Source organism: Microbacterium sp. bgisy207 (assembly GCF_057706855.1).
In genome coordinates this window covers 1-115,343 of sequence record NZ_JBYIPB010000003.1, presented here as the reverse complement: position 1 = coordinate 115,343, position 115,343 = coordinate 1, and the positions used below count along the sequence as shown (strand labels likewise).

At 67.3% G+C, this 115,343-nt stretch carries 107 protein-coding genes and 6 tRNA genes (1 of these 113 running past the window's edge); 87 read left to right on the top strand and 26 right to left on the bottom strand.

Annotated elements, in window-relative coordinates; translation table 11 throughout:
• The 4 genes from AC3ENO_RS03685 to dxs all read left to right on the top strand — a co-directional run.
• Window positions 1-179: the end of a DUF3710 domain-containing protein gene (locus AC3ENO_RS03685; RefSeq protein ID WP_434969257.1), read on the top strand. It extends 451 nt beyond the left edge of the window; only the last 179 of its 630 coding nucleotides appear in the window; its start codon lies beyond the left edge, outside the window; its stop codon occupies window positions 177-179.
• Window positions 176-931 carry a DUF3159 domain-containing protein gene (locus AC3ENO_RS03680; protein ID WP_434969256.1) on the top strand — a complete coding sequence of 252 codons (756 nt, stop codon included), beginning with the start codon at window positions 176-178 and terminating at the stop codon, window positions 929-931. The genes AC3ENO_RS03685 and AC3ENO_RS03680 overlap by 4 nt, the downstream gene beginning before the upstream one ends.
• A gap of 131 nt (window positions 932-1,062) precedes the next feature.
• Window positions 1,063-3,897: an aconitate hydratase gene (locus AC3ENO_RS03675; RefSeq protein ID WP_434969255.1), complete on the top strand. Its 2,835-nt coding sequence runs from the start codon at window positions 1,063-1,065 to the stop codon at window positions 3,895-3,897.
• Window positions 3,898-4,032: 135 nt separating this feature from the next.
• Entirely contained in the window at window positions 4,033-5,979 is a 1,947-nt protein-coding gene (gene dxs / locus AC3ENO_RS03670; RefSeq protein ID WP_434969254.1) for a 1-deoxy-D-xylulose-5-phosphate synthase, read from the top strand.
• Window positions 5,980-6,044: 65 nt separating this feature from the next.
• On the opposite strand, the gene AC3ENO_RS03665 is transcribed toward dxs, so the two are convergent.
• The 4 genes from AC3ENO_RS03665 to AC3ENO_RS03650 form a co-directional block, all read right to left on the bottom strand.
• Window positions 6,045-8,195, bottom strand: a complete 2,151-nt coding sequence (locus AC3ENO_RS03665; protein ID WP_434969253.1) for a 3-hydroxyacyl-CoA dehydrogenase NAD-binding domain-containing protein — start codon at window positions 8,193-8,195, stop codon at window positions 6,045-6,047.
• Between the two features lie 12 nt (window positions 8,196-8,207).
• Window positions 8,208-9,413 carry a thiolase family protein gene (locus AC3ENO_RS03660; RefSeq protein ID WP_434969252.1) on the bottom strand — a complete coding sequence of 402 codons (1,206 nt, stop codon included), beginning with the start codon at window positions 9,411-9,413 and terminating at the stop codon, window positions 8,208-8,210.
• Window positions 9,414-9,487: 74 nt separating this feature from the next.
• A complete protein-coding gene (locus AC3ENO_RS03655; RefSeq protein ID WP_434969251.1) occupies window positions 9,488-10,690 on the bottom strand; it encodes an HRDC domain-containing protein in 1,203 nt (400 codons plus the stop codon).
• Window positions 10,683-11,267: a DUF3000 family protein gene (locus tag AC3ENO_RS03650; protein ID WP_434969250.1), complete on the bottom strand. Its 585-nt coding sequence runs from the start codon at window positions 11,265-11,267 to the stop codon at window positions 10,683-10,685. The genes AC3ENO_RS03655 and AC3ENO_RS03650 overlap by 8 nt, the downstream gene beginning before the upstream one ends.
• 25 nt (window positions 11,268-11,292) lie before the next feature.
• On the opposite strand from AC3ENO_RS03650, the gene AC3ENO_RS03645 reads away from it, so the two are divergent.
• Window positions 11,293-12,501 carry an alpha/beta hydrolase family protein gene (locus tag AC3ENO_RS03645; protein WP_434969249.1) on the top strand — a complete coding sequence of 403 codons (1,209 nt, stop codon included), beginning with the start codon at window positions 11,293-11,295 and terminating at the stop codon, window positions 12,499-12,501.
• On the opposite strand, the gene AC3ENO_RS03640 is transcribed toward AC3ENO_RS03645, so the two are convergent.
• Window positions 12,473-13,180 carry a dihydrofolate reductase family protein gene (locus AC3ENO_RS03640; RefSeq protein ID WP_434969248.1) on the bottom strand — a complete coding sequence of 236 codons (708 nt, stop codon included), beginning with the start codon at window positions 13,178-13,180 and terminating at the stop codon, window positions 12,473-12,475. The genes AC3ENO_RS03645 and AC3ENO_RS03640 overlap by 29 nt on opposite strands.
• Window positions 13,181-13,331: 151 nt before the next feature.
• Here AC3ENO_RS03640 and zapE point away from each other — a divergent pair, with 151 nt between their 5' ends.
• From zapE to AC3ENO_RS03625, 3 genes are all read left to right on the top strand, one after another.
• Window positions 13,332-14,363, top strand: coding sequence for a cell division protein ZapE (gene zapE, locus AC3ENO_RS03635; protein WP_434969247.1), 1,032 nt, complete (start codon window positions 13,332-13,334; stop codon window positions 14,361-14,363).
• Between the two features lie 181 nt (window positions 14,364-14,544).
• Complete coding sequence (locus tag AC3ENO_RS03630; RefSeq protein WP_434969246.1) at window positions 14,545-15,804, top strand: ammonium transporter; 1,260 nt, start codon at window positions 14,545-14,547, stop codon at window positions 15,802-15,804.
• A 100-nt stretch (window positions 15,805-15,904) separates the two neighbouring features.
• On the top strand, window positions 15,905-16,426 hold the full coding sequence (locus tag AC3ENO_RS03625; RefSeq protein ID WP_434969245.1) for a type II toxin-antitoxin system PemK/MazF family toxin: 522 nt from the start codon (window positions 15,905-15,907) through the stop codon (window positions 16,424-16,426).
• 9 nt (window positions 16,427-16,435) lie between these two features.
• On the opposite strand, the gene AC3ENO_RS03620 is transcribed toward AC3ENO_RS03625, so the two are convergent.
• Window positions 16,436-16,511 (bottom strand) — tRNA-Val (locus tag AC3ENO_RS03620).
• A gap of 146 nt (window positions 16,512-16,657) precedes the next feature.
• Here AC3ENO_RS03620 and AC3ENO_RS03615 point away from each other — a divergent pair.
• The 4 genes from AC3ENO_RS03615 (at window position 16,658) to AC3ENO_RS03600 (ending at window position 17,320) form a co-directional block, all read left to right on the top strand.
• Window positions 16,658-16,730: transfer RNA gene (locus AC3ENO_RS03615), tRNA-Gly, on the top strand.
• A gap of 51 nt (window positions 16,731-16,781) precedes the next feature.
• A tRNA-Cys gene (locus AC3ENO_RS03610) sits at window positions 16,782-16,852 on the top strand.
• 27 nt (window positions 16,853-16,879) lie between these two features.
• Window positions 16,880-16,954 (top strand) — tRNA-Val (locus AC3ENO_RS03605).
• Window positions 16,955-17,089: 135 nt separating this feature from the next.
• Window positions 17,090-17,320, top strand: coding sequence for a hypothetical protein (locus AC3ENO_RS03600; protein ID WP_434969244.1), 231 nt, complete (start codon window positions 17,090-17,092; stop codon window positions 17,318-17,320).
• A 56-nt stretch (window positions 17,321-17,376) separates the two neighbouring features.
• Here the strand turns inward: AC3ENO_RS03600 and AC3ENO_RS03595 are convergent, their stop codons facing one another.
• On the bottom strand, window positions 17,377-18,150 hold the full coding sequence (locus AC3ENO_RS03595; RefSeq protein ID WP_434969243.1) for a hypothetical protein: 774 nt from the start codon (window positions 18,148-18,150) through the stop codon (window positions 17,377-17,379).
• Window positions 18,151-18,298: 148 nt separating this feature from the next.
• Between AC3ENO_RS03595 and AC3ENO_RS03590 the strand changes: the two genes are divergently transcribed.
• From AC3ENO_RS03590 to AC3ENO_RS03580, 3 genes are read left to right on the top strand one after another with little or no spacing between them, the layout of a single operon-like run.
• Entirely contained in the window at window positions 18,299-20,320 is a 2,022-nt protein-coding gene (locus tag AC3ENO_RS03590) for a DUF262 domain-containing protein (RefSeq protein WP_434969242.1), read from the top strand.
• Between the two features lie 12 nt (window positions 20,321-20,332).
• On the top strand, window positions 20,333-22,396 hold the full coding sequence (gene thrS, locus AC3ENO_RS03585) for a threonine--tRNA ligase (RefSeq protein ID WP_434969241.1): 2,064 nt from the start codon (window positions 20,333-20,335) through the stop codon (window positions 22,394-22,396).
• Window positions 22,393-22,950, top strand: a complete 558-nt coding sequence (locus AC3ENO_RS03580) for an HIT family protein (RefSeq protein ID WP_434969240.1) — start codon at window positions 22,393-22,395, stop codon at window positions 22,948-22,950. The genes thrS and AC3ENO_RS03580 overlap by 4 nt, the downstream gene beginning before the upstream one ends.
• An 18-nt stretch (window positions 22,951-22,968) precedes the next feature.
• Here AC3ENO_RS03580 and pdxY read toward each other — a convergent pair whose 3' ends face one another.
• Together pdxY and AC3ENO_RS03570 are read right to left on the bottom strand one after the other, a co-directional pair.
• Window positions 22,969-23,820, bottom strand: coding sequence for a pyridoxal kinase PdxY (gene pdxY / locus AC3ENO_RS03575; RefSeq protein WP_434969239.1), 852 nt, complete (start codon window positions 23,818-23,820; stop codon window positions 22,969-22,971).
• A 7-nt stretch (window positions 23,821-23,827) separates the two neighbouring features.
• Window positions 23,828-25,174 carry an aminotransferase class I/II-fold pyridoxal phosphate-dependent enzyme gene (locus AC3ENO_RS03570; protein WP_434969238.1) on the bottom strand — a complete coding sequence of 449 codons (1,347 nt, stop codon included), beginning with the start codon at window positions 25,172-25,174 and terminating at the stop codon, window positions 23,828-23,830.
• A gap of 27 nt (window positions 25,175-25,201) precedes the next feature.
• Between AC3ENO_RS03570 and pdxS the strand changes: the two genes are divergently transcribed.
• From pdxS to AC3ENO_RS03520, 10 genes are all read left to right on the top strand, one after another.
• Window positions 25,202-26,143, top strand: coding sequence for a pyridoxal 5'-phosphate synthase lyase subunit PdxS (pdxS, locus tag AC3ENO_RS03565; RefSeq protein ID WP_434969237.1), 942 nt, complete (start codon window positions 25,202-25,204; stop codon window positions 26,141-26,143).
• Window positions 26,137-26,739, top strand: a complete 603-nt coding sequence (gene pdxT / locus AC3ENO_RS03560; RefSeq protein ID WP_434969411.1) for a pyridoxal 5'-phosphate synthase glutaminase subunit PdxT — start codon at window positions 26,137-26,139, stop codon at window positions 26,737-26,739. The genes pdxS and pdxT overlap by 7 nt, the downstream gene beginning before the upstream one ends.
• A gap of 35 nt (window positions 26,740-26,774) precedes the next feature.
• Window positions 26,775-27,533 (top strand): YebC/PmpR family DNA-binding transcriptional regulator, encoded by a 759-nt coding sequence (locus tag AC3ENO_RS03555; protein WP_434969236.1) that lies wholly within the window; start codon window positions 26,775-26,777, stop codon window positions 27,531-27,533.
• 46 nt (window positions 27,534-27,579) lie between these two features.
• Entirely contained in the window at window positions 27,580-28,143 is a 564-nt protein-coding gene (ruvC, locus tag AC3ENO_RS03550) for a crossover junction endodeoxyribonuclease RuvC (protein WP_434969235.1), read from the top strand.
• Between the two features lie 78 nt (window positions 28,144-28,221).
• Window positions 28,222-28,830, top strand: a complete 609-nt coding sequence (ruvA, locus tag AC3ENO_RS03545; RefSeq protein WP_434969234.1) for a Holliday junction branch migration protein RuvA — start codon at window positions 28,222-28,224, stop codon at window positions 28,828-28,830.
• A complete protein-coding gene (ruvB, locus tag AC3ENO_RS03540) occupies window positions 28,823-29,845 on the top strand; it encodes a Holliday junction branch migration DNA helicase RuvB (protein ID WP_434969233.1) in 1,023 nt (340 codons plus the stop codon). Before ruvA ends, ruvB begins: the two co-directional genes overlap by 8 nt.
• A gap of 70 nt (window positions 29,846-29,915) precedes the next feature.
• The gene (locus AC3ENO_RS03535; RefSeq protein ID WP_434969232.1) at window positions 29,916-30,368 is read left to right on the top strand and encodes a preprotein translocase subunit YajC; all 453 of its coding nucleotides are present in this window, start codon (window positions 29,916-29,918) and stop codon (window positions 30,366-30,368) included.
• Window positions 30,369-30,392: 24 nt separating this feature from the next.
• Entirely contained in the window at window positions 30,393-32,114 is a 1,722-nt protein-coding gene (secD, locus tag AC3ENO_RS03530; RefSeq protein ID WP_434969231.1) for a protein translocase subunit SecD, read from the top strand.
• Window positions 32,114-33,103, top strand: a complete 990-nt coding sequence (secF, locus tag AC3ENO_RS03525; protein ID WP_434969229.1) for a protein translocase subunit SecF — start codon at window positions 32,114-32,116, stop codon at window positions 33,101-33,103. The genes secD and secF overlap by 1 nt, the downstream gene beginning before the upstream one ends.
• Window positions 33,104-33,155: 52 nt before the next feature.
• Window positions 33,156-35,423, top strand: coding sequence for a RelA/SpoT family protein (locus AC3ENO_RS03520; RefSeq protein WP_434969228.1), 2,268 nt, complete (start codon window positions 33,156-33,158; stop codon window positions 35,421-35,423).
• On the opposite strand, the gene AC3ENO_RS03515 is transcribed toward AC3ENO_RS03520, so the two are convergent.
• The gene (locus AC3ENO_RS03515; protein ID WP_434969227.1) at window positions 35,402-35,962 is read right to left on the bottom strand and encodes a type IV toxin-antitoxin system AbiEi family antitoxin; all 561 of its coding nucleotides are present in this window, start codon (window positions 35,960-35,962) and stop codon (window positions 35,402-35,404) included. The genes AC3ENO_RS03520 and AC3ENO_RS03515 overlap by 22 nt on opposite strands.
• A gap of 67 nt (window positions 35,963-36,029) precedes the next feature.
• Entirely contained in the window at window positions 36,030-37,286 is a 1,257-nt protein-coding gene (locus AC3ENO_RS03510) for a DUF349 domain-containing protein (protein ID WP_434969226.1), read from the bottom strand.
• A gap of 123 nt (window positions 37,287-37,409) precedes the next feature.
• On the opposite strand from AC3ENO_RS03510, the gene AC3ENO_RS03505 reads away from it, so the two are divergent.
• From AC3ENO_RS03505 to AC3ENO_RS03295, 43 genes are all read left to right on the top strand, one after another.
• A complete protein-coding gene (locus tag AC3ENO_RS03505) occupies window positions 37,410-38,780 on the top strand; it encodes a replication-associated recombination protein A (protein WP_434969225.1) in 1,371 nt (456 codons plus the stop codon).
• Between the two features lie 158 nt (window positions 38,781-38,938).
• Window positions 38,939-39,568, top strand: coding sequence for a 30S ribosomal protein S4 (gene rpsD, locus AC3ENO_RS03500; RefSeq protein ID WP_434969224.1), 630 nt, complete (start codon window positions 38,939-38,941; stop codon window positions 39,566-39,568).
• Between the two features lie 141 nt (window positions 39,569-39,709).
• Window positions 39,710-40,027: an ATPase gene (locus AC3ENO_RS03495; RefSeq protein WP_434969223.1), complete on the top strand. Its 318-nt coding sequence runs from the start codon at window positions 39,710-39,712 to the stop codon at window positions 40,025-40,027.
• Between the two features lie 63 nt (window positions 40,028-40,090).
• Window positions 40,091-42,751, top strand: a complete 2,661-nt coding sequence (alaS, locus tag AC3ENO_RS03490) for an alanine--tRNA ligase (protein WP_434969222.1) — start codon at window positions 40,091-40,093, stop codon at window positions 42,749-42,751.
• Entirely contained in the window at window positions 42,748-43,221 is a 474-nt protein-coding gene (gene ruvX, locus AC3ENO_RS03485) for a Holliday junction resolvase RuvX (protein ID WP_434969221.1), read from the top strand. The genes alaS and ruvX overlap by 4 nt, the downstream gene beginning before the upstream one ends.
• A gap of 1 nt (window position 43,222) precedes the next feature.
• Complete coding sequence (mltG, locus tag AC3ENO_RS03480) at window positions 43,223-44,875, top strand: endolytic transglycosylase MltG (RefSeq protein ID WP_434969220.1); 1,653 nt, start codon at window positions 43,223-43,225, stop codon at window positions 44,873-44,875.
• Between the two features lies 1 nt (window position 44,876).
• Window positions 44,877-45,716, top strand: a complete 840-nt coding sequence (locus AC3ENO_RS03475; RefSeq protein WP_434969219.1) for a shikimate dehydrogenase family protein — start codon at window positions 44,877-44,879, stop codon at window positions 45,714-45,716.
• 4 nt (window positions 45,717-45,720) lie between these two features.
• A complete protein-coding gene (gene aroC / locus AC3ENO_RS03470) occupies window positions 45,721-46,965 on the top strand; it encodes a chorismate synthase (RefSeq protein ID WP_434969218.1) in 1,245 nt (414 codons plus the stop codon).
• Window positions 46,952-47,503, top strand: coding sequence for a shikimate kinase (locus AC3ENO_RS03465; protein WP_434969217.1), 552 nt, complete (start codon window positions 46,952-46,954; stop codon window positions 47,501-47,503). The genes aroC and AC3ENO_RS03465 overlap by 14 nt, the downstream gene beginning before the upstream one ends.
• A complete protein-coding gene (aroB, locus tag AC3ENO_RS03460; protein ID WP_434969216.1) occupies window positions 47,500-48,576 on the top strand; it encodes a 3-dehydroquinate synthase in 1,077 nt (358 codons plus the stop codon). The genes AC3ENO_RS03465 and aroB overlap by 4 nt, the downstream gene beginning before the upstream one ends.
• Window positions 48,577-48,631: 55 nt before the next feature.
• Window positions 48,632-49,093: a type II 3-dehydroquinate dehydratase gene (locus tag AC3ENO_RS03455; protein ID WP_434969215.1), complete on the top strand. Its 462-nt coding sequence runs from the start codon at window positions 48,632-48,634 to the stop codon at window positions 49,091-49,093.
• 174 nt (window positions 49,094-49,267) lie between these two features.
• Window positions 49,268-49,828 carry an elongation factor P gene (gene efp / locus AC3ENO_RS03450; RefSeq protein WP_434969214.1) on the top strand — a complete coding sequence of 187 codons (561 nt, stop codon included), beginning with the start codon at window positions 49,268-49,270 and terminating at the stop codon, window positions 49,826-49,828.
• A 12-nt stretch (window positions 49,829-49,840) separates the two neighbouring features.
• The gene (gene nusB, locus AC3ENO_RS03445) at window positions 49,841-50,275 is read left to right on the top strand and encodes a transcription antitermination factor NusB (RefSeq protein ID WP_434969213.1); all 435 of its coding nucleotides are present in this window, start codon (window positions 49,841-49,843) and stop codon (window positions 50,273-50,275) included.
• 78 nt (window positions 50,276-50,353) lie between these two features.
• Entirely contained in the window at window positions 50,354-51,934 is a 1,581-nt protein-coding gene (locus tag AC3ENO_RS03440) for a Rieske 2Fe-2S domain-containing protein (RefSeq protein ID WP_434969212.1), read from the top strand.
• Window positions 51,935-51,978: 44 nt separating this feature from the next.
• Window positions 51,979-52,356 (top strand): hypothetical protein, encoded by a 378-nt coding sequence (locus AC3ENO_RS03435; protein ID WP_434969211.1) that lies wholly within the window; start codon window positions 51,979-51,981, stop codon window positions 52,354-52,356.
• Window positions 52,357-52,411: 55 nt separating this feature from the next.
• On the top strand, window positions 52,412-52,942 hold the full coding sequence (gene pyrR / locus AC3ENO_RS03430; RefSeq protein ID WP_434969210.1) for a bifunctional pyr operon transcriptional regulator/uracil phosphoribosyltransferase PyrR: 531 nt from the start codon (window positions 52,412-52,414) through the stop codon (window positions 52,940-52,942).
• Window positions 52,939-53,919, top strand: a complete 981-nt coding sequence (locus AC3ENO_RS03425) for an aspartate carbamoyltransferase catalytic subunit (RefSeq protein WP_434969209.1) — start codon at window positions 52,939-52,941, stop codon at window positions 53,917-53,919. Before pyrR ends, AC3ENO_RS03425 begins: the two co-directional genes overlap by 4 nt.
• Window positions 53,916-55,226 carry a dihydroorotase gene (locus AC3ENO_RS03420; protein ID WP_434969208.1) on the top strand — a complete coding sequence of 437 codons (1,311 nt, stop codon included), beginning with the start codon at window positions 53,916-53,918 and terminating at the stop codon, window positions 55,224-55,226. Before AC3ENO_RS03425 ends, AC3ENO_RS03420 begins: the two co-directional genes overlap by 4 nt.
• Complete coding sequence (locus tag AC3ENO_RS03415; protein ID WP_434969207.1) at window positions 55,223-55,744, top strand: PH-like domain-containing protein; 522 nt, start codon at window positions 55,223-55,225, stop codon at window positions 55,742-55,744. The genes AC3ENO_RS03420 and AC3ENO_RS03415 overlap by 4 nt, the downstream gene beginning before the upstream one ends.
• A complete protein-coding gene (carA, locus tag AC3ENO_RS03410) occupies window positions 55,741-56,898 on the top strand; it encodes a glutamine-hydrolyzing carbamoyl-phosphate synthase small subunit (RefSeq protein ID WP_434969206.1) in 1,158 nt (385 codons plus the stop codon). The genes AC3ENO_RS03415 and carA overlap by 4 nt, the downstream gene beginning before the upstream one ends.
• A complete protein-coding gene (gene carB / locus AC3ENO_RS03405) occupies window positions 56,891-60,178 on the top strand; it encodes a carbamoyl-phosphate synthase large subunit (RefSeq protein ID WP_434969205.1) in 3,288 nt (1,095 codons plus the stop codon). Before carA ends, carB begins: the two co-directional genes overlap by 8 nt.
• On the top strand, window positions 60,175-61,029 hold the full coding sequence (gene pyrF, locus AC3ENO_RS03400) for an orotidine-5'-phosphate decarboxylase (RefSeq protein ID WP_434969204.1): 855 nt from the start codon (window positions 60,175-60,177) through the stop codon (window positions 61,027-61,029). Before carB ends, pyrF begins: the two co-directional genes overlap by 4 nt.
• Entirely contained in the window at window positions 61,022-61,930 is a 909-nt protein-coding gene (gmk, locus tag AC3ENO_RS03395; RefSeq protein WP_434969203.1) for a guanylate kinase, read from the top strand. The genes pyrF and gmk overlap by 8 nt, the downstream gene beginning before the upstream one ends.
• Window positions 61,931-61,990: 60 nt before the next feature.
• A complete protein-coding gene (gene rpoZ, locus AC3ENO_RS03390; RefSeq protein WP_267189766.1) occupies window positions 61,991-62,245 on the top strand; it encodes a DNA-directed RNA polymerase subunit omega in 255 nt (84 codons plus the stop codon).
• A 73-nt stretch (window positions 62,246-62,318) separates the two neighbouring features.
• Complete coding sequence (gene metK, locus AC3ENO_RS03385) at window positions 62,319-63,512, top strand: methionine adenosyltransferase (RefSeq protein ID WP_434969202.1); 1,194 nt, start codon at window positions 62,319-62,321, stop codon at window positions 63,510-63,512.
• 1 nt (window position 63,513) lies between these two features.
• Entirely contained in the window at window positions 63,514-65,511 is a 1,998-nt protein-coding gene (locus tag AC3ENO_RS03380; protein ID WP_434969201.1) for a primosomal protein N' family DNA-binding protein, read from the top strand.
• Window positions 65,508-66,476: a methionyl-tRNA formyltransferase gene (gene fmt / locus AC3ENO_RS03375; protein ID WP_434969200.1), complete on the top strand. Its 969-nt coding sequence runs from the start codon at window positions 65,508-65,510 to the stop codon at window positions 66,474-66,476. Before AC3ENO_RS03380 ends, fmt begins: the two co-directional genes overlap by 4 nt.
• Window positions 66,473-67,855, top strand: coding sequence for an RsmB/NOP family class I SAM-dependent RNA methyltransferase (locus tag AC3ENO_RS03370; protein ID WP_434969199.1), 1,383 nt, complete (start codon window positions 66,473-66,475; stop codon window positions 67,853-67,855). Before fmt ends, AC3ENO_RS03370 begins: the two co-directional genes overlap by 4 nt.
• A gap of 26 nt (window positions 67,856-67,881) precedes the next feature.
• Complete coding sequence (rpe, locus tag AC3ENO_RS03365) at window positions 67,882-68,577, top strand: ribulose-phosphate 3-epimerase (RefSeq protein WP_434969198.1); 696 nt, start codon at window positions 67,882-67,884, stop codon at window positions 68,575-68,577.
• Window positions 68,578-68,611: 34 nt separating this feature from the next.
• Window positions 68,612-68,875, top strand: coding sequence for a phosphoribosyl-ATP diphosphatase (locus AC3ENO_RS03360; RefSeq protein ID WP_434969197.1), 264 nt, complete (start codon window positions 68,612-68,614; stop codon window positions 68,873-68,875).
• A gap of 37 nt (window positions 68,876-68,912) precedes the next feature.
• Window positions 68,913-69,752 carry an ATP phosphoribosyltransferase gene (hisG, locus tag AC3ENO_RS03355; RefSeq protein ID WP_434969196.1) on the top strand — a complete coding sequence of 280 codons (840 nt, stop codon included), beginning with the start codon at window positions 68,913-68,915 and terminating at the stop codon, window positions 69,750-69,752.
• Complete coding sequence (hisF, locus tag AC3ENO_RS03350) at window positions 69,753-70,517, top strand: imidazole glycerol phosphate synthase subunit HisF (protein WP_434969195.1); 765 nt, start codon at window positions 69,753-69,755, stop codon at window positions 70,515-70,517. It abuts the gene before it with no gap.
• Window positions 70,514-70,873, top strand: a complete 360-nt coding sequence (hisI, locus tag AC3ENO_RS03345) for a phosphoribosyl-AMP cyclohydrolase (RefSeq protein ID WP_434969194.1) — start codon at window positions 70,514-70,516, stop codon at window positions 70,871-70,873. The genes hisF and hisI overlap by 4 nt, the downstream gene beginning before the upstream one ends.
• The gene (locus AC3ENO_RS03340; RefSeq protein ID WP_434969193.1) at window positions 70,870-71,457 is read left to right on the top strand and encodes a Trp biosynthesis-associated membrane protein; all 588 of its coding nucleotides are present in this window, start codon (window positions 70,870-70,872) and stop codon (window positions 71,455-71,457) included. The genes hisI and AC3ENO_RS03340 overlap by 4 nt, the downstream gene beginning before the upstream one ends.
• Before the next feature lie 43 nt (window positions 71,458-71,500).
• Window positions 71,501-71,731, top strand: coding sequence for a DUF6704 family protein (locus AC3ENO_RS03335; protein ID WP_434969192.1), 231 nt, complete (start codon window positions 71,501-71,503; stop codon window positions 71,729-71,731).
• Window positions 71,732-71,733: 2 nt separating this feature from the next.
• The gene (trpC, locus tag AC3ENO_RS03330; RefSeq protein ID WP_434969191.1) at window positions 71,734-72,510 is read left to right on the top strand and encodes an indole-3-glycerol phosphate synthase TrpC; all 777 of its coding nucleotides are present in this window, start codon (window positions 71,734-71,736) and stop codon (window positions 72,508-72,510) included.
• Window positions 72,507-73,721 (top strand): tryptophan synthase subunit beta, encoded by a 1,215-nt coding sequence (gene trpB, locus AC3ENO_RS03325; RefSeq protein ID WP_434969190.1) that lies wholly within the window; start codon window positions 72,507-72,509, stop codon window positions 73,719-73,721. The genes trpC and trpB overlap by 4 nt, the downstream gene beginning before the upstream one ends.
• Complete coding sequence (gene trpA, locus AC3ENO_RS03320; protein WP_434969189.1) at window positions 73,718-74,503, top strand: tryptophan synthase subunit alpha; 786 nt, start codon at window positions 73,718-73,720, stop codon at window positions 74,501-74,503. The genes trpB and trpA overlap by 4 nt, the downstream gene beginning before the upstream one ends.
• 72 nt (window positions 74,504-74,575) lie before the next feature.
• Window positions 74,576-75,544: a prolipoprotein diacylglyceryl transferase gene (gene lgt, locus AC3ENO_RS03315; protein WP_434969188.1), complete on the top strand. Its 969-nt coding sequence runs from the start codon at window positions 74,576-74,578 to the stop codon at window positions 75,542-75,544.
• A 102-nt stretch (window positions 75,545-75,646) separates the two neighbouring features.
• Window positions 75,647-80,227 carry a glutamate synthase large subunit gene (gene gltB / locus AC3ENO_RS03310; RefSeq protein ID WP_434969187.1) on the top strand — a complete coding sequence of 1,527 codons (4,581 nt, stop codon included), beginning with the start codon at window positions 75,647-75,649 and terminating at the stop codon, window positions 80,225-80,227.
• The gene (locus AC3ENO_RS03305; RefSeq protein ID WP_434969186.1) at window positions 80,220-81,686 is read left to right on the top strand and encodes a glutamate synthase subunit beta; all 1,467 of its coding nucleotides are present in this window, start codon (window positions 80,220-80,222) and stop codon (window positions 81,684-81,686) included. The genes gltB and AC3ENO_RS03305 overlap by 8 nt, the downstream gene beginning before the upstream one ends.
• 68 nt (window positions 81,687-81,754) lie before the next feature.
• Entirely contained in the window at window positions 81,755-83,203 is a 1,449-nt protein-coding gene (gene pyk, locus AC3ENO_RS03300; RefSeq protein WP_434969185.1) for a pyruvate kinase, read from the top strand.
• A gap of 116 nt (window positions 83,204-83,319) precedes the next feature.
• Window positions 83,320-83,670 (top strand): SHOCT domain-containing protein, encoded by a 351-nt coding sequence (locus tag AC3ENO_RS03295; RefSeq protein WP_434969410.1) that lies wholly within the window; start codon window positions 83,320-83,322, stop codon window positions 83,668-83,670.
• A gap of 69 nt (window positions 83,671-83,739) precedes the next feature.
• Here the strand turns inward: AC3ENO_RS03295 and AC3ENO_RS03290 are convergent.
• A tRNA-Leu gene (locus AC3ENO_RS03290) sits at window positions 83,740-83,822 on the bottom strand.
• A 38-nt stretch (window positions 83,823-83,860) separates the two neighbouring features.
• Between AC3ENO_RS03290 and AC3ENO_RS03285 the strand changes: the two genes are divergently transcribed.
• On the top strand, window positions 83,861-84,481 hold the full coding sequence (locus AC3ENO_RS03285) for an ANTAR domain-containing response regulator (RefSeq protein WP_434969184.1): 621 nt from the start codon (window positions 83,861-83,863) through the stop codon (window positions 84,479-84,481).
• A gap of 16 nt (window positions 84,482-84,497) precedes the next feature.
• Here AC3ENO_RS03285 and AC3ENO_RS03280 read toward each other — a convergent pair whose 3' ends face one another.
• A complete protein-coding gene (locus tag AC3ENO_RS03280) occupies window positions 84,498-84,953 on the bottom strand; it encodes a hotdog fold thioesterase (RefSeq protein ID WP_434969183.1) in 456 nt (151 codons plus the stop codon).
• A gap of 50 nt (window positions 84,954-85,003) precedes the next feature.
• Between AC3ENO_RS03280 and polA the strand changes: the two genes are divergently transcribed.
• From polA to AC3ENO_RS03255, 5 genes are all read left to right on the top strand, one after another.
• The gene (polA, locus tag AC3ENO_RS03275; RefSeq protein WP_434969182.1) at window positions 85,004-87,652 is read left to right on the top strand and encodes a DNA polymerase I; all 2,649 of its coding nucleotides are present in this window, start codon (window positions 85,004-85,006) and stop codon (window positions 87,650-87,652) included.
• A 27-nt stretch (window positions 87,653-87,679) separates the two neighbouring features.
• The gene (locus AC3ENO_RS03270) at window positions 87,680-89,353 is read left to right on the top strand and encodes a DUF885 domain-containing protein (protein WP_434969181.1); all 1,674 of its coding nucleotides are present in this window, start codon (window positions 87,680-87,682) and stop codon (window positions 89,351-89,353) included.
• Window positions 89,354-89,414: 61 nt separating this feature from the next.
• Window positions 89,415-90,479: an LLM class flavin-dependent oxidoreductase gene (locus AC3ENO_RS03265; protein WP_434969180.1), complete on the top strand. Its 1,065-nt coding sequence runs from the start codon at window positions 89,415-89,417 to the stop codon at window positions 90,477-90,479.
• A gap of 4 nt (window positions 90,480-90,483) precedes the next feature.
• Window positions 90,484-91,263, top strand: a complete 780-nt coding sequence (locus AC3ENO_RS03260; protein ID WP_434969179.1) for an SGNH/GDSL hydrolase family protein — start codon at window positions 90,484-90,486, stop codon at window positions 91,261-91,263.
• A gap of 20 nt (window positions 91,264-91,283) precedes the next feature.
• Entirely contained in the window at window positions 91,284-91,451 is a 168-nt protein-coding gene (locus AC3ENO_RS03255) for a hypothetical protein (RefSeq protein ID WP_434969178.1), read from the top strand.
• Between the two features lie 78 nt (window positions 91,452-91,529).
• Here AC3ENO_RS03255 and AC3ENO_RS03250 read toward each other — a convergent pair whose 3' ends face one another.
• Complete coding sequence (locus AC3ENO_RS03250; RefSeq protein ID WP_434969177.1) at window positions 91,530-92,876, bottom strand: D-alanyl-D-alanine carboxypeptidase family protein; 1,347 nt, start codon at window positions 92,874-92,876, stop codon at window positions 91,530-91,532.
• A gap of 221 nt (window positions 92,877-93,097) precedes the next feature.
• Between AC3ENO_RS03250 and AC3ENO_RS03245 the strand changes: the two genes are divergently transcribed.
• The 7 genes from AC3ENO_RS03245 to AC3ENO_RS03215 all read left to right on the top strand — a co-directional run bounded on the left by AC3ENO_RS03245 (window position 93,098) and on the right by AC3ENO_RS03215 (window position 97,957).
• Window positions 93,098-93,430 carry an ArsR/SmtB family transcription factor gene (locus AC3ENO_RS03245; protein ID WP_434969176.1) on the top strand — a complete coding sequence of 111 codons (333 nt, stop codon included), beginning with the start codon at window positions 93,098-93,100 and terminating at the stop codon, window positions 93,428-93,430.
• Window positions 93,421-94,086 carry a cation diffusion facilitator family transporter gene (locus AC3ENO_RS03240; protein WP_434969409.1) on the top strand — a complete coding sequence of 222 codons (666 nt, stop codon included), beginning with the start codon at window positions 93,421-93,423 and terminating at the stop codon, window positions 94,084-94,086. The genes AC3ENO_RS03245 and AC3ENO_RS03240 overlap by 10 nt, the downstream gene beginning before the upstream one ends.
• Before the next feature lie 239 nt (window positions 94,087-94,325).
• Window positions 94,326-94,886 carry an SRPBCC family protein gene (locus tag AC3ENO_RS03235; protein ID WP_434969174.1) on the top strand — a complete coding sequence of 187 codons (561 nt, stop codon included), beginning with the start codon at window positions 94,326-94,328 and terminating at the stop codon, window positions 94,884-94,886.
• A 59-nt stretch (window positions 94,887-94,945) separates the two neighbouring features.
• Window positions 94,946-95,566: a DUF4166 domain-containing protein gene (locus AC3ENO_RS03230; RefSeq protein ID WP_434969172.1), complete on the top strand. Its 621-nt coding sequence runs from the start codon at window positions 94,946-94,948 to the stop codon at window positions 95,564-95,566.
• 46 nt (window positions 95,567-95,612) lie between these two features.
• The gene (locus AC3ENO_RS03225; protein WP_434969171.1) at window positions 95,613-96,257 is read left to right on the top strand and encodes a hypothetical protein; all 645 of its coding nucleotides are present in this window, start codon (window positions 95,613-95,615) and stop codon (window positions 96,255-96,257) included.
• A 117-nt stretch (window positions 96,258-96,374) separates the two neighbouring features.
• Window positions 96,375-97,295: an AEC family transporter gene (locus AC3ENO_RS03220; protein WP_434969170.1), complete on the top strand. Its 921-nt coding sequence runs from the start codon at window positions 96,375-96,377 to the stop codon at window positions 97,293-97,295.
• A 101-nt stretch (window positions 97,296-97,396) separates the two neighbouring features.
• Complete coding sequence (locus AC3ENO_RS03215; RefSeq protein WP_434969169.1) at window positions 97,397-97,957, top strand: HdeD family acid-resistance protein; 561 nt, start codon at window positions 97,397-97,399, stop codon at window positions 97,955-97,957.
• A gap of 75 nt (window positions 97,958-98,032) precedes the next feature.
• Here the strand turns inward: AC3ENO_RS03215 and AC3ENO_RS03210 are convergent, their stop codons facing one another.
• Window positions 98,033-98,806, bottom strand: coding sequence for an SDR family oxidoreductase (locus tag AC3ENO_RS03210; protein WP_434969168.1), 774 nt, complete (start codon window positions 98,804-98,806; stop codon window positions 98,033-98,035).
• A gap of 128 nt (window positions 98,807-98,934) precedes the next feature.
• Here AC3ENO_RS03210 and AC3ENO_RS03205 point away from each other — a divergent pair, with 128 nt between their 5' ends.
• The 4 genes from AC3ENO_RS03205 (at window position 98,935) to AC3ENO_RS03190 (ending at window position 101,678) form a co-directional block, all read left to right on the top strand.
• Window positions 98,935-99,432: an NfeD family protein gene (locus AC3ENO_RS03205; protein WP_434969167.1), complete on the top strand. Its 498-nt coding sequence runs from the start codon at window positions 98,935-98,937 to the stop codon at window positions 99,430-99,432.
• On the top strand, window positions 99,425-100,354 hold the full coding sequence (locus AC3ENO_RS03200) for an SPFH domain-containing protein (RefSeq protein ID WP_434969166.1): 930 nt from the start codon (window positions 99,425-99,427) through the stop codon (window positions 100,352-100,354). Before AC3ENO_RS03205 ends, AC3ENO_RS03200 begins: the two co-directional genes overlap by 8 nt.
• A complete protein-coding gene (locus tag AC3ENO_RS03195; RefSeq protein ID WP_434969165.1) occupies window positions 100,351-101,139 on the top strand; it encodes a glycerophosphodiester phosphodiesterase family protein in 789 nt (262 codons plus the stop codon). The genes AC3ENO_RS03200 and AC3ENO_RS03195 overlap by 4 nt, the downstream gene beginning before the upstream one ends.
• A 155-nt stretch (window positions 101,140-101,294) precedes the next feature.
• Window positions 101,295-101,678: an RNA polymerase-binding protein RbpA gene (locus tag AC3ENO_RS03190; protein WP_434969164.1), complete on the top strand. Its 384-nt coding sequence runs from the start codon at window positions 101,295-101,297 to the stop codon at window positions 101,676-101,678.
• Window positions 101,679-101,763: 85 nt separating this feature from the next.
• Here AC3ENO_RS03190 and lnt read toward each other — a convergent pair whose 3' ends face one another.
• The 9 genes from lnt to AC3ENO_RS03145 form a co-directional block, all read right to left on the bottom strand.
• Window positions 101,764-103,314, bottom strand: a complete 1,551-nt coding sequence (gene lnt / locus AC3ENO_RS03185; protein ID WP_434969163.1) for an apolipoprotein N-acyltransferase — start codon at window positions 103,312-103,314, stop codon at window positions 101,764-101,766.
• Window positions 103,315-103,364: 50 nt separating this feature from the next.
• Window positions 103,365-105,860 carry a DEAD/DEAH box helicase gene (locus AC3ENO_RS03180; RefSeq protein ID WP_434969162.1) on the bottom strand — a complete coding sequence of 832 codons (2,496 nt, stop codon included), beginning with the start codon at window positions 105,858-105,860 and terminating at the stop codon, window positions 103,365-103,367.
• Window positions 105,857-106,618 carry a twin-arginine translocase subunit TatC gene (tatC, locus tag AC3ENO_RS03175; RefSeq protein ID WP_434969408.1) on the bottom strand — a complete coding sequence of 254 codons (762 nt, stop codon included), beginning with the start codon at window positions 106,616-106,618 and terminating at the stop codon, window positions 105,857-105,859. Before tatC ends, AC3ENO_RS03180 begins: the two co-directional genes overlap by 4 nt.
• A 69-nt stretch (window positions 106,619-106,687) precedes the next feature.
• On the bottom strand, window positions 106,688-106,957 hold the full coding sequence (tatA, locus tag AC3ENO_RS03170; RefSeq protein ID WP_434969161.1) for a Sec-independent protein translocase subunit TatA: 270 nt from the start codon (window positions 106,955-106,957) through the stop codon (window positions 106,688-106,690).
• A 98-nt stretch (window positions 106,958-107,055) separates the two neighbouring features.
• Window positions 107,056-108,021: a helix-turn-helix transcriptional regulator gene (locus AC3ENO_RS03165; RefSeq protein ID WP_434969160.1), complete on the bottom strand. Its 966-nt coding sequence runs from the start codon at window positions 108,019-108,021 to the stop codon at window positions 107,056-107,058.
• On the bottom strand, window positions 108,018-109,016 hold the full coding sequence (locus AC3ENO_RS03160) for a helix-turn-helix transcriptional regulator (RefSeq protein ID WP_434969159.1): 999 nt from the start codon (window positions 109,014-109,016) through the stop codon (window positions 108,018-108,020). The genes AC3ENO_RS03165 and AC3ENO_RS03160 overlap by 4 nt, the downstream gene beginning before the upstream one ends.
• A gap of 37 nt (window positions 109,017-109,053) precedes the next feature.
• A complete protein-coding gene (locus tag AC3ENO_RS03155; RefSeq protein ID WP_434969158.1) occupies window positions 109,054-110,016 on the bottom strand; it encodes an FKBP-type peptidyl-prolyl cis-trans isomerase in 963 nt (320 codons plus the stop codon).
• A gap of 4 nt (window positions 110,017-110,020) precedes the next feature.
• Window positions 110,021-111,061 (bottom strand): tRNA (adenine-N1)-methyltransferase, encoded by a 1,041-nt coding sequence (locus AC3ENO_RS03150; protein ID WP_434969157.1) that lies wholly within the window; start codon window positions 111,059-111,061, stop codon window positions 110,021-110,023.
• Window positions 111,058-111,738 carry an HAD family hydrolase gene (locus tag AC3ENO_RS03145; RefSeq protein ID WP_434969156.1) on the bottom strand — a complete coding sequence of 227 codons (681 nt, stop codon included), beginning with the start codon at window positions 111,736-111,738 and terminating at the stop codon, window positions 111,058-111,060. The genes AC3ENO_RS03150 and AC3ENO_RS03145 overlap by 4 nt, the downstream gene beginning before the upstream one ends.
• 124 nt (window positions 111,739-111,862) lie before the next feature.
• On the opposite strand from AC3ENO_RS03145, the gene AC3ENO_RS03140 reads away from it, so the two are divergent.
• Window positions 111,863-112,729: a PAC2 family protein gene (locus tag AC3ENO_RS03140; protein ID WP_434969155.1), complete on the top strand. Its 867-nt coding sequence runs from the start codon at window positions 111,863-111,865 to the stop codon at window positions 112,727-112,729.
• A gap of 25 nt (window positions 112,730-112,754) precedes the next feature.
• Here AC3ENO_RS03140 and AC3ENO_RS03135 read toward each other — a convergent pair whose 3' ends face one another.
• A complete protein-coding gene (locus tag AC3ENO_RS03135) occupies window positions 112,755-113,579 on the bottom strand; it encodes an undecaprenyl-diphosphate phosphatase (protein WP_434969154.1) in 825 nt (274 codons plus the stop codon).
• Window positions 113,580-113,593: 14 nt separating this feature from the next.
• Window positions 113,594-114,895, bottom strand: coding sequence for a M20/M25/M40 family metallo-hydrolase (locus tag AC3ENO_RS03130; RefSeq protein ID WP_434969153.1), 1,302 nt, complete (start codon window positions 114,893-114,895; stop codon window positions 113,594-113,596).
• Window positions 114,896-115,014: 119 nt separating this feature from the next.
• Between AC3ENO_RS03130 and AC3ENO_RS03125 the strand changes: the two genes are divergently transcribed.
• Window positions 115,015-115,099, top strand: a tRNA-Leu gene (locus tag AC3ENO_RS03125).
• The last annotated feature ends 244 nt before the right edge of the window (window positions 115,100-115,343 follow it).

Genomic DNA, 115,343 nt, shown 5'->3' with positions numbered 1-115,343 from the left:
TCGACGGACCTCGGTGGTTCCTGCGCGGGGTCATCGGCGGTGCGGCGGCGACGGACATCGATGCTGCCGCTCAGGTCGAAGACCTCTTCCGCTCGATCGTCGTCGTACGGGGCACGACACCCATGCCCCCTCGTGACCTGATTCCGCTGCGGATGCCGGCCACACCGGGCAACGCGTGAACACCGGCGGCGAACGCGAACAGGCCCCGGCGCACGAACCGGGCAGTGCTCAGCCGGTCTCCGGCGACGAGCAGCCCCGAGTCTCGGATGCCGTGAGCGCCGCTCTCGGCGAGGCTGCGCGTCGGGCAGGCCTGGATCCGGCGCAGGACGTGACCGCGCGGCGCGCGGTATGGGCCGCCATCGGAGGCTGGCGCGGCATCCTCGAGTCGGTGCTGCCGAGCCTCGCGTTCCTCGTGCTCTACACGCTCACTAGTGAGCTGCTGCTCGCGCTGGGGGTGTCTGTCGGATTGGCAGTCGTGTTCACGGCCGTGCGCCTCATCGCCCGTTCTTCCGTCAACGCCGCGCTCGGGGGATTGATCGCTGCCGCGGCCGCCGCGGCGCTTGCTCTGTGGACCGGCCGGGCCGAGGACAATTTCGTCCTCGGTTTCATCACCAACGGGGTGTACGGATCGGCGTTCCTGGTGTCGGCTCTGGTCGGTTGGTCACTCATCGGCCTTGCCGTGGGCTTCCTCATGGGGGAGGGGACGGCATGGAGACGCGATCCGCGCAAGCGCCGGGTCTTCTTCTGGCTCGCGATCGCGTGGGCGGCGCTGTTCGCGGCTCGTCTGATCGTCCAATTGCCGTTCTACTTCGCCGGGGACGTGACCGCGCTCGGGACGACGAAGCTGCTGATGGGCATCCCGCTGTTCGCGCCCCTCATCGCGGTCACCTGGCTCGTCGTGCGCGTGCTGTATCCGAGTCGGACCGAGTGATAGGATTTATCTCGACGTCAAGATACTTTTCTCTCCCAGGCGAGTAAGGCTCACCTTGCTGGCAGGCCTTGGGGGGGACGAACAAGATGGGGAGCGCACGGCTGCCCGCCTCCGCCGACGAAGGAGCACACATGTCCACCGTTGACAGCTTCGGTGCCAAGAGCACACTGACAGTCGGGGAGACCGACTACGAGATTTTCCGGATCGACTCCGTCGCCGGATACGAGAAGCTTCCGTTCAGCCTCAAGGTTCTTCTGGAGAACCTGCTGCGCACCGAAGACGGTGCGAACGTCACGAAGGAACAGATCGAAGCACTCGGTTCCTGGGACCCGAACGCGGAGCCCGACACCGAGATCCAGTTCACGCCGGCGCGCGTCGTGATGCAGGACTTCACCGGAGTTCCCTGCATCGTCGACCTGGCCACCATGCGCGAGGCCGTTGCCGAACTCGGCGGCGACCCGGCGAAGATCAATCCTCTCTCGCCTGCGGAGATGGTGATCGACCACTCCGTCATCGCCGACCTGTTCGGTACGCCGAACGCGCTCGAGCGTAATGTCGAGATTGAGTACGAGCGCAACGGCGAGCGGTACCAGTTCCTGCGCTGGGGGCAGACGGCGTTCGACGACTTCAAGGTGGTTCCTCCCGGCACCGGCATCGTGCACCAGGTGAACATCGAGCACCTGGCCAAGGTCGTATACGACCGCGAGGTCGGTGGCGTCCTTCGCGCCTACCCCGACACCTGCGTCGGCACCGACTCGCACACCACGATGGTCAACGGCCTCGGCGTTCTTGGCTGGGGAGTCGGCGGTATCGAGGCCGAGGCCGCGATGCTCGGCCAGCCCGTGTCGATGCTCATCCCGCGCGTCGTGGGATTCAAGCTCACCGGTTCGATCCCGGCGGGCGTAACGGCAACCGACGTTGTTCTGACGATCACAGACATGCTCCGCAAGCACGGCGTTGTCGGAAAGTTCGTCGAGTTCTACGGTGAGGGCGTCGCATCGGTGCCGCTTGCCAATCGCGCGACGATCGGCAACATGAGCCCCGAGTTCGGCTCCACTGCGGCGATGTTCCCGATCGATGACGTGACGCTCGAGTACCTCCGGCTCACGGGCCGGGACGAGCAGACCGTCGCGCTCGTCGAGGCATACGCGAAGCTGCAGGCGATGTGGCACGACCCCGCGCGGGAGCTCGTCTTCAGCGAGTACATGGAGCTCGATCTGGGTACGGTCGTGCCGTCCATCGCGGGCCCGAAGCGCCCGCAGGACCGCATCCTGCTGTCGGAGGCGAAGGCCCAGTTCCAGAAAGACATTCTGAACTACGCCACGCCGACGTCGTCCGAGTCGATCGTCGACCTCGAGTCCCAGGGTTCGTTCCCGGCATCCGACCCGGGCGGCGAGCCCGGCGACGAGGACAGCCACACGCACGAGGTCCTCATCTCGTCCGGTGGCCCGGAGGCCGCATCCAAGCCGGTCAAGGTGACGACCCCGGAAGGTCAGAGCTACGTTCTGGACAATGGCGCCGTGACGCTCGCGGCGATCACATCGTGCACCAACACGTCGAACCCCTCCGTCATGCTCGCTGCCGGTCTGCTTGCGAAGAAGGCTGTCGAGAAGGGTCTGACGCGTAAGCCGTGGGTCAAGACGACCCTGGGACCCGGCTCAAAGGTGGTCACCGACTACTACGAATCCTCTGGCCTGGACAAGTCGCTCGAGGCGCTCGGCTTCTACACCGTCGGTTACGGCTGCACCATCTGTATCGGCAACTCCGGTCCGCTGATCGAAGAAGTCTCGACCGCGATCAACGACCACGACCTCGCGGTGACGGCAGTCCTGTCCGGCAACCGGAACTTCGAAGGCCGGATCAGCCCCGACGTGAAGATGAACTACCTCGCTTCGCCTCCGCTCGTCGTCGCGTACGCCCTCGCCGGCTCCATGAACTTCGACTTCGAGACAGATCCGCTCGGCAAGGACAAGGACGGAAACGATGTCTTCCTGAAGGACATCTGGCCGACCACCGAGGAAGTGCAGTCCGTGATCGATTCCTCGATCTCACGGGAGCAGTTCATCAAGCAGTATGCGACCGTGTTCGACGGCGACGAGCGTTGGCGCAGTCTTCCGACGCCGGATGCCGCCCAGTTCGAGTGGGACCCGAACTCGACCTACGTGCGCAAGGCGCCGTACTTCGACGGCATGAAGATGGAGCTGACCCCGGTCTCCGACATCCGCGGCGCGCGCGTCATGGCCACGCTCGGCGACTCGGTCACGACGGACCACATCAGCCCCGCCGGGAACATCAAGGCGGGCACCCCCGCCGCCCAGTACCTGACCGAGCACGGCGTCGCGCAGAAGGACTTCAACTCCTACGGGTCCCGGCGTGGAAATCACGAAGTGATGATTCGCGGAACCTTCGCGAACATCCGACTCAAGAACGAGTTGGTGGCGGCCGTCAACGACGGCCAGATCGTCGAGGGCGGCTACACCCGCGACTTCACCAAGCCGGGCGGGCCGCAGTCCTACATCTACGACGCCTGCATGAACTATCAGGCTCAGGGGATCCCGCTCGTCGTCCTCGGCGGCAAGGAATACGGGTCGGGGTCGTCGCGCGACTGGGCGGCCAAGGGCACCAATCTCCTCGGCGTGAAGGCCGTCATCACCGAGAGCTTCGAGCGCATCCACCGCTCCAACCTCATCGGGATGGGAGTTGTGCCGCTGCAGTTCCCGGCCGGCGAGAGCTGGAAGTCGCTCGGGCTGGACGGCACCGAGATCATCAGCATCACCGGCCTCGAGCAGCTCAATGAGGGCGTGACGCCCAAGACGGTGCACGTGACCGCGGAGCCGAGCGAGTTCTCCCCGGAGGGCAAACAGACGATCGAGTTCGACGCCATCGTACGGATCGACACGCCGGGAGAAGCGGACTACTACCGCAACGGCGGGATCCTCCAGTACGTGCTGCGGTCGCTCGTCTGACGCTGCGCCCCCGCGATCGCGCCAGGCGTGCGGGGCGGAATCGAAACACCGTGGTGCTCGATCCCGCCCCGCAGCCGGTCGATAGACTTGCCAGACGTCATCGGATGTGCGGTGGCGGCCGACGGGAGGAGTGAGATGGCTCTGCTGCCCACGATCCGCTCGCCGCGGGATCTGGATGCTCTGACGACAGACCAGCTTGCAGATCTCGCCGCAGAGGTGCGCGCGTTCCTCATCGAGAACGTCGCCCGCACGGGCGGTCATCTGGGTCCGAACCTGGGTGTCGTCGAGTTGACGATCGCGCTTCACCGCGTCTTCTCGTCGCCGGATGACCCCATCATCTTCGACACCGGACACCAGTCGTACGTGCATAAGCTGCTCACGGGTCGGCAGGACTTCTCGCACCTGCGCAGTCGCGATGGCCTTGCCGGCTATCCGCAGCGATCGGAGAGCGAGCACGACGTCGTCGAGTCCTCCCACGCGTCGAGTTCGCTCAGCTGGGCGGATGGCATCTCCCGGGCCTTCGCGCGCACCGGGCGTCGCGACCGGCATGTTGTGGCAGTGGTGGGGGACGGCTCCCTCACAGGTGGCATGACGTGGGAAGCGCTCAACAACATCTCCGACGACAATGACCGCAACCTGGTGATCGTCGTCAACGACAATGGCCGCTCGTACGCGCCGACCATCGGCGGCATGGCGCGCTACCTGAACCGCGTGCGCACGGCATCCAGCTACGAGACGCTCCGTCGCCGCTCCGACCGCCTCTCGAGCCGGCTCGGCCCCGCCGCTCGCGCCTTCTACCGGGGAGTACGCGGGGGGACGCGCGGCTTCCTCTCGCGCTTCACCAACAACGAGGCTCTCTACTCGAATCTCGACATCAAGTACCTTGGACCGGTCGACGGCCACGACCTGCCGATGCTGCTCGAGACCTTGGAGCTCGCGAAGGAGCACGGCGCACCGGTGATCGTGCACGCGATCACCGAGAAGGGCCGCGGCTACGAACCTGCCCTCCGCGACGTGGCCGATCAGTTCCACGCGGTGGGGCGCATCGACCCTGTATCGGGCGAACCGGTCGGCGGATCCTCGTCACCGGCCTGGACTGATGTCTTCGCGAACGAGCTCGTCGAGGTCGGCGCGGAGCGGGAGGATGTCATCGCGATCACCGCGGCGATGCTGCGGCCGACCGGACTGCAGCCGTTTGCCGAGCGATTCCCGCAGCGGGTCTACGACGTCGGCATCGCGGAGCAGCACGCCGCGGCGTCGGCTGCCGGTCTCGCCTTCGGCGGTCTGCACCCCGTCGTGGCGATCTACGCGACCTTCATGAATCGCGCCTTCGATCAGGTCATGATGGACGTCGCGCTCCACCGGGCCGGCGTCACGTTCGTCCTGGACCGCGCGGGCGTCACCGGCCCCGACGGTCCGAGCCATCACGGCGTGTGGGATCTCGCGATGCTGCAGCTCGTACCCGGCATCCGTATTGCGGCGCCCCGCGACGCGGACCGACTGCGCGAGGAGTTCCGCGAAGCTGTCGCGGTGTCGGATGCGCCGACTGTCGTGCGCTTTCCCAAAGGCGCGGTGCTTCCCGACCTTCCCGCACTCGAACGTCTCCCCGACGGTGTCGACGTGCTCGCGCGCGGCGGGGCCGAGGATGTTCTGCTCGTCGGGATCGGTCCCATGGCGCACATCGCGATGGACGTCGCGAGCAGGCTGCGCGCGCAGGGGATCGGCGCGACCGTCGTCGACCCCCGTTGGGTCATTCCGGTGCAACCCTCCATCGTTGACCTGGCCGCCGCCCACCGTCTGGTGATCACTCTCGAAGACGGCATCCGCGTCGGCGGCATCGGGACCCGAGTACGTCAGGTGCTTCGCGAAGCCGGCGTCGACACCGCGGTGGACGAGCTCGGCCTGCCTGACGAGTTCATCCCGCACGCGAGCCGGGAGCAGATCCTTGAGGATGCGGGACTTGTGGCGAGCAAGATCGCGCAGGATGTCGTCTCTCAGGTCCTCGGCACCAGGATTCCGATCGCACGTCGCGCCGAGAACGGCGCCGATCTGATCGCGGAACTCACGCGCGGGCGCGAGTAGCCGGGCTGACGGCACAGAGGAGGGGTCCGGACGCCACATCCGCGCCCCTGCTCTGTGCGTGACGGTCAGCTGGCGGACGCAATTCCCCGGATCGGGGGTTCGTGGAAGGTGCCGCCGAAGACGCGCTGGGACGCACCCTCGCGATCGAGGTACGGTGACGCGCCGCCGTCGATGAACGGCCAGCCCGCGCCGAGAATGAGGCACAGATCGATGTCTTCGACCTCGGGTACGACGCCCTCATCGAGCATGATCCGAATCTCCTGCGCAAGGCCGTCCTGGACGCGGCGAAGGATCTCGTCCTCGGCCGCGGGCGCTGTGCCCACTGCCGGCTTGAGGAGCTTCTCAGCGGCCTTCGTCCAGCCGGTGACCTTTCCGTTCTTGTCCTTCTCGACGACGTCCGGCAGTTCGGCCAGTTCGTGGAAGTTGGCGTTGGCGTAGAACCGGTCCGGGAAGGCTGTCGCCATCGTGTCCTGCACGTGTGCAGCGACCTTCCACCCGACCAGGTCGATGAGCTGGAACGGCGTCATCGGCAGTCCGAGAGGACCGAAGGCCTTCTCGACGCTCAACAGCGGCGTGCCCTCGTAGACGGCGCGAGCTGCCTCTCCCATGACCTTCGCGAGGAGACGGTTGACGACGAAACCGGGGGCATCAGCGGTGAGCACGGCGTTCTTGCCGAGACCCTTCGCCACGACGAAGGCGGTGGACAGTGCAGCCTCGTCGGTGCGGGGGGTCTTCACGATCTCGATAAGCGGCATGACCGCAACCGGGTTGAAGAAGTGGAAGCCGACGAGCCGCTCGGGGTGTGCGAGCTTCGCTCCGATCTCCTCGACCGACAGCGACGAGGTGTTCGTCGCGAGGATCGCGTCCTCCGCGACGATCTGCTCGATCTCGCCGAACACCTGCTGCTTCACGCCGACCTCTTCGAACACGGCCTCGATCACGAAGTCGCAATCGGCATACTCGCTCTTGTCGGTCGTCCCGTGGATCAGCGCGCGGAGGCGGTTCGCTCCGTCAGCGTCGAGGCGGCCCTTCTGTTCGAGCTTGGCGATCTCCTCGCGAATGTAGCTGAGACCCTTGTCGACGCGCGCCTGGTCGAGGTCTGTGATGAGCACCGGGACCTGGAGCTTTCGGACGAACAGCAGCGCGAATTGGCTCGCCATGAGGCCGGCGCCGATGATGCCGACCTTCTGCACCTTCTTGGCCAGCGCCTTGTCGGGCGCACCGACGGGGCGCTTGGCGCGCTTCTGGACGAGATCGAAGGCGTACATGGATGCGGCGAACTGGTCGCCGGTGATGAGATCGGTCAGCGCCTCATCCTCGCGGGCGAAGCCCTCTGCCCTCGTGCCGCTCTTGGCCTTGTCGAGCAGGTCGAGCGCGACGTACGGCGAGCGGGGAACGGTCCCGATTCGGTTCTCGAGCATTCCCCGGGCCATCTTGATCGCGATGGGCCACTTCGTCAGCCGCTCGATCTTGCCCGGCTCGTTCTTGCGCTCCACCTTGATCCTGCCGGAGAGAACGCCATCGGCCCAGCGCAGCGAGTCCTCGAGGTAGTTCGCGGCGGGGAAGATGGCATCCACGATGCCCAGGTCGAAGGCCTGCTGCGGCTTGAGCACGCGGTTCTGCTTCAGCGGATTGGAAATGACCACTTCCAGCGCGTTCTCAATGCCGATCAGGTTGGGGAGCAGATAGGCCCCGCCCCATCCCGGGATGAGTCCGAGGAAGACCTCGGGCAAGGCGATGGCAGCGGCGGACGCATCCACGGTGCGGTAGGTGGAGTTCAAGGCGATCTCGAGGCCACCCCCGAGTGCGAGCCCGTTGACGAACGCGAACGATGGCACGCCGAGGCTCGACAGCTTCCCGAGAACCTGGTGCCCCCGCTGCGCGACCAGCTTCGCGATCTCTTTCGAGGGCACTCGGGAGACATCGCTGAGGTCGGCACCCGCGGCGAGGATGTACTGCTTCCCGGTCACTCCGACGGCGTGGATCTCGCCGGCAGCGGCGCGCGCGGTGAGTGCGTCGAGTGTCTCTCCGAGCTCTTTCAGCGTTGCCGGTCCAAGGGTGTTGGGGCGAGTGTGGTCTCGCCCGTTGTCGAGGGTGATGAGGGCGAGGACCCTGCCCGAACCAAGGCGCACGTCGGTCACGCGCGAATGCGTGATGACCTCGCCGTCGGTCAGCGCGTCCAGGGGCGAGAAGTCGATCTCGTCATAGTTGGTCATGTCGACGAACACCTACTTCTTCTTCTTGCCGGTGTAGTGCGGGTTCTCCCAGACGACGGAGCCTCCCTGACCGAGGCCCACGCACATGGCGGTCAAGCCGTAGCGGACGTCCGGGCGTTCAGCGAACTGCGCAGCGAGCTGAATCATCAGGCGAACGCCGGACGCCGCCAACGGATGCCCGAGCGCGATCGCTCCGCCCCATTGGTTGACCCGGGGGTCGTCATCCGCGATACCGAAGTGGTCGAGCAGCGACAGCACCTGCACGGCGAACGCCTCGTTCAGTTCGAACAAGCCGATGTCATCGATCGTCAGGCCTGCCTTCTGCAGCGCCTTCTCAGTCGAGGGGATGGGACCGATGCCCATGATCTCTGGCTGTACGCCTGCGAAGGCGAACGACACAAGTCGCATCTTCGGTGCGAGCCCGAGCTGGCGCACCGCGTCACCACTGGCCAACAGCCCCATCGTCGCGCCGTCCGTGAGCGGCGAGGACGTACCGGCGGTCACCCGACCGTGCGGTCGGAACGGGGTCTTCAACGCGGCGAGGCCTTCCATGGTCGTCTCGGGTCGACGGCCTTCGTCTTCGGTCGCGAGCCCCCACGCGCCCTCGGCGTTCCGGATCGCCACGGGGACGAGGTCGGGCTGGATCTTCCCGGCGTCGTACGCCGCCTGAGCCTTCTGCTGGCTGAGCATGCCGAAGCGGTCGGCGCGCTCCTTCGTGAGCTGCGGGAATCGGTCGTGCAACCGCTCGGCGGTCACTCCCATGTTCAGCGCGCCCGGGTCGACCATTTTCTCGGCGACGAATCGAGGATTCGGGTCCGCATTCGAGCCGATCGGGTGCCGACCCATGTGCTCCACGCCGCCGGCGATCGCGAGGTCGTACATCCCGAAGCCGATCGATCCAGCCATCGTGGTCACGCTCGTCATCGCGCCCGCGCACATCCGGTCGATGGCGAAGCCGGGGACGGTCATCGGCAGGCCGGCGAGGATCGCGGCTGACCTGCCGAGGGTGAGGCCCTGGTCTCCTGTCTGTGACGTCGCGGCGATGGCCACGTCATCGATGCGGTCCTTCGGGACCTCAGGGTTGCGTTCCATCAGCCCGATGATCGCCTTGACCGCGAGGTCATCGGCGCGGGTGTTCCAGTACATGCCCTTCTCGCCCGCGCGCCCGAATGGGGTCCGCATACCGTCGACGAAGAAGACGTCCGACATTTCGGCCACTCTGCCTCCAAAGAATTGGGAATGAGGCCAGCCTAAGAGGGGGCCAAATCCAGGGGGAATCGCTTGGGTCGAACCTACGAACCGCTCTCCGACGCCTCTGTCGGAGCTTGCTCGGATTCCACAAAGGCTTGGGCGATCACCTGTGCAGTCTGCTCAATCTGCCACGGCCGCGCTCCCAGTGCAGCGAGCGCCTGCCCGATCGTCTCCGGATCGACTGGGGCCGGAGGTGACCACGCGACGCGTCGGAGCAGCTCCGGGGTGAGCAGGTTCTCGACGGGCATCGCCAGGCTCGTTGCACGTTCGTCGACACGGGGCTTCGCGGCCTTGAGCCGCGCGTCAGCTTCGGGAGCGCGGTCCGCCCAGGCGCGAACCGGCGGGATCGGATCAGTGCCCCGCACGCGGTCGGGTGGCAGCTCGGTGGCTGCTCGGCCTGCCTCGAACGCGGCCCACCAGCGGTCGAGTTCCGAGCGGCTGGCCCGTCCGGTGAACGCCTTGACCGCCGCCAACTGCTGCTTGCTCTGCGGGTCGGCGAGAATGGCAGCGACGAGTGCTCGGTCGGGCACGAGTCGGCCCGGGGCCACATCCTGAGCGATCGCAAGCTCCTCGCGCGCCAGCCACAGGGCACGGGCGATGGCGAGCCCTCGCCGGCCCTTCACCGTGTGCAGACCGCTCAGGCGCCGCCACGGATCCTCCCGGGGCGGCTTGGGCTCGCGGGTGAGGACCGCGGCGAACTCTTGTGCAGCGAAGTCCGTCTTGCCCGCATCAGCGAGTTGCCCGGCGAGGATGTCGCGAACATCGATCAAGTACTCGACGTCGTGTGCGGCATACTCGAGCCACTCCTGAGGGAGCGGCCGGGTCGACCAATCGGATGCCGAATGCGCCTTGGCCAGCGTGATCCCCAGGGTCTCTTCGACGACAGCGCCGAGTCCTACGCGCTCGCGACCGAGCAGTCTCGAGGCCAGTTCGGTGTCGAACAGCGACGGGGGCTCCAACCCGAGCTCGCGAAGCGAGGGGAGGTCTTGGCTGGCCGCGTGGAACACCCATTCCACGCGTCCTATCGCGTGCTGCAGCGAGGAGAAGCCACCACCGATCGCTGGCGGGTCGATGAGGATGACGCCTGTGCCCCGGCGAAACAGCTGAATGAGGTACGCCCGCTGGGAGTAGCGGAAGCCGGAGGCTCGCTCGACGTCGACTGCCACGGGCCCCTCGCCATCTGTGAGGCGTGCGGCTGCTGCCTCCAGACCCGCGGCATCCGTGATCACGGTGTATTCAGCCACGGCTCACCCGGCGCGAGGTGACTGTCGCGATCTGCTCCGACCCCGGAGGCAGACCGGCGAGCATGCAGACCAGTTCCGCCCAGGCTTCGACGTGCGCTCCGAGGTTTGCCGTCGGTGTCCACGACGCACGTAGCTCGATCTGTGCGCCGTCCCCTTCGGCGGCGAGCGTGCCGAACCCCTTGGAGAGGGTCTTGGTCGCGGTTCCCGAGGGGGAGTGATAGGTCGCCGTGTGCGCCTGCAGGGCGTCCGTGAGCCACGACCAGGTCACGTCTGCCAGGAGGGCATCCATGCCGATCTCAGGTTCGAGAGGAGCCTGCGCGAAGCACACGATGCGCCACGATCCGTTCCACTGCGCGGGCTCGTCCGCGTCGTGGAGCAGGATGAATCGGCCCGTTCCGTACGCTGACTCGTCGCCGGAGGCGTCGGCCCGCACATCCGCAGCCAGGGCGAGCGCCTCGGGGGCCAGACCCGACGGTGCCGGGATCTCGCGGACCGTGAGGTCGTCACGGAAGGTGGTCGCGCGGATCGTCGCGGCCACGTCCTCGAACGCTACCCCCGATAGAAGGTCTCCGGTCACCCCGACAGACTAGAGTGAGGACTCCATGGTCGAGTCCAGGCGCGCCGCCACCACACCGTACGCCGTCATCGTCAGAACGGCTCTTGCGGTGATCTCGGCATCCCTCGGCGCCGTCCTCGCGCTGTGGGGTGCGATCGCGGTGCGGATGGCCAGGCGTGTCGTCACTCCGGCTGCCCGCGTCCCGGATTGCCGCATCCTCGAGCTGGACACGTCATCGCAGACGATCACCCTCACTCGAACGCCGGACACTGAACTCGCCGGCCGTTACGGCCTGTTCACGGCGGGCACAGAGGGGTACCTCAAGCTCGGGTCGGTGCTCTCGGAGACGTCGGTAGCGGTCAAGCGCAAACTCCTCACTCATGTCGGCCCACAGTCCCGGATCGTGCGTGACGCCGCGTTCAGCGGCTGGTACTACCAGCGACCCGAGGAGCTTCATCTTCCCTTCACGCCCGAGTTGGTCGGTTCTGCCCTCGGCCCGTGCCCCGCGTGGCTGTTCCCCGCCGGCGACGGCGACGTGTGGGTGATCCAGGTTCACGGGCGCGGCGCAGCACGCGCCGAGTGTCTTCGTGCTGTTCCGGTGTTTCACGCGCTCGGCATCACCTCGCTCGTGGTCTCGTACCGCAATGACGGCGAGGCGCCGCGCAGCAGGTCCGGCCGGTACATGCTGGGAGCCACCGAGTGGCGCGACGTGGACGCAGCGCTCGGGTTCGCGCGGCGCCGGGGTGCGAAGCGCGTCATCGTGATGGGCTGGTCGATGGGGGGAGCGATCTCGTTGCAGTTGGCGCTGAACTCCGCCCACCGCGATCTCATCGTCGGGCTTATCCTCGACTCGCCCGTCGTCGACTGGCGCATCGTGCTCGACTATCAGGCCCGGCTCGTGAAGCTGCCCGCACCCGTGACCCGCTTGGCGATCACAATCCTCGGCGCCGATTGGGCGACAGCGCTCACCGGAGCGGGAGCGGCCATCCCTTTCCGTCGCCTCGATGTGCTGGCTCGGTCGGCAGAGCTGCATCATCCGATCCTGATCCTCCACAGCGACGACGACGGATTCGTCCCCTCAGACGCCTCACACGACCTCGTGGTCGCGCGCCCCGACATCGTCGAACTCGACGTGTTCAGTGTGGCCCGTCACACGAAGCTCTGGAATTACGACCAGGAACGCTGGACCAGTCGGATCACCCGGTGGCTGACCGAGCGTGGCTTCGTCACCGAGACCGCAACCGAAGATAGGTGAAGCCCGCCTCGTCAACGAGGTGACCGGCGATCTCCGTGCCGGCGGACTCGACCAGGGCGATGAACGGATGATCGGCCGGTGTGAGAGCCGGAGCGATCGTGACGCAGTATTCGTCGATCACGCCCGCACGTGCGAACTGCCCCGCCAGCGAGGGCCCTCCTTCGCACACGAGTCGGCGCAGCCCACGCTCGCGCAGCACATCGACGACCGCCTGAGGCGCGAGGTCCTCGTCACGCAGCCCGATCACGTCGGCGGGCAGGTGCGCCACCGCGGTCTGCACGTCGTGCGTGCGCGACGCGGGACACAGCACCAGCAGGCGGTCTCGTACGCCGTCGGGTACACGCAGTCCCTCGAGCGATCCCGAACGTGTCACGACCGCCAGTACGGCAGAACGGGGGAGGAGGTAGCCTTCCGCGCGGACGGTCTGGGCGCCGACCACAACCGCGTCTGCCGCCGCCCGGATGGCTCCCAGGATGAGGCGATCGGCGCCGCCGGTGAGGGTCTCGCTGGTCCCGTCACCGCCGACGGCAGCCCCGGTGATCGACGCGATCATGTTCAGACGGACGCTGCTTTCCGAGACGGATGCGTACCGCTGGTCGATCCACGCGCGCGCGGCGTCCCGGTCGGCGTCGATGTCGATCGCCGCGAGTGTTCGGGGAGCGAGCTCGGTCACGAGCACGGTCGTCTCCTCTCCTGTCTCAGCACGGGTCGCCTCCCTCCGGATGGCGACCGTCGGGTCGATCTCCCGCGTAAAGTAGGAGCGTCCTCCCCCCCTGACTCTAGGCGGCACGCGGCGCTGCCGCATCCGCCGCCTCTCGCGGAAATCACCCATGCCTGCATCCGGACCCACCGGCGTCGTGCGCCTCGCGACGCGCACTCCCGACCTTTCCGGCGACCAGATGGTCGCGGCGCTCACTCCTCCGCCGCAGTTCGCGAACGCCTCCTTCGAGTCCTATCGCGCCGACCCGGAGTATCCGTCTCAGCAGGCGGCGAAAGAACTGCTGATGACATTCGCGGGAGTGGGTGCGGAGCCGTCCCGAGGCGGCTTGTTCCGCCGGCGCGCGAAGCAACCGGACCTCAAGCCCGGTGTCTATCTCGACGGAGGGTTCGGCGTCGGAAAGACGCACCTGCTGGCGGCGATCTATCACGCGATGCCCGCACGACGGAAGTACTTCGGGTCCTTCATCGAGTACACGGCGCTTGTCGGGGCGTTGGGCTACCAGAATGTCGTGCGCCTGTTCACCGGCGCAGATCTGCTCTGCATCGACGAGTTCGAACTCGATGACCCCGGCGACACGATGGTGATGACCAGGCTGCTCGGCGAGCTGGTGGCAACCGGAACCCGTCTGGCCGCTACCTCGAACACACCGCCCAATGCCCTCGGAGAGGGAAGGTTCGCGGCGCAAGACTTCCTGCGCGAGATTCACGCGATGGCAGAGAGCTTCCAGACCATCCGCATTGACGGCACCGATTACCGCCACCGCGATGTCGATGGCCATGCGGTGACGCTGGACGCGTCGCACTACGCGCAGGCCATTGAGTCAGCATCCGTCGACGCACTTGTCAGCGACGACACATTCGCGGACGTCATCGCGCACCTTGCGCGAGTGCACCCTTCCCGGTACATCCGGCTCATTGACGGCCTCGCGCTCGTGGGGCTGCGTGAAGTATCCGTGCTCACCGATCAGTCCGCTGCGCTGCGCTTCGTCGCGCTGGTCGACCGCATCTACGATGCACAGATCCCGATCCGGGCGACCGGGATCAGCCTCGATCGTGTCTTCCCGGAGGAGATGCTCGCCGGGGGGTATCGCAAGAAGTACCTCAGAGCGATCTCACGCCTCGTTGCCTCGACGATCGCGTGACTTTCGTGGCGACCTGACGGTCTCCCGAAACCTGATGTTTACCTGCCGCCGGTGTGCGTAACAGACGCGAAACACGGGGCACCCTCTGGGCGAAACCGGTCACCGCGAGACTGGCTCCGCAAGTGCCCGACTACCCGCGTCGGTGCAACTTTCGACACACGACACGAATTGAGGACTCTCAATGGATGCTGGAACTCTCGCCTGGGGTATTACCTCATCGGCGCTAGTCCTGTTCATGACGCCCGGCGTCGCCTTCTTCTACGGTGGTCTCGTCAAGGCGAAGAGCGTCATCAGCATGATGATGATGAGCTTCGGCGCGATGGCTCTGATCGCGGTGCTCTGGATCCTGTACGGATTCAACATGGCCGCGGTGAGCGACCCCTGGGCTTTTGCAGGAAACCCCTTCTCGAACTTCGCGCTCTCGTCGCCTGAGCTTTCCAGCTCGGACTTCGTGCTGGCGCTGTTCGGGTCCACCTTCGCGATCATCACGGTGGCGCTCATCTCGGGCGCCATCGCTGACCGCGCCCGGTTCGGATCGTGGATGATCTTCGCCGGTGTATGGGCCACGGTCGTCTACTTCCCGGTCGCCGCATGGGTCTGGGGCGGCGGCTGGATCATGAACCTCGGCACCGCGCTGTTCGGCGAGGAGTCCGGGATCTTCGTGATGGACTACGCGGGTGGTACTGCCGTTCACATCAACGCGGGTGCTGCGGCTCTTGCGCTGGCCCTTGTGCTCGGCAAGCGCATCGGTTTCCAGAAGGGCATCCAGAAGCCTCACAACGTGCCGCTGGTCATGCTCGGTGCGTCGATCCTGTGGTTCGGCTGGTTCGGCTTCAACGCGGGTGCTGAGGCGAACTGGTACTACGGAGACGGCGTGTACGGCTCGATGGGTCCCGACTCGCTCGCCGGCATCATCGTCATCAACACGCTCGGCGCGACCGCTGCGGCCATCATCGGTTGGCTCATCGTCGAGAAGTTCAAGGACGGCAAGGCCACGTCTGTCGGCGCTGCCTCGGGTGCGGTTGCGGGTCTGGTCGCGATCACCCCGGCCTGTGCATTCCTCAGCCCCGGCTGGGCTCTGCTGCTCGGTCTCGTGACCGGTGTCATCTGCGCCTTCGCGATCGAGCTCAAGTGGAAGCTCGGCTACGACGACTCGCTCGACGTGGTCGGCATCCACCTGGTCGGTGGCGTCATCGGAACGCTGTACCTCGGCTTCTTCGCGACCGAGACGGGCCTGTTCCTCGGGGGCGGCTTCGAGCAGCTCGCGGTCCAGGCGATCGCAGCGTTCGGTGTGCTGATCTACTCCTTCGTCGTCGCCTGGATCCTGGGCTTCGCGATCGAGAAGACGATCGGCTTCCGCATCAAGAACGAGGACGAGCTCGCCGGTGTCGACACCACCGTGCACGGCGAAGAGGGCTACTCGCTCGCCGAGCAGAACTGATCCCTCCGGGGAGATCATCTCCTTACCCTCAGGGGCGTCGCGACTGGTTCGCGGCGCCCCTGAGGCGTCTTCTCGCGTCCTCGGCGGCTAGGGTGACTTCGTGAATCGGCTGTCCTCGTTTGTCCGTAAGGTTGCGCGTGCGCTCACGCCGCCGACGCGCAGGAAGGTTCGCACGGATGCCGTACCAGATGCGCCACCGCTGGCCGTCCGAACACGGATCGTTTCTCCACCTGCCGCAAACGGCCTGAAGATCGGCTATGCACCCGAAGCTGATGGGGGCGCTGACGCCGGCGAGATCGTGTGGACCTGGGTGCCTTACGCAGAGGGCGACGGAAGAGGCAAGGACCGGCCGGTGCTTGTGATCGGCCGCCAAGACTCCGACCACGTCTATGCCGTGCGATTGACGAGCCGACCGCACGACGGGGACCGCGACTACATCGCGATCGGGTCGGGTTCGTGGGATGCGAAGGGGAGAGCATCCTGGGTGGATATCGAGCAGCTCTACAGCGTGCACCATCGAGGGATGCGTCGTGAGGCTGCTGCGCTCGAACTCGACCGCTTCGTGATTGTCGCCAACGCCCTGCGTCGTCGTTACGGCTGGGACGCCGAAAGGCACCGGTGACGGGAAGAGTGGTGGGCGATACCAGACTCGAACTGATGACCTCTTCCGTGTGAAGGAAGCGCGCTACCAACTGCGCCAATCGCCCATGGCCCGTGCGGGCCGAGACTCGATCTTACCGGATCGCTGGAGTCGCCCACGACCTTCGAGCGCCCGACACGCGCGGACCCGTGCCGGTTTTGCGCAGCGCCGTTTGTCCACTAAAGTCGATCAAGCGCCACACGGTGGCGCAATGCGGATGTAGCGCAGTTGGTAGCGCATCACCTTGCCAAGGTGAGGGTCGCGAGTTCGAGTCTCGTCATCCGCTCGAGTGCGGGGTCTCCTTCGGGAGTCACGACACGTGGGTCGAACCACACACGGTGGCGTGGCCGAGCGGCTAGGCACCGGCCTGCAAAGCCGTTTACACGGGTTCGAATCCCGTCGCCACCTCGCCGAACAACTGAATAGCCTTCACAGGCGCGATTGGCGCAGCGGTAGCGCGCTTCCCTGACACGGAAGAGGTCACTGGTTCGATCCCAGTATCGCGCACCACCCGAACCCCCGGACCTCCCGGGGGTTTTTCGGCTTCTGGGGGCAGGCGTTACCCCGAGAACTCTCGGTATCCGTCGTCGGAACAGTTCCTCGCGCACTGGCTCTGGGCTACGCCTGCCCGAGATACTGAGGCGTATGAGCGAGAACGCGTCCGACCACTGGTTCCACCGTTGCCTGCATGCCACGAAGCAGTGGCTGCTCGACAATCCGACGTCGGCTCTGAGCACGGAGGCTTTCGACGCGGTCGTCGGCGCCGGTGGGGTGCCGCGGCGCGACGAGACCACCGGCGAGCACTTCCTCGCCGATGCCGACCAGGAATACCTCGCCGAGCTCCGGCGGGCCGGCGCGACCGAAGACCCGCGCTGACGAGAATGGCCCCCCACCCGGATGGGCGAGGGGCCAGCGAAACGGATGCCTGAGGCTCAGGCCTCGCTCATCGCGAGCTTCTCCTTCTGCCCCTTGGCGGCGTAATAGGCCGCACGGGCGGCATCGCGACGCGCCTGCTCGGCCTGACCGGCCTCACGAATGTCCTCCGAGACCGGGTAGTACTCGGTCGTGGGCTTGCCGTTGTACTTCTCGATGTACGCATCGAGTTCGGGGCCCGAGGTCCACGAGGTGATCAGGCAGTAGCGCGGCTTGTCGCCCTGATGGTGCACCGCGTGCCACAGCCGCTGCGTGTCGACGATCAGCTGAGCGCCGGCAGGCAGCGCGATGCGGTACTCGATGCTCGGGTCGGTGCGGTTCTCACGGAGGACGAAGTAGCTGTCCTTGTCGTCAGTGAGGTTGAAGAACCCGCGCACAACCCACCCCGTCCCGTCGGGGTTGAGGCGGTTGTTGTCGTCCTGGTGCAGGTTGTAGAGGCAATCAGCGTAGGAGTTGGGCTGAAGCTCGATCACGCGGCAGCGGCCGACATTGGCGCCCGGCTCCTTCGCGCGAGCAGTGAGTGTCGGGGCGATGGCGGTCTGGGAGTCGATCCACACGCCGTCCTTGTCGGTACGTGGCGGCTGGTGGTTCCAGAACCCGTTGCACTCGATGTCGCCCTTAGCCGACGCGAGTGGAGCGAAACGGGTGTCACCGGACGACTTCCAGTCAACGTATTCGATGTCGAGCCACTCCTTCGGATCCATTGGCTCGTTGTAGCTGTCGAGAACGACGAAGCCGGTCTCGTCGAGAGCGGCGCTCTTGATGTAACCCATAGGGTTCGTGCCTTTCGATCGGTGGGCCAGCGCGTTTTTACAGGCCCAACTTAGGCAACCCTACTCCCGGGGCTTGTGCCGAACCTGGGCGTGCGCGCCGTGATTATTAGACTCGACGGGGCCGTCCACGACACCGAGGGGACACTCGATGATCACTGCCACCAACATCCGCGCGCACGCTGTCAACACGGTTGCGTGGTTGGCGTCGGCGCGGGCCACGATCGTCGTCCCGGTGTATCAGCGCCAGTACCGTTGGGACATCGGTGGCTGCGAGCAGCTGCTGAGCGACATCCGGGCGGTCGCCGACCGCGACGACGCGCACATGCACTTCATCGGATCCATCCTCAGCGCGGCGGGCGGTCCGGAAGACGCCGAGTCGGACGACGGTGCCGAAGAATGGGTGCTCATCGACGGGCAGCAACGCATCACGACCCTCATGCTCCTGGTCGCGGCGCTGTTCCACACCATCCGTGACGAGGACCCGGCGGTTGCCGCAGAGCTTGAACGCGTGTTGATCCACAGCTCGACGGGACAGACGAAGCTGCGTCCGCACCGGGAGTGGGCCAGGTCGTTCCGCGACGTGATCGTCGGTGGACCGAATGCCGCGCCGGCCCCGTCGCGGTTCGCCGACAATTACGCGTTCTTCCGCAGCCAGGTTCCCCCGCGCGATGTCGCACGCATCTGGCGCGGACTCCAGCGGCTCGAGCACGTCGCGATTTCGCTCGGCAGCGGAGCCAACGCGCAACAGATCTTCGAGAGCCTCAACTCCACCGGGGAGCCGCTGCGCGATCACGAGCTCATCCACAACTACGTGCTCATGGGGCTCTCCCATGCCGAACAGCTGGTCATCGAGGACGAATACTGGGCGGCCATCGAGTCCAGCACAGGCGAGCACATCGCCTCGTTCTGGGCGCACTACCTGGTCATGGTCGGCGGTCGAGAGGTGGTCACGACCTCCGGCGGGCGCGGCGTCTACGACGTGTTCCGGGCGCGCGTTCCGCGCCTCGAGCCCGCGGCGCTGCGCGGTGAGGCGGCACGGTGGCGGTCGTTCGCCGACCTCTATGCCACGCTGCTCGACCCCTCGCGGGAATCGGATGCCGAGATCCGGACGCAGCTTCATCAGCTGAACACCTTCGGTCGCGGCATGTACCCGCTCGTGATGGCGCTCTGCGCCCGCCACCGGAAGGGTGAGCTCGATCGTGCCGTCCTCCTCGAATTGCTCGAGGATCTGCAGTCACTCCTGTTGCGTCGAGAGGTCGTCGCAATCGCAAGCGACCGGCTCGTCGCCCGTCTGGTGCGTGCGCTGGATGGCGGTATCGCGTCTTTGGTGTCGGCGATGTCGCGGCTCACACCGTCGGACGATCGGGTCAGGGTCGCGCTCAAACACAGCCGACTCCCGCATCCGGAGTACGTCCTCTCGCGCCTCGCGCAGGCGGACGTCACACGCGACGATCTCATCGTCGATCACGTGTTCCCGGCCGCGCCCTCCGACGCGTGGACGGGCGGTGACGGACGGGTGTGGAAGGACTACACCGAGGACGAGCAGAACAGCCACCGGGCTCTCGCGGCAACACTCGGAAACCTCACTCTTCTCGAGGAACCGCTTGCTGCACAGGTTTTCGACGCGTCGTTCCCCGACAAACGGGCCGTCTACGCGCGCAGCGCGATCGCGCTGACCGCGCCGCTTGCCCGAGCGGAAGCCTGGGGAACGGCGGCCATCAGCGCGCGTTCGGCCGAACTCGCGGCTCGGGTCCTCACCATCTGGCGTCGGCGCGGTCCCCTCGTCATCGACGACGACGGGCTGACCCCCATCCTTGACGCGATCGCGCGGCGGGGATGGCCGCGTGGCTGGGAACGGGAGTTCTCGTACGTGGAGTACGTCGGCGAGCACTGGGAAGTCCCCGACATCAAGTACCTGTTCAATCGCATCTTCAAGCGGCTCTGGGCGGACAGACGCGAGGCGGTGGTCGCGTACTGTGCACGGCGTGGCGGACCGGTCTATGACAGCCGCGCGTGGAACGGCGAGTGGGACAGTCTCGACGCCGATCATCACCTCTACATGGGATGGGATTCGCGCTACATGATGGCTGCCGTCCAGGGGGTGCTCGACGAAGCCGGGCTCGCACCCGAGGTGTTCGTCAAGTACTCCTATATCGGGCAGATCATGTGACCTCCTGGTCGGATGCCGCGCTCCAGGCTCGATAGCCTGGAGTGTGCAATCGCCCAGGAGTTCGCTGTGACACAACCGCTCGTTCCATCCGACGTCGTCTATCCCGCCGACGGTTTCGCTCTCTTTCCCGACCGCTCCGTCGTCGCGCTGAGGGTCAACGGCGCGCTGAAAGACCTCGCAACGACCGTCACGGCAGACGACGAGGTCGAACCCGTGACGATCGACAGCGCGGACGGGCTCGACATCCTGCGGCATTCCACGGCCCACGTGCTTGCGCAGGCCGTGCAGCGGATCCGGCCCCAGGCGAACCTCGGCATCGGCCCGCCGATCACCGACGGCTTCTACTACGACTTCGGCGTCGACGAGCCTTTCACCCCCGAAGACCTCAAAGCGATCAAGAAGGAGATGGAGCGCATCGTCCGGGAGGGACAGCGGTTCATCCGCCGAATCGTGAGTGATGAGCAGGCTCGTCTCGAACTCGCCGACGAGCCGTTCAAGCTCGAGCTCATCGGTCTCAAGGGCGGGGGAGCGGATGCGACAGAGGGAGCATCCGTCGAAGTCGGCGGTGCCGAGCTGACCATCTACGACAACGTGACCCGCGACGGCGAGACCGTGTGGAAGGACCTCTGCCGCGGACCGCACCTGCCCAGCACCCGCATGGTCGGCAATGGCTGGGATCTGACCCGGATCGCCGGCGCGTACTGGCGGGGCAGCGAGAAGAACCCGCAGCTGCAGCGCATCTACGGCACCGCCTGGCCGACCAAAGACGAGCTGCGGGCCTACCAGCACCGGCTCGAAGAGGCCGCGAAGCGAGATCACCGCAAGCTGGGCAAGGAACTCGACCTCTTCTCCTTCCCCGATGAGATCGGCTCTGGTCTTTCGGTCTGGCATCCGAAGGGCGGGATCGTCCGCGGCGAAATGGAGCAGCACGCGCGGCGCCGTCACGTGGAAGGCGGATACACCTACGTCTACACACCGCACATCTCGAAGGAGGACTTGTTCCTCACGTCAAATCACCTCGTGACCTACCGCGAGGGGATGTTCCCTCCGATCCGGATGGACGAGGAGGTCGATGCTGACGGACACGTCACGAAGCAGGGGCAGGACTACTACCTGAAGCCGATGAACTGCCCCATGCACATCCTCATCTACAAGGAGCGTGCGCGCAGCTACCGCGACCTGCCGATGCGTCTTGCCGAGAACGGCACCGTGTACCGCAATGAGCTCTCGGGCGCTCTCCACGGCCTGACCCGTGTCCGCGGCTTCACCCAGGACGATTCGCATCTGTTCGTCACCCCCGACCAGTTGGAGGGTGAGGCGACTCGCGTTCTGGAGTTCGTGATCTCCATGCTGCGCGACTTCGGATTGGACGACTTCGAACTCGAGCTCTCGATGCGCGACGACGAGAAGTCCAAGTGGATCGGCACCGACGAGTTCTGGGAGTACTCGACCAACGCCCTGCGCAACGTCGCCCTGGCCTCGGGACTCAAGCTCACCGAGGTTCCTGGTGAGGCGGCGTTCTACGGGCCGAAGATCGATCTCAAGACAAAGGATGCGATCGGGCGTACGTGGCAGCTGTCCACCGTCCAGGTCGATCCGAACCTCCCGGAGCGTTTCGGCCTGGAGTACACGGGACCCGACGGCGAGAAGCACCGCCCGATCATGATCCACCGTGCGCTGTTCGGGTCGATCGAGCGCTTCTTCGCGATCCTGCTCGAGCACTATGCCGGGGCATTCCCGGTCTGGCTCTCACCGGTGCAGGTCGTCGGCATCCCGGTCGCCGAGGAGTATGCCGACTACCTCGGCCAGTTCGTCGATCGGCTCCGCGCTGCCGGGGTCCGCGCCGAACTCGACCGCAGCGATGACCGAATGCAGAAGAAGATCCGCACCCACACGACCCAGAAGGTCCCCCTCCAGGTCATCGCAGGGGAGCAGGATCGCTCCGCAGGCACGGTGTCGTTCCGCTTCCGCGACGGATCGCAGACCAACGGCATCCCGCTTGACGAGGCGATCTCGCGCATCACTGCCGCGATCGAGAACAGGGTGCTCGTCGATACCGCCGAGGATCTCGCATGACGGATGCTGAGGCATCCGACGCGCCCGAGGTCCTGCAGCCTGGCGAGCTTGCGGGGGTCCCCGACGGGTTCCAGCGCCTGTGGACTCCGCACCGGATGGCCTATATCCAGGCGGGAGCCGACGCGATGCGCGCGGACTGTCCGTTCTGCGCGGCGCCGCGGAAGTCGGACGCCGATGGCCTGATCGTTCGCCGCGGGAAGAGCTGCTACGTGCTGCTCAACCTGTTCCCCTACAACTCCGGCCACATGCTGGTCTGCCCGTACCGCCACGTCGCGACATACGACCTCGCGACCGTCGAAGAGACGCGGGAGATGGCGGAACTCACCCAGACGGCGATGAGAGTGCTCCGGAGCGTGTCTCGGTGCGACGGTTTCAACATCGGCATGAATCAGGGCGCGGTGGCCGGCGCGGGCGTCGACGAGCACCTGCACCAGCACATCGTCCCCCGGTGGGCATCGGACGCGAACTTCTTCCCGATCATCGCGCGGACCAAAGCCCTGCCGCAGCTGCTCGGCGACGTCCGGGAGACGATATCCCGGGCCTGGCCCGTCTAGACCGAGGGGCCTGAACCGCTAGCGAACCCGTTCGACGCCGAACTGCATGCGCGGGTGTGCGTACGCCTCCTGGGACTCCACCAAACGCAGTTCGCGCTGCCCCGACTCGAAGGTGTTCTGGAGCAGGTCGAAGACGCTCGATGCGGTGCGTGCGAGGGCGGCGGCAGCGTCCCCGCTCTCCCGAAGGTGCGCGGTGAACAGCGCCGCCGTGACATCTCCCGATCCGTTCGCCTTCATCGGGATGCGCGGAGTCTGCACGATCCACGCCCCGTCGTCGGTGACCGCGAGCATCTCGAGCGTGTCGGCGGGCGCATCGGGGCGATCGACGCTCGTGACGAGCACGGTGCGCGGGCCCATGGCTCGGGCTCTGTCGGCCGACGCGAGCGTCGAGTCGAGATCGGACGGCTCGGTACCGGTGAGGAAACCGAGTTCGAACTGGTTGGGTGTGATGATGTCGGCGTGCGGCACGACACGCTCCCGGAGGAGAACCGGGATCGCCGGCGCAACGAAGCACCCGGATGCCGCGTTGCCCATGACGGGATCGCACGCGTACACGGCCGAGGGGTTCGCGGCCTTCACCCTGGCGACAGCGTCGAGGATCACCTCTCCGATCCCTTCGCTTCCCTGGTATCCCGAGAGGACGACATCGATTTCGGGGAAGACTCCGCGCTCCTCGATGCCTCGAATGACCTCGGCGACGTCGGCGGGCGGGATCAGCGGACCGCGCCAGGCGCCGTAGCCGGTGTGGTTGGAGAAGTTCACCGTGTAGACCGGCAGAACCTCCACGCCGATGCGCTGAAGGGGGAAAACTGCCGCGGAGTTGCCGACATGACCATAGGCGACGGCCGACTGGATGGAGAGGATCTTCACCGTTCGATCATCCCATCGCAGAGATCTCGGAGACGCGCGACGTGGCAGCCCCGACGGCGGCTGCCACGTCCAGAGCGAGCTGCTCGGCATCCGCTTCGTCGAGGTCGTGCACGGTGAGGCGCAGGTGGGACGCCGCAGCGTCATCGCTCAGGACGAACTCGTCCCCGGGACGCGCGAGCCATCCGCGCCGCATGAGATGGGCTGCCACCTCGCGGGCCGGGCCGCCCACGTTCACCCATAAGTTCAGTCCGTCGCCGGGTTCGGTGGGCACGCCGAGTTCGGTGAGCCTCCGGCTGAAGGCGTCGTTGCGGCGCGCGTAGTGGCGGCCCGCGTCGCGGATGGTGGCCATCGCCTCGGCATCCGTGACCAGCGCGAGGGTGAGGCGCTGCAGCAGATGGCTGACCCACGTCGTTCCCGGCGTGAGGCGCATGGACAAGCGCTCGGCGGTATGGGGGTCGGATGCGGTGACGGCCAGACACATGTCGGGACCGAGGAACTTGGACACCGATCGCACCAGAGCCCAGCGGCGACGTGCGGGCCCGATGAGGGTGTGCAGCGGAGTGCGCGAGAGCATCGCGAAGTGATCGTCCTCGATGACCAGGACGTACGGATGCTCGTCCAGCACCGCCCGCAGGGCCTTCGCGCGGGACGCGGACAGACTCGCCCCGGTCGGGTTCTGCGCCCGCGGGGTGCACACGAGCGCCCGGATTCCCTCCGCGAGTGCTGCGCGCAGCCCGTCGACCGTCATGCCCTCCTCGTCCACGGGGATCGCGACCGGGCGGTACCCGCCCAGGCGAACGGTGTGGATGCTGGCGAGGAAACAGGGATCCTCCAGACCGACGGCGTCCTCGCGGGTCAACGCCTGAGCCAGCAGCCGCTCAACGGCATCGGCGGCGCCGCTGGTGATCGTGATGCGAAACGGGAGGTCTTCGGTGAGATCCTCGGCGATCCACGTTCGCGCCCACGCTTCGAGGTCGCGATCGACCACGGGCTCGCCGTAGAGGACGGGGCGACCCGTCACGCGCGCCAGTGCGGCGGATGGGTCGGGGATACGCCTCGGGTCCGGATTGCCCGTGCCGACGTCGCGCAGGACGCTGTCTGGCGCGTACCCCTCTTGAGCGACCGGGATCCGGTCGGCGATGCGGGTGCCGCCGCGGCCGCGCGCGACGGTGACGCCGGCCTGGGTGAGATGGCGATAGGCAGCCATGACGGTGTTCCGGTTGACCCCGAGTGTCTGCGCGAGAACGCGCACCGGCGGGAGTGGCTCACCGGCGACGAGGTCACCGCGGTCCACGAGCGCCCGCACGCTATCGGCGATCTCGGTCGCCGTCGCTCCGGTGATGCCCACGTTCATGACGCTCCTTTTCGGTGGGGCCAGTCTATGTCGCGGGACGTGCTAGGTTTTGGCATAGGTCAATCTCGAGGAGTACCCGTGTCCGCTTCCACCACCGGATCATCCCGCGTCAAGCGGGGACTTGCCGAAATGCTCAAGGGCGGCGTCATCATGGATGTCGTCACCCCCGACCAAGCCAAGATCGCGGAGGATGCCGGCGCTGTCGCCGTCATGGCTCTCGAGCGCGTCCCCGCCGACATCCGTGCGCAGGGTGGTGTGTCGCGGATGAGCGACCCGGACATGATCGACGGCATCATCGATGCGGTGTCGATCCCCGTGATGGCCAAGGCCCGGATCGGACACTTCGTCGAGGCGCAGGTGCTCCAGGAGCTCGGCGTCGACTACATCGACGAGTCCGAGGTGCTCTCGCCGGCCGACTACGTGAACCACATCGACAAGTGGGGCTTCACCGTTCCCTTCGTCTGCGGTGCGACGAACCTCGGCGAGGCGCTCCGTCGGATCAACGAGGGCGCGGCGATGATCCGATCCAAGGGCGAGGCCGGTACCGGCGACGTCTCGGAGGCGATGAAGCACATCCGCAAGATCAAGGGCGAGATCGCCGCTCTGGGCGCCCTGTCGAAGGACGAGCTCTACGTCGCGGCCAAGGAGCTTCAGGCTCCGTACGAACTCGTCGCGGAAGTCGCCGAGACCGGCAGTCTTCCGGTGGTCCTGTTCGTCGCCGGCGGCGTCGCGACGCCGGCGGATGCCGCGATGATGATGCAGCTGGGTGCGGACGGTGTCTTCGTCGGGTCCGGCATCTTCAAGTCGGGCAACCCCGCGCAACGTGCCGCGGCGATCGTGAAGGCAACGACCTTCTACGACGACGCGAAGGTGATCGCCGACGTGTCACGCGGTCTGGGCGAGGCCATGGTCGGCATCAACGTGGCCGACCTGCCCGCGCCCCATCGTCTGGCTGAGCGGGGCTGGTGAGCACCGCACGGCCGCGTGTCGGGGTCCTGGCCCTGCAGGGCGACGTGCGTGAGCACGTCGCCGCCCTGCGGGCCCTGGATGCCGAGGTGTCGCTCGTGCGTCGCCCGGAGGAACTCGCCGCCATCGACGGTCTCGTCCTCCCGGGTGGTGAGTCCAGCGTCATCGACAAGCTGTCGCGCTCGTTCGCGATGCGCGAGCCGATCATCGCGGCGCGCGAAGCCGGCATGCCGATGTATGGGACGTGCGCCGGGCTGATCCTGCTCGCCGACCGTATCCGTGACGGAATCACCGGCCAGCAGACCTTCGGCGGCCTGGATGTCATCGTCCGCCGCAATGCCTTCGGCAGCCAGGTCGACTCCTTCGAGACAGATCTCGAGGTGCCCGTCTTCGGAGAACCCCCGGTGCACGCGGTCTTCATCCGTGCGCCGCTCGTGGAGCAGGTGGGGGAGCGCGCCGAGGCCATCGCCGCGCTCCCGGACGGTCGCGTGGTGGCGGTGCGGCAGGGGCCGCTGCTCGGCACGTCTTTCCACCCCGAGGTGACCGGCGAGACACGCTTCCACGAGTTGTTCCTGGAGGCGGTGCGCGCGGCGTCCTGACGGGGCCCGGTTCCCGGGCCGATAGAATCGAGCGCATGTCCGGCCACTCCAAGTGGGCGACGACCAAGCACAAGAAGGCCGTCATCGACGCGCGTCGTGCCAAGTCGTTCGCCAAGCTCATCAAGAACATCGAAGTCGCAGCCAAGCTCGGCGGCGCAGACCTCGCGGGTAACCCGACGCTGTACGACGCCGTGCAGAAGGCGAAGAAGACCTCGGTCCCCAACGACAACATCGACCGCGCGATCAAGCGAGGGGCGGGCATTTCGGGAGACGCGGTCGAGTACCAGACGATCCTCTACGAAGGCTACGGACCCAACGGCGTCGCGCTCATGATCGAGTGCTTGACGGACAACAAGAATCGGGCGGCGGCCGAGGTGCGCACCGCACTGACCCGCAACAACGGCACTCTGGCCGATCCGGGTTCTGTCGCGTACAACTTCCACCGCAAGGGCGTCATCGTCGTCTCGGGCGAGGGCACGACCGAGGATGACGTCATGCTCGCTGCCCTGGAGGCCGGTGCCGAGGAAGTGGAGCCGCACGCGCAGGGCTTCGAAGTGATCACCGAGGCATCCGATCTGGTCGCCGTCCGGTCGGCACTCCAGGAGGCGGGACTGGACTACGAGTCGGCGGACGTCGAGTTCGTGCCGTCGCTGAAGGTCGAGGTCGACGCGGACACCGCACGCAAGGTCTTCCGCTTGATCGACGCGCTCGAAGACAGCGACGACGTCCAGAACGTCTACAGCAACTTCGATCTCTCGCCCGAAGTGCAGGCCGAGCTCGAGAACGACGAGTAGGGCGCGCCTGCGCACGCACGTGCCCGGGCACGCCTAGCGTGGCCGGGTGGCGACTGTTCGCGTGCTTGGAATCGATCCCGGCCTCACCCGCTGCGGTGTCGGCGTGGTGGACGTCGCGGCCGACCGTTCCGCCGTGCTCGTGCACGTGGGTGTCATCAGAACGGATGCCGGGCTTGCTGTCGAGCGGCGGCTGGCCGCGATCGCCTCCGGGATACGCGACGTCCTGGACCTCCATCGCCCCGACGTCGTGGCCGTCGAGCGCGTCTTCGCCCAGCACAACCGCAGCACCGTGATGGGCACCGCGCAGGCCAGCGGCATCGCGTTGATGCTTGCGGGGGAGCGGGGGCTGCCGGCTGCGACCCACACGCCCACCGAGGTGAAGGCCGCGATCACGGGCTACGGAAGTGCCGACAAACGTCAGGTCCAGGCGATGGTTGCGCGCATCCTGCGGCTGGATGCCGCACCCCAACCCGCCGACGCCGCCGACGCGCTCGCGCTCGCCCTCTGCCACGCGTGGCGCGGTGCCGGGCACGGGTCGCCGACGGCGGGAGAGCCCTTGACGAGGGCTCAGCAGGCGTGGCGGGATGCCGAGCGACGCGCCCGCGTCTGAGCGTGTCGGTCGAACAAATGTGCGATTGGCACCCTAGCCTGCTGTGAGGCCCCTGCTCCGCCGATCGGAAGGAGAACGATGATCTCGTCAGTGCGAGGTGTTGTCGGCCACGTCGAGCAGGACTCGGTCGTGGTCGAGGTCGGCGGAGTCGGTCTCACTGTCGCTGTCGCTCCACACGTCGCCCGATCCGCTCGGGTCGGTGAGTCCCTGTTCCTCCACACCTCGCTCATCGTGCGTGAGGACGCCCTGAGCCTGGTCGGATTCGAGACCCGCGAAGAGCTCACCACCTTTCTTCTGCTGGTCGGCGTGTCGGGGGTTGGGCCAAAGTCGGCTCTCGGCGTGCTCAGCGCCATGTCGGTGGATCAGATCGCCCAGGCAGTCGCCGACGAGGACGACGCGCCGTTTCGGCGTGTCTCGGGCATCGGCCCGAAGACCGCGAAGCTCATCGTCGTCCACCTCGCAGGCAAGGTCGTCGCTCCCGCCGCCGCGCGCACGATCCCCGCATCCGATGATCGGGTGCACGCGCTGACTGCCGCGCTGACGGGCCTCGGGTGGTCAGAGCGCCACGCGGCGGAGGTCGCGGCCGGTGTCGTCGAGGATGCCGCGGCGGAGGCATCCGTCCCCGATCTCCTGCGCCGCGCACTCGCAGAGCTCGGACCCGCCCGGAAGGAGACGGCACGTGGATGACCTGACCGATCCGACTCCGTCGCGCGACGAGAGTGAGCTTGCACTGGAGGGCGCCCTTCGGCCCGGATCGCTTGCGGAGTTCGTGGGGCAGACGAAGGTTCGCGGGCAACTCCAGCTGCTGCTGGATGCTGCTCGGTTACAGCAGCGTCCCGCAGACCACATCCTGCTGGCCGGACCCCCGGGGCTGGGGAAGACGACGCTCGCGATGATCGTCGCACACGAAAGCGAACGGCCCCTGCGGATGTCGAGCGGCCCCGCCATTCAGCACGCCGGCGACCTCGCCGCGCTGCTTTCGAGCCTCACCCCCGGGGAAGTGCTCTTCATCGACGAGATCCACCGGATGGCCAGATCCGCCGAGGAGATGCTCTACCTTGCGATGGAGGACTTCCGGATCGACATCATGGTCGGCAAGGGCGCGGGCGCGACCAGCATCCCGCTCGATCTGGCACCGTTCACCCTCGTGGGAGCCACGACGCGCGCGGGACTGTTGCCGAACCCGCTGCGGGATCGGTTCGGCTTCACCGCGCACCTCGAGTACTACGAACCGGAGGAGCTGGAGCGGGTCCTGGAGCGTTCGGCGCGAATGCTCGAGGTCCCCCTGCCCGCTGGGTCTCGCGCCGAGATCGCGCGACGCTCGCGCGGCACCCCCCGCATCGCGAATCGACTGCTGCGCCGGGTTCGCGACTACGTGGTGGTGCACGGCGGTAGTGCGAGTGCGCAATCCGTCGATGCCGCACTCGATCTGTACGACGTCGATGCGATCGGGCTGGATCGCCTGGACCGGGCCGTCCTCGAGACGCTGGTGCGCCGCTTCCACGGCGGCCCTGTCGGGCTGAACACCCTGGCCGTGACGGTGGGGGAAGAGGCCGACACGATCGAGTCCGTCATCGAGCCGTACCTCGTCCGGATCGGCTTCATGGGTCGCACGCCGCGCGGGCGCATCGCGACGCCGGATGCCTATGCACACCTCGGGGTCCGCCACGCCGATCAGACGCTGAGACTGGATGACCTATAATTCCTGGAGGCTTTGACCCCTCCACGCGGCCCGACGTCTGCGCGGCCGCACCCGAAAGGCGCCCCTCTTCATGAACTTCCAGGACTTCTTCCTCAACTACGGCCTGCTCATCCTGTTGGGCGCCCTCCTGGTGTTCATGTTCTGGAACTCCAGCCGACGCATGAAGAAGCAGCGCGAGGAGCAGGCGCAGAAGGCCCGACAGACAGTTCCGGGCGCCGAGGTGTTGCTGCAGGGCGGCCTGTACGGCACGATCGTCGAGTTCGACCCCGACAACCTCGACCAGCCCGCCATCGTGGAGATCGCTCCCGGAGTCGACATCAAGGTTCACAGCCAGGCAATCCTGCGCATCATCACGCCCGCGGACGAGGTCGACGACGAGACGGACGACGAGTTCGACGGCATCGTGGACAAGTACCACGAGACTCACGACGGCGAGACCGCCGACGCGGTGGCCACGGATGCCGAGCCCGCCGCCGACTCCGACAGTGACGGCAGCGACGGCGACCCCAAGCCGCGCGCCTGACCCCCTTCCCGAGAGACGCTCTCCGTGGCCGTATCCACTCCCGTTCGCCGTGCCTGGCGGGCCCTCACGGGTCTGCTGACGATCACCGCGATCCTCTTCGGTATCAATGCGCTCGGTGTCTACGTGTTCAACGCGAGCTCGTGGGCTCCGGAGCTCGCCCTCGACCTGCAGGGCGGCACGCAGATCATCCTCGAAGCGCAGACTGCTGACGGAGCAGATCCGTCCGCAGAGCAGATGAACCAGGCGGTCACGATCATCCGCCAGCGTGTCGACGCCTCCGGAGTGGGTGAAGCCGAGGTCACGACCGAGGGCGGCAAGAACATCGTGGTGCAGATCCCCGGGGAGGCCGACGAGCAGACCCGCCAGCGCATCGAGGCCTCCGCACAGCTGCAGCTTCGCGCGGTCCTCTACACCGGATCTCCGGCGACGAGCTTTGTCGGCGAGGACGGTGAGACGACTCCGTACCCGACGCCGGACCCGACCCTCGAGTCGACGCCCGCGGTAGAGCCGACCAGCGGCAGCGACACCGCCTGGATAACGCCGGCGCTGCAGGCCGAGTTCCTCGCCTACGACTGCGCGAACCCCGACAACGACCCCGCCAACGCGCCGACCGATGCGCCGCTGATCACTTGTGATGCCACCGGTACCGTGAAGTACATCCTCGGGCCGGTCGAGCTGGACGGTTCGTCGATTGTCGACGCGACCAACGGGCTGGAGCAGACCTCCGGACGCTGGGTGGTCAACCTGCAGTTCGACGAAGCCGGAACCCAGACCTTCGGGGAGATCAGCCAGCGTCTGTACGGCGCGACCCCGCCGCTGGACCAGTTCGCGTTCGTCCTGGACGGCTACGTCCTGACGGCGCCGTCGATGAACGCTCAGATCCTCGACGGACGACCCAGCATCAGCGGGAGCTTCACCCAGGAGAGCTCGAAGGTCCTCGCCGACCAGCTCAAGTACGGTGCGCTGCCGCTGAGCTTCGTGGTCGTGAGCTCGGACACGATCTCTGCGACACTCGGATCCCAGCAGCTGCAGATCGGCCTGATCGCAGGTCTCATCGGTCTCGCGCTCGTCGCGGTCTATTCGCTCATCGTCTATCGTGCGCTCGGCTTCGTCATCATCGCCTCCCTGATCGTCATGGCCGTGTTGACATACGTCATGCTGGTCATCCTGGCGTGGCGGATGGGCTTCCGCCTGTCGCTAGCGGGCGTCGCGGGTCTGATCGTCTCCATCGGATTCACCGCGGATTCCTTCATCGTCTACTTCGAGCGAATTCGCGATGAGCTGCGCGACGGAAAGTCGATCACAGGTGCCGTGGAAGACGGCTGGGCGCGGGCAAAACGGACGATCTACATCTCGAAGTCGATCAACATCCTCGCGGCAGTCGTGCTCTACATCCTCGCTGACGCGACGGTGAAGGGGTTCGCCTTCACTCTCGGCCTCACAACCGCGATCGACGTCCTCATCTTCATCCTGTTCACACACCCGGTGATGCAGCTTTTGGCTCGGACCCGTTTCTTCTCCTCGGGGCACCCGTTGTCGGGGCTGGACCCCGACGCCCTCGGCGCGGTCTACCGCGGGCGTGCGCAGTTCCGCACCCCGCTCGTGGCTCCCAAGACCGCGGCCGAGAAGCGCGCTTCCCGCTCCCGCGGGGAGGCCGCCCGCCGCCAGACCATCGCCGAACGAAAGCTCGCCGAATCCCGCACAACCGGATCTCCGGGTCGTGCCGAGGGAGAGGACACCCCCTGATGCGCTCCCTCAACCAGGTCGGCAATGACCTCTACAGCGGGAAGACGTCGTTTCCCTTCGTCGGCCGACGCCGACTGTGGTTCATCATCGCCGCCGTCCTCGTCATCGGGTCCGCGCTGGTCCCGTTCATCCGACCGATCCAGTTCTCGATCGAGTTCACCGGCGGGTCGCAGTTCACCGTGTCGGGCATCACGAGCCCGGACCAGCTGATCGCGACCGAGGCCGTGCAGTCCGTCGTCCCCGGGGCGACGACGAAGGTCGCAACAGTCGGCGCCGACACCATCCGGGTCCAGACCGACCAGATGACGGATGCCGAGACGCGCGACGTGGCCACCGCTCTGGCCGACGCGTACGCCGTCGACCCCAGCGAGGTGACCACGTCATTCATCGGCCCCAGCTGGGGGCAGGATGTCACTCGCCAGTCGCTGTGGGGCCTCGCGATCTTCCTGGCGCTGACCTTCATCATCCTCGCGTTGTATTTCCGGACCTGGAAGATGTCAGCGGCGGCGATCATCGGTCTCGTGGACGTGTTGGTCATCACCGTCGGCATCTACGCGCTGTTCGGATTCGAGATCTCCCCGGCCGCCGTCATCGGATTCTTGACGATCCTCGCGTACTCGCTCTACGACACCACCGTCGTGTTCGACAAGATTCGAGAGAATACGGCGGAGGACGGCGAGATCTCCGGCCGCACCTTCGGCGAGTCCGTCAACCTCGCCGTGAACCAGACGCTCGTGCGTTCGATCAACACCACGGTGGTCGCGATCTTGCCGGTCGGTGCGATCCTGTTCATCGGCGCGTTCTGGCTCGGCGCCGAGACTCTGAGCGACATTTCGCTGTCGATCTTCGTGGGCATCATCGTCGCCGCCTACTCGACGTTGTTCGTGGCTGCGCCGCTGTTCTCGCTGTTCCGTGAGAACGAGGCGCCCATCCGCCAGCGCGACCAGCGCGTGCTCGCCGCCCGCGAACAGGCGGTCGCGTCCGCGTGAGTCGCTGCGCCGCGGCGTAGGATATGTGCTCCAGCGAAGGGAGGGCGATCGGATGACCGAGACCGTTCCTCCCGCCCAGAGCGTTCCCGCGGGATCGTCGTCGCTGCTGCGCCTTGTGCCGCGGATCTTTTCGCGCGCCGCCCGACGTGACGACGTCGAGAAGCTGCTGCGGACCGTCCGCACACACCACCCCAAGGGTGACCTCGCGATCATCGAGCGCGCCTACGCGATCGCCGACCGCGCGCACGCTGGGCAGAAGCGCCAGAGCGGCGAGCCCTACATCACGCACCCGCTCGCTGTCGCCCAAATCCTCGCGGATCTCGGTCTGGGGCCGAAGGCCGTCGCGGCGGCTCTGCTCCACGACACGGTCGAGGACACCAGCTACGACCTCGACGCACTCACCGCCGAGTTCGGCGACGAAGTGGCCATGCTCGTGGACGGCGTGACCAAGCTCGACAAGGTCAAGTACGGCGAGAGCGCCCAAGCCGAGACGGTGCGCAAGATGATCGTCGCGATGTCGCGCGACATCCGTGTGCTGCTCATCAAGCTCGCCGACCGCCTCCACAACGCACGCACCTGGGGCTTCGTTCCCCCCGAGAAGGCGCGCAAGAAGGCCACCGAGACGCTCGAGATCTATGCACCGCTCGCGCACCGCCTGGGAATTCAGACGATCAAGTCCGAGCTCGAGGATCTGTCGTTTGCCGTCCTGCACCCCAAGCTCTACGCCGAGATCGAGAGCCTGGTCAAACAGCGCACCCCGCAGCGCGACAAGTACCTGCAGAACGTGATCGACGCTGTGGACGTGGACCTGCGCGAACTCCGGATCCGCGGACGTGTGCTGGGCCGCCCCAAGCAGCTGTACTCCGTGTACCAGAAGATGGTGGTGCGCGGACGCGAGTTCGATGACATCTACGACCTGATCGGCATCCGGATCCTCGTCTCGTCCGTACGCGACTGCTATGCCGTCCTCGGTGCCATCCACGCCCGCTGGACACCCTTGCCGGGACGGTTCAAGGACTACATCGCCACTCCCAAGTTCAACCTGTACCAGTCGCTGCACACGACCGTGATCGGACCCGAGGGACGCACGGTCGAGATCCAGATCCGCACGCACGAGATGCACCAGCAAGCCGAGTACGGGGTTGCGGCGCACTGGAAGTACAAGGAGCGGATGGCCGGCGGCAAGGTCGATGACAAGGCCTTGGACACGGATCTTGCGTGGCTGGCCCGGATCTCCGACTGGCAGGCCGAAACCGCAGACCCCGGTGAGTTCCTGGACTCACTGCGCTTCGAGATCGGCGCGAAAGAGGTCTACGTCTTCACCCCGAAGGGGCGTGTCATCGGGCTTCCCTCGGGTGCGACCCCTGTCGATTTCGCCTACGCGGTGCACACCGAGGTCGGTCACCGCACCATGGGCGCAAAGGTCAACGGCCGGCTCGTGCCACTCGAGTCGGAGCTCAAGAGCGGTGATGTCGTCGAGGTCTTCACCTCGAAGAACCCGGATGCCGGGCCGAGCCAGGACTGGCTGACGTTCGTCAAGAGCACGAGAGCCCGCAGCAAGATTCGCGGCTGGTTCACGAAGGAGCGCCGCGAAGAGGCGATCGAGCAGGGGAAGGAGTCGATCGCGCGGGCGATGCGGCGCCAGAACCTTCCGCTGCAGCGACTGATGAATCAGGACACCCTGAGCGAAGTCGCGCACGGCCTGCGCTATGAGGACGTGTCGGCGCTCTACGCGGCCGTCGGCGAAGGCCATGTCTCGACGCAATCGGTCATCGAGAAGGTGACGGCTCTTGTCAGTGCCTCCAGCGACACCGCGACGGGCCCGATCGACCTGCCGCACGTCGGCCGGTCTCGCCAGCCCCGCACCGCCGATTCGGGAGTCCTCGTGCGCGGTGCCCCCGACATCCTGGTGAAGCTCTCGAAATGCTGCACGCCGGTTCCCGGCGATGAGATCCTCGGGTTCGTCACGCGGGGCAGCGGCGTCTCGGTGCACCGCGCCGATTGCACGAACGTGGAATCTCTGCGCTCGGACCCGGCGCGACTCATCGAGGTGGAATGGGCCCCCACCACCAAGAGCGTGTTCCTGGTCCAGATCCAGGTCGAAGCCCTCGACCGCTCCGGGCTGCTGAGCGACGTGACGCGGGTCCTCAGCGAGCACCACGTCAACATCCTGTCGGCATCCGTGTCGACGACCAACGACCGGCTGGCCCTGAGCCGATTCGTGTTCGAGATGGGCGACATCGTGCACCTCGACCGGGTGCTCAACGCCGTACGGCGGATCGATGCGGTCTACGACGTCTACCGCGTGACGTCCTCGTAGGCATCCGCGGACCATTCGCGCAGCAGCCGGAGCGCCCTGACCTTGTGGGGCACTGTGCCCGCACGCTGGAGCCAGTCGATGCCCTCTCTCACCGCGCCCTGGCCGCGGTCGACGAAACCGCGAAGGGCCGCCCGATGGTCTGCATCGTCGACCCGCGCGAGATCGGCGACGGTACGCGCGGGAGTCGTGACCAGAACGCCGCCGATACGGAGCAGGTCCGCTTCGGGAAGGTAGACGTCGCGGTAGTGGAGCCTGCGATGGATGACCCCATGGATCCGCTGGCTGACAGCGCGCTGAACGGTGTGTCGAGCCGGCGGCTCGGCGATCGCACCATGAACCCAGGCTGCCGTCAGATGAGTGGCCGCCATGAGGTCGCGCAACAGCGGACCGAGGGAGGCGGCACGCACAGCTGTCGTCTCGATCGTGTCCGCAGGCATGTAGGCGGCATCGACCTCGACGAGGTGCCCGTCCAGTCGCGCGGCGGACAGTTCCGCGAGCGAGAGCTTCTCATCAGCGAAGTACAGAAACGGAGATGCCATTCCCGCAGTCTGCCGGGCACGCCCCGGTGGCGACGGTGCGATCCCCGCGGCTGTGGAGAAGTCGGGTTCAGCCCTCGACGGCGCGGAGCCAGGCGCGACGCGCCTCGAGTGCCTCCGTCGCCTGGCGGATGGCGCGCTGGTCCTTGCGAGCCGTCGCCTCAGCGAGCTCCGCCTCGAGCTTCTCGATCGCGTCGTAGAGCTGGCGGGTCATGTCGTTGGCTCGCGCGGTGGTCTCGGGATTGTTCCGCGTCCATTCGGCGTCTTCGCGCGAGCGCACAGACACCTCGATCTTGCGCAGTTCGTCGTCGAGCGCACGTTCCTGCTCACGCGGGAAGATCCGACCGATGTCATCCCACGACCGCTGAATCGCGGTGAGAGCGCTGCGAGCGGCAGCAAGATCGTGCATGTCGAGGATCGGGCGCGCGCGTTCGAGGAGCGCGCGTTTGGCGTCGATCTTCTCTTTCGACGCCTCGACTTCCGCCGCTTCGCGTTCGGCCCGTGCGGCGTACAGGGCGTCGCCGGCCGCCTTGAAGCGTGCCCAGAGCGCGTCGTCGACCTTCTTGCCGGCGCGCCCCGCGGTCTTCCACTCGTTCAGGAGATCTCGATAGGCACCGATGCCGTCCTCGCCGCGGGGCGCGAGTGCTTCCGCACGCTCGACGAGACGGTTCTTGCGCTCTCGGACGGCTTTGTGCGCCTCATCGAGTTCCGCATAGAACTCTCGACGGTGCTTGTCGACGATCGCACGCGCGTCACGGAAACGCTTCCAGAGTGACTGGGAGATCGACTTCGGGATGTGCGGGCCGGACTGCTGGTGAGACTGCCACTGCTCGAAGAGGGCGGTCATCTCCGCTGAGGCGGTCTTCCACTGAACGGTCTGCGGGTCCTGAGCGGCAATGGCCTCCGCCTGCTCCACGAGCCGAGTGCGCTCGGCGATCGCGGCATCCACGGCCTCTCGCGCCTGCGCGGCCTCTGCGGCGCTGGCCTCGGCGAGCGAGGCGGTGAGCGCCTCCAGTCGTGCACTCAAGGAGGCGAGATCGCCGACCGCCGATGCTCCGGCGATCTTGCCGCTGAGCGTCGCCGCTGTCGCCCTGAGGTCGGCCGCGCTCGCACCGCCCCGGCGATGGCGCACCTCAAGGAGGGCTACCTCGGATGCGAGATCGGAGAACTTCCGCTCGTAGTATGCGAGCGCTTCTTCGGCGGTGCCATCGGGGTACTGACCGACGACTCGCCACTGGTCACCTTCGCGGACCGAAACAGTGCCGTCATCGTCGACCCGGCCCCAGGGGTGGTCGGCGGCGGTGGAGGACGAAGCTGTGTCTGACACGGAAGGCACCTCAATGCGGCATGGCCGCCTGCGGGGGTTGGACGCTTAAGCCTAATACGGGGCGCGCGTCCTGCCACGGCGGTGTCCGGGATCATGTCGGGATCCGCGGATAGCCTGGATGCCATGTCCAACTCGGCGGGGCTCTTCTCCGGTCAGACCCCGCTGCCCGTGCGCATGCGCCCGACCTCGCTTGCGGAGGTCGCCGGTCAGCAGCACCTGCTTCGCCCGGGGGCACCGCTGGTGGTCCTGGCCGATCCGGACGGGGGAGCCCGGGCAGCGTCATCCGTCATTCTGTGGGGCCCTCCCGGCACGGGCAAGACGACACTGGCCCAGGCTGTCGCGCGCTCGTCCGGGCGCCGTTTCGTTGAGCTCTCTGCGGTGACAGCGGGAGTCAAGGACGTTCGCGAGGTCATGCAGGACGCGCTCACGCAACGTGACCTCTACGGCTCATCGACGATCCTCTTCCTCGACGAGATTCATCGCTTCACGAAGGCTCAGCAGGACGCTCTGCTGCCGGGCGTCGAGAACGGGTGGGTCGTGCTCATCGCGGCGACCACGGAGAACCCGTCGTTCTCGGTGATCTCGCCGCTGCTGTCCCGCTCGCTGCTGCTGACACTCCAGCCGTTGACGGATGACGACCTGGCAGCTCTCGTCGACCGGGCGGTCTCCGACGCGCGGGGACTCGCGGGGGCCGTCAGCCTGACGGATGAGGCGCGCGTCGCCCTCGTCCGGCTGGCCTCCGGGGACGCGCGGCGAGCGCTGACCGCCCTGGAGGCTGCAGCATCGCTTGCCGAGCCGGAGTCGGAGGGGGAGGCGGGGGTCATCACCGCCGAGCATGTCGCGCAGGCGGTGGATCGAGCATTGCTTCGCTACGACCGCCAGGGCGACGAGCACTATGACGTCATCAGTGCGTTCATCAAGTCGATCCGCGGGTCGGATCCGGATGCGGCGCTGCACTATCTGGCCCGCATGATCGAGGCAGGGGAGGACCCGAGGTTCATCGCGCGGCGCCTGATCATCTCCGCCGCCGAGGACATCGGCCTGGCGGATCCGCAGGCGCTGCCGTTGGCCGTCGCTGCAGCGGATGCCGTGCAGCTCATCGGATTCCCCGAGGGCCGGATCCCGCTCGCGGAGGCCACCATCTACCTCGCGACGACGGCGAAATCGAATGCGGCCTACCTCGCGATCGACGCTGCGATCGCGGATGTGCGCGGCGGCGGGGCGGGCCGGGTGCCTCCCCATCTGCGGGACGCCCATTATCCCGGCGCTGCTCGGCTCGGACACGGCAAGGGCTACCGCTATCCGCACGACGATGACCGAGGCGTGGTTGCCCAGCAATACCTCCCGGACGGTCTGCGTGACCGCAGCTACTACCGTCCGACCGCCCGCGGGGCTGAGCGCGAGATCGGCGCGCGATGGAGTCGGATCCAGCGCATCCTGGGGCGTGGCGGTGGGTCCGGAGCCCGAGGCGCGGGCGACTCCGAGAGCGACTGACCCGTCTGGTAGACTGTTTCGGTTCGAAACCGTGTTTTCGGATATCCCCTCACTCGATAATCCCCTTCGGTGCGCTGCGACGTGCGAACCGACGTGTGAGTGCGGGATACGTCCGTGAGTCGCGAGAGACGCGGCCACGTCATCGGAAGGAAGTCTTCGTGCCCACGAAGTCCCAGGATCGCCGCAAGGTGCGCATGTCGCGCGCCCTCGGCGTCGCACTGACCCCCAAGGCCGCCCGCTACCTCGAGAAGCGCCCCTACGCGCCCGGCGAGCACGGCCGCACCAAGCGCAAGGCCGACAGCGACTTCGCCGTCCGTCTTCGCGAGAAGCAGCGCCTGCGCGAGCAGTACGGCATCCGCGAGAAGCAGCTGCGCATCGCGTTCAACGAGGCTCGCCGCAAGGACGGCTTGACCGGTGAGAACCTGGTCGAGCAGCTCGAGATGCGCCTTGACGCACTCGTGCTTCGCGCCGGTTTCGCGAGGACGACCGCGCAGGCCCGCCAGCTCGTCGTGCACCGCCACATCCTCGTCGACGGCAAGACCGTCGACCGTCCGTCGTTCCGCGTGGCGCCCGGCCAGCTCATCCACGTCAAGGAGAAGAGCGAAGGCCTCGAGCCGTTCCAGGTCGCCGCAGCCGGCGGTCACGCCGAGGTTCTGCCGCCGGTTCCCGGCTACCTCGAGGTCGAACTCGACAAGCTCCACGCCCGCCTCGTGCGTCGTCCCAAGCGCGCCGAGGTGCCCGTGGTCTGTGACGTCCAGCTCGTCGTCGAGTACTACGCGGCCCGATAAGCGGTCATCGGCATCCGCTTCGCCGCCCGTCGATCGGTGCAGCGAGCGAGCGTCCACGAAGGGCGTCGGGGCAACCCGGCGCCCTTCGCCGTTGTCGCCTACGATGGGATGAACCGCCGTCGCGGGAAAGGGAGTGAGCGCATGAAAAACCTGCTGTGGTTCGCACTGGGGCTTGCCGGGGGTTTCGTCGCCGCGCACTACGTGAACAAGGATCCCCGCGGACACGAGTTGCTCGCCGAGGTGGACGCCCGCATCTCGCAGTTCACCGATCGCATCGCCGACGCCTACCGTGAGCAGGAGGCACGCATCGTCGGTATCGTCGAGGACGCCGCCGGTGCGGCATCCCAGACAGCGGATGCGGCTGCCGCCACGATCGGGGACGTCACGGACACCGTCACGGATGCCGTCGGCGACGTCGCCGACGCGGCGAAGAACGCCGCGAAGAAGCTCACCGACTGATCCCGACGCAAGCGTGCACCGCCCCGTACCGGGTGGTGCGGCTCGTCTGTGCAAAGGAAAACGATGAAGACCGCCGAGATCGCACAGCGCTACCTCGACTACTTCGAGAAGAACGACCATGTGATCGTCCCCAGCGCGTCGCTGGTCACCGATGATCCCTCGCTGTTGTTCACCGTTGCCGGCATGGTGCCGTTCATCCCCTACCTCACGGGCGTCGTCCCGGCCCCCTACCCGCGCGCAGCAGACGTGCAGAAGTGCATCCGCACGAACGACATCGAAGAGGTCGGAAAGACTGCCCGTCATGGCACCTTCTTCCAGATGCTCGGCAACTGGTCGTTCGGTGACTACTTCAAGGCGGGAGCGATCGAGTACGCGTGGGAGCTGCTGACCTCCTCCGAGTCTGACGGTGGCTTGGGTTTTGCCGAGCGCGACCTGTGGGTGACCGTCTACGAGGACGACGACGAGGCAGCTGGCCTCTGGAAGCGGATCGCCGGCCTTCCGGACGAGCGCATTCAGCGCTTCGGCAAGGAGGACAACTACTGGTCGACCGGGCAGCCGGGACCGGCGGGCCCGTGCTCCGAGATTTACTTCGACCGTGGCCCGGCGTACGGACCCGACGGCGGACCTGCCGTTGATGACAGTCGGTTCACCGAGATCTGGAATCTCGTCTTCATGCAGTACGCCATCACGAACGTTCGCTCGAAGACCGACTTCGATGTGGTCGGCGAGTTGCCGCAGAAAAACATCGACACCGGTATGGGGCTCGAGCGCGTCGCGTTCATCAAACAGGGCGTCGAGAACATGTACGAGACGGATCAGGTCCGTCCGGTCCTCGACCGGGCTGTCGCGCTCTCCGGCCGCACCTACGGCGCCGTGCACGAGGATGACGTCCGGTTCCGTGTCGTGGCTGATCACGTGCGCTCCTCGCTCATGCTTCTCTCCGACGGCGTCCGCCCCTCCAACGAGGGTCGGGGGTACATCCTGCGCCGCCTCATGCGCCGCACGATCCGCGCCATGCGGCTGCTGGGTGTGGACGCCCCCACCTTCCCGGAGTTGTTCGCTGCCTCCCGCGATGCGATGGCCCCGGCGTACCCGACACTGGTGACCGAGTATGCCCGTCTGGAGTCCGCCGCTGTCGCGGAGGAGGAGACCTTCCTGCGCACTCTCGCGGCAGGTTCCACGATCCTCGACCTCGCCGTGTCCGAGACCAAGGGTGCGGGCAAGCAGGAGATCAGCGGTTCCGAAGCGTTCCTCCTCCACGACACCTACGGCTTCCCGATCGACCTGACGCTCGAGATCGCAGAAGAGGCAGGTCTGAGCGTGGACCGAGCCGCCTTCGACGCGCTCATGCACGAGCAGCGCGCGCGTGCGAAAGCCGACGCGAAGTCCCGTAAGCGGACGATCGCGGATCACTCGGTCTACCGTGAGTTCCGCGCCCTCGGCGAGACGACGTTCACGGGATACACCGACCTCGAGACCGAGTCGCGTGTGCTCGGAGTGCTCGTGGACGGTGTCTCCGTCGACCGGGCTACCGCAGGTCAGACCGCCGAAGTCATCGTTGCCGAAACCGCCCTGTATGCCGAGTCCGGTGGTCAGGTCGCAGACAAGGGCATCATCGTCGGTCCGGGGTTCCAGCTCGATGTCGTCGATGTGCAAAGGCCGGTGCCGGGACTTGTCAGCCACACGGTGGAGGTGAGGTCCGGTGAGGTTGCCGTGGGGCTGGCCGCCACGACGATCGTCGACGCTGCAAACCGACGCGCGGCCGCGCAGGCGCACTCCGCGACCCACCTCGTGCATGCGGCCTTGCGTGACACGCTGGGGCCCTCTGCCACTCAGTCCGGCTCACTCAACCGCGCCGGCTACCTGCGCTTCGATTTCACGTGGTCCCAGGCGCTGTCGCCCGAAACCCGGTCAGAGATCGAAGAGATCGCCAACAACGCCGTGCGGGACAACCTGCAGGTCACGACCCGCGTCCTCGCGCTCGATGAGGCCAAGGAGCTCGGTGCGATGGCACTGTTCGGCGAGAAGTACGGCGATACCGTGAGGATGGTCGACATCGGCGGACCGTGGTCTCGTGAACTCTGCGGCGGCACGCACGTCGCCACCAGCGCCGAGGTCGGTCTCATCAACCTCGTGGGGGAGTCCTCGGTCGGTGCAGCCAACCGCCGCGTCGAAGCGCTCGTCGGGGCAGATGCCTTCCGCGAACTCGCGGCGGAGCGAGCGATCGTGTCGCAGCTCACCTCGTCTCTGAAGACTCCGCGCGACCAGCTTCCGGCCCGGATCGCGGAGCTCACGGCGAGCCTGAAGGCTGCGGAGAAGAAGATCGCGGCACTGCAGTCCAAGGCGCTCAACGAGCGGGTCCCCGAGCTCATCGGCGCCGCGACGCGGGTGGGTGCGCTCACCGTCGTCGCGGCCAGCCTCGGACGCGCCGGCTCCGCCGATGATGTCCGGGCCGTTGCCCTCACCGTACGGGAACGTCTGGGCTCCGACGCGGCAGTCGTTGCGCTGGGCGCAGAGGTCGGCGACCGTCCCGTCGTGATCGTTGCCACCACCGAGTCAGCGCGCGCTCTCGGTGTGAAGGCCGGCCCGCTCGCCAAGGCGGCGGCGGCAGCGCTCGGCGGCGGGGGCGGCGGGCGCGATGACCTCGCGCAAGGCGGTGGGACGGACACGGCTGCCCTGGGGCAGGCGTTGGACGGTGTCGTGAAGGCGCTGCCCCGATCGTGAGCGAGTTTCGTCGCGGCATCCGCCTCGCCGTCGATGTCGGCAGGGCCCGCGTCGGTGTGGCCCAGTGCGATCCCGACGGCATGCTCGCGACTCCGACCGAGACGATCCCGCGAACGGATCGCACCGTGGACCGCTTGAGGGAAGTGATCGACCACTCGCAACCGATCGAGGTCATCGTCGGATTGCCGATCAATCTGCGGGGCGAGCGAACCGCGTCGACAGAGGACGCGGAGGACTTCGCACGACAGCTGGGCGCATGTGTCAGCGTTCCGATCCGGATGCTGGATGAGCGGCTGAGCACGGTTTCTGCGCAATCGGCACTTCGCGCATCCGGCAGAAGCACCCGATCGTCTCGTACGATTGTGGATCAGGTTGCCGCCGTCGTGCTGCTGCAGCAGGCGTTGGACATCGAGAAGAGCACCGGCCGCCCACCGGGTGCGCTGCTACCCCCCGCCGAGGAGCCTGCCTGACATGCCCGACGATTCGTCACCGTTCGACGACCCGTTCGCCGACCTATTCGGCAAGCTCCCGGACGGTCGCTCCCGCAGCACGGGTGCCACCGGTTCCGGCTCGGCAGCATCGGATGATGCCGCCGAGCCAACCGCCTCGCCCTCTCGGGATGACGCGCCGGAACCGGTCTCGCCCACGTCCCCGCCCCCTGCCGCACCCAGCCCACACCCGGACTCGCCGCCGGTCCCGTCGTCGCGCCGCGCGGCCCGCGCGGCGCGCGCCGCCGGCACGCCCGAGGAGGCATCCCCGGCCGCCAGCGGACGTTCGCCGTCGACCCCGGATACGACCGGGCCGGCACCTGCCGCGACGTCAGCGACCGACGACGTTCCCCCTGAACTCTTCTGGGCAGCGGTCGCAGCACCGCCGACCTCGACGCAGCACCTCACCTCGACCTCGACGGCGATCCCGCGCGACGAGGTGCCACGGCCCGCGGCTTCGCCGGGCACACTGGACGATCTCTTCTCCGGGGAGCGCACGACGGATGACATCGGCATGACGCGCAGCACTACAGAACGCACACGCCGCCGGCGCGGCGGGTGGATCGCGCTGATCGTCGTAGTCGCGCTGCTGGGAGGCGCCGCCGCCGGTGGGTGGTGGGTCTGGTCGACCTACGAGGACAAGATCCGCGAGGTTCTCGGATGGGAAGAGCCACAGGAGTACGAGCCGGGGATGGCGACCGGTGAAGCCTTCTTGACGATCGTCTCCGGTGACACCGGCGCCTCGATCTCGCCCAAGCTCTACGAGGCGGGAGTGACCAAGACCCCGGATGCGTTCTACGACTACCTCGTCGCCGAGGACCTGAACCCTCCGTTCGTCCCCGGCGTCTTCCGGCTGCAGCAGCAGATGACCTCCGCGGCAGCGCTCGAGGCCATCCTCGATCCGGCCAACAAGATGGAGAACTCCGCTCAGCTGCGTGAGGGCCTCACCGTGGACCAATCCATCGGGATCCTCTCGGAGAGTCTCGGCATCCCGCTGGCGGACTTCGAGGCGGCAGTTGCAAATCCGAGTGCGTACGGCGTCCCGGTCAATGAGGCGGTCGTTGCGGCGGGTGGGCAGCCTCTTGAAGGGTGGCTCTTCCCGGCGACATACACGTTCGATCCCGGGGTCACTGCCGAGCAGGTCATACAGACCCTCGTCGACCGCGCCATCTCGTCGCTGGATTCTGCCGGCGTGCCGGTCGAGGACAGAGAACGCATCCTGACGATCGCATCCGTCATCCAGCGCGAAGCCCGCTTCGAGGCGGACTTCTACAAGGTGTCCCGCGTCATCCAGAACCGGCTGGACCAGGGCATGAAGCTGCAGATGGACTCGACGGCCCAGTACGGCTACGGCGAGCTTCATGACGGAACGGTGAGCTCGTCGGGTGAGGCGCTCAGCGACAACAACCCGTGGAACACGTACGTCATCGACGGACTCCCCGTCGGTCCCATCGCGAACCCCGGCGATCTCGCTATCGATGCGGCGATGCATCCGGAAGAGGGACCCTGGTTGTACTTCGTCACTGTGAACCTCAACACGGGAGAGACCGTCTTCACGACCAACTACGATGACCACCTCGCGGCGGTCGAGCAGTGGCGGCAGTGGTGCTCGGAGAATCCCGACGCTGGGTGTTGACGTGACGGGTCGTCACACGCACCTTCAGGTCTGGGGTGACCCGGTCTCGCACAGCCGCTCGCCGGCGCTTCACGCCGCGGCCTACCGCGCGCTCGGTCTCGCATGGACCTACGATCGCCGTCGTGTGTCGCGGTCGGTCTTCCCTGACGAACTGGCGACGCTCGATGACACATACCGCGGGCTGTCGGTCACGTACCCCCTGAAGGAGTCGGCGTTCTCGGCATCCGTGATTCGGGATGACCGTGCCGAGCTCACCGGCGCCGTCAACACTCTGCTCCTGACGGGTCCCGACCCGGTCGGGTTCAACACGGACGTGGGAGGAATCGTCGGGGCCCTCCGCGAGTGCGGCATCGCCGACTTTCGCCGCGCACGGATCGTCGGTGCCGGCGCGACCGCCACGTCAGCGCTCGTCGCTGCTGCCGAGCTCGGGGCGGAGCGTGTCGACGTGGTCGCCAGACGGCTCCCTGCCGTCGTCCCGCTGCAGGAGCTCGGGGACCGGCTCGGGATCATCGTCTCCGCTGTCGCACTCGGTACGCGGGAGCTCTCACCGGTCGATCTGACGATCGCGGCCCTGCCGGGCGACGCCCGCCTGGTCGACGCGGACGCTGACGTCCTTGCCGAGGCCGGAGCGACTCTGTTCGACGTCGTCTACGGTCAGGGAATCACCGCCCTGCAGGCGGCGTGGGCCCGCGCCGGGCACCCCGTCCACACGGGGGAGGGGATGCTGTTGCACCAGGCCGTCCTCCAGGTGCGGATCTTCGTCGGCGGCGACCCCGCCACACCACTGCCCGAGGAGGATGCCGTCGTCGGCGCGATGCGCGCGTGCCTCGTGGGAGACTAGACCAATGCTCCGCGTGCTCACGGCCGGCGAATCGCACGGCCCCGAACTGGTTGCCGTCATGGAGGGTCTTCCCTCGGGTGTGCCCGTTTCCCGCTCTGAGATCCAGGCCGATCTCGCCCGCCGCAAGCTCGGGTACGGGCGGGGATCGCGCATGAAGTTCGAAGAGGACGAGCTCACGATCTCGAGCGGCGTACGACACGGCTACTCCCTCGGCAGCCCCATCGCGCTGCGTATCGCGAACACCGAGTGGCCGAAGTGGGTCGAGGTCATGAGCGCCGAGCCGGTCGAGCTGACCGAGAAGTCGCGCGGTCGCGGTGCGGCACTCACCCGTCCGCGACCGGGCCACGCCGATCTGGTGGGGATGCAGAAGTACGGCTTCGATGAGGCCCGGCCGATCCTGGAGCGGGCCAGTGCCCGCGAGACCGCTGCCCGGGTCGCACTCGGAGCCGTTGCGCGTGCGTTCCTGGCCGAGCTCGGCATCCGTCTGGTCTCCCACACCGTGGGAATCGGACCGGTCGAGGCGCCACGCGATGCCCCCCTGCCCGGGCCGGACGACGTCGCGGCGCTCGACGCCGACCCGATGCGCTGTTTCGATCCCGAGACCTCGGCCCGCATGGTCGCCGAGGTCGACGACGCCCGCAAGGCGGGCGACACGCTCGGCGGCGTCGTCGAAGTGCTGGCTTTCGGTCTGCCCCCGGGGCTCGGCAGCCACGTCCACTGGGACCGTCGGCTCGACGGCAAGCTCGCGCAGGCTCTCATGAGCATCCAGGCGATCAAGGGCGTCGAGGTCGGCGACGGGTTCCTCACGACACGGCGGCGCGGATCCGAGGCCCACGATGAACTGTTCGCCACCGACGGGGGCATCACACGAGCCACCGATCGCGCGGGAGGGACCGAAGGCGGCATGTCCACCGGCACGGTCCTGCGGGTGCGTGCCGGAATGAAGCCGATTGCGACGGTTCCCCATGCGCTGCGCACCGTGGATGTCGCCTCCGGCGAGACCGCGAACGCCCACCACCAACGCTCGGACGTCTGCGCTGTGCCTGCCGCCGGTGTCGTCGCGGAAGCGATGACGGCGCTCGTGCTCGCCGACGTCGTGCTGGAGAAGTTCGGCGGGGACAGCGTCACGGAGACTCGCCGCAACCTCCAGGCATACCTCGACGCGATCCCTCAGACGCTGCGCACGAGCACCGACAGCGACGGTTCGCTTTTGGGCGGCGTCACCCTCGACGGCGATGCCACGAAATAGCCCCCTCGTGCTCGTCGGTCCCATGGGGGCAGGCAAGACGAGTGTCGGACGCCGCGTCGCCAAGGCGCTCGGCGCGCAGTTCATCGACACCGATGCCGTGGTGCAGCGCGAGCACGGTCCGATCGAGCAGATCTTCGCAACCCACGGCGAAGCGGCGTTCCGAACCTGGGAGCGCGCGGCGATCCGTGACGCGCTCGACCACGACGAGGCTGTCGTCTCGTTGGGGGGAGGCGCGGTGCTGGATGCCGATACCCGAGCGGATTTGGCCCGCTGCCGGGTCGTGATGCTCACGGTCGATCCCCGCGTCGTGGCCGGTCGCATTCAGGGGACGACACGCCCATTGCTCTCCGGGGAGGACCCCCTCGTGAGATGGCGGCGTATCTGGCAGGAACGGCGAGGCCTCTACGAGAGCGTCGCCGACCTCACGGTCGATACCTCGACTGGGCCCCTCCAGCACGTCGTCGACACGATCACCGCCTGGGCGCGTGAGTCGCAGGAGGAGCCCGATTCGAGCGTCCCCGCAAAGGAGCAGGCATGACCGCACCGACCACCATCGCCGTCACCGGCGAGAACCCGTACGAGATCACGATCGGACGCGGCATCCTCGATTCTGTCGCCGCAGCGCTTCCGGAGACGGCGCAACGCGTGCTCATCGTGCACCCGCCGACCCTGTCCGCGCAGGCGGAACAGTTGCGCGCGCTGCTGCAGGAGGGGCGCCAGGTGCTCCTTGCCGAGGTGCCCGACGCGGAGGCAGGCAAGCGCGTCGAAGTGGCAGCGTTCTGCTGGCAGGTGATGGGGCAGGCGAACTTCACCCGCACGGACGCGGTCGTCGGTTTCGGTGGGGGAGCGGTGACCGATCTGGCAGGCTTCGTGGCGGCCACGTGGTTGCGCGGTGTCGCGGTGGTCCAGGTGCCGACGACCGTGCTCGGCATGGTCGATGCCGCAGTCGGGGGCAAGACAGGGATCAACACCGCCGAGGGCAAGAATCTCGTCGGGGCATTCTGGCCGCCTGCCGCCGTCGTCTGCGACCTCGACGTCTTGGGGTCGCTCTCGCGCAACGAGACGGTTGCCGGCTTCGCCGAGGTCGTCAAGGCCGGGTTCATCTGGCACCCCGAGATTCTCGAGCTGATCGAGAAGGATCCGGATGCCGCGACCGACCCCTCCTCGGACGCGTTCCGGCGGTCCATCGAGTTGGCTATCGGGATGAAGGCGCGGGTGGTCTCCGAGGATCTCCGGGAAGCGGGCCTTCGGGAGATCCTCAACTACGGACACACGCTGGGCCACGCGATCGAGCACACCGAGCGCTACCAGTGGCGTCACGGGGCCGCCATCTCGATCGGCATGGTCTTCGCCGCAGAGCTGTCGCGCCTCGCCGGTCGACTCTCGGATGACGCAGCGCAGCGTCACCGCGACATCCTCACCTCCCTCGGCCTCCCGACGACCTACCGCGCGGGCGCCTGGCAGCAGTTGCTCTCGACGATGCAGCGCGACAAGAAGACCCGCGGGAGCATGCTGCGCTTCATCGTCCTCGACGACATCGCGCGCCCGACGGTGCTGCAGGCTCCCGACGAGTCGCTGCTGTTCGCGGCGTACCAAGAAGTCGCGGAGTGAGCCGCGGGGCCGCTCCCGGGGAACGGGAGATGCGCCGCGCAGTAGGGTGGCGGACGTGACCACAACTCCTCGTCGCCTCCTGCTTGTCAACGGCCCCAACCTGAATCTTCTGGGTACGCGGGAGCCGGACATCTACGGCAGCGAGACGCTCGCGGATGTCGAGGCGCTCGTGACCGAGACCGCGGCGCGTGCCGGGTTCGAGGTGCGGGCGGTGCAGTCCAATCACGAAGGTGTCCTCATCGATGCGATCCACGACGCGCGCACCGACTGCGCGGGGATCGTCATCAACCCGGGCGGCCTCACTCACACCTCCGTCGTCCTGCGCGACGCGCTTTCGGCCGTCGCGCTGCCCGTCGCCGAGGTGCACATTTCCGACGTCTCCGCGCGAGAGCCCTTCCGTCACCACTCCTACGTCCGCGACATCGCCGCCGTCCACGTCGTCGGCGAGGGCGTCCCCGGCTATGCCCGCGCGACCACCCTGCTGATCGACATCCTCACCGGCCGCGCCGAGGGCTGACGCACCCGCCGTCGCCGTCTCGCTGCGCTTCCGGGTGGTTGGGGCTTCGGGGTGGACGGGCGCCCGGATGGACGGGCGGGGCGGATGCGGGGGTGGGGGGACTCCCGTAGACTCGGATGTCGGCCGCGGCCTGGCGCGCGGCACCCACGCTCACGAACGGAAAACCTCACCCCCATGGCATCCACCGCAGATATCAAGAACGGCGTCGTCCTCAACATCGATGGACAGCTCTGGAGCGTCGTGGAGTTCCAGCACGTGAAGCCCGGCAAGGGCGGCGCGTTCGTGCGCACCAAGCTGAAGAACGTGCTCACCGGCAAGGTGGTCGACAAGACCTTCAACGCCGGCGCGAAGGTCGAGATCGAGAACGTCGACCGTCGGGACTACACCTACCTTTACAACGACGGCGAGAGCTTCGTGTTCATGGACCAGACCGACTACGACCAGATCAACGTCCCCGAGGCGACGGTCGGCGACGCCAAGAACTTCCTGCTCGAGAACCAGCAGGTCACGATCGCGATGAACAACGGAACGCCCCTGTACATCGACATGCCGGCGTCGGTCGTGCTCGAGATCACCTACACCGAACCGGGCCTGCAGGGCGACCGCTCGTCGGCGGGAACCAAGCCCGCGACAGTCGAGACCGGGTACGAGATCCAGGTTCCCCTGTTCCTCGAGACCGGCACGAAGGTCAAGGTCGACACCCGCACGGGCGACTACCTCGGCCGCGTCAACTGACGCGCCGTCTCGATGAGCGCCCGAACGAAGGCGCGCAAACGCGCGCTTGACATCCTGTTCCAGGCCGACGTGCGCGGCGAAGACGTCGCGCTCACCCTCGCCGCCGAAGCGCGGCGTGCTGCATCCGAGCCTGCCCGGGAAGCCTCTTGGCTCTACGCCCGAGAGATTGTCGACGGGGTCATCGACAACGCCGCCGCGATCGACGACGCCATCACCGCGGCCGCGAAGGGGTGGACCCTCGCCCGGATGCCCGCGGTCGATCGCGCTCTGCTGCGCATCGGGACCTGGGAGATCGTCTACAACGACAGTGTGCCCGCTGCCGTCGCGATCGACGAGGCCGTCGAACTGGCCAAGGAGTTCTCCACCGACGACTCCGGCGCGTTCGTGCACGGGGTGCTGGGTCGTGTGGCACGGGATGGCGAACGCGGCACCGCAGAAGGCGACTGATCTGGCCGCATTTGTACGGCGTGAACCCAGGGCCGGCGTCGAGGCGCCGCCTACACTCGTCACGGGAGAGGAGCGTGCATGCGCATCACCGGACTTGGACATGCGGGTATGTTCATCGAGACCACCGGAGGGTCGATTTTGTGCGACCCCGTGATCGGGCCGTCCTTCTTCGGGTCGTGGTTCCCGTTCCCCGACAACCGCGGCCTGGACTGGGAGCGCTTCGGCGCGGCGGATTTCCTGTACATCTCGCACCGCCACCGCGACCACTTCGACCCGCGGATGCTCCAGCGCTACGTGCGCACCGACATCCCGGTTCTGCTCCCGGAATACCCGACGGACGATCTGGAACGGGATCTGATCGACCTCGGCTACACGAACATCATCCGTACCGAGGCGGGCGTGCCGCTGACATACGGTGACCTGAAGATCATGGTCACGCCGCTGCGCGCGCCCTCCGACGGCCCGATCGGCGACTCGTCGCTCTCGGTCGACGATGGCACCGCCAGCATCCTGAACCAGAACGACTCCCACCCGCTCGACCTGGAGAAGCTGCTCGCGTTCGGTAAGCCGGATGCCTACTTCACACAGGTCTCGGGCGCCATCTGGTGGCCGATGGTGTACGACCTGCCGCAGGACTCCAAGCAGCACTTCGCCAAGCTCAAGCGCGAGGCCCAGAACAAGCGAGCGATGTACTACATCGACAAAGTGGACGCCGCCCACGTGTTCCCGATGGCGGGCCCTCCCATGTTCCTGAGGGACGAGCTCTTCCGCTACAACGGCACGGGGCTGGATGACGACTCGATCTTCACCGACCAATCGGAGTTTCTGGAGCACCTGCGCGAGCAGCGCCCCGACAAGGTCGGCCACCTCTTCCTCCCCGGCACACAGGTCGACATCGACGGCGGTGCCGTCACCGTCACCCAGACGCTCTACACGGATGACGAGATCGACCGCGTGTTCCACGACAAGTGGAACTACCTGGCCCACCAGCGCGACACCCGCCAGGACGAGATCGCCGCCGAGGAGGCCCGCCGCGCTCCCGTACTTCCGCCGGACGAGATGCTCGCGGCGATCAAGGAATGGTGGGAGCCGCTGCTGCGGCGGGCCCGCACGATCCGCGACGGCGTCGGCGGCAACGTCAGGTTCCAGATCGGCGAGCTGGACATGGTGGTCGATTTCCCGAAGGCGAAGGTCCGTGAGTACGCGGGGGAGGAGTGCATCTACTGGTACACGATTCCGGCAGACCTGGTCTCGACCAACATCGCCGACCACGAGATCGACTGGTCCAATTCGATCTTCCTGTCCATGCAGTTCTCCGTCGGGCGTAGCGGCAAGTTCAACGAGTTCCTGACGACATTCCTCAAGTGCCTTTCGCGCGACCGCATCGAGTACGTCGAGAACTGGTACGCGGAGCAGTCCGACCAGACCGAGGATGTCGAGCTCGAGGACTGGGTCGTGCAGCGGCGCTGCCCCCACCTGCGGGCAGACCTCACCAAGACAGGCAAGATCGACGACGGCGTGCTGACCTGTTCTCTCCACGACTGGAAGTGGGACCTCGCGTCTGGACGGTGTCTGACGACAACCGGCCACGCCATCCGCGCGCGAGCACTCGACAGCGCCGCCGCCGAGGCGGCCACGACTCCGGCCGGCACCCCCTGAGCACCGATCGCGGGCTCCGCTTCGGGCTGGACCCGCTGCACCTGGTGGACGTCCTGGTCTACGTCGTGGTGCTCAACCTCGCGATCGAGTACTTCCCGGCCGTCATCAGCGAGACCTTCACGCTGTCGCTGTTGACCGCCGTCGTGCTCAAGCTCGTCCTTGAGGGCGTGCGCGCGCTGAAACGCCTTGTGCTTGCCCGCCTGCGTACCGCCGCTCGACCGGTTCAGAAAGCGACAGCCGCAGCGATGCTGGTCCTGCTGCTGCCGGGCAGCAAGATTGTCGTGCTCGAGGTGATCGCGCTTCTGTTCGCCGGTCGCGTGCAACTGGGAGGCTTCTTCGCTGTCACCGGTCTGATCCTCGTCCTGCTGGCCGCCCGCGCCGGAGTGCGGTGGCTCCTCGCCGCGCCGCCCCGCGTCGGGTAGTCTCGAACCACAGCAACCTTTAACCCCGTCCTGTGAGGCGGAGAAGGGAGCGACGATGAGCACCCGCACGGTCATGCAGGATGCCGACATCTCACGCGCTCTGACGAGAATCTCGCACGAGATCATCGAATCCAACCGCGGTGCCGGCGAACTCGTCCTTCTCGGTATCCCCACGCGCGGTGTCCCGCTCGCGGAGCGCGTCGCGACCCTCATCAGCGGCTTCACTGCCCACCCCGTGCCCGTCGGTGCGCTGGATGTCACGATGTACCGCGACGATCTGCATCGCAACCCGACGCGTACCCCGCATCCGACCCGCATCCCCGACGCCGGGATCGACGGCAAGACCGTCGTGCTCGTGGACGACGTGCTTTTCTCGGGGCGAAGCATCCGTGCCGCGCTGGATGCGCTGCAGGACATCGGCCGTCCATCCGCCGTGCGCCTGGCCATCCTGGTCGACCGCGGACACCGTGAGCTTCCGATCCGCCCCGATTTCGTCGGGAAGAACCTGCCGAGTTCCCGATCGGAGCACGTCGCGGTGCGACTGCGTGAGATCGACGGCATCGACGAGGTGAGCATCCGATCATGAGGCACCTGCTCGACACCGCTACCCTCTCGCGAGAGGACGCGCTGCGGATTCTCGACACCGCTGAAGACATGTCAGACACGCAGCGCCGCGAGGTCAAGAAACTCCCGACGCTGCGCGGCAAGACGGTCGTCAATCTCTTCTTCGAAGACTCCACCCGCACGCGGATCTCGTTCGAAGCCGCCGCCAAGCGTCTGTCCGCGGATGTGATCAACTTCGCCGCGAAGGGGTCCTCCGTCTCGAAAGGCGAGTCGCTGCAGGACACTGCCCAGACCTTGCAGGCGATGGGCGCGGATGCCGTCATCATCCGCCATGGCGCCTCGGGTGCGCCTCACACGCTCGCCACGAGCGGCTGGATCACGGCAGGCGTCGTCAACGCCGGTGACGGCACGCACGAGCATCCGACACAGGCACTGCTGGATGCCTTCACCATGCGCAAGCGTCTGTTCGGCCAGGACAGCAGAGGCCGTGACCTGTCAGGCACGCGCGTCGCCATCGTCGGGGATGTCCTCCATTCCCGCGTCGCCCGCTCCAACATGTGGCTGCTTCACACCCTCGGTGCGCAGGTGACGCTCGTCGCGCCCCCGACCCTTGTGCCGCAGGACGTGTCCGCCTGGCCTGCCGAGGTGGTCTACGACCTCGATCAGGCGATCTCGGCGGCTCCGGACGTGCTGATGCTGCTGCGGATCCAGCTGGAGCGCATGAATGCTGCGTACTTCCCCAGCGAGCGCGAGTACGCCAGACGCTGGGGCTTCGACGCGCGGCGACTCGCGGCGCTGGGCGCCGATAGCATTGTCATGCACCCGGGGCCCATGAACAGAGGGCTCGAGATCTCCGCCGAAGCCGCCGATTCAGCACAATCCACCGTCCTGGAACAGGTTGCCAACGGCGTTTCGGTACGGATGGCGGTGCTGTACCTGTTGCTGGCAGGTTCGGCGTCACCACCGTTGTCATCGGGCACGAAGGAGGAACAGCAATGAACGAGGTCCTCCTGGTCCGCGATGCAGAACTCGTGGACGGAACCCGCACCGACCTGATCGTCGACGACGGCATGATCGTCGAGGCCGGCCCCGGTCTCCACAGGGCTGGTGCGCGGGTCATTGACGCATCCGGCTTGCTCGCGCTTCCCGGCCTCGTCGACCTCCACGTCCACTTCAGAGAACCCGGATACGAGGCATCGGAGACCATCCTCACCGGCTCCCGGGCCGCCGCCGCCGGAGGCTTCACGACAGTCTTCACGATGCCGAACACCTCTCCGGTCGCCGACACCGCGGGCGTCGTGGAGCAGGAGCTCGCCCTCGGCGAAGCCGCCGGATACGTCACGGTGCAGCCCATCGGGGCGGTCACCGTCGGGCAGAAGGGCGAGCGTCTGGCCGAACTCGGGGCGATGGCGGACTCTCGCGCACGCGTGCGCGTGTTCAGCGACGACGGCTTCTGCGTCTGGGACCCCGTCATCATGCGCCGCGCACTCGAATACGTGAAGGCCTTCGGCGGTGTCATCGCGCAGCACGCGCAAGACCCGCGTCTGACCGAAGGTGCGCAGATGAACGAGGGTGTGGTGTCGGCGGAGCTCGGGCTGGCGGGTTGGCCTGCGGTGGCGGAGGAAGCCATCATCGCGCGGGATGTCCTGCTGGCCGAGCACGTCGGGTCGCGCCTCCACGTCTGTCATCTGTCGACGGCCGGCTCGGTCGACATCATCCGATGGGCCAAGAAACGCGGCATTGCGGTGACGGCCGAAGTCACGCCGCACCACCTGCTCCTGACGGAGGACCGAGTCCGCGGGTATGACGCCCGGTTCAAGGTCAACCCGCCGCTTCGCACGGCCGAGGACGTCGAGGCCGTGCGGGAAGGCCTCGCCGACGGCACGATCGACATCGTCGCCACAGATCATGCGCCGCATCCGAGCGAGACCAAAGCCTGCGAGTGGGAGGCAGCATCCCACGGCATGGTGGGCCTGGAGAGCGCGCTGCGCGTCGTCCACAGCACGATGGTCGCGACCGGGCGCATGGCCTGGACCGATGTGGCGCGCACGATGTCCGCCGCGCCGGCGCGTATCGGCAGCGTGAGCGGCCATGGGACACCCGTCGAGGTGGGCCAGCCGGCGTCGTTCACGCTCTACGACCCGACCCCGATCCGGACGTTCTCGGTAGAGGATCTGCGCGGGCGCAGCCGGAACTCTCCGTACCTCGGCGAACGGCTGCCCGGACAGATCCGGTTGACGGTCAACCGCGGCACCGTCACGGTCGCCGACGGTGCCGTCCTCGACACTCCGGGGGTGATGGCATGACCCGCGAAGCCGCCGTCCTCGTGATGGTCGCGGTCGCCGTTGTGCTCCTGGGACTTGCCGCATGGGGCTGGGTGCGGCGCACCCGGCGGGACCGGATGCCGCTCATCGCCCCATCCGAACTGAGCGACGCCGGCGCCGCGCGCGAGGTGATCGACGCCCTGTACGTGGCAACGACCGTCCATGACGCACCCCTGGAACGGATCGCCGCGCCGGGGCTCGGGTACCGGTCGCCGGTCACGGTGACCGTCACGGATGCCGCTGTCGCCCTGGATCTCACAGGTCAGCCCCGCATCACGATCGGCTCCGACCGGATCACCGACGTCACCCAGGCGACCATGACGATCGATCGCGTGGTCGAGAAGGACGGCCTGGTTCGCGTGAGCTGGCTCGCCGACACCGGCGTGGTCGTCGACACCTACCTGCGCCCTCGCGACACGTCCGCGCGTCGCCTCGCAGAAGCCCTCGCGCCGCTGGCCGGCGCCTCCGACCCCTCCACATCCCCCGGAGATTCCGAATGACCCTCTTCCGAACTGATCCTGCCGTGCTCGTCCTCGAGGACGGGACGCGCTTCCGAGGTCGCGCCTACGGTGCGCGCGGTGTGACGCTGGGCGAAGTCGTCTTCGCCACCGGGATGACCGGATATCAGGAGACCCTCACCGATCCGTCCTACGCGGGCCAGATCGTCCTGCAGACGGCACCGCACATCGGGAACACCGGCATGAACGACGAGGATCCCGAGTCGCGGCGGATCTGGGTCGCTGGATACATCGTTCGGGACCCGTCGCGCGTCGTCTCCAATTGGCGGGCGGACGAGTCCCTCGATGATGCGCTCGAGCGCGACGGGATCGTCGGCATCAGCGGCATCGACACGCGCGCGGTGACGCGGCACATCAGGTCGGCGGGCTCCATGCGTGGGGGTGTCTTCTCGGGAGAGGCGGTAGCGCTCGACCCCGAGGAACACCTGCGCCTGGTTCGCGAGGCGCCCGCGATGGCGGGGCAGAACCTGTCGGCATCCGTGTCGGTCACCGCGCCCGAGGTCACGCCCGCCACCGGGGAGCGGCTCGGTTCGCTCGCGGTGATCGACCTCGGGATCAAGAAGGCGACGATCGACAACCTCGCCGCGCGCGGGTTCGATGTCCACGTGCTGCCGCAGGATGCGACGATCGATGACATCCGGGCCATCGATCCGGTCGGGGTCTTCTACTCGAACGGTCCGGGGGACCCGTCTGCCTCCGCAGACCATGTCGAGCTGCTGCGCGCCGTGCTCGATGACCGCGTTCCGTTCTTCGGTATCTGCTTCGGCAACCAGCTGCTCGGTCGCGCGCTCGGTCTCGACACCTACAAGCTGCCTTTCGGGCACCGGGGCATCAATCAGCCGGTACTGGACAAGCAGACCGGTCGCGTGGAGATCACCGCCCACAACCACGGGTTCGCCGTCGAGGCCCCCCTGGATGAACCCTTCGAGAGCCCACAGGGCTACGGACGAGTCGAAGTGAGCCACATCGGCCTCAACGATCGGGTCGTGGAAGGTCTCCGGGCGCTCGACATCCCGGCGTTCTCTGTGCAGTACCACCCCGAAGCCGCTGCCGGGCCCCACGACGCCAACTACCTGTTCGACCGGTTCGCCGACCTCGTTCGCGCGAACCTCAGCATGAAAGAAGCGAATGCCTAAGCGCGACGACATCCGCTCCGTCCTGGTCATCGGCTCCGGCCCGATCGTGATCGGTCAGGCCTGTGAGTTCGACTACTCCGGCACCCAGGCGTGCCGAGTGCTGCGCGCCGAGGGCGTGCGCGTCATCCTGGTCAACTCCAACCCGGCCACCATCATGACCGATCCGGACTTCGCCGACGCCACCTACATCGAGCCGATCACCCCCGAGGTGATCGAGACGATCATCGCGAAAGAGAAGCCGGATGCGATCCTGCCGACCCTTGGCGGTCAGACGGCGCTCAACGCCGCCATGGCGCTGCACGATCGCGGCATCCTCGAGAAGTACGACGTCGAGTTGATCGGCGCGAAGGTGGGCGCGATCCGCAAGGGCGAGGACCGCCAGGTGTTCAAGGAACTCGTGATCGAGGCGGGTGCAGATGTGGCCGCCAGCCGCATCTGCCACACGATGGACGAGGTGCTCGCCGGCGCCGAAGAACTCGGATACCCGCTCGTGGTGCGTCCCTCCTTCACGATGGGAGGGTTGGGTTCGGGCTTCGCCTACGACGAGGCCGACCTGCGCCGCATCGCGGGCGCCGGGCTCCACGACTCGCCCACGCACGAGGTTCTCCTCGAGGAGTCCATCCTCGGCTGGAAGGAGTACGAGCTCGAGCTCATGCGCGACACCGCCGACAACACGGTGGTCGTGTGCTCGATCGAGAACGTCGACCCCGTCGGTGTGCACACGGGTGATTCGATCACGGTGGCCCCGGCTCTGACTCTCACCGACCGCGAGTACCAGCGTCTTCGTGACATCGGTATCGACATCATCCGCGCGGTCGGCGTGGACACCGGGGGATGCAACATCCAGTTCGCCGTCGACCCCGCCAGCGGACGCATCATCGTCATCGAGATGAACCCGCGCGTGTCCCGCTCGTCGGCACTGGCGTCGAAGGCGACCGGGTTCCCGATCGCGAAGATCGCCGCCAAACTCGCCATCGGGTACCGCCTCGATGAGATCCCCAACGACATCACGAAGGTCACCCCGGCAAGCTTCGAACCGACCCTCGACTACGTCGTCGTCAAGGTGCCCCGGTTCAACTTCGAGAAATTCCCCGCCGCCGACACGACCCTCACGACGACCATGAAGTCGGTCGGCGAGGCGATGGCGATCGGTCGCAATTACACGACGGCGCTGCAGAAGGCACTGCGCTCGCTCGAAAAGCGCGGATCCAGCTTCCACTGGGGCGACGAGGATCGTTCTGTGGACGAACTGCTCGAGATCGCCCGCACGCCCACGGATGGCCGCATCGTCGTCGTCCAGCAGGCCCTGCGCAAGGGCGCAACGGTGGAGCAGGCCTTCGAGGCCACCGCGATCGACCCGTGGTTCCTCGACCAGATCGTCCTGATCAACGAGGTCGCGACGTTCGTCGCGCACGCCGGGGAACTGGATGCCGAGACGCTGCGCGTGGCGAAGGAACACGGTTTCAGCGACGCGCAGATCGCCGAGCTCCGCGGGATCTCGGAGTCCGAGGTCCGCGGCATCCGACACGGCCTCGACATCCGTCCCGTGTACAAGACCGTCGACACCTGTGCCGGCGAGTTCCCGGCACTGACCCCTTATCACTACTCGAGCTACGACACCGAGACCGAGGTCAGCGCATCCGAGCGCACGAAGGTCGTGATCATCGGTTCCGGCCCGAACCGCATCGGTCAGGGCGTGGAGTTCGACTACTCCTGCGTGCACGCGTCCTTCGCCCTGAGCGACGCCGGTTTCGAGACCGTCATGGTCAACTGCAACCCAGAGACGGTGTCCACCGACTACGACACGTCCGACCGCCTCTACTTCGAGCCGCTCACGCTGGAGGACGTTCTGGAGGTGCTGCACGCCGAGTCCCGTTCCGGGACCATCCTGGGGGTCATCTGCCAGCTGGGCGGCCAGACACCGCTCGGGCTCGCCAAGGGCATCGAGGCTGCCGGTTACACGATCCTCGGCACAAGCCCGGCAGCCATCGACCTCGCGGAGGAAAGAAGCCTCTTCAGCGGCATCCTCGCTGATGCCGGCCTCATCGCTCCGCGCCACGGCACCGCGGTCGACGTCGACGGCGCCGTCGCAGTGGCCGAAGACATCGGTTACCCGGTGCTTGTGCGACCGAGCTTTGTGCTGGGCGGCCGCGGCATGGAGATCGTGTACGACACCGCCAGCCTGCGCGACTATTTCGTGCGGATCGCCGACCAGGCGATCATCGGTCCGGGGATGCCCCTGCTGGTCGACCGCTTCCTCGACGACGCGATCGAGATCGACGTGGACGCCCTCTACGACGGCGACGAGCTCTATATCGGCGGGGTCATGGAGCACCTCGAGGAGGCCGGCATCCACTCCGGCGATTCGAGTTGCACGCTGCCGCCGGTCTCCCTCGGGCGCACCGAGGTCGACCGGGTCCGCGACGCCACGCTGGCGATCGCGCGCGGGGTCGGCGTTCGCGGATTGTTGAACGTGCAGTTCGCGATCAGCGCCGGCGTGCTCTATGTCATCGAGGCGAACCCGCGTGCGAGCCGCACTGTCCCGTTCGTCTCGAAGGCTCTGGGGATTCCGCTCGCAAAGGCGGCAAGCCGCATCATGGCCGGCGCCACGATCGCCGAGCTCATCGCAGAGGGCTTGCTGCCGGCATCCGACGGTTCCCGGGTGCCGCTGGACGCGCCGGTCGCGGTCAAGGAAGCGGTGCTTCCCTTCAAGCGTTTCCGCACGAAGGACGGCCAGATCGTCGACTCCGTCCTGGGCCCCGAGATGCGGTCGACGGGCGAGGTGATGGGCATCGATCGCGACTTCCCGACGGCGTTCGCAAAGAGCCAGGCCGCGGCGTACGGCGGCCTGCCGCTGGAGGGCACGGTGTTCATCTCGGTGTCCGATGCCGACAAGCGTGCCGTCATCCTGCCGGCGCACCGTCTGCAGGAACTCGGGTTCGAGCTTCTCGCGACCGAGGGCACCGCCGAGATCCTGGCCCGCAACGGCATCGCCGTCGAGGTCGTCAACAAGTACTCCGCGACGCAGGCCTCGGGCGAGACCAATGTCGTGGATCTCATCAACGACGGCCGGATCGACATCGTGGTCAACACGCCCAGCGGCGGCATGGCCCGGGCTGACGGCTACGAGATCCGCGCTGCCGCGGTCGCGGGGGACAAGGCCCTGTTCACGACGATGGCGGTGCTCGGCGCTGCCGTGAGCGCGTTCCCCGTACTGCGGGAGGGCTTCGAGGTGAAGAGCCTGCAGGACTATGCGCGCGAGAGGGCTGAGCGCGCGTGACATCGTTCGGTACGCGACTGTGGGCGACGCTGGGGGAGTACGGCCCCCTCTGCGTGGGCATCGACCCCCATGCGAGCCTGTTGGAATCCTGGGGACTGGGCGTCAGTGCCGACGGGGCACGCGAGTTCGGACTCCGCGTCGTCGAGGCGTGCGCCGGACGCGTGGGCATCGTCAAGCCGCAGGTCGCGTTCTTCGAGCGGTACGGGTCCGCGGGTTTCGCAGCCCTGGAGGAGGTCATGGCGGCTGCTCGCAGCGCGAACCTGATCGTCATCGCCGACGCGAAGCGGGGCGACATCGGTACGACGATGGACGGGTACGCCGCCGCATGGCTCGAGCCGGGTTCCCCGCTGGAGGCGGATGCCGTGACGCTCAGCCCTTACCTCGGCCCGGACTCCCTCTACCCGACGATCTCGGCGGCCATCCGGCGAAACAAGGGCGCATTCGTCCTGGCGGCGACGAGCAACCCCGAGGGCAGGCCCGTCCAGACCGCCATCACCCGGGACGACTCGGCGTCGGATGACGAAAGCGTGGCGTCACGGATCGCCCGGGAGATCGGCGGTCTCAATGTCGGCCTCCCCGGCGCGCTCGGGTCGGCGGGCCTGGTCGTCGGCGCCACCGTCGATCGCGCTGCCTTCGGGCTCAGCGATGTGGTCCTGGCCGGAACGCCCGTCCTTGCCCCGGGGTTCGGAGCACAGGGGGCCGAGCCGGCGGACCTCCCGCGTCTGTTCGGCTACGTCGCGGCCAACGTGATCGCTTCCGAAAGCAGAAGCATCCTGGCGGTGGGTCCCAGCCGGCTCGAATCGCGGATCGAGCAGCGCGCCGCGCTCTATCCTCGAGTCAGCCATGACTGAACGTCCCGCCCCGCCCGAGGTCGATCGCATCGCGGCGTCGCGGCGCGCCGTCGCCGCCCGTCGCGAACGCGCGTCGCTGAAGCAGGATGTCGCGATGAGAGTGATCTCGCCGCAGGAGCTCCTGCGGCGGGCCCTCGCCGCGCCCGACTCGCCGGCGGGGGCGATGCGCGTCACCGAATTCCTGACCGCGATACCCGCGATCGGTGTGGGAAAGCGCGACAAGATCATGGAGCGGCTCCAGATCTCGCCTGCCAAGCGCCTCGGCGGACTCGGAGCTCGGCAACAGCGCGCACTGCGTGCTTTCCTCGACGAGCGCGTTCCGCAGCCGCATCCGCGCGCCGACCGTTCGCGTCTGGTCGTCCTCGCCGGCCCCACCGCCGTCGGCAAGGGCACTGTCGCTCAACACATCCGCACTCATCATCCCGAGATCCATCTCTCGATCTCGGCGACCACTCGCCCGGCGCGGCCGGGCGAACTCGACGGGGAGCACTATTACTTCGTCGACGATGCGGAGTTCGACAGGCTGATTGCCGACGGGGAACTGCTCGAATGGGCAACCGTCCACAATGCCTACCGATACGGAACCCCGCGCGCCCCCATCCGTGCGGCGCTTGAGCGCGGTCAGTCCGTGCTGCTGGAGATCGATCTGCAGGGGGCGCGACAGGTTCGCGCCGCGCAACCGGATGCGACACTCGTCTTCTTGCTCCCGCCCAGCTGGGACGAGCTGGTCAGCCGACTGATCGGACGCGGCACGGAGGACGCCGAGGAACGTGCGCGACGCCTGCGCACCGCTCGTGTCGAGTTGGCGGCCCAGGATGAGTTCGATTACCGCGTCGTGAACGCCGACGTCGCCGCTGCGGCACGCGAGGTCGTAGAATTGATGAATGCGCCCGCGCGCTGAGCGCGACTGCGGCGCCGTAGACCTCTCACCGACATCCGTCGCCAGCGAAGGGATTCCGCCATGGCCGGGAACAATCAGGGCATCATCGAGCCGCCCATCGACAGTCTTCTCGAGAAGGTCGATTCCAAGTACCAGCTCGTGATCTACGCCGCCAAGCGGGCCCGTCAGATCAACGACTACTACTCGGATCTGCATGAGGGCAACCTCTTCGACAACGTGGGTCCGCTCGTCGACTCCACCGTCGAGGACAAGCCGCTCACGATCGCGCTTCACGAGATCAACGAAGACAAGCTCCGCCTGCGTCCGATCGACTGACCCTCACCTCCGCGCGCGCCGGTGTCGTCCACCGGCGCGATACTGATCGGCGTCCACCACTGACGGGAGCTCCATGACCTCGTTGCGTCTGTTCACGTCCGAATCGGTCACCGAGGGTCATCCGGACAAGATCTGCGACCAGATCTCCGACAGCATTCTCGATGCGATCCTCAATGAGGATCCGCGGGGGCGCGTCGCCGTGGAGACGCTCGTGACGACCGGTCTGGTCCACGTCGCCGGCGAAGTCAGCACCTCGGCGTATGTCGAGATCCCCGCGATCGTTCGGGATGTCGTCAACCGCATCGGGTACACGTCCAGCGAGACCGGCTTCGACGGCGAATCGTGCGGCGTGAGCGTGTCGATCGGGGCGCAGTCCTCCGACATCGCGTCAGGGGTGAACAAGGCCTTCGAACAGCGTGAGCGCGGTTCCTCCGACCCGCGGGACGAACAGGGCGCCGGTGACCAGGGCATCATGTTCGGCTACGCGACGACCGAGACGCCGCAGCTCATGCCCGTTGCGGCGTGGACTGCGCACCGGATGGCGGAGCGTCTGGCCGCCGTCCGGCGCTCCGGAGAGCTCGCGTTCCTGCGGCCCGATGGCAAGACGCAGGTCACGCTGGGCTTCGAGGGCGCAGTGCCCCGCACAGTCGAGTCGGTCGTGCTGTCCACCCAGCACCATCCCGACATCTCTCAGGACGATCTGCGGGCCCAGGTCCGCGAGGCGGTCATCGATCCCGTTCTCGAGAGCACGGGGTTGGACCTTCCCGACGTGAAGTACTACATCAATCCGGCGGGCCCGTTCGTCATCGGCGGACCCAAGGGAGATGCGGGGCTGACCGGCCGCAAGATCATCATCGACACATACGGGGGAGCGTCCCGTCACGGCGGCGGGGCCTTCAGCGGCAAGGATCCATCGAAGGTCGACCGTTCTGCGGCGTACGCCATGCGCTGGGTCGCGAAGAACGCCGTCGCGGCAGGTCTGGCAGAGCGCCTCGAAGTGCAGGTCGCCTACGCGATCGGCAAGGCCGCACCGGTGGGCCTGTACGTCGAGACCTTCGGCACCGGACACGTGCCGGATGATGTCATCACCGCGGCGATCCTCGAGGTGTTCGATCTTCGCCCGAAAGCGATCATCGACCAGCTCGACCTGCTTCGTCCCATCTATGCCCGAACAGCTGCGTACGGGCATTTCGGTCGGGAGCTCGCAGACTTCACGTGGGAGCGCACCGACCGCGCCGACGATCTGCGCGCTGCCGCCGGTTTGTGAGATGACCACTCGGCGCATCGCGCGAGTGCTTCTGGACTCGCCGCTGCCGCAATTGGATCGGCTCTTCGACTACGCGATTCCCGACGATCTCGCCCCCACCGCACGCGAAGGTGTGCGCGTGCGCGTTCCGCTTCGCGCGGCGGGCCGCATCGTCGACGGCTACATCGTGGAGCTGAGCGACGAACCCTCCGCAGACCGTCCGCTGTCGGCGGTGGACGCCGTCGTCTCTCCGGTCCCCGTGCTGCCGCGCCGGCTCTACGACCTCGCCCGAAAAGTCGCCGACCGATCGGCAGGATCCGCATCCGACGTTCTGCGCCTGGTCGTGCCCCGGCGTATGGTTCGCGCCGAGAAAGCCTGGCAGAGCGCCGACCGTGCCTCAGCGCCGCCCCTTGGTGCGGACACCGTGGAACGGGCGGCGCACACGTTGCGGGAGTTTCCCGCACTGGAAGAGGCGCTTGCTGCGGGCACGCGCGCGGCGATCACGGCGCCCACAGGGCGCGCGCCGACCCCACAGACGCCGTCGGGGTGGGTGCAGATGCTTGCCGCGTCCGCGGTTTCCCTCTTGGCGCGCGACCGCAGCAGCATCCTGGTGGTGCCCGACCACCGGGATCTCGATCAGCTCGAGCAGGGCCTGATCGCACTCGGGGTCGCAGACGCAGTGGTCAGGACGGATGCTGCGCAAAGCGCGCCCGCCCGCTACGCGGCGTACCTCCGTCTGCTCGAGCCGGTGCCCTCGATCGTGATCGGGAACCGGTCCGCCGTCTACGCGCCGGTCCACGACCTCGGCCTCATCGCCCTCTGGGACGACGGCGATCCACTCCTTCGCGAGCCGCTCTCGCCGGGAGTCCACGCGCGCGATGCCGCCCTTGTGCGCCAGGAGCAGGAGCACTCCGCACTTCTGTTCGCCGGATACACGCGATCGACGGACGTGCAACGGTTGGTCGACATCGGGTGGGTCACCGAGATCACCGCTCGCCGACCGACCTCGCCGCGCGTGGTCCTCACTCCGCTGCGCGAGGGCGAGACCGGTGCCGCGCGGATTCCGTCAGCGGCGTTCACCGCGGCGCGCGACGCGGTCCGGACCGGACCGGTTCTCATCCAGGTCGCCCGCCCGGGGTACGCTCCTGTGCTTGCCTGCGCTGACTGCCGCCGGCCCGCACGCTGCCGCTCCTGCGGCGGACCGTTGCACGCCGCTGCGCGTGGTGCGACGCCGGTCTGCGCAGCCTGCGGGCGGCGCGCCGACGCCTGGACCTGCGCGACCTGCGCGGGGACGCGGCTGATCCTCGTCGGATCGGGCAGCCGGCGCACCGCCGAGGAACTCGGTCGCGCCTTTCCCGGCATCCGTGTCATCGTCTCCGACTCGGAGCACCAGGTCCACGACGTGCCCGCCGCGCCGGCGCTGGTCGTTGCGACGCGGGGCGCAGAGCCGTTCGTCCCGGGCGGGTACCGAGCGGTCCTGCTGCTAGATGGCGAACGGATGCTGCTCGCGGAAGACCTGCGGATCGCTGAGCATTGTCTGCGGTGGTGGTCGAACGCGGCAGCTCTGGCCGCGCCCGGAGCGCCGGTTCACCTGGTCGGCGTCGCCGGTGCGCTCGGACGCGCCCTCGCGACCTGGACGCAGCCCGCCTTCGCGCGCGCCGAACTGGCCGAGCGCGCGGAGCTCCGGATGCCACCCGCGGTCCGGGTCGCTGCCCTGGAAGGCACACGCGCATCGGTGGAGGCTGCCCTGGCAGCCTTGCGCGAGGATCTGCCTCGACTGCGGGCGGCTGACATCCTCGGACCGGTACCGGTGCAGACCGAGACACCGCACGAGAACGGCGTGCGCGCGCTCGTGCGTTTCGACTACCACGATGGCGCAGACGTCGCGCGGTCGCTGCGTGCCGCGGTTGTGGCCGACGCGCTCCGAGGCCGCCGCAGCCGCACGCGCGGCGGAGCCGCACGTGCGACACTGCGGATCCGACTCGATCTGCCCGATCTCACTTTGGAGGCGCACTCATGAGACTCGTTTTCGCGGGAACTCCCGACGCCGCTGTCCCCTCGTTGCGGGCTCTCGCGGACGCCGGTCACGACATCGCCTTGGTGATCACCCGTCCCGATGCGCCGGTGGGGCGCCGACGGACACTGACCCCCTCTCCGGTGGCGAGCGCCGCTACCGCGCTCGATCTTCCCGTGCTACGTACCGCACGCCTCGACGACTCCGCCCTCGAGGCGGTGCGCCTGGCGGACCCCGAGCTCGGCGTGATCGTCGCGTATGGCGCGCTCATCCGTGAGCCGCTGCTGTCCACGCCGCCCCATGGCTGGATCAACCTCCACTTCTCCACGCTTCCGCGGTGGCGAGGCGCCGCGCCCGTTCAGCACGCCATCATCGCCGGCGACGCCGAGATCGGGGCGGGAGTCTTCCATCTCACCCCCGGTCTGGACGACGGCGACGTCTTCGGCGAGATCCGGTTCCCTCGGCCCCCGGAGGCCACCGCGGGCGAGCTCCTCTCCACGCTTGCGGACGCCGGCGCGCGCCTTCTCACCGACGTCGTGCACGACATCGCTGACCGCAGAGCCCACGGCCGTCCACAGCGCGGGGAGGTGACGTACGCGCCCAAGCTCTCCATCGCCGATGGCCGCGTCGACTGGGATCAGCCGCGCGAGCGAGTGGTGTCGCGCATCCTCGGGGTCACACCCGAACCGGGTGCGTTCGCGACCGCAGGCGGAGCACGCCTGAAGATCCTGGCGATCGGCCCTGCGCCCGCGGGCACGCCGCCCCTGCGCCCCGGGCTGGTGAGGGCACACGCCAAGACCGTGGTGGTCGGAACGGGGACCGAACCGATCGCGTTGCAGCGCGTCCAGCCGGCCGGCAAACCCCCGATGGATGCCGGCGACTGGTGGCGCGGCGCCCGCGCCGACGATCTGCAGCTCGACGGTCCCGGGGAATCCGACGCACACCCTGACGTCGCCGGGGCGGACGCATGAGCGGGACCGTCTCGGCTCGGCGCGTCGCATACGACACGCTGCGAGCGGTGCATGAGGCCGACGCGTACGCCAATCTCGTCCTCCCACCCGCGATCGCGCGCGCCCGACTCAGCCCGGGCGACGCCGCGCTCGCCACGGAGCTCACGTATGGCACCCTGCGTCAGCAGGGCACCTGGGATGCCGTCATCGCGGTGGCGGCGAACCGACCCCCGGAATCCCTCGACCCGCCGGTGCGCGACATCCTGCGCCTGGGCGTGCACCAGCTCCTGGCCACACGGGTTCCCCCGCACGCCGCCGTCAACGAGTCCGTCGCTCTGACCCGCTCGGTGGCGGGGGAGCGGGCCGTCGGTTTCGTCAACGCGGTGCTCCGCGCCGTCGGAAAGACCGACGCGGCCACCTGGATCAGGCGTGCCGAACAGGCGGCGCGATCAGACGACGAACGGCTCGCCGTGCGGACCTCGCATCCGGTGTGGGTCATCCGCGCCCTCCGACGGGCACTCGATGACGAGGGACGGGCCGGGGAGCTCCTCGAGCTCCTGTCGGCCGACAACGACCCACCCCGCGTCACGATGACAGCGCTTCCGGGGCTCGCCGCGATCCCCGAAGACGCCGAGCCTACCCCGTTCTCCCCCCACGGTTTCCGGGCGCCCAGCGGTGACCCCGGACGGCTCGTCGCGCAATCCCAGGGGACGGTGCGTGTCCAGGATGAGGGTTCGCAGTTGGCGGCGCTCGCCCTCGCGGAGTCGGGGCCGATACGCGCGGGGGAGCGGTGGCTCGACCTGTGCGCCGGACCCGGGGGGAAGACCGCGCTCCTGGCTGCCCGTGCACTTCAGGCGCAGCAGGCGGGAACCGCCGTCCAGCTCGAAGCGAACGAGGTGTCGACGGCGCGTGCAGGGCTCGTCCGCCGCTCGCTGGAGGCGATCCCGCTCGCGGTCCCCGTCTCGGAGCAGGACGGTCGCGACCGCGCCGGCTCGGCCGAGTACGACCGGATCCTCGTCGATGCTCCGTGCACCGGGCTCGGCGCCCTGCGCCGTCGACCCGAGGCGAGGTGGCGTAAGTCCCCTCAGGACGTTGCGCCGCTCGCTGAGCTTCAGCGCGCGCTGCTCGACGCCGCGATCGCCGGCCTGCGTCCGGGCGGCGTCGTCGCATACGTCACCTGCTCACCTCACCTCGCCGAGACACGCGACGTCGTGGCGGCGGTGGTGGGCCGCTACGGGGACAGCGTCCAGGAACTCGACGCCCGGGACGTGCTGCGTCGGGTCTCGGGGTCGCCTCTCGACCTTCCCGCGCCACGGGCTGGAAGCGGCCGAGCGCAGCTGTGGCCGCACCGCCACGGAACCGATGCGATGTCGATCACCCTGCTGCGCCGAACGGGGTGACACAGCGAGTCGCCCATAATGGAGGGGTGAGTTCGCATGACGCCGCAACGCAGACGGGCGCGGTGCGCATCAATCCCAGCATCCTCGCCGCCGACTTCGTGAACATGCAGGCCGAACTGCAGCGCATCGCCGCCGCTGATTTCGTCCACGTCGATGTCATGGACAATCACTTCGTCCCGAACCTCACGTTCGGACCGCAGATGGTCGAGCGGATCCAGGCCACGTCCCCCGTGCCGCTGGATGTGCACCTGATGATCGATGACGTCGACCGGTGGGCGCCCGGCTACGCCGAGCTGGGGGCTGCGTCGGTGACGTTCCACACCGAGGCCACGACCGAGCCGGTGGCCCTCGCGCGCAGGCTCCGATCAATCGGCGCACGCGCCGGTATCGCGCTCAAGCCCGCCACCCCCGTGGAGCCCCTGTTCCCCTACATCGACGAGTTCGACCAGATTCTCGTGATGACGGTGGAGCCGGGCTTCGGCGGTCAATCCTTCATGGCCGACATGATGCCCAAGCTTCGCCTGCTCACCGACGAATGTCGCCGGCGGGGCTCGTCGGTCTGGCTCCAGGTGGACGGCGGTATCTCGGATTCGACGATCGAGCAGGCAGCCGCCGCGGGAGCCGATACCTTCGTGGCCGGGTCGGCGGTGTTCGGGGCAGACGAGCCCGATCTCGCGATCTCACGCCTGCGCGCGCTCGGCACCGGCGCGCATCGGCACTGACCGACGATCGCGCGCGGTTCGCTACCCTGGCATAGTGAAGTCGTTCGAGGAGCTGTTCGCCGAGTTGACGGTGAAGGCGCAGGTCCGCCCCGAAGGGTCGGGCACGGTTGCCGAACTCGACGCAGGCATCCACACGATCGGGAAGAAGATCGTCGAGGAAGCCGCGGAGGTCTGGATGGCCGCCGAGTACGAATCGGACGATGCCGCCGCGGAAGAGATCTCGCAGTTGCTGTACCACCTGCAGGTGCTGATGCTCGCGAAGGGGCTTTCACTCGAGGACGTGTACCGACATCTCTGAACCCGTCGCCCCTCCCGCTTCGACCCGAAAGACCCCCATGCTGCGAATCGCCGTGCCCAACAAGGGTTCGCTGTCCGAGACATCCGCCGCCATGCTGAGCGAGGCCGGGTACACCGGCCGCCGCGACCCGAAGGACCTTCACGTCATCGACCCCGCCAACGAGGTCGAGTTCTTCTACCTGCGCCCGCGCGACATCGCCACATACGTCGGGTCCGGCGCCCTCGACGTAGGGATCACCGGCCGGGATCTGCTGTTGGACGCGCGCATGCCCGCTCGCGAGATCGAGGCGCTGGGCTTTGCCGATTCCACGTTCCGGTTCGCCGGCCCTCCCGGCCGCTTCAGCGACATCACCGACCTCGAAGGGATGCGTGTCGCGACGGCCTATCCGGGTCTGGTGGACTCCTTCCTCGATGACCGCGGGATTGCCGTTGACCTGGTGCCGCTCGACGGCGCCGTGGAGTCAGCCGTGCGGCTCGGCGTCGCGGACGCGGTCGCTGACGTGGTCTCGACGGGCACGACGCTCAAGCAGGCGGGGCTGGAGATCTTCGGGCCCGTACTCCTCGAGTCCGAGGCCGTCCTGATTGGAGGGCCGAGGCAGGTCGAGGGCACCGAGACGCTTCTGCGGCGTCTGCGCGGCGTGATGGTCGCACGCCGGTACGTCCTGATCGACTACGACCTTCCGGCCGACCTGGTCGACCGCGCCGTGGAGATCGCCCCGGGCATCGAGTCACCGACGATCTCGCCGTTGCGCGACCCGTCGTGGGTCGCGGTGCGCGTCATGAGTCCTCGCAAGGGCGTCAACCAGGTGATGGATGCGCTCTACGCGATCGGCGCTCGCGCCATCCTCGTGACCGAGATTCACGCGGCGAGGCTGTAGATGGCCGTCGCGACCCGTGTCATTCCGTGCCTCGACGTTGCCGCGGGCCGTGTGGTGAAGGGCGTCAACTTCCTGAACCTGCGCGACATGGGCGACCCCGTCGAGTTGGCTGCGACGTACTTCCGCCAGGGCGCAGACGAGATCACGTTCCTCGACGTCACCGCGACCGTCGATGAGCGCGCGACGACCTACGATGTCGTCCAGCGCACCGCCGAGGAGGTCTTCATCCCCCTCACGGTGGGGGGTGGCGTGCGTTCCGCCGACGACGTCGCGCGACTTCTGGGCGTCGGGGCCGACAAGGTCGGTGTCAATTCGGCGGCGATTGCGCGGCCGAGCCTTATCGACGAGATCGCCGATCGCTTCGGAGCCCAAGTGCTCGTGCTCTCACTGGATGTCACACGTTCGGATGCCGTTCCCTCGGGTTTCGTCGTCACGACCCACGGTGGTCGGACCGAGACCGCGCTCGACGCTCTCGCCTGGGCCCGGGAGGCGATTGATCGCGGTGCGGGGGAGCTCTTGGTCAACTCGATCGATGCTGACGGTACTCGTGAGGGCTTCGATCTGGAGCTCGTCTCCCTGATGCGCGAGGTCTCTTCCGTCCCTGTCATCGCCTCCGGCGGCGCCGGGGCCGTCGAGCACTTCGCACCGGCCGTGCACGCGGGAGCGGATGCCGTGCTCGCGGCGAGCGTGTTCCACACCGGTCAACTCACCGTCGGCGAGGTCAAGACCGCCCTGGCCGCCGAGGGCGTGGAGGTGCGTCGATGACCGATCTTGAAGCGCGCATCGCTGCCGTCGCGTTCAACACCGATGGGCTTGCCCCCGCCATCATCCAGCAGTGGGATACCGGCGAGGTGCTCATGCTCGGGTGGATGGACGCCGAGGCCCTCCGACGCACGCTCAGTACCGGTCGGGTGACATTCTGGTCCCGCTCTCGCCGCGAGTACTGGCGCAAGGGCGACACGTCGGGTCACGTTCAATATGTCCGGGGTGCGCGGCTGGACTGCGACGGCGACGCCCTCCTGATCCAGGTGGACCAGATCGGCGCCGCGTGTCACACCGGTACGCGCAGCTGCTTCGACACGACCGATCTGGAACCGACCGTCGGCAGTGAGACGTTATGATCGCGCGAGCTCGGCTGATCGGTGTCGTGGCGTTCCTGCTGTCAGGGGCCACCGGGCTCATCTCGTCCACGCAAACGTGGCTGTTGGTGCTGCTCAGCGACGGAGCGGCCGAACCTCTGGCCGTTCCCGGTGCGTCCGCGGTCGTACTCCTTGCGCCGCTGAGCCTCACGGCGCTGGCGCTGGGAGCTGCCGTGTCGATCGTCGGGCGAGTGCTGCGCCCCGTGTTCGGTGTCCTCGGAGCGGCGCTGGGCGTCGTCCTGATGATTCTGACCGCGCCGGTGGTCTTCGGACCGCCGCTGAGCGCCGTCGCCACCGAGGTCAGCGCCGTGACGGGGATCCGTGGCCAGAACGCCATCGACGAACTGGTCGAGGGGATCTCGACGACCGCGTGGCCCGCGCTGACCCTCGTCGCGGCCGTCATCCTCGCAGCCGGCGGACTCTGGGTCGTGATGACCGCGCACCGGTGGCCCGAGGGTGGCCGACGGTACCGGGCAGGCCGGGGAGATCGTGCACGCCACGGCGAACCGCTCGATGCCATCGACTCGTGGGACGACCTTTCGCGTGGCGAGGACCCCACGACCTGACCGCTAGACTGAGCCAGAGCCCGAGCACTACCGGAGGAGATCCATGAGCAACACCATCGGCGACCCCGGCCACGGACACTCGCCGGCGGCCTGGACGGCTGTCGTCATCATGCTCGCCGCCATCGCGCTGGGCACGGTGGCGTTCTTCCTCGACATCCCGTGGCTCGTATGGGCTTCCGTCGCCCTCGTCGTTGTCGGCCTGCTCGTCGGCTGGATCATGGCCAAAGCGGGATATGGCGTCGGCGGCTCCCGGTACAGCGCGAAAGAGCATTGAGCATGCTCGCCGACCTCACGGCCGGCGCACTCGAGGACGCCCGGACGCGCGAATCCGTGCGGCCGCTCGCCGATGTCGAACGCGTCGCTCTCTCGCGCCCAGCCCCCCTCGCGGCATTGACGGCGCTCGCACCGGCGCCCCAGGTGCGCATCATCGCGGAGGTGAAGCGCGCGAGCCCCTCGCGCGGCGACCTCGCAGCGATCCCTGACCCTGCCCATCTCGCGTCGCTCTATGAGCGCGGTGGCGCATCGGCGATCTCGGTCCTGACCGAACAACGGCGCTTCAAGGGCAGCCTGGACGACCTGACGGCGGTGCGTGACGCGGTCAGCCTGCCGGTGCTGCGCAAGGACTTCATCTCGACCGAATACCAGGTGTTCGAGGCCCGCGCCGCGGGAGCGGACATCGTGCTGCTGATCGTGGCAGCCCTTGACCAGCCAACCCTCACGCGCCTGCTCCGCCTCATCGAAGACCTCGGGATGACCGCGCTGGTCGAAACCCATTCGCTCGACGAGGTGCAGCGAGCATCCGACATCGGTGCCCGCCTGATCGGAGTGAACGCGAGGGACCTGTCGACCTTCGAGCTCGACCGCGACCTGTTCGGTCGCCTCCGCGACTCGCTCCCGACGGATGCGATCGCGGTCGCGGAGTCCGCGGTGCTCACCCCCGACGACGTCGCCCACTACCGGGCTGCCGGCGCCGATGTCGTGCTCATCGGCGAGGCGCTGGTCACCGGCGATCCCGTCGCAACCCTCAAGACGTTCCTGGAGGCAGGATCATGACGACGAGCCTGCGAGAGCAGCGCGGTCCGTTCTTCGGCGAGTTCGGTGGGCGCTTCATGCCCGAATCGCTGATCGCCGCGATCGATGAACTCACCGCCGAGTACGAGGCCGCCCGGGTGGACCCCGCGTTCCAGGCGGAGTTTCTTCGGCTGCTCGGCTCCTACGCGGGCAGACCCTCGGCGCTGACCGAGGTGCCGCGGTTTGCTGAGCACACCGGCGCCGGCCGCGTCTTCCTCAAACGTGAGGACCTCAATCACACCGGATCGCACAAGATCAACAACGTGCTCGGACAGGCGCTGCTGACGCAACGGCTCGGCAAGACCCGGGTGATCGCCGAGACGGGAGCCGGCCAGCACGGCGTCGCGACGGCCACCGCAGCTGCGCTTTTCGGTTTCGAGTGCACCATCTACATGGGCGAGGTCGACACCCAACGCCAGGCGCTCAACGTCGCACGCATGCGACTTCTCGGCGCCGAGGTCATCCCCGTCACGACGGGGTCGCGGACGCTGAAGGATGCGATCAACGAGGCGTACCGAGACTGGGTCGCGAGCGTCGAGACCACGAACTACATCTTCGGCACGGCGGCGGGCCCTCATCCGTTCCCCGCGATGGTCCGAGACTTCCAGAAGGTGATCGGCGAGGAGGCGCGCGCGCAACTGCTCGACGAGATCGGACGGTTGCCAGACGCCGTCTTCGCCTGTGTGGGCGGCGGATCGAACGCGATCGGCATGTTCGATGCGTTCTTGGACGACGAGGGCGTTGCGCTGTACGGCGTCGAGGCCGCTGGCGACGGCGTCGACACCCCCCGGCACGCGGCATCCATTGAGCGGGGAACGCCCGGGATCCTGCACGGCGCGAAGACCTTCGTGCTGCAGGACGAGGACGGGCAGACGGTGGAGTCACACTCCATCTCGGCGGGCCTGGACTACCCAGGTGTCGGTCCGGAACACGCGTGGCTGGCGGACATCGGCCGGGCGCAGTACATCCCCGCGACGGATACCGAAGCGATGGAGGCGCTGCGTCTGCTCTCGCGTACCGAGGGCATCATCCCCGCGATCGAATCCGCGCACGCTCTTGCCGGCGCCCTGCGGATCGGACGGGACCTGGGTCCCGACGCGGTGCTCGCGATCTCCCTGTCGGGCCGTGGAGACAAAGACATGGACACCGCAGCGCGGTGGTTCGAGCTTTACGACGCGGAGGCGGAGGCGTGAGCGCCGTCGCCGCAGCGATCGACGCGGCCCGCGCAGAGGGCCGAGGGGCGCTCATCGGCTACCTCCCACTCGGCTTCCCTGACCTGGCCACGAGTATCGAGGCGGCGGTCACGCTCGCCGACAGTGGCGTCGATGTCCTCGAGCTCGGTCCGCCGTATTCCGATCCGGTCATGGACGGCCCCGTCATCCAGGAGGCCACAAACGCGGCACTGGCCGCGGGCTTCCGGATGCGGGACACGTTCACCGCGGTGCGGGAAATCACGGCACGGGTCGACATTCCGGTGCTCGTCATGACGTACTGGAACCCCGTTGTGCAGTACGGCGTCGCCCGGTACGCGGACGACCTCCGCTCCGCCGGCGGAGCGGGGCTCATTACGCCCGACATCACCCCCGATGCCGCGCCGGACTGGCTCGCCGAGAGCGGGCGAACGGGACTGGACCGCATCTTCCTGGCCGCACCCTCGTCCACCGACGATCGACTCGAGATGATCGTGCGAGAGACGACGGGGTTCGTCTACACGGTCTCGACCATGGGCATCACGGGGGAGCGAGCACAGCTGGATGCCGCCGCGCGTACGCTCGTAGCGCGCCTGCGGGAACACGGTGCCGAGCGTGCATGCGTCGGGATCGGCGTCTCGAACGCGGATCACGTCCAGAGTGTGCTTCAGTACGCGGACGGTGCCATCGTCGGCACGGCGCTCGTACGCGCGCTGCGCGACGGCGGTCTGGCGGGACTGGCTGCGACGGCGCGCGAGCTCGTCGCGGGCACCGCCCGCGGGTGAGCACGGCCCACTCGAACTAGACTCACGTCGTCGGCCCACCGGTCGGCGCCCGACCAACCGAGGACGATCGACATGATCACCGCTTCCCAGAACGTTCTGACGAGCATCCCCAGTCCCGACATCAGTTCGTTCCCCGTGGGTCCGTTCACCATCCACTTCTACGCGCTGTGCATCATCACGGGCATCGTCGTCGCAGTCCTGCTGACCAACTACCGCTTGACCAAGCGCGGGGCCGAGAACTGGGTCGTGATCGACATCGCCCTTCTCGCGGTTCCCCTGGCCATCATCGCCGCACGCATCTACCACGTCCTCACCCACCCGGGCTTCTACTTCGGAGAGGGCGCGGACTTCTGGGCGGTCTTCCGGATCTGGGAAGGCGGCATCGCGATCTACGGCGCCCTCATCGGCGGTGCCGTCGGCGCGTGGCTCGGCTGCCGGTGGACGGGCATCAGATTCTGGTCATTCGCCGATGCTTTGGCGCCAGGTCTGATCATTGCGCAGGCCCTCGGACGACTCGGCAACTGGTTCAATCACGAGCTGTTCGGGCTCCCCACAGACCTGCCGTGGGGCCTCGAGATCGAATCGACCAACCCCGCTTTCCCGCCCGGGCTTGCACCGGGGACGCTGTTCCACCCGACGTTCCTCTACGAGATGATCTGGAACCTGCTGGGCGCCGCCGTGCTGCTATGGGCTGGGCGTCGTTTCGCGCTGCAGTGGGGCCGACTGTTCGGGCTCTACCTCATCTGGTACAGCGCCGGGCGGATCGTCTGGGAATCGATCCGGATCGATCCGAGCGAGATCTATTTCGGCATCCGCACCAACGTGTGGGCGGCGATCTTCGGAGTCCTGATCGGGCTTGGCATCATGATCGTTCAGAAGCGCCGTCATCCCGGCCGCGAGCCGTCACCCTACGTTCCCGGGCGCGAGCCCGGCGCGAAAGGCACTGTACAATCGCAGGACACTCCCGACTTCGTCGACGTCAGCGAACCACCGGCACCCGAAGTCGCCGCCGGCGCCACAAGCACCCCACGGCCGCAGTGATCCGATCACCGGAGTAGCACACACAGAACCGATCACCGCGTTCACCACCCACAGCCGGGCCGACGTCGTCCCATCATGAGCATCAATGTGAGGACGGTAGGAATGGCATCGAGCCCCCGTCGCATCGCCACTGGCGAAACCGGCTTCCCCGCCAAGCAGGGGATGTACAACCCTGACTTCGAACGGGACGCATGCGGTCTCGCCATGGTGGCTACCCTTCGCGGGGAGCCCGGCCACGACATCATCGATCTCGCCCTGACGGCGCTTCGCAACCTGGAGCACCGTGGTGCGATCGGTTCGGACGCCGGTACCGGCGACGGAGCTGGCATCCTCACCCAGATGCCGGATGCTTTCCTGCGTGCCGTCGTGGACTTCGACCTCCCGCCGATGGGAGAGTACGCGGCGGGCATGGTCTTCCTCCCGCTCGACAACGAGGCACGGCTCGAGCAAAAGGCCGGGATCGAACGGATCGCCGCCAGCGAGAACCTCGAGGTCCTCGGCTGGCGTGAGGTGCCCACGGATGACGCGCACCTGGGCAAGCTCGCCTTCGAGGCGCGTCCCGCCTTCGAGCAGCTCTTCGTCGCTCGCCCCGCCGTCGGGGATGCCCCCGCGCTGTCGGGGATCGCTCTGGACCGCCGGACCTACCGGCTCCGCAAGCGCAGCCGCACGGAACTGGGCGCCTACTTCGTGTCGCTGTCGGCACGCACGCTCGGCTACAAGGGAATGGTCACGACCCTGCAGCTGGAGCCCTTCTACCCCGACCTGCAGGATGAGCGGTTCGCCTCCGAGCTGGCTGTCGTCCACTCGCGCTACTCGACCAACACCTTCCCGTCGTGGCGGCTCGCCCAACCGCTGCGCATGCTCGCGCACAACGGTGAGATCAACACCGTCAACGGCAACCGCAACTGGATGCGCGCCCGCCAGTCACAGCTGGAATCGGAGCTCATCGGCGACATCCGCCCGCTCCTGCCCATCTGCACGGACGGCGCCAGCGACTCGGCATCCTTCGACGAGGTTCTCGAGCTGCTCACACTCACCGGCCGCAGCCTGCCCCACGCGGTCATGATGATGGTGCCCGAGGCCTACGAGAAGCAAGCGGGGATGGACCCCGCTCTGCGCGCGTTCTACGACTATCACGCCATCCAGATGGAGCCGTGGGACGGCCCCGCCGCGCTGATCTTCACCGACGGCACTCTCGTCGGAGCGACGCTGGACCGCAACGGGCTGCGCCCGGGGCGCTGGACGGAGACGACCGACGGCCTGGTGGTCATCGGCAGCGAAACCGGCGTGCTCGACTTCGCCCCCGAACGGATCAAGCGGCGCGGACGCCTGCGTCCCGGTCGGATGTTCCTCGTCGACACGGCTCAGCGCCGAATCATCGAGGACGACGAGATCAAGCGTGACCTGGCCACCATGCAGCCGTGGCAGGAGTGGCTGGACGCGGGCCGGGTTCGGCTGGCCGAGCTTCCCGAACGCGAGCACATCGTGCACCCGATCGCCTCCATCACCCGTCGCCAGCGCACGTTCGGCTACACGGAGGAAGAGGTCCGCATCCTGTTGACCCCCATGGGGCAAAAGGGTGCCGAGCCGCTCGGCGCGATGGGGAGCGACACACCCGTTGCTGTCCTCAGCGACAGGCCGCGCCTTCTGTTCGACTACTTCACGCAGCAGTTCGCGCAGGTGACCAACCCGCCGCTGGATTCGATCCGTGAAGAGGTGGTGACGTCGCTGTCTCTGGGAATCGGGCCGGAGCGCAATCTGCTGGCGTGGGGGCCGGAGCACACGCGCACCGTGACCCTGGACTTCCCGGTCATCGACAACGACGAACTCGCGAAGATCCAGCACATCGACACGGCCGTGCCCGGGCGCTCCTCGGTCACCATCCGCGGGCTGTACCGCGTCGAGGCGGGGCACAAGGGGATGCAGAAGCGCATCGCCCAGATGTGCAGCGAGGTGGACCAGGCGATCGAGGACGGCGCGGAGTACATCGTGCTCAGCGACCGCGACTCCAACAAGGACCTCGCGCCGATTCCCTCGCTTCTGATGGTCGCCGCCATCCACCACCACCTCATCCGGCGTGAGACCCGCATGAAGGTGGGACTGGTGGTCGAGGCCGGCGACGTGCGCGAGGTGCATCACGTTGCGACCCTGCTCGGCTACGGCGCGTCAGCGGTGAACCCGTACCTGGCGATGGAGACCGTCGAGTACCTCGTGCGTGCGGGCTACATCACGGGGCTTACGCCGGAAAAGGCCGTCAAGAACCTCATCTACGCGCTCGGCAAGGGCGTGCTGAAGATCATGTCCAAGATGGGAATCTCGACGGTGTCGTCCTACGCGGGCGCTCAGGTGTTCGAGGCTGTCGGTCTGTCGCAGGACTTCGTGGACGCGTACTTCACGGGCACGGAGACCAAGCTCGGCGGTGTCGGACTCGACGTCATCGCGGCTGAGACGCGTGCCCGTCATGCCTACGCCTACCCCGAGGATGAGGCAGAACGCGCCCACGAGCGGTTGTGGACCGGTGGAGAGTACCAGTGGCGTCGCGACGGCTCGCCGCACCTGTTCAACCCCGAGACCGTCTTCCGTCTTCAGCACTCCACTCGGACACGCCGATACGACATCTTCCGCGAGTACACCAAGCTCGTCGACGACCAGGCCAGCGAGCTCAAGACGCTTCGGGGTCTGTTCCGCCTGCGCACGGGCGTGCGAAAGCCTGTGCCGATCGATGAGGTCGAGCCGGTATCGGCGATCGTGAAGCGATTCTCGACGGGCGCCATGAGCTACGGCTCCATCTCGAAGGAAGCGCACGAGACGCTCGCGATCGCGATGAACCGGATCGGTGGCAAGTCCAACACCGGCGAGGGCGGCGAGGATGTCGACCGGTTGCTCGATCCAGAGCGTCGCAGCGCCATCAAGCAGGTGGCTTCGGGACGGTTCGGCGTGACGAGCCTCTACCTCACCGAGGCCGATGACATCCAGATCAAGCTCGCACAGGGCGCGAAGCCGGGCGAGGGCGGGCAGCTGCCCCCCACGAAGGTGTACCCCTGGGTGGCGCGGACACGTCATGCGACGGCAGGTGTCGGTCTCATCTCGCCTCCGCCCCACCACGACATCTACTCGATCGAAGACCTCAAGCAGCTCATCTTCGACCTCAAGCGCGCCAATCCGCAGGCTCGTATCCACGTGAAGCTGGTGAGCCAGTCGGGCATCGGAGCCGTCGCCGCGGGCACCGCCAAGGCTCTCGCCGACGTCATCCTCGTCTCGGGGCACGACGGCGGCACCGGTGCGAGCCCGTTGAACTCGCTCAAGCACGCCGGGACCCCGTGGGAGCTGGGTCTGGCCGAGACGCAGCAGACCCTGATGCTCAACGGCATGCGGGACCGTGTCGTCGTGCAGGTCGATGGGCAGATCAAGACGGGTCGCGACGTCATCATCGGCGCGCTGTTGGGAGCCGAGGAGTTCGGTTTCGCGACCGCGCCTCTGGTCGTGTCGGGCTGCATCATGATGCGCGTGTGCCATCTGGACACGTGTCCCGTGGGCGTTGCCACTCAGAACCCCGTCCTGCGGTCTCGGTTCACGGGCAAGCCGGAGTTCGTCGAGACCTTCATGGAGTTCATCGCGCAGGAGGTGCGGGAGTATCTTGCAGAGCTTGGCTTCCGCTCGCTCGACGAGGCGATCGGCCATCACGAGCTGCTCGACACGAACCGGGCGATCGCGCATTGGAAGGCGAGCGGCATGGACCTGTCTCCGGTTCTGGAGGGCCCCGCGTTCGCCGACGATGAGCCGCGACGGAATCTGCGTCCCCAGGACCACGAACTCGACGAGCACTTCGACGTGCCGATCATCGAGAAGGCGCAGGATGTCATCGCGCACGGCGGTCAGATCACGATCGACCTTCCCGTGCGCAACACGGCGCGCGCCGTCGGCACGCTGCTCGGCCATCACGTCACCAAGGCGCAGGGCCAGAACGGGCTTCCGGCCGGCTCGATCACGATCAACTTGACGGGCTCGGCGGGCCAGTCCCTGGGCGCGTTCATGCCGGCGGGGATCACGATCCGCCTCACCGGCGACTCGAACGACTACGTCGGGAAGGGCCTGTCGGGCGGCCAGATCGTCATCCGCCCCCCGGAGGGTGCCAGCTTCGACGCGTCCCAGAACGTCATCGCCGGCAATGTGATCGGCTACGGCGCCACGCAGGGCACACTCTTCCTGCGCGGCGTTGTCGGTGAGCGCTTCTTGGTCCGCAACTCCGGTGCGACCGCCGTGGTCGAGGGCGTCGGTGACCACGCGCTCGAGTACATGACCGGTGGACTCGCCGTCATCCTGGGCCCCACGGGCCGTAACCTCGGCGCCGGTATGTCGGGGGGGACGGCGTACGTCTATCGCCTGGACACCGACCTCGTGAACCGTGAGGCACTGGCAAGCGGCGAGCTGGAGCTGGGCCCGCTCGGCTCGGCGGATGCGGAAATGCTGCGCGACCTGCTGGTACAGCATGTGGAGCAGACCGGTTCGGCACTCGCGGCCGGCTTCCTCGAGCGGTTCGACGAAGAGGTGTCCCACTTCGTTCGCGTCGTGCCCCGCGATTACGCCGCAGTGCTGCGAACCCGACAGGAGGCCGTCGACGAAGGCCTCGACCCCGACGGCGATGTCGTCTGGACCCGCATCCTGGAGGTGACCGGTGGCTGATCCCAAGGGCTTTCTGAAGGTAACCGAGCGGGAGCTGCCCGCACGCCGCCCCGTTGCGGTGCGCATCATGGACTGGAAAGAGGTCTATGAGCCCGGCGACAGCGCTGTGCTCCGCCGGCAGGCGGGACGCTGCATGGACTGCGGCATTCCCTTCTGCCACCAAGGGTGCCCCCTCGGCAACCTCATCCCGGAGTGGAACGACCTGATGTGGCGAGGGGAGGGGCGTGCAGCGATCGAGCGCTTGCACGCGACGAACAACTTCCCCGAATTCACCGGGCGTTTGTGCCCCGCGCCCTGCGAGAGCGCGTGTGTGCTGGGAATCAATCAGCCCGCGGTGACCATCAAGCAGGTCGAGGTCTCGATCATCGATCAAGCATTCGCAAACGGCTGGGTCGAGCCCAAGCCGCCCGGGCGACTGACCGGCAAGACCGTCGCCGTGGTCGGCTCGGGTCCCGCGGGTCTTGCGGCCGCACAGCAGCTCACGCGAGCAGGACACACGGTCGCCGTGTACGAACGCGACGACCGCATCGGCGGCCTGCTGCGCTACGGCATCCCGGACTTCAAGATGGAGAAGCGGCACCTGGAGTCGCGGCTTCGCCAGATGCAGGACGAGGGCACTCGTTTTCGCGCCGGAGTGAACATCGGTACGGACATCACGTGGGATGCGCTTCGTGCTCGATACGACGCCGTCGTGGTGGCCACCGGGGCGACGGTTCCCCGCGACCTCCCCATCCCGGGGCGTGATCTGGCGGGCGTCCACTTCGCGATGGAGTATCTCGTCGAGTCCAACCATGCCGTCGCCGGGGATGCCGTCCCGAACCAGATCACGGCCGAGGGCAAGCACGTCATCGTCATCGGTGGGGGCGACACCGGCGCGGACTGCATCGGAACGGCGCACCGGCAGGGCGCGCTCAGCGTCACGAACCTCGCGATCGGGCGACGTCCTCCCGAGGCACGCCCCGACGCGCAGCCGTGGCCGATGGCTCCGACCCTCTTCGAAGTGCAGTCCGCACACGAGGAGGGCGGGGAGCGCATGTACCTGGCTTCTACCGTCGAGTTCCTCGGCAACGAGGCAGGCGAAGTGCAGTCGCTGCGCGTCGCGGAGACCGAGTTCGTGGACGGGCGACGTGTCCCCAAGAGCGGCACCGAACGCGAGATCCCGGCGGATCTCGTCCTGATCGCCATGGGATTCACCGGACCCGAGCGGCTCCTTCTCGAAGAGCAGTTGGGCACCAGATTCACTGAACGCGGCAACGTTGCCCGTGAGGACGATTACCAGACGACGCATCCGGGGGTGTTCGTGGCCGGTGACGCAGGCCGCGGTCAGTCCCTGATCGTCTGGGCGATCGCCGAAGGACGCGCGGCAGCCGCAGCCGTTGATCGATATCTCATGGGCGACACGGAGCTTCCCTCTCCTGTTCACCCGACGGATGTCGCCATCGGTGTGGCGCACGCGTAGGCTGGGCCCGCCCCTGCCTGTACCCGCAGGCCTCTGCCTGCATCACGCAAACAACGGAGCACACTCGGATGAGACGCGCGAAGATCGTCGCAACCTTGGGCCCGGCAACCTCGACGTACGAGATGGTTCGCGCCATCATCGACGCCGGCGTTGACGTCGCCCGCTTCAACCTCTCCCACGGCGACTACTCGGTTCACGAGAACAACTTCGCCAACGTCCGCAAGGCTGCCGATGACGCCCAGCGCGCCGTCGCGGTCCTCGTGGACTTGCAGGGCCCCAAGATCCGTCTCGGCAGGTTCGAGGACGGGCCGCACGAGCTTGCAGCCGGTGACATCTTCAAGATCACGATCGAGGATGTCCCGGGAACCAAAGAGATCGTTTCCACGACGTTCAAGGGCTTGCCCGCGGACGTGAAGCCGGGAGATTTCCTCCTGATCGATGACGGCAAGGTGCGCGTCAAGGTCGTCGAAACCGACGGGACCGTCGTGACCACCGAAGTCATCGTCGGCGGTATGGTCTCGAACAACAAGGGGATCAATCTCCCCGGCGTCGCGGTCAACGTCCCCGCGCTCTCTGAGAAGGACGAGGCGGATCTGCGGTGGGGCCTTCGTACCGGCGCTGACCTCATCGCGCTCTCGTTCGTGCGTGACGCCAAGGACGTGCAGCGTGTTCACGTGATCATGGCCGAAGAGGGTCGACGCATCCCCGTCATCGCGAAGATCGAGAAGCCGCAAGCGGTCGAGAACCTCGAAGAGATCATCGACGCGTTCGACGGCATCATGGTCGCTCGTGGCGACCTGGGCGTCGAGCTTCCGCTCGAGGCCGTCCCCATCGTCCAGAAGCGTGCCGTCGAGCTCTGCCGCGCCATGGCCAAGCCGGTCATCGTTGCCACCCAGATGCTCGAGTCCATGATCACCAATCCCGTGCCCACGCGCGCGGAGACCAGCGACGTGGCCAACGCCGTCCTGGACGGGGCGGATGCCGTGATGCTCTCCGGTGAGACCAGCGTGGGGGAGTACCCCGTCGTCGTCGTGCAGACCATGGCCCGCATCATCGAGTCCACCGAGGAACACGGCCTCGAGCGAATCGCGCCGATCCACACCAAACCCCGCACGCAGGGCGGCATCATCACGCTCGCCGCCAACGAGGTCGCGGACTTCGTCGAGGCGAAGTTCCTCTGCGTGTTCACGGAATCGGGCAACTCCGCACGGCGGCTCTCCCGTCTGCGGCCGAAGATCCCCATGCTCGCGTTCGCGCCGGATCCGGCGATCCGTCGCCGGATGGCGGTCACGTGGGGGATCCAGTCGACTCTCGTCGAGCACGTTCCTCACACCGACCGGATGTTCATCCAAGTGGATGACTACCTCCTTGCCAACGACCTGGCCAAGGTCGGCGACAAGGTCGTCGTCATCTCCGGCTCGCCTCCCGGAATCGAGGGGACGACGAACGACATCCGCATCCACAAGGTGGGCGACGCGGTGCACGGGAAGGCCCCTGCCTACCAGGTCGGCAACTGACCTTCGTCTCTGACGCCGATGAGCGGTCGCGTTCAGCACTAGGCTGAGCGCGACCGCTTCACCGTTCGGAGGTAGCCGTGCTCGGCATCTGGGAGATCTTCTGGTTCGCGCTCGTGATGTTCTACATCGCCGCGTACATCTACGTCGTGGCGCTGATCATCATCGATCTGTTCCGCGATCACACCCTCGCCGGCGGATGGAAAGCGCTGTGGATCGTCTTCCTGATCCTCGTGCCGTTCCTGACGGCCCTCGTGTACGTCATCGCCCGAGGCCGCGGAATGGCTGCGCGCGCGAGCATCCGTCGTGGGGTCGTTCCGGAAAACGACGGCTACCGCCCGGCAGCTGCCGCCGACCCAGCGGCGGAGATCGAGCGTGCGCGGGCGCTCCTCGATGCCGGCACGATCTCACAGGGCGAGTTCGATGCGCTCAAGAGCAAGGCACTCGGCAACCAATACTTCGGCGCATAGCTCTTCCCAAGCCTCGCCATCGTGACGTGAGGAAGGCCGCAACCCTGGCGGGTCGCGGCCTTCCTCACGTGCCGGTGGTGGGAGTCGAACCCACACGCCCTTTCGGGCAACCGATTTTGAGTCGGTCGCGTCTGCCATTCCGCCACACCGGCCGGGTACGTCCGCATTGACGATACCGTAGGATTCAAAGGTGACAGAGCAAGATCAGGCCGCTACGTCCGCCGCCCAGACCCCCCGTCGTGTCGTCGTCGCCGAGGATGAGTCCCTCATCCGGCTGGACATCGTCGAGATTCTGCGCGACAACGGATTCGACGTCGTCGGTGAGGCAGGTGACGGCGAGAGCGCTGTGCAACTCGCGACCGAGCTGCGGCCGGACCTGGTCATCATGGACGTCAAGATGCCGCAGCTGGACGGTATCTCGGCTGCCGAGAAGCTCAACAAGAACCACATCGCTCCGGTCGTCCTGCTCACGGCCTTCAGCCAGAAGGAGCTCGTGGAACGCGCGAGCGAGGCCGGTGCCCTCGCATACGTCGTCAAGCCGTTCACCCCGAACGACCTGCTTCCCGCCATCGAGATCGCCCTGGCACGTCACGAGCAGATCCTCACGCTCGAAGCTGAGGTCGCTGACATGGTCGAGCGGTTCGAGACCCGCAAGCTCGTCGACCGGGCGAAGGGGTTGCTCAACGAGAAGATGGGCCTGTCCGAACCCGAAGCGTTCCGCTGGATCCAGAAGGCGTCGATGGATCGCCGGCTCACGATGCAGGATGTCGCGAAGGCGATCATCGAGCAGCTGGCGCCGAAGAAGTCCTAGCCTTCGCGAGATCGACTCACACCTCGGGACGCGTCAACTCCTCGGGCAGCGGCACGTCCTTGATGAGGTTCGTGATCCGGATGGTGGAGCAGCGGCGGCCCTGATCATCGGTCACGACGATCTCGTGGACCGTCATGCTCCGGCCCAGGTGCAGTGGCGTGCAGACGCCGGTGACAAGGCCGGACTGGGCAGAACGGGTGTGTGTGGCGTTGATGTCGACGCCGACGGCCAATCGGCCCGGACCCGCCCAGAGGTTCGCAGACATCGAGCCGAGGGACTCGCCAAGCACCACGTACGCGCCGCCGTGCATGAGGCCGACCGGTTGGGTGTTCCCCTCGACCGGCATCGTTGCCACTGAGCGGTCGACGGTGAACTCGAGGAACTCCATCCCCATCTTCTTGGCGAGAGTTCCCATGCCCCGCCGCGCAGCCCATTCCATGCCGTTGACGTCTGCCGGGTGTTGCGTGCTCATGACCACCTTCGTGGGGAAATGCTGTCGGATGCCGTGAGTAGGCTGACAGGGTGACGGACTCCTCGAAGCCTACCCTCCTGGTTGTCGACGGCCACTCGCTCGCCTTCCGGGCGTTTTTCGCCCTCCCCGTCGAGAACTTCACGACGAAAGACGGCCAGCACACGAACGGGATCTACGGCTTCCTCTCGATGTTCGTGAACCTGCTCAAGGCCGAGAAGCCGACGCACGTCGCGGTGGCGTTCGACACGTCGCGCCAGTCGTTTCGCACCCGGGAGTACTCCGAGTACAAGGCCAATCGCGCCGAGACGCCCCAGGAGTTCCAGGGCCAGATCCCCCTCCTGCAGGATTGCCTCCGCGCGATGAACATCACTGTGCTCCAGCAGGAGGACATCGAAGCGGACGACATCCTCGCCACGCTGGCCACTCGCGGGGCAGACGCCGGCTATGACGTTCTCGTCTGCTCGGGCGACCGAGACACGATCCAGCTCGTCGACGACCGCATCACCCTCCTGTATCCGAGCGTCCAGGGCGTGTCACAGCTGAAGCGCTACGACCCGGAGACGGTCCGAGAGCGATACGGGGTCCCGCCGGAGCAGTACCCGGACATCGCCGCTCTCGTCGGCGAAACCAGTGACAATCTCCCCGGCGTACCCAAGGTGGGGGAGAAGACCGCTGTCAAGTGGCTCACGCAGTTCGGGTCCCTCGATGCGCTTCTCGAAAACGCCGACCGCGTGACGGGGGTGGTCGGGAACAACCTCCGCGAACACCTTGAGGACGTCAAGCGCAATCGCGCGCTCAACCGACTGCTGCGCGACGTCGAGCTGCCCGTCGGCCCCGAGGATCTGGCCGTGACCGCGATGGACGCGCAGAGCGTGCGCGACATCTTCGCGCGCCTGGAGTTCCGTACCCTCCTCCCGCGGGTCTTCGAGGCGTTCGGCGGCGAGGAGCCTGCGGCGCCCGCATCCACCGTCGTGGTGCCCGCCGCGGCCGAGCTGGAGCCGGAAGCTCTGGCTGCCTGGCTCGCGGGGGAGCCGGGCGAGGTCGCGATCACCGTGGTCCCGGATGCGGGACTGTCGGGGCAGGCGGCGCTGCCCGGCCGCCTGGGGTTCGCCCGAGAGGGCGAGGTCGCCGAAACCACCTGGAGCAAGGCATGCGCCGACAGGCTGGCACCGTGGCTCGCATCGGATAGTCCCAAGGTGTTCGCCGACGCGAAGCCGCAGATCAAGATGCTGCGCCGCGCAGGCCTGTCGGTGGGCGGCGTCGTGTTCGACACCGCCCTGGCGGGCTGGCTGCTGCGACCGAGCTTCCCTGACAAGACCCTCGCCGATCTCGTCGACCGCTACCTGGGCGAGAAACTGCCGGAAGCAGACCCGACACAGCTCCTGCCGGAGACCGAGGGTGCCACACCGGGTCAGCTCTCATGGTTCACGCTCCGCGTCGCCGCTGCGCTGCGTACCGAACTCCCCGACGTGGTCATGAACGTGCTGCGCGACATCGAGTTGCCGACGCTCGACGCTCTCGTGGATATGGAGCTGGACGGGGTCGCCGTCTCCCACGAACGCTTGGCGGGATTCTCGGTCGAGTTGGGCGCGCGCGCCGACGCAATCGCGGCCGAGGCCTTCCAGACGATCGGACGCGAGGTCAATCTCGGTTCTCCGAAGCAGTTGCAAGAGGTGCTTTTCGAGGAACTCGGACTGCCGAAGACCCGCAAGACGAAGACAGGCTACTCGACGGATGCGGCCGTGCTGGCCGACCTGCAGGAGACGAACCCGCATCCGTTCCTCGGTCTGCTGCTGCAGCACCGAGAAGCGACGAAGCTGCGCCAGATCATCGAGTCTTTGGATGCCGCGATCGGCTCCGACGGACGCATCCACACCACCTACGTGCAGACCGGGAGCCAGACGGGACGGCTCTCGAGTACCGACCCGAACCTGCAGAACATCCCGATCCGCACCGATGACAGTCGACGGATCCGTTCCGCCTTCGTCGTCGGCAACGGCTACGAGACGCTCCTGACCGCCGACTACTCGCAGATCGAGATGCGTATCATGGCGCACCTGTCGGAGGACCCGGGGCTCATCGAAGCATTCAATTCGGGGGAGGATCTTCACCGATTCGTCGGAGCTCGGGTCTTCGCGGTCGACCCCGCGGATGTCACCGCGCAGATGCGCACCAAGGTGAAGGCCATGTCGTACGGGCTCGTCTATGGATTGTCGGCGTTCGGGCTGTCCAAGCAGCTGCGAATCGAGCAGGCTGAGGCCAAGCAGCTGATGACGGAGTACTTCGCGCGGTTCGGTGCCGTGCGCGACTATCTGCGCGCCTCCGTCGAGAAGGCTCGGATCGATGGATACACCGAAACGATCTTCGGCCGGCGCCGGCCCTTCCCCGACCTGACGAGCCCCAATCGCGTCCTTCGAGAGAACGCGGAGCGCGCCGCACTCAACGCGCCGATTCAGGGGAGCGCGGCAGACATCATGAAGATCGCGCTGCTGCGCATTCACCAGGACCTCCGCGACAGCGGACTGCGTTCGCGCGTGCTGCTGCAGATCCACGATGAACTCGTCGTGGAGGTCGCGGCGGGGGAGTGGGAGGCCACCGAGCGGATCGTGCGGGAACAGATGGCGGGTGCGGCGACGCTCTCCGTCCCGCTGGATGTCGAAGTCGGCCGGGGTGGCGATTGGAATCAGGCCGGGCACTAACGGCTCTCACTGGCTAGGCTCGATCGCATGACTGACGCCCCTCGATCTGCCACGCCCATCGATGCGATCGCAGACGCGTGGGTCGACACGCTCGCCGAGCGCGTCCCCACCCTCGCGACCTACATCGGTCGCTCCGAGCACAACGCACGCTATGGCGACTATTCGCCCGCAGGAGCGGACGCACTCGCCGACGAAGCCCGCCGAACCCTCGCCGAACTTCGCAGCGCTGATCCCGTCGACGACATCGATCGCGTGACGAAAGCAGATCTCACGCGTGAGCTCGAGCTCGATCTGGAGCTTCATGACGCGCGGTGGCACCTTCGCGACCTCAATGTGATCGCTTCACCGCCGCAAGACATCCGGTCCGTCTTCGATCTGATGCCCACCGACACGGCCGATGACTGGTCAGTCATCGCGGCACGGTTGGGAGCGGTCCCAGAGGCTGTGCGGGGGTACATCGAGACACTGCGTGCGGGAGTTGCAGAGGGCATCGTGCCGGCGCAACGCCAGGTGCGCGAGGTCGTCACCCAGATCGGCCGCTACACGAGTGATCGCGGCTTCTTCGCTGAGTTCACTGCAGAAGCGGCGCCGACAGAAGGGCAGCTCCCGGCATCCCTCGCACGGGACCTGTCCGATGCGGCCGGCGCCGCGCGCGTCGCATACGAGGAACTGGCCGACGTCCTGGCGACCGAGGTCGCCCCCGCGGCGTCAGAGCAGGATGGCGTGGGTCGTGAGCTCTACGCGCTGCACTCGCGGCGTTTCCTCGGCGCGACGATCGATCTCGACGAGACGTACGAGTGGGGCATCGAGGAGCTCGCACGGATGGTCGCCGAGCAGGAGGAGATCGCCGGTGAGATCCTTGCCGGGGCGAGCGTCGAGGAGGCCGTCGCGTTCCTCGAGAAGGATGCCTCCCGCAAACTGCACGGCACCGAAGCCCTGCAGGCCTGGATGCAGCAGACAAGCGATCGCGCGGTCGCCGAGCTGGGCAAGACCCACTTCGACATCCCCGAGCCGATTCGCACGCTCGAATGCATGATCGCTCCGACGCGCGAGGGCGGGATCTACTACACCGGTCCCACCGATGACTTCTCTCGCCCCGGCCGCATGTGGTGGTCGGTTCCGGAGGGAGTCGAAGAGTTCGACACGTGGCGCGAACTCACCACGGTGTACCACGAGGGTGTGCCGGGTCACCATCTGCAGATCGCCCAGGCGGTCTACAACCGAGCGCAGCTCAACTCGTGGCGGCGCCTGCTCGCCGGGACGTCCGGACACGCCGAGGGGTGGGCGCTGTACGCGGAGAGGTTGATGGAGCAACTCGGCTACCTCGATGACCCGGCTGATCGACTGGGCATGCTCGACGGCCAGCGCATGAGGGCCGCGCGCGTCGTCCTCGACATCGGTGTGCACCTGGGCAAGCCGCGCCTGGATGGCGACGGCGTGTGGGACCACGACTACGCACTGGCGTTCATGCGCAGGAATGTGAACATGCCGGATGAGTTCATCCAGTTCGAGGTCAACCGCTATCTCGGCTGGCCTGGACAGGCACCCTCCTACAAGGTCGGGCAGCGGATCTGGGAGCAGCTTCGCGACACCGTGGCCGAACGGCAGGGCAACGCCTTCGACATCAAGGCCTTCCACAAGCGGGCGCTCGATATCGGCGGAGTCGGCCTCGACACCCTTCGCTCCGCACTTCTGTCCTGAGGGTTCGGAATACGCGCGGGACGCGGATGGTTCTATGCATGTGCATGGAAAGGATGTCGTCATGATCCAGTTCGGCCTCGATACGTTCGGTGATGTCACTCTCGATGAGCGGGGTGCACGGCTCACCGATGCCCAGACGCTGCGCAACCTCGTCGACCAGGCGGTGCTGGCCGATGAGTTGGGGATCTCGTTCATCGGGGTGGGGGAGCACCACCGTCCGGAGTTCGCCGTCTCGAGTCCCGAGATCGTTCTTGCTGCGATCGCCGGCCGCACGCGCGACATCCATCTCGGCACTGCCGTGACGGTGCTCTCGTCCGATGACCCGGTCCGCGTCTACGAGAGGTTCGCCACTCTTGACGCGATCTCCAACGGTCGGGCCGAGGTGGTCCTCGGCCGCGGCTCGTTCATCGAATCCTTCCCGCTGTTCGGCTACGACCTGAAGGACTATGAGGCGCTCTTCGAGGAGAAGCTCGAACTGTTCGCGCTCCTGCGCGAGGAACGTCCCGTGACGTGGTCGGGCCGCACCCGAGCGGCGTTGACGGATGCCGATGTGTACCCCAAGACGGAGGGCGCCGGCCTCACGACCTGGGTGGGCGTCGGCGGCTCGCCGGAGTCTGTCGTGCGGACCGCGCGATACGGCTTCGGCCTGATGCTGGCGATCATCGGGGGACCCGCGGAGCGTTTCGCTCCCTATGTGGAGCTGTATCACCGTTCACTCGCCTCCTTCGGACACGAACGCAAACCGGTGGGCGTTCATTCGCCCGGACACATCGCCGACACCGACGAGCAGGCCTGGGAGGACGCCTACCCGGCGTTCGAGACGATGAACAACACGATCGGAGCCGAGCGCGGTTGGCCGCCGTACAGCCGTATGCGCTTCCAGCACGATGTCGGTGCCGGAGGCTCGGTGTACTCCGGTTCGCCCGAACGGGTCGCCCGGAAGATCGCCGACACTGTCCTGGCTCTGGGCATCGATCGCTTCGACCTCAAGTACTCCAACGGCACACTGGGCCATGACAAGCTCATGCGCTCGATCGAGCTCTACGGCACGAAGGTGATCCCGTTGGCTCGCGAGCTCATCGCCGAGGGTGCGCAGACCCGAGACGACGTCGCGCCCGTAGGCTAGGCGCGTGCACGAGATCCGCTACGTCGCCATCGGCGACTCCTTCTCGGAGGGCGTCGGCGATGAGCTGCCGGACGGCACGGTGCGGGGGTGGGCCGACCTGACGGCACTCGGCTGGGCCCGTTCGCTGGGGACGAGGATCTCATACGCGAATCTCGCCATCCGCGGCAAGCTCGCCCGTCCGATCGTGGAGGAGCAGCTGGAACCGGCGCTGGCCCTGCGGCCGACCCACCTCTCGTTCAACGGCGGCGGCAACGACATGCTGCGCCCTCGCACGACGATCGAGAGCATCGCGAATGCGTTCAGCACGGTCCTACGCCGATGCGATGAGGAGGGCGTCCAGCTGATCCTCCTCTCAGGCGCCAACCCGTCATCCCAACTGCCTCTGCGTTCGCTCATCCAGCGCCGCGGTGACGAGCTGTCCCGTGCTGTGGTGGCGCGCATCGCCGACCGCCCGGACGTCATCCGCGCCCTCAACTGGCCCGATCGCGAGCTGTCGCATCCGTCATTCTGGTCGCCTGATCGCCTGCACATGAACTCTCGCGGGCATCACCGGGTTGCGGCTCGGCTGCTCGGCGCACTCGGCCACGCCGCACCGGGGCAGTGGTGGTCGATGCCCGAGCAGTCGACCGCGGATGCGGTTCGAGGCCTGGCCTACTACCGGGAGCACGTCGGACCATGGGTGCGCCGCCGGCTCACGGGTCGCTCGTCCGGCGATGGGCGGCAGCCGAAGTTCGGCGATTGGGTCACGATCGAGCCGGATGCGGGTGCACCGGGTCTACAGTGAAAGCAGGGGAAGGGGATGCGATGAGATCACTCTGGAATCGCCTCGCCCGGCTGTTCCGGCCGAAAGCCGTCTCCCACGACGAGGCGATAGCGGGCAGGGCGGCGCAAGACGAGGTGGATCGGGCCCGAGCGGCAGCGCAGCACCACTATCAGGTGCGTACGGTCCAGAACAGCGGATGGTTCATGTGACGTCGTCGCTCGCCGCGTGAGCGGCGGGCGCTGATGGACGGCTCACGTGCGAAAGCGTCCTGGAGAATGCGGCGCGGGTTACTGCGCGAGGAGTTCTCCCGGGTGAGTGAGTCGCCACCATTCCGTGGGCGGGTCTAGGGACTCCGCGACGATGAGGTTGGTGCGCGCCTCATGCGGCCCCGCCGTCCACGTGAGTTCCCCGACGACATCACCCCTCGCGAACTCCCGCGCGTCGGCCATGATGACCTCGACGGTGATGGGTGTGTCCGACCAGGTGAACAGGTCGACGTCGTCCGCAATCACGACATCCGTGCTCCCACCCCACGGTGCGGTGACGGTGCCGACCTTCTGGCCCGCATCACCGACGCGAACGTCGTGGAAGCCGCGACGTAGGCTGTCGAGTATCCGGAGCGCATCTGCGTTGACCGACTCGCGGGTCGCGCCGCCCTGGATCGCTCCGGCCACATCCAGGTGGAGGGCACCGACATCCAGGCCCGCCGTGAACAAGAACGCATAAGTGCCGTAGCCGAGGTTTCCCGTCTTGAGCCCCGTGATCCCTTCGACGCCGAGCAAGGCGTTCGTGTTCTGCATCGCGCCGGGTCCGGGCAGGGTGAGCGATGACGTTGCCGCGATCGCGGAGATCGTCGGATCGGCAGCGGCCAGCTTTCCTACGGCGACGAGGTCTGCGGGGGTGCTGACGTTCCGAGCATCGAGACCCGTCGGCTCGACGACAGTCGTGCCGGACAGTCCGTGGGCATCGAGCCACGCACGGGCTGCCGATCGGAAGCCTGCCACCGACCCGAACGCCCACCTCGCGATCGCTTCGGCGTAGTTGCTTGCCGAGGGGATGAGCATCGTCGCGAGGGCGTCGTGGAGCGACATCGTCGTGCCGGTCGGCATCGCGGCGATCGTCGCGCCACGCACGTAGTACTGGTCATACAGATCGTGATCGGCCTTTGAGAAGGTGATCGTGGGGCCGGGGTCCGAGGCGTCGGCCAGCGGGTACTTCTCGAGCACGACAAGCGCGGTGATGATCTTGCTGATGCTCGCCATGGGCTGGGCGTCTTGCGCGCCGCTGGTCAGCCAGATGCCGCTGGCCGACTCGCCGAGATAGACATCCGCGCCGCCCACACTCAGCGCCGATGCCCCGAACGAGGGCATGTCGATCTGCGCCGGCCCGGGGGTCTCCACAGATGGCGCGTGCCACTCGAGCGTCGGGTCGGGCAGGGGAGCGGTCAGCGCCCACGCGACGTAGCCGCCCGACGCTACCAGGGCCAGCACGAGGACGATCGCGGTGACAAGACCAGCGATGCGCAGGCCACGAGAGGGGCGGGTGGGCACGAACGGCGCGTCGGTGTCATCGGTCGCGAGCAGTTCGGCGATCGTCGTCAGTTCGCCGTCCGGGGGAGGCGTCGACGGCATCATGAACCGTCGCCGCGGCGAATACCCGCAGCACGCCCGAACACGCCCATAGCGACACGCCCCCGCATCCGACACGCCCCCGCGTGCCCACCACTCCCGATGCACACGAGGCTAACGGCCCGACCACCGAAACGCGAGCCCGCCGACGGCATGCTTCTGGTCGAGTCAACCACGCCACTCGTCCAGGCGTGTCATTAGTACAGCGTTTCCTGTACCATTTGGACATGCCCACGGCAACGCGCACGCACACCGAGGCGCTGTCCCGCCTCGGTCACGCCCTGTCCGACGTGACGCGCGCCAGCGTGCTCCTCGAGCTGAGGCATGGCGCGGCCTATCCTTCCGAACTCGCGGGCCGGCTGGGCGTGTCGCGCCAGGTCATGTCCAATCAGCTGGCATGCCTACGCGGGTGCGGACTGGTGGAGGCGGTCCCCGAAGGTCGTCGAGTGTCGTATCGACTGACTGATGCGCACCTCGGTCCCGTACTGAGCGATCTGTTGCAGCTCGTGCTCTCGGTCGACCCGCAGTGCTGCACGGGGGAGGGGTGCGCCTGCGCGTGAGTGCCGGTTCTCTGACGCATGGCCGGCGCTCGCTTCTTCAGCGCCGCATTCGATGGATCGTCGCCGCAACGATCAGCTACAACGTCATCGAGGCCGCGGTCTCGATTGCCGCCGGCATCGGCGCATCCTCCGGAGCACTCATCGCCTTCGGGCTGGACTCAGCTGTCGAAGTCCTCTCTGCCGCAGCAGTTGCCTGGCAGTTCACGCGGCGGGATCCGGAGCGATGGGAGGCGGGGACGCTGCGCGTAATCGCGGTCGCGTTCTTCGCACTCGCCGCCTACGTGATCACGACGTCGCTGTTCGCGCTCATCAGCGGGGTCGATCCGCAACACAGCTCCTGGGGTATCGCAATCACTGCACTGAGCGTCGTCGTGATGCCGTTCCTCTCCCTTGCAGAACGGCGAGCGGGCCGCGAGCTCGGGTCAGCCACGGCCGTTGCCGACTCCGCTCAGACGCTCATCTGCGCCTACCTGTCTGCAGCGGTACTGGCTGGGCTGGTGGTCAACAGCCTGCTGGGATGGTGGTGGGCTGACGCGCTCGCCGGACTGGTCATCGCCGGATTTGCGATCCGCGAAGGAGTCGAGGCATGGCGTGGCGACGCGTGCGCGACCGCGGTCGGCATGATTCTCGACGACCACACCGATCACGACGGGTGACCTGCACGAGGCCTCTGCAGGTCACCGGGGGACCGCGTGGTCGCTGGCAGGCGCGGCACCTCCGAACGAACTGACATAATGTGCATTATCGGCTATCGACTATCGACTATCGGGTGCGGACGCGGAAGGAGCGGACATCGCCGAGAATCGGGCCGCGGTAGCACCGAGTCGAGCGAGCCGTCGGGGGAAATGTGCGTGCAGCGCGAGCCTTGTATGTCGAGACAGTGATTCGTGCCGACATGGAGACGGTCTGGCACCTCACTCAGGACCCGGAACTACACGCGCGCTGGGATCTGCGATTCAGCGCAATCGCACCGATGGGCGTCGACGAGCGCGGCAGAACGCGGTTTCGCTACGAGCGTTCTCTCCCGTGGCATGTGATCAAAGGCATGGGTGTCTCCCTGGGCGAACGCGATCGCCCGGACGGAACCCGGACCTCCGCGCTCGCCTTCTCCACCGACGACCGGCTCTCGCCGCTGCGGAGCGGACAAGGTTACTGGCGATACATCCCAACCGATGACGGGATCCGCTTCATCACGGGTTACGACTACCGGCCTGGGTGGGGTCGCCTTGCCGACCTGGCCGTGCGTCCCATCGTGCTGTGGATGACGGCCTGGAGTTTCGACCGGCTTCGACTGTGGGCTGAAGGCATCACCGCACCCGAGCAGGCGCGGGTGCGGTCGATCCTGGCACTCTGGCGGCGTGAACGTCCGCGTGCGCGTCGCTGCCGGACCTCACCACCCGGACGGGATGCGATGCGCGATGCACCGGCGACACTGCGCGAGGTCACGGCCTCGTGACCGGGACGTCGGTGTTTCGTGCGGCCTTGGGCGACGAGGCTTTCGACAGGCTTCACCCGATGATGCAGCGTCGGTTCGGGGTTTCTCTGAGCGCAGGGTACGCGTGTATCGGCCGGGGCGTCATGACCCGCATCCGTCGGGGGCCATGGTGGACCCGTCCATTCCTGGCGTTGGGGCGGCTCCGCAACATCCTCGTCGCCGACATCGGCACAGATGTGCCCTTCGTCATCGAGAACTTTCCGTATCGGGATCCGGGTGGCCGCGAGACAGTGACGTTCGTACGGCAGTACGCCCTCTCCCCCCGCCCCGCACGCTTCGACGCGACGATGGTGTTCGATCCCGGGCGTGGCATCGTCGTCGATTATCTCGGCACGCATCAGCATCTCGCCGTTGATCTCGAGCTCGAGGTCGATCAGGAGGGCGGGCTGATCCTCAGGTCGGGGGCGCAGCGGTTCTACGAGGGACCGATTGCATTCCGGTTCCCGATGCTCTTGTCCGGTCACGCCCTCCTCCGAGAGAGGTACGACCCCGAGCGTGAGCAGTTCCATGTTTCGCTGGAAGTGCGAAACCGTGCACTGGGCTTTCTCTTCGGCTACGAGGGTTGGTTCGTCTGCGAGTTCCCGCCGGCAAACGACGCGCCCGCACGACTGAAGCCCCGAAGGCACGAGACGCGCCTGTAGCGATGCGACGTATGGTCGGCGCGGGCCGGCTCATTAGGCTCGAACGATGCGAACGCGGAACATGACGTGGACCTTGGGCGGCAGCGCACTGATTCTGGCCGGCGTGATCATGATCCTGCAGTACGTTGTGACCGCGCCGTCGGCGCGCCCCGCCCTGTACCTCATCGGTGAGCTGGTCTGGGCCGTCGGCGTCACCGCGTTTGCGATCGGGCGCCGCCGCTACGACAGCGTCGTCTCACGCAAACCCTTGGGTGTGTCAGCACTCCTCGTCCTGGGATGGTGGCCGCCCATCAACCGCGTGCTCCTTGATGCGATCGCTCTGTCCGAGCCGATCATGAGACCCGACCAGATCTCGGATGCTCATGTCGCCCTCGGCTACCTCGGCTTGTTCGTCCCACTTGCCGCCGGTCTCGTCGCCTCGGTTCAGATCGCTCGGGCGCGCATCGTCCCTTCCCCGTGGCGCTGGGCACCACTGTGGGTGCTCGTCTTCGGTATCGCGGGCGGCGTGCTCACCCAGGCCCTGTACGCGACATTGCCTCACACAGCCCCACAGCCGCTCACGGACATAGCCGCACTCCTCGGCGCGATGACCGCACTCGCGCGCACCATGGGTCTCGGCGTGCTCGCCCTCGTCCTGAGCGAACGTGCGCGCCCCTCAAGCGTCCAGATCTTCCGCTCCGGTCAGCCCTGACCCGGAGCAGTGGCGACACCAACGACGACGGAGCGCGCGCGAGGGACGGCGCTGCCAGTCGGCCTGTTTCGCCCTAGTGCGGCGGTAGCGTGGAACGGTGAGAACTGCGGACCCGACGTGCTGAACGCAGCCACGGGGTTCGCGGTCATCGGCCTGGCGATCGCGGTCGGATATGTCATCGGACGAATCAACCTGCTCGGCCCGCAGGCTGGACCGGTTCTGGGGCGACTCGTCTTCTTCGTCCTCTCCCCCGTGCTGCTGTTCGTCGTGCTGTCTGAAGCAGACATCGCGACTTTGTTCTCTGCACTGCTGCCCGTGTCGGCGATCACCGCGATCATTGTCATCGGCCTCTACGCGACGATCTCCCGCCTGTCGTGGCGGCGCCCGGTGGGCGACACCCTCATCGGCGCTCTCGCGGCAGGACAGGTCAACTCGAACAACATCGGGATCCCGCTCTCGCTCTATCTCCTGGGATCTGCTGCCTACCCGGCGCCGGTCATTTTGTTCCAGCTGCTCATACTCGTCCCCATCTCGATGGCAATCCTCGAGAGCGTCACCGCCGCGACACGCAACCTCGGGAAGATCGTGGTGCGCACTGTCACGAATCCGGTTGTGATCGGTTCGGTGGCAGGAACGATCGTCTCGGTGACGGGTCTGGAATTGCCGACACTGGTCACCGAACCCCTCCACTTCCTTGCTGCCGCGTGCGTTCCGGTGCTGTTGTTGAGCTACGGGATGTCGCTCCACGGCCAGCGGGTGCTCGCAGCCGGGGGCCATCGACGCGAGGTCATCCTCGCGACCGCGCTCAAGCTCATCCTCATGCCGCTCGTGGCCTGGGCGCTCGCCAGCCTGGTCTTCGGGCTGTCGAGACCGGAAACCCTCATCGTCGTGGTCCTCGCGAGCCTTCCCACCGCGCAGAACGTCTTCAACTTCGCTCAGCGATTCGGAGTGGCAGAAACCGTCGCGCGCGACACGGTGTTCCTGACAACGATCGGGTGTATCCCGCTCCTGCTGACGGTGCTCGCCCTGCTCGGGTGAAGGCTGCGGCGCGGATTTCGGCCACCACTCCCCCAGTTTCGGTGTATTCAGCGATACGCTGGGTCCGCAAGCTCTCAGCTAACTCCCAGAAAGGGAACGCCATGTCAACCGAAAGCTCCGTCGCCAAGGAGGCCGTCAACGGCGTCCGCACGGCGCTCGGCATCGCCGGTGTCCTGTCGCTCATCGTCGGAATCCTCATCCTCGTCTGGCCGGGCCGCACGGCGATGGTCGTCACGGCGATCATCGCGATCTACGCGATCGTCGGGGGCCTCGTCTACGGCGGGCTCGGCATCTTCTCGAAATCGATGGGTGGCTGGTCGCGCGTCGGCCACATCATCCTCGGTGTCGTGTTCATCGCCGCCGGTATCTTCGCCTTCTTCAACCTGGCAGCCACCACCGGGTGGTTCGCCGTCTTCCTCGGCATCCTCGTCGGAATCATGTGGATCGTGGAAGGCGTGGTGTCGCTGACGACTCTCAGCGACGCCGCCTCGAAGGGGTGGACGATCTTCTTCGCAATCATCAGCATCATCGCTGGTGTCGTGCTGCTGTTCTCGCCGCTGTGGGGCGCCGTCGTGCTGTGGTGGCTGCTCGGAATCTCGCTCGTCGTGCTCGGCATCATCCAGATCGTGCGCGCGTTCACGTTCGGTAAGAAGAGCCTCTAGTCGGGCTGAACCGCCCACAAGAAGACCCCGGGGTTTCCCGGGGTCTTCTTCGTTGACGGGGGATCCGGATGCCTGTCACTCCCCCACGAATGAGCTCGTGTCGCCGACCAGTCGGGTGTGGTCTGCGGGGATCGGGTCGACCGCGGCCTGCGCGACCTCCGCTGCGAACTCCGAGACGTTGTAGAGCTTGCCCGCGGATTCTCGGCGCGAGGCGATCGCACCCGGGTTGGCACGCTCCAGAAGCGTGGCCGTGATCGTTCCCTCGATCATGTCGCCGGAGACGACGACGAACCCGATCCCGCGCTCGAGCAGTGCGGGGATCCGTTCGCGAAGCGCATCCTCACCGGCGCGCTTGGACAGCGCCACCGGCTCGTACTCGGGCATCGTGGGCGTCGTCCGGATGAAGTGGGCCTGGTGGCTGGTGACGAAGACCACGCGAGCATCACCGCGCAGGAGCGGGACGGCCGTCTCGAGGACGTTGATCTGGGCGTCGCGGTTGAGAAGGAGCGCGTAATCGTCGGCCATTCCGGCCTCCATGCCACCGGAAGCGTTGAGCACGAGGATGTCGAGCCCCCCGAAGGCTTCCTCGACGGCGGCGAACATCGCGGCCACCGAGGAGGGATCGGTGAGGTCCGCGCCCACGACAAGCGCGTCGACGCCGAGCTCCCGGACCTCCACGGCGAGTTTCTCGGCGCGGGGTGCCTTGTTTCGGTAGTTGATCACCACGTTCGCTCCCGCGGCGGCGAGATAGCGGACGGTGTCCGCGCCGATACCGCGAGAGGAGCCGGTGACGAGGGCGGTCTTGCCGCGTAGGGTCCCAGGGGCGATCGGGGAGGAAGTATCGGTCACTGTTGCTCCTGTTGCAGGGCGGCGCGTCGGCCGCGGGGCAGCGCCGGAATGGCGTGCGTACCGACCCTACCAACCGCGCCACCGCGGCCCCCGCGTTGATAGGGTCGGACCAGGCGGAAGGAGGAGGGGTGTTGCCCGATCTCACGCAGTACCTGTGGATCCTCTGGCTGGCGCTGGCGGTGCTCTTCGTGATCATCGAGTTGCTGACGCTCGAGTTCACCTTCCTCATGCTCGCCGCCGGCACGCTCATCGGGGGCCTGGGCACCAACCTCCTCGGTGGACCGTGGTGGCTTCAGATCGGACTGGCGGCGGTCGCGTCGGCGCTCCTGCTGTTCACGATCCGTCCGCTCCTCCTGCGCGCCCTCCGACGAAGCTCTCCGGTCGTGTTGACGAACGTTGACGCGCTCGTCGGCATGCCCGCGCGGGTCACGCGTGCGTTCCTTCAGGGCGCAGGCGAGGTCAAGCTCGACAACGGCGAAACGTGGTCGGCACGGTTGACCGCCGGGGTCACGGATGGCGAGGTCACCGTCGGCGAGACAGTCACGGTTGTGGCCGTCCGGGGCGCTGCCGTCGAGATCGCTCCAGCATCTTCGCCAACGACAGAAAGGACCGTGGAACATGATTGACATCGGCGCGTTCGCGGGACAGATCTTCGTCATCATCCTCCTCCTGGTCATCGCGATCTTCGTGGTCGTGGTGATCTTCCGTTCGATCCGGATCATCCCCCAGGCCACCGCCGGGGTCGTGGAGAGGCTCGGCCGCTACCACAAGACGCTTTCGCCGGGACTGAACCTGCTTGTCCCCTTCATCGACCGGGTACGACCGCTCATCGACATGCGGGAACAGGTCGTGTCATTCCCGCCGCAGCCGGTCATCACCGAAGACAACCTCGTCGTCTCCATCGACACCGTGGTCTACTTCCAAGTGACGGATGCGCGGGCTGCCACCTACGAGATCGCCAACTATCTCGGCGCCGTCGAGCAGCTGACCACGACGACGCTTCGCAATGTCGTGGGCGGACTGAATCTCGAGGAGGCGCTCACGAGCCGCGATGAGATCAACACCAAGCTGCGGGTCGTCCTCGACGAGGCAACCGGTAAGTGGGGCATCCGTGTCTCGCGCGTGGAGCTGAAGGCCATTGATCCGCCAGTGTCGATTCAGGACTCGATGGAGAAGCAGATGCGAGCGGAGCGCGACCGCCGTGCCGCAATCCTCACGGCCGAAGGGACCAAGCAGTCGGCGATTCTGCAGGCCGAGGGCGCCCGGCAGGCCGAAATCCTGCGTGCCGAGGGTGAGAAGCAGGGCCAAATCCTGCGCGCACAGGGAGAAGCGGAAGCGATCGCGACGGTCTTCAACGCGATCCACGAGGGCAACCCGGATGACAAGCTTCTGGCCTACCAGTACCTCCAAACGCTGCCCAAGATCAGCGACAGTGCGTCGAGCAAACTCTGGATCATTCCGAGCGAGTTCACCGAGGCGCTCAAGGGAGTATCGGGCGCGTTCGGGCCCCGCGAGGCAGCCCGTCCGACACCCGATGAGCAGGCGTGAGCCACCCCTATTTCCAGGACGCACCGTACCCGCGCGTCCTTGCCCATCGCGGGCTGAGGCCGGACGACACGGTAGCCGAAAACTCCTACGCCTCGGTTGCTGCGGCACAGCAGGCGGGCGCCGTGTTCGTGGAGTCAGACTGCCACCTGACTCGCGACGGCGAAGTCGTCCTCTTCCACGACGGTGACCTGCGGCGAGTCACCGGCGACCCGCGGCGCCTCGTCGACGTCGACCTCACGGAGCTGAGTGCGCTGATGGCCGATCGCGGCGGACTCATCACGCTCAGATCCGCGCTGGCAGACTTCCCCGACGTGCGGTTCAACCTCGATGTGAAGGCTCCGGCGGCCGCCGAGGCGGTCGGCGCGCTCGTTGCCGACCACGGGGAGCGAGTGCTCGTGACGAGTTTCGCGGATGCACGACGGCGGGCTGCCCTCGCCTCGGCGTCGCGTCATGCGCCTGCGGGCGCCGCCGCTCCCGCCACCTCCGCGGGGCGAGAGACGATCACCCGCGTTCTCTGGGGACTGACGGCGCGGAATCCGCGCATCATCGCCTCAGCGCTCGCCGGCGTCGACGCGCTGCAAGTGCCGGAGCGTCAGGGCCCGGTGCGCGTGGTCACCCCGCGGCTGATCGATGCTGCGCATCGTCACGGCGTGGAGGTGCACGTGTGGACGGTCAACGATCCCACCGAGATGCGTCGCCTGGTCGCCATGGGCGTTGACGGGATCGTCACCGACAGCGCCGATGTGGCGATCGCAACCCTCCGAACCGCCTCGGATCCGGGCTGAGCCGCAGCGCCGACACCGGGGCAACGCACATGCGATACCCCGTTGCCTCACTCCCCCGCTGAAGATCCGCTGAGAATGCTCTCATCTGTCGGTCCTCATGGATGATCTGCCCAGGTGAGAGCGTTATACCTGAACAGCGACGAGAGGACCACACAATGGCAGACCGCAGCCTCCGCGGCATGCGACTCGGCGCCTCCAGCCTACAGAGCGAGGACGGCGTCGTATTCCATGAGCGGGCACAGTTCACCTACTCCTGCACGTCTTGCGGACGTGACACCACCATGACCTTTGCGGCAGACGCCGAGGTCCCCGAGACATGGGAATGCCGCACCTGCGGCGCCGAGGCGCTCCTGCGCGTCGACGGCGAGACCGTCACGGTGGACCATGGGGACGTCAAGGCGCCCCGATCACACTGGGACATGCTTCTGGAACGTCGCACGATCCCCGAGCTCGAGGAGCTCCTCGAAGAGCGTCTCGCTTTCGTCCGGGCTCGCCGGGGTGCGGGCGACGACGTCACCGCCGACAAGTTGAGCGCCTGACTAGCGCTGCAGTCAGCCGTGCCTGGGAGCACGGCTGACGCACAGTTCACAGGGGGGTCGATCCGGTCACGGATCGACCCCCCTCTCATGCGCGGCGCCGGCCGGCGATCACGCCCGCGGCGATGAGTCCGACGACGCTGAGGATCGCGATCGCCGTGCCGAGGGCGCCTCCGATCACGATGCTCGGGGTCAGACCGGTGCGCAAAGGCACCTCGGTGAGCATCGAACCCGCTTGCGCGGCCGGAAGAGAATCGATGGTCGCCCCGTCGGGTCCGATGACCTGGCTCGTCCCGACAGTCGAAATGTTGACCACGGCGCGCCCTGTCTCGATCGCGCGCATGCGGGCGAACGCGAGCTGCTGCAGATTTTCGTCCGTATCGCGGAAGTCGGCGTTGTTCGTCTGGAACATATAGACCTGAGCGCCGTCTCGTGCTCCGTCGTGAATGACGTCGTCGTAGATGACATCGAAACAGATCGCGAGTCCCACTCCGACACCGTCCACCTCGACGTAGGGCGGATTGGAGCCCGGTGTGTACTCCCGGCCAATGAGCCCGACCAGATCCGGGACGATCATCTCGTAGAACCAGCGGTCCGGGACGTACTCACCGAACGGAACCGGGTTCGACTTGTCGTGATACTGAACGGCGCCCTGACCTGGTTCCCACAGGATGGACGTGTTGTAGGTCAGCTCTCCACGCGTCGTCGCCGCGTTGACCAGCAGTGGCGCATCCACCGCCTCGGCGAGGGCATCCAGCACCTCTGCCGTGGTCTCGTTCGCAAGCGGATCCGAGTCGATGCCGCCCTCGGGCCACAAGAGGAGGTCCATGTCCTCCCCGAACAGTGGCGTGGATGCTGACAGCTGGGCGTTGAGAATGTCTCCAGGCGATCGGGTGTCGAAGTACCCTGAGGGACCGTTTCCCTGCACGCTTCCGACCGTCATGGTCCCCGCCGGTGTCGTCGGGAACTGGGGGGTGATGAGCAGGATCACGCCGAGAGCAGCCACGGGGATCGCCGTCCGCACATCGGACCACTGTCGCAGCCGCAGCCACTCGATGACCCCCGCGGTGAACGCGACCATCAGAAAGGACAGACCTGTCACGCCGATCCACGACGTGATGTGCGCCAGCGGACTCTCCGACTGGCTCATTCCGACCCGTGCCCACGGAAACCCCGTGTACGGCCAGGACCCGGTGACGAGCTCCCGCAGCGTCCACAGTCCGGCGACAAGGAGCGGCGTGAGCACGAGCTGTGTCCACCGACCCGGCGCGGCTTTCGGCATCCAGCGATATGCGAGCGCGATGAGCACGGAGCCGAGTGCGACGTAGGCCGTGGCCGCCCCCGCCAGCGCGAACCACGGGATCACGCCGAGATAGCGGTTGAGCCACACGATGTGCACGAGATAGAACGCGATCCCGAAGACGAACCCGACCAGCAGCGCGCCCCAGGCGCTCCGGCCGATGAGCGCCACGAGCGAAAGCCCTACCCCGACGAAGGCGAGGGGCCACCACCCGACAGACGGGTAGGCGAGATCCAGAATGAGGCCCGCGGCAACGGCGACGAGCACCGCTGCCCAGAGCGGAAGCAACGCTCGCGGGCGACGGGAATCGGGCGCGGCATCACGTCGATGTTCGGGCATGACCTCCAGCCTAGATTCGCCAGCCTGATCTCCGGCTGAAGGCTCGGCCATCACACCGACGAGTACGCCACGATGCCGCGACGCACGCTCTCGAGGGCGCGGCGCGCAACCGTCGCGAGGCGTGGTTCGGCGACCAGCGACATCTGATCGAGGAGGTCGATCGTCTGCTTGGCCCAGCGCACGAAGTCACCGGCGGCAAGGTCTGCTTCGCGCAAGACGCGGTCCAGTGGGACCCCCCTGGCCCAGGAATGCATCGCGAGCGACAGTCCCGCGGCAGGTGGCTCCGAGCCGGGAAGCCGCGAGTCGCGCTCGAGGTCGTCGAGTCGCTGCCACAGGTCCAGCGTCTGCGCGAGTGCCTCGCGGAAGGCACCGCGGGGCAGCGCGCGCTCCCCCATCCCCGCCTCGTCACGGCGCGGTTCATAGACCAGCGCACACGCCAGTGCGGCCAGCGATGGCGCATCCAGCCCGCCCCACAATTCGAGCCGCAACGATTCGGCAACCAGCAGGTCGCGCTCGCCGTAGATCCGCCGCATGGTGCGACCGGATGCCGTCAGTGTCGCGGTACCGTCTGCGGCAACGCGGACGTAGTCCAGGGTCGCGAGCACATCGACGATACGATCGAAAACCCGGGCGACGGTTCCGGTGCGCGCGTCGATCTGGCTGCGAAGGCGCTCGACCGTGCGCTTCAGCTTCCAGTAGCGCTCTGCCCATCGGGCGTGGTGCTCGCGGTCGGGGCACTGATGGCACGGATGCCGCTGCATCCGTCGACGGAGGTCGCTGATTTCGCGCTGGCGGGTGTCCCGCGTCTGCCGAGACGCGTTCGCATCCTTGCGGCCCAGCTTCTCGAGATCGCTGAGTTCGCGACGGATGCTGGAGTACTCGGCGAAGTCGCCCTTGTCGCAACTCATGGCCTTCGCGTAGCCCGCGAGGGACTCTTCCGATTCCTTCACCTGGCGCGCGAGCCCGACCACGGCCCGGTCAGCCTGGAACTGCGCGAACGAGGACTCCAGGATCTCTCTCGCGCGGGCCCTGCCGAACTGGTCGATGAGGTTCACCGCCATGTTGTAGGTCGGCCGGAAGCTGGAGTTCAGCGGATAGGTGCGCCGCGATGCCAGTGCGGCGACGGCCTGGGGGTCGAGCCCTTCGGTCCACTGGACGACGGCGTGGCCTTCCACGTCGATCCCCCGGCGTCCGGCACGGCCGGTGAGTTGGGTGTACTCCCCCGATGTGATCGCGACCCGCGCTTCGCCGTTGAACTTCTCGAGCTTTTCGAGCACGACCGTTCGCGCCGGCATGTTGATCCCCAGCGCAAGAGTCTCGGTCGCGAAGACGACCTTGATGAGCTTCCGCTGGAAGAGCTCCTCGACGACCTCCTTGAACGCCGGCAGAAGACCCGCATGATGTGCGGCGACTCCCCGCTCGAGGTTCTCGCGCCATTCCCAGAATCCGAGGACAGCCAGGTCTTCCTCGAGCAGGGTTCGCGTGCGCTCCTCGACGATCGCGCGAATCTCCGCGCGCTCCTCGGGTGTCGTCAAGCGCGCTCCAGATCGCCGCACCTGCTGCACCGCAGCGTCGCACCCGGCACGGCTGAAGATGAAGAAGATCGCGGGAAGCAGATTCGACCGCGCGAGCAGCTCGATCACCTCGGGGCGGTCAAGCCGTTCGATCCGTTGCGCATTGGCTGAGCGCACCGGGCGATGCCCTCCCCGATGGGGTCGACGATGCTGGCCGTCGCGTCCGCGGCTTCCCGACATGGCAGCACTGCGGCTGGCCTGGACGCGCCGGTTGTTCTCGTACGTCGGGCCCTTGAACGAGCGGATGCGCATGAGCTCCTGGTTCACCTGCGCCGTGGCGATCCCGGCACGATCGTCGAACAGCGGCAGGAGGTCCCCGCGCACGAGAACGTGTTGCTCGAGCGGGACCGGTCGCGTCTCCGACACGATGACGTCGGTGTCTCCGCGCACGGTGTCGAGCCAATCGCCGAACTCTTCGGCGTTCGACACCGTCGCCGAGAGCGAAATGAGTCGCACCGCCGGCGGCAGGTGGATGATGACCTCTTCCCACACGGCGCCGCGGAACCTGTCGGCGAGATAGTGAACTTCGTCCATGACGACGTAGCGCAGGTCGCGCAGCGCAGGCGAGCCCGCGTAGAGCATGTTGCGCAACACCTCGGTCGTCATAACGACCACGCGGGCGTTTCCGTTGATGTTGGTGTCACCCGTTAGGAGTCCCACGTCGTCGGGTCCGTAGACGTCGACGAGCTCGCGGAACTTCTGGTTCGACAGAGCCTTCATCGGCGTCGTGTAGAACGCCTTGTCCGCCGGCTCGCGCATCGCCAGGTGTACCGCGAACTCCCCGACGATGGTCTTCCCCGCGCCCGTGGGTGCCGCGACGAGGACGCTTCTGCCCGATTCCAGTGCGTGGCATCCAGCGATCTGGAACTCATCGAGCTCGAAGCGCTGCATGTCGGCGAACCCGGCCGTCACGGGGAACGCACGGGCGGCCTCGGCCCGCGCGAATCGCTCCGCCGGGCTCGGGACGCTCACCCGGTGGCCTCGGGGGGCAGCAGTGCCGCCTCGCGCTTGGATCGGCGCCGATCGAACAGCATGGAGACCCCGGCGGCGGCGAAGAAGAGCACGACCAAGATTCCGGCCAGCAGCAGCATCGATACTGCGTCCGCGGCAGGGGTTGCGACGGCGGCGAACAGCGTCGCGACCAAGACGGCCACCCGCCAACCCTTCAGGATGCCGCGCCCCGAGATGACGCCGGCCACGTTCAGAGCGACGAGGAAGACAGGCAAGACGAAGGAGACACCGACGACGAGGAGGAACTTGAAGACGAAGTCGTAGTAATAGGTCGCGTCATAGAAGAGCGACGTCTGCTCGGGGGCGAACGTGGCCATGATCTCCACGACGTGCGGAAGCACAAGCCATCCCACGACTGTGCCCGCGAAGAACAGGGGTACCGCGGCACCGACGAAGCCGGCTGTGTATCCCACCTCCTTGCGGGTCAGCCCCGGCATGATGAACGCCCAGATCTGCCACAGCCAGATCGGCGCTGAGATCAGGATGCCGATCGCGAACGCGATACGGATGCGGAGATCGAAAGGCCCGGTGACCGTTGTGAACATCACTTCGACGTTCAGCTCGTCCCCACGCATGGCGGCGACATCGGCAATGGGGATCGTGATCAACCGGATGATCGGATCGGTGATGATGAACGCCACCACCATGCCCACGACCAGGGCGATGGCCGAGATCATGAGCCGCTTACGCAACTCGATCAGATGCTGCCCGAGGGACATCCTCCGGTCACGGCGCGGCCGGTCGGGCTCTCCCACCTGAGGCAGGGAACTGGTTGCCACGCGGCAGGGTCAGGCTGTGGAATCTCGACCGCTGGACGACGCGGCCTGCGACGAACCGGACGAACCGGTCGACGACGAGTCGGCGGCCTCGGATGCGGCGACCTCGGGCTTCGCGGCATCCTTCGAGTCGTCGTCCTTCATGGCCTTCATCTCGCCCTTGAAGACACGGGCCGACTGGCCGAGGCTCTTTGCCAGCGCGGGCAGCTTCGCCGCGCCGAACAACAGCAGGATCACCGCGAGAATGATCAGCAGGTGCGGCCACCCGAATGCGTTCCCCATAGGGTCTCCTCACGATTGCGGTGCCTGCAGTCTACCCCGGACGTGCGCAACCGTCCCGAAACCGGCCTGCGAACCGGCCAAGTCGTGCGTTCGCGCTGTCAGGACGCGTCCGAATACTGCGCCAGCGCCGCCTCGGCCCAGTTCCGTGCCGCCTCACGCGCCCCGACCGGCGCGACGACCCGGACCTCACCCCCGCGCCGTGCGGCGAGACGGCGAAGGCTCACTTCATCGGCGATGCGCATACGGGCCGTACTCACCCCCGCCGATGTCGTGACGGTCGCCCGGTCCAGATAGTCACCGAGCAGAGGTGCCACGGATGCGGGAAACTCCAGCGTCGCGATCACGTCCTCACCCGCGTCAGCGAACCACCCCGGCACTGCCTCCTGCTCGTGCGTGATCGGGATGTCGGTGAGGCTGAGATCGCTGACCCTGTCCAGGTGGAATGTGCGCATCGCCTCACGAAGATGGCACCAGCCCTGCAGGTACCACTGTCCTTGAGCGATCAAGACCTTGACCGGATCGACCGTGCGCGTCGTCGGAGATCCCTCGGGTGTCTTGTACGTGAAACTCACCGCGACCTGCCGTCCCAAGGCATCCGCCACGAGGCGACGAACCGCGTCGACGGGTTCGGACGCCACGACCACGGCTGCGGGCGTGCGAGATGCCCCACGAGAGAGTTTGGCCAGCAGCCCAGCGAACAGCTGCGAGTCACCGACACCAGGAATGGTCGCCGCGAGCTGGAGCCCGGCAAGCAGAGCCGCCGCCTCGCGAGCGGTCAGGCGCGGCGCACGCTCCAGTCCGACTGAGTTCGTGATGACGATGAGGTCGCGCTCGTCCAGCAGATCCCAGTCGATGTCGAACAACTCATTCGCCATCTGCCAGTACCCGGAGTCCCCCGGCAGGCCGATCACCGTGAGACCGCGCACCATGGTCCGCATCTGCTCGGCTGTGACGTCGAACTCGTCGGCAGCCTCGGCCACCGAGACCTCACCCTTGGAGATGAGGTACGGAACCAGCTGCAACAGAAGCGCCGCGCGATCGGTGGCCACCGACGGACCGCTCACTCGTCCCCTCCCCTATGCGCATCACGAACGGCACGCAGCCGTCGAATCACCTCGGACCTGACGATGTCGGGTTCGACGACGCGGACCTCCGGCCCATACGAAGCCAGTTCGTCGGCGAAGATGTGCACATCGACGTACGGCACCCAATAACCCTGCGCTGCCGGCTCGGCCCGACGCGACAGGCGCAGCCACGCCTCGGTGCCGGGATCGATCTCCACCAGCGCCCGCTGCCGCGCGGCCAGAGCGCGCAGACCCTCGAGTGCCCGCTCACCTGCCCCCTCCCGCAGGTCGGGATCGCCCACGGTGCGAGTGACCACGACATCGTCGACGATGCGGGTCAGCAGGAAGGTGCGCGGCGCGTCGAGGTCCAGATCCAGTCCGTACACGTGCCAGCGCGCCTCGAACTCGACCAGTGCCAGCGGTTGCAGCCGCCGAACTCGCGGTGCCGCGCTTCCTGGCCGCATGTAGCTGAAGCTGACGATCCGTGAGTCTTCGATGGCCCGCTGCAACGGCGCGAACGAGGGTTCGCGCAAGCTGATCCGGGGCGAGTAGCCGAGGATGGGGTTATCCACCGGGATGCCGAGCGCGCGGATCTTGCGCAGCCCACTGCGCGCATCGGCCGACAGCGAGCTTTCGCTCCACACTCCGCCGGCCAGATTGAGCAGCGCGATCTCCGCCGGCGTGAACTCGATATCGGCCGGCAGCTCGTACTCCGTCGTGGGAACGCGGTATCGCGCCTCCCGAAGGTCATCGGGGTCGGCGCGGTCACCGATCGTCTCGATCGGAACGCCAAGACCGCGCAGACTCTCTTTGTCGCGCTCGAACATCTTCTCCAGCGCGTCCTTCGAGGTCCCGGACTCCGACTGCTCGCGGTAGCCCGACACCGACGACAGGATCGTGTCTTTCGTGAGGCCCTGCTCGGTGGCCATCAGAGCCACCACGAGGTTCACCAACCGCTCCTCTGGCGGGATGCGCGTCGTGTTCTTGGGGGGCACGCCCTCATCCTAGGCGCGCGATGCGCGGCATCCGACGTTACGAAGTCGGTTCCGGATCGAGGCCCAGGATGTCGATCACAAACACCAGGGTCGCCCCGCCGGGAATCGCACCCTGGCCCGCGTCGCCGTAGCCCTGGTCCGGTGGGACGACGACGAGCACCTGCGATCCGACCGTCTGGCCTTCGAGCGCCGCGGCGAATCCGGGAACCACGGCGTTGAGGTCGAACGAGACAGGTTCGGAGTCCCAACTCGTATCGAATACCTCTCTGGTGTCCCACAGCAGGCCGGTGTAGTGAGCCCGGACCGGCTGGTCTCCCGTGACGACCTCACCGTCACCCTTCTTGAGGGTCTGAATCGAAAGCTCCTCCGGCGCGGGAGCATCGGGGATGATCACCCCGGGACGTCCATTGGGCGCCCGAACCACGGAAGGAAGACCGTTGCTGTCGGTGAACTGATCTGCCCCCGTTGCCTTGGGCAGGTAGACCTTGCGCACATCGACCACGGCGACCGCCGAATCGTCTTCGTCGAGGCCGATCTGGGCGGCGGCGGCCGGGTTGATGGCGTCCGACGGCAGCGCGACGACGACGCGATCGCCCTCCTGCGCGCAGCGCAGTGCATCGTCCAGGCCCGGGAGCGTATCGATCCACCGGCCCATCGAGAACACACTGGAGAGAGTCACGTCGTACGAGGTGGCCACGGCAGTCTCGCCGGTCTGCCCGTTCAGCAGGACCATGTCCAGCACGACCATCTGTTCCGGTGTCGTGATCGGGGTGCCCTCGCCCTCGGTGAGATCGACCCACCCCAGCTCGTCGACGTGGAACGGCGTGTAGACCTCCACGTCGGGAACCTGGCCGAACTCGCCGTCGACGCTGACGAGCTCGTTGACCGCGGCATCCGAGGTGACCACGCGCGCGCAGGAATCTGCCGCGTTGGTCGAGCAGCCGACGAGCGCGGCAGCGGACAGGCCGAGGATCGCGAGGAAGGCGGGTGTCTTTCGCACCGGATCAGTCTAGGCGGTCGACGTCGGCCGCTCCGTCGCCGGCGGCCTCGCGGGCCCCCTCGCCCGCTGCCTGGCGTGCGCCGTCGGCGGCCCGCTGGGCTTCCCGCACTCGCTTGCGCAGGTTCTTGTCGGTGATCTGCCGGTCGCCGACGGCTCCGGGCGTCCACAGCTCGACATCGTCGTCGCCGTAGCTCGTCTTGGATGCGCGCCGCTTCTGTTCCGGCGGCACGGCGCCCGGTGCGAGCCGTCGCGCCCACAGCAAGAACCCGGTGTGCGCGACCATACGGTGGTCGGGCCGAACCGCGAGCCCCTCGACATGCCAGCCGCGAACCATCGTCTCGTTGGCATCCGGCTCGGTGAAGACGCCGGTGTTGCGGATGTACTCAGCGACCCGGCTCAGCTGGGTGGCAGTGGCGACGTAGCACAGCACGACGCCGCCCGGGGTGAGCGCCTCGGCGACGGCATCGATGCACTCCCAGGGGGCGAGCATGTCCAGGATGACGCGATCAACCGAGCCCGGCTCGATCGCTGTGGGCAGCTCCTCGGCCAGGTCCCCGACGCGCACCTCCCACGACGTCGGGCGGTGACCCAGGAAGGTTTCGACGTTGGCCTGCGCGACCTCGGCGAACTCAGGCCGCCGCTCGAATGAAAGGAGCCGTCCTGCATCGCCGATCGCGCGCAAGAGCCACAGCGACAGCGCACCGGAACCGACCCCCGCTTCCACCACGACTGCGCCGGGGAACACGTCCGCTTCGGCGAGGATCTGCGCGGCATCCTTCGGGTACACGATGGCTGCGCCTCGCGGCATCGACATGACGAAGTCGCGCAGCAGCGGGCGAAGCGCAAGGTACTCGTGTCCGGCGCTGTTGCGGACGACCGAGCCGTCGGGAAGGCCGACGAGCGTGGAGTGGGGCAGCACGCCGTGATGGGTGTGCAGTTCGCCGCCCTCGCGCAGCGTGATGGTGTGCAGGCGGTTCTTCGGTCCCGTGAGCTGGACGCGGTCGCCGATACGGAAGGGGCCGGACAATCGGGGGGTGGCGCTCATGACCGCTCCTCTCGGTGGGTGCGGTGGAGACGTCCCAGGTCCGATGCCGTGACGCCGTCAAGCGTCGGCCATACCTCGTGCGCGCCAGCTCCCACGAGCGAGACCATCGCCGGCACGCCCAGGACCACGGCCCCGGCGGCGACCGCCGAGCGCAGCCCGTTCGGCGAGTCCTCGATCGCGACCGTGCCCGCGGGATCCACTCCGAGCATCGCGCACGCCTGGAGGTAGGGGTCGGGGTAGGGCTTCGGGCGAGTGACGTCGTCGCCGGCGACGACGACATCGAACGCCTCGAAATCGATGAGATCCGCGATGTGGGTCGCCATCCGCCGCATCGACATCGTCACGAGTGCGGTCTTCACCCCCGCAGCCTTCAGGTCGGCCAGGAGCGCTCGGGCGCCCGGACGGAAGGGGACGCCATCGCGCGAGATGGTGCGCATCACTTCACTCGTGAGGTGGTCGATGATGTCGTCCACCGACATCCGGACACCCTCCGCCTGCAGGATCCGCGCGGAATCCTCGAGTGCGAGACCGACCAGGGAAAGCGCCTTCTCGTGAGTCCAGGTGCCGCCGAAGCTCTCGACGAGCGGTGTCTCGGCAGCGATCCAATACGGTTCCGTGTCGACCAGGGTCCCGTCCATGTCCCAGAGCACGGCAGCAGGAGCGGGAACGGCAGTCACCGCACCATGCTACCGATGGGCCGGATGGCGCTGGTCCGTCGCCGGATTCGGGGCACTCGCCGTTTCTCGCGCCCGCCGGACGGCGGCGTCCTATCCTGGATGGATCGCCACCTGAGGAGGTTACGTGGAGGGACTGGGACGCCGGGTTCTCGTCGCCGCATTCGACGGCTGGAACGACGCGGGCGAGGCTGCTTCCTCCGCAGTCGCCCATCTGCGGGAGACAGGCGGCTACGAACCGATCTACTCGGTCGATCCCGAACTGTACTTCGACTACCAGTACACGCGGCCTCAGATCCGCACCACAGCAGACGGCTCACGAGAGCTCACCTGGCCGGAGACCACCATTCATCGCCCCACTCGACCCACCCGCGGCACACAGCTGTGGCTGCTGACCGGCGTCGAACCGGCCCGCGCCTGGCAGGCTTTCGCGGCTGAACTCGTCGATGTCGCCCTGCGAGAGGACATCACCGGATTCGTGGCAATGGGTTCGATGATGTCGGATGTCCCGCACACGCGCCCCATCTCCGTCTTCGCGGGCAGCGAGAGCGAGCCGGTACGCACCGCTCTCGACCTGGAGCGCAGCACCTACGAGGGCCCCGTCGGTATCTTGAGTGTCATCTCCCACGTCGCCATGAGCGCGGGCATCCCGTCCGCCCAGCTGTGGGCCAGTGTTCCCCACTATGTGGCTGGTCACACGCCCTCGCCGAAGGCGAGCCTCGCGCTGCTCGACCGCCTGGAAGACATCACCGGCGCGCAGCTCGACCGGGGGGACCTCCCGACGCAGGCGAGGACCTGGGAGGCGTCCATCGACGCGGCCGCCGCCGAGGACGAGGAGATGACGGAGTACATCCATCAGCTCGAACGCACCCGGGACACCTGGGACTCGCCGGAGGCGTCGGGAGACGCGATTGCGCAGGAGTTCGAGCGGTATCTGCGCCGCCGGGGCGACGGTCCCGGCCGTGGCGGGCGCGACGAGCCGCGCAAGCCCTAGTTCTCTCGCGCGATCGACAGTCCCCTCAGTACGGCTGGATGACGCCCATGCTCAGCAGCACGAGCAGGGTGGCGCCAAGGGCGACCCGGTAGACCACGAAGGGCAGGAAGCTGCGCTTGGAGATCCAGCTCATGAAGAAGGCGATCACGCCGAGGGCCACGATGAACGCCACGCCGGTGGCGGCAGCAGTCTCAAGCGGCGTGAACGGCCCCTGCTCATCGGCGCTCTTGAAGAGCTGGTAGAACCCGCTCCCGAAGACGGCGGGAATCGCCAGCAGGAACGCGTACCGAGCGGCCGCTGCGCGTTCGTAACCGAGGAACAGACCCGCGGTGATCGTGCCGCCCGACCTCGATACGCCCGGTATCAACGCGAGGGCCTGGGCGAACCCGAAGATCACCCCGTTCCCGACGGTGAGTTGATCGAGCTTCCGGCGCTTCGCGCCCACGAGGTCGGCGATCCCCAGGAGGACTCCGAAGAAGATCAGCATCCCCGCCACAAGCCACAGCGACCGGAGTGTCGTCTCGATCTGATCCTGGAACAGCAGGCCCAGCACGACGATGGGGATCGAGCCGATGATGATCAGCCACCCCATGCGGGCATCCGGGTCGCTGCGCGGCGCCTTGCCGACCAGAGAGAGCGACCACCGCGAGACGATCCGCACGATGTCGCGCCAGAAGAAGACGACCACCGCAGCCTCTGTCCCGATCTGGGTGATCGCGGTGAACGCTGCGCCGGGGTCCTCGGCACTCGGCAGGAACTCGCCCAGGATGCGCAGGTGTGCGCTCGACGAGACCGGCAGGAACTCGGTGAGCCCCTGCACGAGCCCGAGGATGAGTGCTTCCAGCAGCATGGATGCCTTCCGGATCAGTACGACAGCAGAAGATCGGTCAGCACCCGCTGTCCGAACACGAGGGAATCCAGGGGAACGCGTTCGTCCACACCGTGGAACATGCCGGTGAAGTCGAGATCCGCCGGGAGCCTCAGCGGCGCGAACCCGTACCCGCGGATGCCGAGGGCCGCCAGCGCCTTGTTGTCGGTGCCCCCGCTCATCAGGTAGGGCAGCACGGGAACTCCGGGGTCGTGTCGACCGAGCGCCCCGACCATGGCGCTGACCAGCTCACCCTCGAAGGGCACTTCGAGGCCGATGTCCCGGTGCACGACCTCGATCGCGATGTCGGGCCCGATGATCTCTTGGATCGCCTGAAGGGCGGCATCCTCGGCGCCGGGGAGTGTCCGCACGTCGATCAGCGCTTCTGCGCGATCCGGGATGACGTTGTGCTTGTAACCGGCGGCCAGGCCCGTCGGGTTGGCTGTCGTGCGGATCGTCGACCGCAGGAAACGGGAGGCGGGTCCGGCAGCGGCGGCGACGGCATCCGGATCGTCGGCGGATGTCCCCGTGAGTTCGGCGATCCGTTCCGTGAGTCGCTGCGTCGTTGCGGTCATTTCGACCGGCCAGGCCGTCTGACCGAGTGCGGCGACCGCCTCCGCGAGCCGCGTGACGGCGTTGTCCTCGTGAAAGGCGCTGCCGTGCGCCGCGCGACCGCGAGCGACCAGACGGATCCAGACCAGAGCCTTTTCGCCCACCTGGAGCAGGTACGCGCGTCGACCGGCGAGATCGATCGAGTACCCGCCGACCTCGCTGATCGCCTCGGTCGCTCCCGCAAACCACTCGGACCTGTCGCGGACCACGAGGGATGACCCCTCGCCGCCGCCGTTCTCCTCGTCAGCGAAGAATGTCACTACGAGATCTCTTGCCGGCTGCCGCCCGCTCCGCAGGATCTCGGCCACCGACGTGAGGATCATGGCGTCCATGTTCTTCATGTCGACGGCACCGCGGCCCCACAGCATGCCGTCGCGGATCTCTCCTGCGAACGGGTCGACCGACCAGTCCTCCGCGACCGCGGGGACGACGTCCAGGTGACCGTGAACGACCAGGGCAGGCTTGTCGCGGTCGGCGCCCGGGATGCGCACACAGACGTTCGTGCGCCGATCGATCGGCTCGTAGATCTCGGGCGTCAGACCCAGCCCACGCAGGTATGCGGCGACGTACTCGGCGGCTTCTCGTTCGCCTCGAGCGTGCCCCCCGCCCCAGTTGGTGGTGTCGAAGCGGATGAGGTCCCGCGCGACGACGACGACTTCGGGAAGCTCCGACTCGGTACCAGACACGGGCACAAACCTATCGCGCCCAGACGACGCGAGTGTTTCATCGCTGCGCCCAAGACGATTATCGGCGACCGCCCGGACGTGATAATGTCAATCTTCGGTTGTGAGACCGACACCACTCTGCGCGGGTGGCGGAATAGGTAGACGCGCTAGCTTGAGGTGCTAGTGCCCGTATAGGGCGTGGGGGTTCAAGTCCCCCCTCGCGCACAGACGAAATGGGTCCCGAAAGGGGCCCATTTCCGTCTGTCCGGGCGGGGTCGATGCGAACGCCCCCGGGGTGGGCCCACGCCGCCGGAGGCTCCGCACGGCGCGCAGCGACGTGTGGAGTGGCGGCGGGGACAAGTCCCCCCTCGCGCACAGACGAAATGGGTCCCGAAAGGGGCCCATTTCCGTCTGTCCGGGCGGGGTCGACGCGAACGCCCCGGGGGGGTCGATGCGAACGCCCGCGCTG

Coding starts and splice junctions, on each gene's coding strand:
- AC3ENO_RS03675 (WP_434969255.1), top strand. CDS start 1,063: ATGTCCACCGTTGACAGCTTCGGTGCCAAGAGCACACTGACAGTCGGG.
- dxs (WP_434969254.1), top strand. CDS start 4,033: ATGGCTCTGCTGCCCACGATCCGCTCGCCGCGGGATCTGGATGCTCTG.
- AC3ENO_RS03665 (WP_434969253.1), bottom strand. CDS start 8,195: ATGACCAACTATGACGAGATCGACTTCTCGCCCCTGGACGCGCTGACC.
- AC3ENO_RS03645 (WP_434969249.1), top strand. CDS start 11,293: ATGGTCGAGTCCAGGCGCGCCGCCACCACACCGTACGCCGTCATCGTC.
- zapE (WP_434969247.1), top strand. CDS start 13,332: ATGCCTGCATCCGGACCCACCGGCGTCGTGCGCCTCGCGACGCGCACT.
- AC3ENO_RS03630 (WP_434969246.1), top strand. CDS start 14,545: ATGGATGCTGGAACTCTCGCCTGGGGTATTACCTCATCGGCGCTAGTC.
- AC3ENO_RS03600 (WP_434969244.1), top strand. CDS start 17,090: ATGAGCGAGAACGCGTCCGACCACTGGTTCCACCGTTGCCTGCATGCC.
- AC3ENO_RS03595 (WP_434969243.1), bottom strand. CDS start 18,150: ATGGGTTACATCAAGAGCGCCGCTCTCGACGAGACCGGCTTCGTCGTT.
- AC3ENO_RS03590 (WP_434969242.1), top strand. CDS start 18,299: ATGATCACTGCCACCAACATCCGCGCGCACGCTGTCAACACGGTTGCG.
- thrS (WP_434969241.1), top strand. CDS start 20,333: ATGCCGCGCTCCAGGCTCGATAGCCTGGAGTGTGCAATCGCCCAGGAG.
- AC3ENO_RS03580 (WP_434969240.1), top strand. CDS start 22,393: ATGACGGATGCTGAGGCATCCGACGCGCCCGAGGTCCTGCAGCCTGGC.
- AC3ENO_RS03570 (WP_434969238.1), bottom strand. CDS start 25,174: ATGAACGTGGGCATCACCGGAGCGACGGCGACCGAGATCGCCGATAGC.
- pdxS (WP_434969237.1), top strand. CDS start 25,202: ATGTCGCGGGACGTGCTAGGTTTTGGCATAGGTCAATCTCGAGGAGTA.
- AC3ENO_RS03555 (WP_434969236.1), top strand. CDS start 26,775: ATGTCCGGCCACTCCAAGTGGGCGACGACCAAGCACAAGAAGGCCGTC.
- ruvA (WP_434969234.1), top strand. CDS start 28,222: ATGATCTCGTCAGTGCGAGGTGTTGTCGGCCACGTCGAGCAGGACTCG.
- AC3ENO_RS03535 (WP_434969232.1), top strand. CDS start 29,916: ATGAACTTCCAGGACTTCTTCCTCAACTACGGCCTGCTCATCCTGTTG.
- secF (WP_434969229.1), top strand. CDS start 32,114: ATGCGCTCCCTCAACCAGGTCGGCAATGACCTCTACAGCGGGAAGACG.
- AC3ENO_RS03520 (WP_434969228.1), top strand. CDS start 33,156: ATGACCGAGACCGTTCCTCCCGCCCAGAGCGTTCCCGCGGGATCGTCG.
- AC3ENO_RS03515 (WP_434969227.1), bottom strand. CDS start 35,962: ATGGCATCTCCGTTTCTGTACTTCGCTGATGAGAAGCTCTCGCTCGCG.
- AC3ENO_RS03505 (WP_434969225.1), top strand. CDS start 37,410: ATGTCCAACTCGGCGGGGCTCTTCTCCGGTCAGACCCCGCTGCCCGTG.
- AC3ENO_RS03495 (WP_434969223.1), top strand. CDS start 39,710: ATGAAAAACCTGCTGTGGTTCGCACTGGGGCTTGCCGGGGGTTTCGTC.
- alaS (WP_434969222.1), top strand. CDS start 40,091: ATGAAGACCGCCGAGATCGCACAGCGCTACCTCGACTACTTCGAGAAG.
- mltG (WP_434969220.1), top strand. CDS start 43,223: ATGCCCGACGATTCGTCACCGTTCGACGACCCGTTCGCCGACCTATTC.
- aroC (WP_434969218.1), top strand. CDS start 45,721: ATGCTCCGCGTGCTCACGGCCGGCGAATCGCACGGCCCCGAACTGGTT.
- AC3ENO_RS03465 (WP_434969217.1), top strand. CDS start 46,952: ATGCCACGAAATAGCCCCCTCGTGCTCGTCGGTCCCATGGGGGCAGGC.
- aroB (WP_434969216.1), top strand. CDS start 47,500: ATGACCGCACCGACCACCATCGCCGTCACCGGCGAGAACCCGTACGAG.
- efp (WP_434969214.1), top strand. CDS start 49,268: ATGGCATCCACCGCAGATATCAAGAACGGCGTCGTCCTCAACATCGAT.
- nusB (WP_434969213.1), top strand. CDS start 49,841: ATGAGCGCCCGAACGAAGGCGCGCAAACGCGCGCTTGACATCCTGTTC.
- AC3ENO_RS03440 (WP_434969212.1), top strand. CDS start 50,354: ATGCGCATCACCGGACTTGGACATGCGGGTATGTTCATCGAGACCACC.
- pyrR (WP_434969210.1), top strand. CDS start 52,412: ATGAGCACCCGCACGGTCATGCAGGATGCCGACATCTCACGCGCTCTG.
- AC3ENO_RS03425 (WP_434969209.1), top strand. CDS start 52,939: ATGAGGCACCTGCTCGACACCGCTACCCTCTCGCGAGAGGACGCGCTG.
- AC3ENO_RS03420 (WP_434969208.1), top strand. CDS start 53,916: ATGAACGAGGTCCTCCTGGTCCGCGATGCAGAACTCGTGGACGGAACC.
- AC3ENO_RS03415 (WP_434969207.1), top strand. CDS start 55,223: ATGACCCGCGAAGCCGCCGTCCTCGTGATGGTCGCGGTCGCCGTTGTG.
- carA (WP_434969206.1), top strand. CDS start 55,741: ATGACCCTCTTCCGAACTGATCCTGCCGTGCTCGTCCTCGAGGACGGG.
- carB (WP_434969205.1), top strand. CDS start 56,891: ATGCCTAAGCGCGACGACATCCGCTCCGTCCTGGTCATCGGCTCCGGC.
- gmk (WP_434969203.1), top strand. CDS start 61,022: ATGACTGAACGTCCCGCCCCGCCCGAGGTCGATCGCATCGCGGCGTCG.
- rpoZ (WP_267189766.1), top strand. CDS start 61,991: ATGGCCGGGAACAATCAGGGCATCATCGAGCCGCCCATCGACAGTCTT.
- metK (WP_434969202.1), top strand. CDS start 62,319: ATGACCTCGTTGCGTCTGTTCACGTCCGAATCGGTCACCGAGGGTCAT.
- AC3ENO_RS03380 (WP_434969201.1), top strand. CDS start 63,514: ATGACCACTCGGCGCATCGCGCGAGTGCTTCTGGACTCGCCGCTGCCG.
- fmt (WP_434969200.1), top strand. CDS start 65,508: ATGAGACTCGTTTTCGCGGGAACTCCCGACGCCGCTGTCCCCTCGTTG.
- AC3ENO_RS03370 (WP_434969199.1), top strand. CDS start 66,473: ATGAGCGGGACCGTCTCGGCTCGGCGCGTCGCATACGACACGCTGCGA.
- hisG (WP_434969196.1), top strand. CDS start 68,913: ATGCTGCGAATCGCCGTGCCCAACAAGGGTTCGCTGTCCGAGACATCC.
- hisF (WP_434969195.1), top strand. CDS start 69,753: ATGGCCGTCGCGACCCGTGTCATTCCGTGCCTCGACGTTGCCGCGGGC.
- hisI (WP_434969194.1), top strand. CDS start 70,514: ATGACCGATCTTGAAGCGCGCATCGCTGCCGTCGCGTTCAACACCGAT.
- AC3ENO_RS03340 (WP_434969193.1), top strand. CDS start 70,870: ATGATCGCGCGAGCTCGGCTGATCGGTGTCGTGGCGTTCCTGCTGTCA.
- AC3ENO_RS03335 (WP_434969192.1), top strand. CDS start 71,501: ATGAGCAACACCATCGGCGACCCCGGCCACGGACACTCGCCGGCGGCC.
- trpC (WP_434969191.1), top strand. CDS start 71,734: ATGCTCGCCGACCTCACGGCCGGCGCACTCGAGGACGCCCGGACGCGC.
- trpB (WP_434969190.1), top strand. CDS start 72,507: ATGACGACGAGCCTGCGAGAGCAGCGCGGTCCGTTCTTCGGCGAGTTC.
- lgt (WP_434969188.1), top strand. CDS start 74,576: ATGATCACCGCTTCCCAGAACGTTCTGACGAGCATCCCCAGTCCCGAC.
- gltB (WP_434969187.1), top strand. CDS start 75,647: ATGGCATCGAGCCCCCGTCGCATCGCCACTGGCGAAACCGGCTTCCCC.
- pyk (WP_434969185.1), top strand. CDS start 81,755: ATGAGACGCGCGAAGATCGTCGCAACCTTGGGCCCGGCAACCTCGACG.
- AC3ENO_RS03295 (WP_434969410.1), top strand. CDS start 83,320: ATGTTCTACATCGCCGCGTACATCTACGTCGTGGCGCTGATCATCATC.
- AC3ENO_RS03280 (WP_434969183.1), bottom strand. CDS start 84,953: ATGAGCACGCAACACCCGGCAGACGTCAACGGCATGGAATGGGCTGCG.
- AC3ENO_RS03270 (WP_434969181.1), top strand. CDS start 87,680: ATGACTGACGCCCCTCGATCTGCCACGCCCATCGATGCGATCGCAGAC.
- AC3ENO_RS03265 (WP_434969180.1), top strand. CDS start 89,415: ATGATCCAGTTCGGCCTCGATACGTTCGGTGATGTCACTCTCGATGAG.
- AC3ENO_RS03255 (WP_434969178.1), top strand. CDS start 91,284: ATGAGATCACTCTGGAATCGCCTCGCCCGGCTGTTCCGGCCGAAAGCC.
- AC3ENO_RS03250 (WP_434969177.1), bottom strand. CDS start 92,876: ATGATGCCGTCGACGCCTCCCCCGGACGGCGAACTGACGACGATCGCC.
- AC3ENO_RS03245 (WP_434969176.1), top strand. CDS start 93,098: ATGCCCACGGCAACGCGCACGCACACCGAGGCGCTGTCCCGCCTCGGT.
- AC3ENO_RS03235 (WP_434969174.1), top strand. CDS start 94,326: ATGGAGACGGTCTGGCACCTCACTCAGGACCCGGAACTACACGCGCGC.
- AC3ENO_RS03230 (WP_434969172.1), top strand. CDS start 94,946: ATGATGCAGCGTCGGTTCGGGGTTTCTCTGAGCGCAGGGTACGCGTGT.
- AC3ENO_RS03225 (WP_434969171.1), top strand. CDS start 95,613: ATGCGAACGCGGAACATGACGTGGACCTTGGGCGGCAGCGCACTGATT.
- AC3ENO_RS03215 (WP_434969169.1), top strand. CDS start 97,397: ATGTCAACCGAAAGCTCCGTCGCCAAGGAGGCCGTCAACGGCGTCCGC.
- AC3ENO_RS03200 (WP_434969166.1), top strand. CDS start 99,425: ATGATTGACATCGGCGCGTTCGCGGGACAGATCTTCGTCATCATCCTC.
- AC3ENO_RS03190 (WP_434969164.1), top strand. CDS start 101,295: ATGGCAGACCGCAGCCTCCGCGGCATGCGACTCGGCGCCTCCAGCCTA.
- lnt (WP_434969163.1), bottom strand. CDS start 103,314: ATGCCCGAACATCGACGTGATGCCGCGCCCGATTCCCGTCGCCCGCGA.
- tatC (WP_434969408.1), bottom strand. CDS start 106,618: ATGTCCCTCGGGCAGCATCTGATCGAGTTGCGTAAGCGGCTCATGATC.
- tatA (WP_434969161.1), bottom strand. CDS start 106,957: ATGGGGAACGCATTCGGGTGGCCGCACCTGCTGATCATTCTCGCGGTG.
- AC3ENO_RS03150 (WP_434969157.1), bottom strand. CDS start 111,061: ATGAGCGCCACCCCCCGATTGTCCGGCCCCTTCCGTATCGGCGACCGC.
- AC3ENO_RS03135 (WP_434969154.1), bottom strand. CDS start 113,579: ATGCTGCTGGAAGCACTCATCCTCGGGCTCGTGCAGGGGCTCACCGAG.